The organism is Micromonospora sp. CMU55-4 (assembly GCF_011602315.1).
Taxonomy (GTDB): Bacteria; Actinomycetota; Actinomycetes; order Mycobacteriales; family Micromonosporaceae; genus Micromonospora; species Micromonospora chalcea.
Genome location: NZ_JAAOLH010000008.1, coordinates 170,329 through 283,351 on the forward strand (window position 1 = coordinate 170,329; position 113,023 = coordinate 283,351).

The following is a 113,023-nucleotide window of genomic DNA, read 5'->3' on the forward strand; positions in this document are numbered from 1 at the left end:
GCTGCTCGGCTGCCGCCCCGGCACCGTGGCCAGCCAGAGCACCAAGGCGCTGGCCCGCCTCCGGAAGCTGGTGCCGGGGCTGGACGGGCTGACGAACCGGACGGAGGTGACCCGATGAGCACGTCGCTGGACGAGACGCTGCGGACGGCCGTACACGATCTCGCCGACGGCGCCGCGCCCGCGCCGGACCTGGCGTGGCGCGCGCTCGGCCGGGGCCGCAGGCTGCGCCGCCGACGGCGGGTGGGCACCGCCGCTGCCGCGGTCGTCGCCGTGGTCGCGGTGGCGCTGCCGTTCGTCCTGCTCCGGCCGCGTCCCGCCCCGCCGCCGACCGCGCCGCCGGTCACCGTCGACCCGTCGCCTGTCATCAGGTCGGCGCCCGGACCGGACTGGGCGGACGGGCCGCTGGTGCTGCCCGGCGACTGGGTGGTCACCGGCACGCAGGCGAGGGCGGGCGGCGCCGGGCCGTCGTACCTGCTCGACCGGGGACGCGGCCGGTACTTCGGCAACGGCCGCTACGACGCCGTCCTGCCCGCGCCCACCGGCTCGCTGGTGGCGGTCTGGGACGACGACCGGCCCCGGCAGGTCGGCCTGGTCGACGTGGTCCGGGGCACCACCCGCTGGTACGAGCCGGGCCGCGCGCTGGGCTCGCCGAACTGGTCGCCGGACGGCCGCAGCCTGCTGTTCACCAGTAACCGGGTCGGTCACCCCGGTTTCGTCGTGCTGAGCGTCGCCGGCACCACGCGGTCCCACGCCGTCGACACCGCCCGCTACCCCTGCACCGACTCGTGCTTCTTCCTCTGGTCCCGCGACGGACGGGAGGTGCTGCTCCAGCAGACCGACCCGAACGGGCCTCGGTCCGAGGCGATCCGGCACCCCCGCCGGGGCGTGCAGTTCTTCGCCGCCGACAGCGGCCGGCCCACCCGGTTCGAGCCGCTGCCGGGCGACCCGGCCGGGCCGTGGGCGTGGTCACCGGACGGGCGGCTGGTGGTGGTGCAGGGGCAGAAGGAGCCGCTGCTCGTGGAGGCGGCGACCGGCCGGGTGGTGAACCCGTTGCCGGTGGCCGACGTCGTCTGGGTCGGCGACGACCGCCTGCTCTACCGGCGGCCGTACGGGTCGCGGGACTTCGTGCTCGCCGACACCACCGGCCGCGAACTCGTGCGTCAGCCGCTGCCGGAGGACCTCGCCCTCGCCGAGGTGACGATCGCGCCGCGCTGACCCGGCGCTGAACCTCTGCTGGACGTAGTGGATGTTGCACGGCGTCGATACCGTGCAGGTCATGGCCACCGGGACGCTCATCTTCCTGATCATCGGCGGGGTCGGTGTGGGCGTGCTGACGCTCGCCCTGCTCGGCTCGGGAGTGCTCCACCTCGGCCAGCCGGACGTCGACGGGCCGGTGTCGCTGGAGGCGGCCGCCGGGTTCACCGGCGCGTTCGGCTTCGGCGCCGCGATCGTCAACGAGCTGCTCGGCGGGCGTACCCCCGGGATGATCGCGGCGGCGGTGGCCGGCGGCGCGCTCGCCGCCGTGCCCACCGGCTGGCTGGCGGCCCGGCTCAGTCGCGCGGCCCGCAACATGCGCACCGACGCCACCCCCACCCGCGACCACCTGGCCGGCGCGATCGGCCTGGTGGTGACGCCGATCCCCAGCGGCGGCTACGGCGAGGTGCGGGTACGCCTCGCCGGCCAGCCGGTGAAGCTCAACGCCCGCGCCGACGGGCCGATCCCGGTCGGCACCCGGATCTTCGTGGTCGAAGCACTGAGCGAGACCAGCGTGCACGTCGAGACCTACTGACACCAACAGACGGGAATGCCCATGCCCCTGCTCGTCGCCATCGGCGGCGCGGTCCTCCTCGCCGTCGTCCTCGTACTCTTCGTGTTGTCCCGGATCAAGGTGGCCGGGCCGAACCAGGCGTTCATCGTCACCGGCCGCAAGGGCCGCACCACCCAGACCGCCGACGGAGCCCGCTCCACCGACATGTCCGGGCAGAAGGTCGTGCTCGGCGCCTCGGTGTTCGTCCTGCCGGTGGTGCAGAAGCTCCAGTCGCTCGACCTGTCCAGCCGCCGGATCGACGTCAGCATCCGCGGCGCGGTGAGCAAGCAGGGCATCCGCACCGAGCTGCACGGCGTCGCGATCGTCAAGGTCGGCGGCACCGAGGACGCGATCCGCGCCGCCGCCCAGCGTTTCCTGAACCAGCAGGAGGAGATCGACAACTTCACCCGCGAGGTGCTGGCCGGTGCGCTCCGCTCGATCGTCGGGCGGCTCACCGTCGAGGAGATCATCCGGGACCGGGCGGCGTTCGCCAGCGCGGTCGCCGAGGAGGCCGAGCACTCGATGACCAACCAGGGCCTGGTGCTGGACACGTTCCAGCTCCAGGACATCCTGGCCGAGGGCTCCTACCTGCAGGACCTGGGCCGGCCGGAGGCGGCCCGGGTGCTCAAGGACGCGGCCATCGCCGAGGCGCGGGCCCGCCAGCAGGCCGAGCAGGAGCGGCTGCTCGCCGAGGAGGCGATCGCCGAGGCGAACCGGAACCTGGCGCTCAAGCAGGCCGGCATCCAGGCCGAGATCGACGCGGCCAAGGCGAAGTCGGCGGCGGCCGGGCCGCTCGCCCAGGCCGAGCGGGACCAGGCGATCCTCTCCGAGCAGCAGAAGGTGGCCGAGCGCAACGCCGAGCTGAAGCAGCGCCAGCTCGACACCGAGGTGCGCAAGCCGGCCGACGCGGCCCGGTACAAGGTGGAGCAGGAGGCCGAGGCGAACCGCAACGCGGCGGTGCTCAACGCCGACGCGCAGCGGCAGGCGACCATCGCCGCCGCGCAGGCCGCCGCCGAGCAGGCCCGCCTCACCGGTGAGGGCGAGCGGGCCCGCCGGGCCGCGCTGGCCGAGGCGAACGCGATCGAGGGCGCCAAGGAGGGCGAGGCGGAGCAGCGCCGGCGTTCCGCGATCGCCGAGGCGGTCGAGCGGGAGGGCCAGGCCGAGGCGGCGGCCATCCTCGCCAAGGGTCAGGCCGAGGCCGACGCGATGGCCCGCAAGGCCGAGGCGTTCGCCGCGTACGGCGAGGCGGCCGTCCTGGACCTGCTGGTCAAGGTGCTGCCCGAGGTGGTCGGCGCGGCCAGCGCCCCGATCGGCGCGATCGACAAGATGACGGTGATCTCCACCGACGGCGCGTCGTCGCTGACCAAGTCGGTGGCCGGGAACGTCGCCCAGGGTCTCCAGCTGGGCAGCGACCTCACCGGCATCGACCTGGCCGGGCTGCTGGCGCGGCTGGGCAGCAGCGCGCAGAACAACGGCAAGAGCACTGTGGACGGCAGCACCGTCGACGCGTGACGAACGACGGCGCCCGCCGGGTCTCCCCTCGGGGAGCCGGCGGGCGCCGTTTCGGTGTGGCGGGTCAGAGCGCGGCGAAGACGAACTTCTCGCCGGTGCTCAGGCCCAGGGTCTCGCTGTTCCAGTCGATGACGCGGCTGGCGATGAGCTGGCTGCCCCCGGTCGCGCCGGCGGTGACCGCCTTGCCGTTGGCGTTCGCCCGCAGGTAGACCGAGCCGTCGGTGTTGTAGTCGAGGAAGTCGAAGACCTCCCAGGCGTCGATCACGGTGGCCTTCGCGATCAGCGCCCGGTTGCCGCCGGCGTCCGCCGTGACGAACTGGTTGTTCGCCAGCGCGCGCAGGGCGAAGAACCCGTCGCCCACGCTGACGACCTCGTACCGCTCCCAGGCCCCGACGGTCGCGGCCCGGGCGATCAGGGGCCGGGTGCCGCCGCTCTCGGTGGTCACGTAGTTGCCGTTTGCCACCGCCTTGATGCCGACCACCGGGGGCGCCGCGTCGAAGTCGAACTTCTCCGCCGCGCCGATGGTGGTCTTGCTGGCGATCAGCGGGTTGGTGGTGTTCGAGGCGGTGACGTACTTGCCGTTTGTGACGGCCTTCAGACTGACCGAGCCGTCGGTGTTCGTGACGATCTGGAACTTCTCCCAGTCGCCGATCGCGGCGGACCGGGCGATCAGCGGCCGGTTGCCGCCGCTCTCGGCGGTGACGAACAGGTTGTTCGTGACGGCACGCAGGCCGTAGTAGCCGTTGCCGGCGTCCACCACGTCGTACCGCTCCCAGGCGCCGACCTCGGTGCCGCGCGCGATCAGCGGCCGGTTGCCGCCGCTCTCCGCCGTCACGTACAGGCCGTTGCCGCGGGCCTTGAGGCCGTACGACTCGCGCGCCACCACCGCGTCGCCGACGTGCAGCAGCCGGTCGGGCGAGCCCATGATGTCGTGCACCGCGCCGCTGACGCTCGTGCCCACGACCGAGTCGCGCACCTGCTGCGGGGTCCAGCCCGGGTGTGCCTCCAGCACCAGCGCCGCGGCGCCCGCCACGTGCGGGGAGGCCATCGACGTGCCGTTCATCGTCTCCGTGCCGGTGGCGGTGCCGGCCTTGGCCGAGACGATGCCGGTGCCCGGCGCGAAGGTGTCCAGGCAGGTGCCGTAGTTGGAGAACCAGGCCCGGAAGTCGATCTGGTCGGTGGCGCCGACGGTGATGGCCGCCGGCACCCGCGCCGGTGACTCGCCGCAGGCGTCCTGCATGCTGTTGCCGGCCGCGACGGCGTAGGTGATGCCGGAGGCGATGGAGCGGGCGACCGCGTCGTTCACCGCCTGGTCGATGCCCCCGAAGCCGAGGCTCATGTTGGCCACCGACGGCCCGGTGGCGTGCGAGGTGACCCAGTCGATGCCGGCGAGCACCTGTTCGCTGCTGCCGCCGCCGTCGCAGTCGAGCACCCGTACGGCGACGAGCGCGACGTCCTTGGCGACCCCGTACTTCGTGCCGCCGATCGTGCCGGCCACGTGCGTGCCGTGGCCGTCGCAGTCCTGCGCCACGTCGTCGGACTCCACCGCGTCGTAGCCGTTGCGGGCCCGGCCGCCGAAGTCCTCGTGGTCGATGTCGATGCCGGTGTCGATGACGTAGGCGGTCACTCCGGCGCCGGTCGCCGGGTAGGTGTACCGGCCGTCGGTCTTCGTCCGCGACTGGTCGATCCGGTCCAGCCCCCACGGCGGGGTGGTCTGGGTGCCGGTGGCCTGGTAGCGCTGGACCTGCTGCACGTAGGCGACGGCCGGGTCCGCGGCGAGGCGCTCCGCCTGCCGGCGGTCCATGCTGGCGGAGTAGCCGGACAGCGCCTTGCCGAACACCCGACGTACGGAGCCGCCGTGCTCGCCGGCGAGGGCCGACGCGGTGGACTTCACCTTGGCGGGACCGGCCTTGCCGTCCTTGAGGACGACGATGTAGCGGCCGGGTACCGCCGCGGCGGTGTCGGCGCCCCGGACCGGGGCACGCTTCGGGCCGGCCGGGTCGGCCGAGGCGGCGCCGCCGGTGGCGGCGCAGATGATGGAGGTCGCGGAGGTGAGGGCAAGCCCCACCAGCGCGGAGCGGCGCAGCGCGCCATGACGTGACACTGAATGCTCTCCCCGTGTCCAGCGGCCGTCCCTTCGGGACGGGCGGATGTGATCAGGACAGCCGTACCCGTCGATCCGGGTGGCTGATGATGACCATCATCATGCGCGAGACATCGACCGATGCACGTCAACCTTTCGGTCGACACGCCGCCGTATCGTCGTGGAGCTTCCCCGCGCGGGGAGGTCAGCCGATGATGCCCTCGTCGCGGGCCCAGCGCAGCAGCGCCGCCTCGGCCTCGTCGCGGTCCAGCGGCCCGCGCTCCAGGCGCAGCTCCTTGAGGTGCTGCCAGGCACGGCCGACCACCGGTCCCGGCGGCACGCCGAGCAACTCCATGATCGCGTTGCCGTCCAGGTCGGGCCGCACCCGGGCCAGGTCCTCCTCGGCGGCGATCCGGGCGATCCGCTCCTCCAGCGCGTCGTAGTCGGCCGCGAGCTGCGCGGCCTTGCGCCGGTTGCGGGTGGTGCAGTCGGAACGGGTCAGCTTGTGCAGGCGGGACAGCAGGTCGCCGGCGTCGGTGACGTACCGGCGCACCGCCGAGTCGGTCCACTCGCCCCGGCCGTACCCGTAGAAGCGCAGGTGCAGGCCGACCAGCTTGACCACCTGGGAGGTGATCTCCTTGGAGTAGCGCATCGCCTTCATCCGGGCCTTGGTCAGCCGGGCCCCGACCACCTCGTGGTGGTGGAAGCTGACCCGGCCGTCCGCGCCGACCGCCTTGGTGGCCGGCTTGCCGACGTCGTGCATCAGCGCGGCCATCCGCAGCACGAAGTCGCAGCCGTCGGACTCCAGTGACATGGCGTTGCTGACCACTGTGAGCGTGTGCTCGTAGACGTCCTTGTGCTGGGCGTGCTCGTCGATGGTGAGCTTCAGGCCGGTCAGCTCGGGCAGGAAGCGCTCGGCCAGGCCGGTGTCGACGAGCAGCCGCAGCCCGGTGATCGGGTCGGCGCCGCAGAGCAGCTTGGTGAACTCGTCCCGGATCCGTTCCGCGGTGATCCGGTCCAGGTCGCCGGCCATCTCGGTCATCGCGGCGCGGACGTCCGGGTGGACGGCGAAGCGGAGCTGGGCGGCGAACCGGGCCGCGCGCAGCATCCGCAGGGGGTCGTCGCGGAACGACTCCTGCGGCGTGCCGGGGGTACGGATGATCTTGGCGGCCAGGTCGGCCAGCCCGCCGTACGGGTCGGTGAACCGGTGGTCGGGCAGGCTGACCGCCATCGCGTTGACGGTGAAGTCGCGGCGCTTCAGGTCTTCGACCAGGCTGGTGCCGTACTGCACCACCGGGTTACGGCTGACCTGGTCGTAGACCTCGGCCCGGAAGGTGGTGATCTCCAGGTTGAGGCCGTCGCGCTGGCAGGCGATGGTGCCGAACTCACGCCCGGTCTCCCAGATCGACTCCGCCCAGCCACGGATGACCTTGACCGTCTCGTCGGGGTGGGCGTCGGTGCAGAAGTCGAGGTCGTTGCCGAGCCGGCCGAGCAGCGCGTCGCGGACGGATCCGCCCACCAGGTGCAGTTCGTGACCGGCCTGGGCGAAGCGCCGGCCCAGCTCGTCGGCGACCGGTGAGACTCGGAGCAGTTCGGCGACGGCGTTGCGCTGCGCGGCGGTCAGCTCGCGGCGGTCGGCGGCGTGGGAGGCGGAGGCTTCGGACATGGGATCGCCAGCCTATCGGGCCGAGGGTGGATCGACCGCGCCGGGCGCGGGTAACGGGCGGAGGTTGACTAAGGTTCCGGTTGGGCGGGGCCGGCCGGACCCGGTTGCGACGTACCCCTTGGAGGCTGGCAGATGAGCGGCGGGCTCTACCGCAGCGCGAACGCGCACGGCGGCGGCCTGCCGCCGGACGACGGCGCCACCTTCATCTCCGCCGAGCCGCTGAACCAGCCGGGCGTCGAGGCCGTCGCGCCCCCGCAGGAGGTGGTGGCCGAGACCAGCGCCGCGGCGAACAGCGCGGTGATGGCCATCGGCAGCCTGGTCAGTCGGGGTACGGGCTTCATCCGCAACCTGATGATCGGCGCCGCGCTCGGCACCATGGTCGGTGACGCGTTCACCACCGCCCAGTTCCTGCCCAACCAGGTCTACGAGTTCCTGCTCGGCGGCGTGCTGACCAGCGTCCTGGTGCCGGTGCTGGTCCGCCGCCGCAAGATCGACGCGGACCGGGGCGAGGCGTACGCGCAGCGCCTGCTGACCCTCGCGGTGCTGGCCCTGGCCGCGACCGCGCTGATCGCCGTGGTGCTGGCCCCGGTGCTCACCGCCGTGTACGCGGCCGGCAGCGACGACCCGGCGTACACCACGCTGGTCACCCGGCTGTCGTACCTGATGCTGCCGATGCTGTTCTTCACCGGCATCAGCGCGTTGATCGCCGCGGTGCTGAACACCCGGGGGCACTTCGCCGCCCCGATGTGGGCGCCGATCCTCAACAACATCGTGTCCATCGGCACGTTCGGCCTGTACATCGTCGTCTACAGCGCGAAGGCGCTGCCGCCCGGCGAGGTGGGCTGGGACCGGATCCTGCTGGTCGGCGGCGGCACGCTGCTGGGCGTCGCGGTGCAGGCGATCGGCCTGCTGCCCGCGCTGCGCAAGGTCGGCTTCCGGTGGAAGGCACGGTTCGACTTCCGCGAGTTGGGGCTGCGCGAGCTGGCCCGGCTCGGCGCCTGGATGTTCTGCTACGTCGCGGTCAACCAGCTCGGCCTCTTCGTGGTGGTCAACCTGCTCAACCGGGCCACCGGCGGGGACGGCCAGAACGCCGGCCTGCTGATCTACAACAACGTCTTCCTGCTGCTGATGATGGCGCACGGCATCATCGCCGTCTCGATCATCACCGCGCTGATGCCGCGGATGAGCGCGGCCGCCGCCGAGAACCGGTTCCACGACGTCACCGCCGACCTGTCCCGGGGCACCCGGATGGTCACCGCGGTGCTCGCGCCCATCGCGGTCTGCTACGCGGTGCTGGCCGCCCCGATCTCGGTGGTGGTGTTCCGGTACGGCGCGTTCACCGGCGACAACGCGGTGGCCACGTCGACGGTGCTGCTGGTGGCGGCGCTCGGCCTGGTGCCGTTCGCGGTCAGCCAGCTCTTCACCTTCGCGTTCTACGCGCTGCCGGACACCCGTACCCCGGCTCTGGTCAACATTCCGGTGGTGGCGCTGCGCGTCCTGCTCCAGGTCGGTCTGTTCCTGATCTTCTCGAACACGTTCGCGGCGGCCGGGATGATGCTCGGCAACGCCGTGTCGTACCTGGCGGCGGCGATCATCTCGGCGATGCTGCTGCGGCCCCGGGTGGGCCGGATCGGGCTGGGCGGGATCATGCGCACGCTCGGCCGGGTGGTCGTGGCGGCCCTCGGCGCGGCGGTCGTCGGCCTGCTCGTGGTCGCGGTGCTGCCGGGCGACCCGGCGAGCCTGAGCTGGCTCGCCGCGGCGGTCCAGTTGGTGATCGGCGGGGCGGCGATCGGCGCCACCTACCTCGGGCTCGCCATGGTGCTGCGGATCGGCGAGATCACCGAGGTGGTCGGGATGGTCCGGCGGCGCCTCGGGCGTTGACCCCCTCGGTGACCGACGGTGAACGAGGATCACCAGGCTGGGGATACGGCTGTGGATAACTTGGAATTCCCCCGTCCACTGGGCCTCTCGGCCTGTGGACAACCAACCGTACGGACGAGGGAGCGCAGGCCGGGAAGGGGAAAACCTCCCCGTCGCCGCACCGGTACGCCCCTGTGCCACCTCGTTGCCGTCAACCTCTAGATTGGCGGTGCGTGTCCGGCTCGCCCGCCGGGTGGGCGGGCGACCCGGCCGGGAGCCCGTGGCGACTGGCCTTCCGGCCGGTCACAGCGGGAAGATGACATGTCGGAGAACCGGGCATCCCGGGTAAGGTCGCTCTCGACGGGTACGACCGGGATCGACGCGGGCGTCGAGACCGCGGCCGTTCCACCGAAGGCAGAGCGGGAAGCCACATGCCCAGCAGCACGGGTCCATCGATCGACGCGATCACCGAGGGAGGACGGGTGACCCAGGTCGGCGAGGGTCAGGAAGCGGAGGAGACCTCTCCTGCGGTCGTGACCTTCGGTGCTCCCACGGTCGGTGAGCTGCTCGCCGAGCGGTACGAACTGGTCGAGCACATCAACAACGACAGCGCGGGCCGGCTGGTCTGGCGCGGTGTCGACGTGGTGCTCCGCCGTCCCGTCGCGGTGGTCCTCCGCTACCCGGGTGGCGACTCCGCCACCGAGATGCTTCAGGCCGCGGTCGCCGCGAGCCGCGTCATCCACCCCAACCTGGTCGGCGTCTACGACGCGATCGACGAGGACGACCGCGCCTACGTGGTCCGCGAGTGGGTGGACGGGCAGTCGCTGCGCGAGATGGTCGCCGCCGACGGGCCGCTCGACCCGGCTCGGGCCACGGCGATCGGCAACGCCGTCGCGAGCGCCCTCGCCGCCGTACACGCCACCGGCATGGTGCACGGCAACCTGCACCCCGGCACGGTGATGATCAGCGACGACGGCCGGGTGGTGCTCGCCGACGCGCGTACCGACGGGGCGGACAGCCAGCAGAACGACCTGCGCGCGGTCGGTGGGGTGCTCTACTTCGCCCTGACCGGGCACTGGCCGCACGGCGAGGCCCCGCTGCACGGCGCCACCGCCGGGCACGGCCGCGCCGCCCTGCCGGACGCGGTCCGCGACGCCGCCGGCGCCATCGCCGCGCCCCGGCAGGTGCGTGCCGGCGTGCCGGCGTACCTCGACGACCTGACCATGGACCTGCTCGACCGGGAGATCGACCCGCCGGCGTCGGACGTGCTGGCCGCCGAGCTGAGCCGGCTCGACATCCCGGCCGACGAGCAGTTCCTGGAGCAGGCCGGGCCGCTGCGTTTCACCGCCGAGCCCGGCGAGGAGCCCTCGCCGCTGGCCGCGGCCGGCGGGCGCAAGGTCGCCATCGGCATCGCCGGCATGCTGGCTGTCGCCCTGGTCGGGCTGCTCATCGGCATCAACGCGCTCGGCGGTGGCGACGACGGCGACAAGGAGCCGGTCGCCCAGCCGTCGAACAGCGCGCCGGCCAGCGCCGGCGGTGGCGACGAGCCCGCAGCGCAGGTCCGCAAGCTCACCATCCAGGACGTACGGATCATCGACCCGGACGGCGATCGCGCGGAGGTGCGCAACGCCGAGAAGGTCATCGACGGCGACGACGACGAGGGCTGGGAGACCAACACCTACCGGACGAACGCCAAGTTCGGCGGCCTCAAGAAGGGCATGGGCGTCTGGATCGACCTGGGTGCCCCGCACTCGGTCAAGCAGCTGGAGGCGACGCTGTCGGCCACCGGCGCCACCGTCGAGCTGCGTACCGGTGCCCGCGGCGACTTCCCGTCCACCTCCGCCGGCGACAAGCAGCTGGTGAACGCCTACTCCACGGTGGTCGGGCCGGCGAACGAGAACGGCGGCACGAAGATGATCTTCGACGCCTTCCAGCCGGACCAGAAGTACCAGTACCTCCTCTTCTGGATCACCAAGCTGCCGGTGAAGGACAACGGCAGCACCTGGAAGCTCGGCGTCCAGGAGATCACGGTCCAGGGCTCGTGACCCGTCGGCCGCGCCCGCCGCGCCACCTCCGCCGGACGTGGTGATGGCGGAACGCGACGGCCCGCAGCCCGGCCGCTCCGACCTGGACCTGCTCCGGGCCCACGTGGCGGGCGACCGGGACGCCTTCACCGAACTGTTCCAGCGGCACCGCGACCGGCTCTGGGCGGTCGCCCTGCGTACGATCGGCGACCGCGAGGAGGCGGCCGACGCCCTCCAGGACGCCATGCTCTCCGCCCACCGCGCCGCCGCCCGGTTCCGGGGCGACTCGGCGGTCACCACCTGGATGCACCGGATCGTGGTGAACGCCTGCCTGGACCGGATCCGGCGGCGGCAGACCCACGCCACCGTCCCGCTGCCGGACGGGACGCACACCGACGGCGAACCGGGCCGGCACACCGGCGGGCGGGAACCGGCCGCACCGGCACACGACCACGACACCGCGCTCGTGGTCCGGCAGGCTCTCGCGGCGCTACCGGCCGAACAGCGGGCCGCGCTGGTCCTGGTGGACGTGCAGGGCTATCCGGTCGCCGAGGTGGCCCTGATGCTCGGCGTCGCCGAGGGGACCGTGAAGAGCCGGTGCGCCCGGGGCCGGGCGAGGCTCGCCGTCCTGCTCGGGCACCTGCGGACCGGTTCCGACTCCCCCGCGGCCGACGTGCCGCGGGTCACCTCCGGGAACCGGCGGGGCCCCGAGGGCGTCGGATCCTCGTCGGGAGCGTCCCGTCAGGCCGTCAGCCAGGAGGAGCCGTGACTTCCCGGGAGTTCAGCGAGGTCGACCACGACCTGCTCGCCGACTACCTCGGCGGGGCGCTGGACGGCACCCCCGAGCAGGCGACAGTGGCCCGGCTGGTCGAGCAGGACCCGGCATGGCGGGTCGCGTACGAGACGCTCGCCGAGGCGGTCGACCTGGTGCACGCCGACCTGGCCGGCTGGGCGGCGGCGCCCACGCCGGAGATGCCCGTGGCGGTGACCGACCGGATCACGGCGGCGCTCGCCGGGGCCGGACCGGGCGCGCTGCGCGACGGTACGCCCGTCGTACCGGCTCAGGCCGGCGGCGCGGCCCGCCCGCCCGGCGCCGCGTCGCGTCCCGAACGACACAGCGGCCCCGGTCGTCGTCCCCGGCGCTGGGCCCGGATCGCCGGGCCGGTGGCCCTGGCCGCGGCCTCGGTCGCGGCGGTGGGGCTCGGTGTCGGCCGGCTGGCCGACCCGGGCGACGGCGGTACGGCCGACCGGGCGGCCGGGGAGGCGGCGCCGATGGCCGCCGCGCCGTACCGGACCACCGGACCGGCGCTGCGCAGCGGCACCGACTGGACCCCGGAACGCCTCGCCGCCGCCCGCGTGCCCACCGGGGCGAAGTCGACGCCGCAGGACATGGCCGCTCCGTCCGGCGCGGCGCGGGAGAACGGCCCGGAGACGCCGCTGTACAGCGACAAGTACCGCGCCGGGGGGTTCGCCGGGCTGGACCGGCTGACCCGGCCGGAAACGCTCGGCGCGTGCCTCACCGCGATCGGCGCGGAGCACGGCGCCACCCCGCTCACCATCGACATGATCGACTACGCCCGGTACCAGGGCGCTCCGGCGCTCGTGGTGACGTTCGCCGACGCGACCGGCGCCCGCTGGGGCTGGGCGAGCGGGCCGGAGTGCGGCGTGCCCGGGTCCGGCGCGGACACGCGCTTCCGTACGCGGGTAGGGTGAAAACGCGGTCATCACGCGTGTCCCGCCACGTGACCTGACCCACCGGATGACCGGCTCGGGAATCCCCGCTTCGTACGATGACGTTCTGCAAGTCAGGCGCCGGCGCCGCTGAGCCGTCGGCACTCGGGATCGACATCGGTGCGGCCGGTGACGAACACACACATCGGGAGACGGCAGTGGACGAGGTCCGCAACCTGATCATCATCGGCTCCGGTCCGGCCGGCTACACGGCTGCGGTCTACGCCGCACGCGCCAACCTGAAGCCGCTGGTGATCGAGGGCGTGCAGTCGGGTGGCGCGCTGATGACCACCACCGAGGTGGAGAACTTCCCCGGCTTCGCCGACGGCATCCTCGGGCCCGAGCTGATGGACAACATGCGCAAGCAGGCCGAGCGTTTCGGCGCCGAGTTCCTCACCGACGACGTGACCCGGGTCGAGCTGAAGGACACCGGCGAGATCGGCTCCGACGCGGTCAGCACCGTGTGGGTGGGCGAGACCGCGTACCGCGCCCGCGCCGTCATCCTCTCCACCGGCTCCGCCTGGCGGCCGCTCGGCGTGCCGGGCGAGCAGGAATACCTCGGCCACGGGGTGTCGTCCTGCGCCACCTGTGACGGCTTCTTCTTCCGCAACCAGCACATCGTGGTGGTCGGCGGCGGCGACTCGGCGATGGAGGAGGCCAGCTTCCTCACCCGGTTCGCCGAGTCGGTGACGATCCTCCACCGCCGCGACTCGTTCCGCGCCAGCAAGATCATGGCGGACCGGGCGCTGAGCAACGAGAAGATCAAGGTCGAGTGGAACACCGTGGTCGAGGAGATCCTCGGCGACGACGGCAAGGTCAACGGCGTACGGGTGCGCAACGTGCACACCGGCGAGAGCAAGGTGCTCGACGTCACGGGCGTGTTCGTGGCGATCGGGCACGACCCGCGCAGTGAGCTGTTCCGCGGCCAGGTGGAGCTCGACGACGAGGGGTACGTGAAGGTCGAAGCGCCGAGCACCCGTACCAGCGTGCCGGGCGTGTTCGCGGCCGGTGACGTGGTCGACCACACCTACCGGCAGGCCATCACGGCGGCCGGCACCGGCTGTGCCGCCGCGCTGGACGCCGAGCGCTTCATCGCCACCATCCAGGGCTGAGAGTTCGACGAGCAAGGTTCGGAGGAGGAGAGTTCATAGTGGGAGCAACCAAGGCGGTCACTGACGCGAGTTTCGTCAGCGACGTGCTGCAGTCCGACAAGCCGGTCCTGGTGGACTTCTGGGCGGAGTGGTGCGGCCCGTGCCGCAAGGTCTCGCCGCTGCTGGAGGAGATCGCCGGCGAGATGAAGGACCAGGTCACCATCGTCAAGCTCAACATCGACGAGAACCCGGAGACGGCGCGCGCCTACCGGGTCATGTCGGTGCCGACGCTGACGATCTTCAAGAACGGCCAGCCCGTGCAGTCGATCGCCGGCGCCAAGCCGAAGGGCGAGTTGCTCAAGCTCATCGAGTCGGCGCTCTAGCCGTACCGACAGCGCCGGAACCCCCGTCACCCCGCCCGGGTGACGGGGGTTCCGGCTTTCCTGACCTGCATGAACACGAACCCGCCGGGTACCGGTCACGGTACGCTCCGTAAGCATCTCGTCGGAGTTCCGGTCCTGCCAACGTCCGTGCATAGGGGGTCGTCGTGCATCCGATCCGACCCGGTGACCAGGGACCGGCGGTGGCCGAGATCCGGACCGTCCTCGTCGGCCTGGAGCTTCTTCCCGCCGAGGGCGGAGGCGACGACTACGACGCCGAGACCGAACGCGCGGTCCGGGCGTTCCAGCAGTCCCGCGGCCTCAGCGTCGACGGGCGCGTCGGCGCCGAGACCTGGCGGGCGCTGGACGCGGCCCGCTGGCGGTTCGGCGCCCGCGCGCTCTTCCACGCCGTACCCGAGCCGATCACCGGCGAGGACGTCCGCTCGCTCCAGGAACGCCTCCTGGAGATGGGGTACGACGTGGGGCGCGCCGACGCCATCTACGGCATCCGCACCTCCCGCGCGGTGGCCCAGTTCCAGCGGGAGATGGGGCTGAAACCGGACGGGTCGTGCGGGCCGCACACCGTCAACGCGCTGCGCCGCCTCGGCCGCAAGGTGGTCGGCGGACGCCCGCAGTGGCTGCGCGAGTCCGACGCCATCCGGCAGGCCGGGCCGGAGCTGGTCGGGCGGACCGTGGTGATCGACCCGGGGCACGGAGGCACCGACCCGGGCGTGGTGGTGCCCGACGGCCCGCTGCACTGGACCGAGGCGGACCTCGTGCACGACCTCGCCAGCCGGCTGGAGGGGCGGCTCGCCGCGGCCGGCGTACGGGTGCAGCTGACCCGGGGCCCCGCGCCCGCGAGTTGCCTGCCCGACGCGGACCGGGCCCAGCTCGCCAACTCCCTCGGCGCCGACGTGTTCATCTCGCTGCACACCGACCACCACGCCAACCCGGCCGCCGAGGGGGTCGCCACCTACCACTACGGCACCGACAACGGCGTCACGTCGGCGACCGGCGAACGTCTGGCCGGGCTGGTGCAGCGGGAGATCGTGGCCCGCACCGGGCTGCGTGACTGCCGTACCCACGCCAAGGCGTGGGAGCTGCTCCGGCTCACCCGGATGCCCGCGGTACGCGTCGAGGTCGGCTACCTGACCTCGCCGGACGACCGGGCCCGGCTGGTCGACCCCCGGTTCCGGGACCGGGTGGCCGAGGCCATCGTCGCCGCGGTGCAGCGGATGTACCTGCCGATCGAACGCGACGTGCCGACCGGCTCGATCGACGTGACCGAACTGCGGGCGGCACTCGCCGCCGGCACCGTCGTCGACTGATCCCCGCTCAGCTGGTCGAGCGGGTGGCCGGCGCCGGGCGGACCGGCCGCAGCAGCGTCTCCGGGCTCATCGAGCCGAGCAGCTTCTCCAGCGCGTACTCGACGTCCGACTTCCAGCTCAGCGCCGTCCGCAACTCCAACCGCAGGCGCGGGTAGCGCGGGTGCGGCCGGACCGTCTTGAAGCCCACCGAGAGGAAGAAGTCGGCGGGCGCCACGCAGGCGCGGGCCGGGTCGTCCGCGTCGTCGCCGAACTTGGCGTCCCCGAACGCCTCGATCGCCTTGATGCCGCGCTTGGTCAGGTCGCGGGCCACGCCCTGGACCAGCATCCGGCCCAGGCCGCCGTCGGCGAAGGCGGGCACCACGTGCGCCGTCATCAGCAGCGCCGCGTCCGCCGAGACCGGCGAGGTGGGAAACGCCATCGAGCGCGGGACGTACGCCGGCGGCGCGTACATGACGAAGCCGGCCGGCATCCCGTCGACGTAGACGAGCTTGCCGCAGGAACCCCACTCCAGCAGCGTCTGGGAGACCCACGCCTCCTTCTCCAGGCCCGGGTCACCTGCTGCGCAGGCCCGCTCCGCGGAGACCGGATCCAGCTCCCAGTAGACGCAGCGCCGGCACGATCGAGGCAGGTCCTCCAGCGTGTCCAGGGTCAGGCTGACCAGACGTCGCGACATGAGCGCACCCCACCAATAGGCTCGGAGCGCCGGTTCCTCCCGCGCCCTCCTGCTCCCGACGAGCGATCGTACGCCCCTGTCCGGCGGTACGGGAGGGAACGCGTGAACCCCCGCCCGGACGGCCGAGTGGCGGGTCCGGGATGTGGACGTGTCCACACGGCCGGTGCCGCTACCGTCACCGGGGACTACGATCGACCAACCGGCCCTCGCCGCCAATGGATGTCGGCATCGCGGGTACCACACCGGGCGGCAGCCCCGCCGACACCCGATCGAGGTGATGTCATGACCGGCACGACGCTCGACGACTACACCGACAGATACGCCCGGCGCGTCCGCGGGATGACCGCCTCGGAGATCCGGGCGCTCTTCGCGGTGGCCAACCGGCCGGAGGTCGTCTCGCTCGCCGGTGGGGCACCCTACATCGCGGCGCTGCCGCTCGACGCGGTCGGCGAGATGCTCGGCCGGCTCGGCTCCGAGCACGGCGCCACCACCCTCCAGTACGGCGTCGGCCAGGGCGCCCCGGAGCTGCGCGAGCGGATCTGCGAGGTGATGTCCCTCTCCGGGATCGACGCCTCGTGCGGCGCCTCCCCGGAGGACGTGGTCGTCACCGTCGGCGGCCAGCAGGCCCTCGACCTGGTGGCCCGGCTCTTCCTGGACCCGGGTGACGTGGTGCTCACCGAGGGGCCGACGTACGTCGGCGCGCTCGGGGTGTTCCAGGCCGCCCAGGCCCAGGTGGCCCACGTGCCGATGGACGACGAAGGGCTCATCCCGGAGGCGCTGGAGGTGGCCATCGCCGAACTGGCCCGGGCCGGCCGCCGGGTGAAGTTCCTCTACACCATCCCCACCTACCAGAACCCCGCCGGCGTGACGCTGAGCGAGGAGCGGCGCGAACGGGTGCTCGACATCTGTGAGCGCGCCGGGCTGCTCGTGGTGGAGGACGACCCGTACGGTCAGCTCGGCTTCGAGGGCGAGGCGCCCCGGCCGCTGCGGGCCCGGCGGCGCGAGGGGGTCTTCTACCTGAGCACGTTCTCCAAGACGTTCGCGCCGGGCCTGCGGGTGGGCTGGATCCTGGCCCCGCACGCGGTCCGCGACAAGCTGGTCATCGCCAGTGAGGCGCAGATCCTCTGCCCGAGCGCCTACGCCCAGTCGGCCGTCTCGACGTACCTCGGCACCATGCCCTGGCGGCAGCAGCTCAAGGTCTACCGCGAGATCTACCGCGAGCGCCGGGACGCGCTGCTCGACGCGATGGCCGACCTGATGCCGGAGGGCACCACCTGGACCAGGCCGCAGGGCGGCCTGTTCGTCTGGGCGACGCTGCCCGACGGGCTCGACTCCAAGGCGATGATGCCGCGGGCAGTGGCCGCCCGCGTCGCGTACGTGCCGGGAACCGGCTTCTACGCCGACGGCACCGGCGCCGGGAACATGCGGCTGAACTTCTCCTTCCCGACGCCGGAGCGGATCCGCGAGGGTGTCCGCCGGCTGGCCGGGGTGATGGAGCAGGAGATCGCGATGCGGAAGGTCTTCGGTGCGGTCGGCGGTGCCGGACCCCGCCGACGCCAGGGCGGCTCGGACGCGCCCGGTCCCGACTTGGCATGATGCCCGCATGTCCGACAGCCCTGCCGCACCGCCTCCCGTGACCGGATCCGCCGTCGACGAGCTGCACGTGCTCGTACTCGCCGGTGGCCTCTCCTACGAGCGGGACGTCTCGCTGCGGTCGGGCCGCCGGGTGCTCGACGCGCTGCGCGCGGTCGGAGTGCAGGCGGAGCTGCGCGACGCCGACGTGGCGTTGCTGCCCGCGCTGACCGCCGACCCGCCGGACGCGGTGGTGATCGCCCTGCACGGCGCCACCGGCGAGGACGGCTCGCTGCGCGGCGTGCTCGACCTCTGGGACGTGCCCTACGTCGGCTGCGACGCCCGGTCCTCCCGGCTCGCCTGGGACAAGCCGTCGGCGAAGGCGGTGCTGCGCGAGGCGGGCATCCCGACGCCCGACTGGGTGGCGTTGCCGCACGACCGTTTCTCCGAGCTGGGCGCGGTCGCCGTCCTGGACCGGATCGTCGACCGGCTCGGGCTGCCGCTGATGGTCAAGCCGGCGCAGGGCGGCTCCGGACTGGGCGCCGCCGTGGTCCGGGAGGCGGCGTCGCTGCCGGCCGCCATGGTGGGTTGTTTCGCGTACGACCAGACCGCACTCGTGGAGCGCTACGTGCCCGGAATGGACGTGGCGGTCTCCGTGCTCGACCTCGGCAAGGGCCCGCAGGCCCTGCCCCCGGTCGAGATCGTGCCGCGCAACGGCGTCTACGACTACGCGGCCCGCTACACCGCCGGCCGTACCACCTGGCACGCGCCCGCCCGGCTCGACGCCGCGACGACAGCCCGGGTGACCGAGGTGGCGCTCGCCGCGCACACCGCGCTCGGCCTGCGCGACGTGTCCCGGGTCGACCTGATCGTCGACGCCGGCGGTGACCCGCACGTGCTGGAGGTGAACGTCTCCCCGGGCATGACCGAGACGTCGCTGCTGCCGCTGGCGATCCAGGCGGCCGGGCTGGACTTCGGCCGGGTGCTCGGCACGCTCGTGACCCGGGCCGCCGCCCGCCGCTGAGGTCAGCCCTCCCGGGTACGCCCCGCCCGCGGCTGGCCGTCCTCGATCACGTCCTCGGCCTCGCCCGCAGTCGGGGCGTCCCCGGTCTCCTGCTCCTCGGCCGCCTCGGATCCGTCCTCCGGGTCGTCGACCGACGGGCCCGCGGAGGGGTCTGAGACGCCCCCTGCCGCCTCGGACTCCGGGATCTCGTCCGCAGCCTCGATCACTGATGCGGGCTCGTCCTCGGGCTCCTCAGCGGCGTCCGCGGCCGAGGCCGGGGCAAAGCTCGACGGGGCCTGCCACTGGATGCGCGGCGGCTCGGCGAGCGGCCGGCCACCGAACTCGGCGAGCCACGCGGCCACCAGGGCCAGATTCTCCCGCCACTTGTCCTCGGAGATGGGAGGCAGGATCGAGTCCCACAGCGACAGGAACGTGCCGCGCAGTTGCAGCCGCCCGTACGGCCGGGCCAGGAACCACAGGTGCAGGTGCGCGGAACCGTCGCCCCAACGATTCACGTGGACCCGGGCCACGCCGTCGAGCGACCGGACGGCCCGCTCCAGGCGCACAGTCATCACGCCCAGCTCGGCGGCGAGCAGATTCGGCAGGTCGCCCAGATCCAGGTGGGACCGGGACTCCAGGATCAGGACCATCGGCAGACCGGTGGGCCGGTCCATGGCACGGACCCGCCACCGCTCACCGACCCAGATGTACGCCTCGTCGGGCGCATTGCAGGCGGTGCACTCCCGGTCCGCCTCGCCGCGGCGGGGAGGTTCGAACGGTACGGGCTCGTCGAGCTGCTTGACGCGGAGATCGCCCTCGAAGGGAAAGGACGGCCACTGGGTGAAGTCTGGAACTGAGGGAGGGGTGTCCGGCACGACGCTGACCCTAACCGAGTTGGCGACGCCTGTCCCTACCCGTTCCACTGGCCGCGCACAGGTTGTCCACCACGTTGTCCACAGGGTGCCGAGATCACCAGTACGGTGCGTCATCCACTGCTCAGCAAGGGTTTCCGCGCTTCGTTTCACGTGAAACGAGACGAGCCTGTGGACAACTGCTGTGGATAACTAGAGGGCGTGTGGATCCGTTCTTCCAACGATCGGGCGCGCGATCCGTACCGGGTTCGGGAAGGGCTTCTTGCGGTCGGTTTCACGTGAAACGACGGCGGTCGGATCGTCCGTGGTTCCACGCCGGTCCTCGGTGCGCCGGAGTGCTGGGTCCTACGTCAGCCCGGCGCGGGGGGTTCGCTGGGCCGGGGTTCTCGATGGCCGGCTGATCCACGGTGGCTCTCGGCCGGTCCGCCGCCCCGCCGAGTCGACCAACCGGTCTGCGACATGAAGGCACAGCACGGCCGGACACCCCGTCGAGTGCCATGCAGCCGGGACGGCGGCGTCCGCCAGGCCGGCCCACGAAGCGGCATCCGAGCCACCTCGGGTCAGCGGCGCACCGCGGCTCACCCCGAGCCACCGCGGCTCACCCCGAGCCACCGGGGCCAGCCGGGTCACCGGGGCTCCTGCCGTTCCCGGCCGCCCGCCGCTTTGGCTGCCCCGGCCGGACGGCCCGCTCCGGCCCGCTCCGGCCCGCTCCGGCCCGCTCCGGCCCGCTCCGGCCCGCTCCGGCCCGCTCTGGTCGCTGCGGTCGCTGCGGTCGCTCGGTCGCTCGGTCGCTCGGTCGCTCGGTCGCTCGGTCGCTCGGTCGCTCGGTCGCTCGGTCGCTCGGTCGCTCGGTCGCTCGGTCGCTCGGTCGCTCGGTCGCTCGGTCGCTCGGTCGCTCTGGCGAGCATTCTCGCGCCCGCTTCGAACCTGCGAGGGATCAGCGGCTAGCGACAACTCATCCGGCTCCTGTGCGGGTGGTCTGGAGGCGTTGCTGACAGGGTGGTCATCGGCCGGGGCGACGGGGACATCTTGGGAAACGCGCGCCCCCCGACGGGACCACTTCGGTCCGGGCTCGCCAACGCCAGCCGCCCCGGGTGCGGTGGAACACCATGGGTGTCTCCGAGGCGTTTTGACACCCATGGTGTTCCACTCGGTCCAGCTGCCGCTCTGGCGGGATGGCAGCGTGCGGGGCGGTGGGTGTCGGGGCGGTGAGTGCGCAGCGGCGGCGGCTGCACCGACGGCCACCGGCGCGGGGCATCGGCGAGACGGCCACATCGGCGACGCGATGTCAGCATCGACGCGATGGACGCGCGTCATCGTTTGGCCGGGTGGCCAGTAGCGGCCGGGATGGGACTGGGCCGCCCGAAGGGCGGGCCACGGTAGCCAAAGGCGACGAGCCCAGGTCTGCAACCCACGTGGTTGCCCTTTGCCCACGCCCGAGCGGACGTTCACGTTCGGGCAGCGGCCGCCGCTTCGTGGGCAGTTCGATGTACAGCTTCGACCAGTAGCGTCGCGCGCCGCATCGGCGGGGCGGCGGGAGTGCTTCAGCGGCCTTATGCGGGCCTACCCGTTTCACGTGAAACGCCGCCGCCTACCGACCGGGCTGCACCCCGTCCTTGCCCTCGTTCTGAGGCGAGTCTGCGAGTTCGGCACCCCAGCCCGGAAGCAGAAGCGAACCAGCCGCCCAAGTTGCGCCAGTCGCCTTAGCCACCCGGCCTATCCCGCCGCCGCGCGCGACCGCGTCGCCTCGGCACATCGCCACCGCGCTACCACCGCTACCCCCGCCACCCCCGCCACCCGCATTACGGCGCCACCGCGCCACCGCGCCACCGCGCCACGACGTCACCGCGTCACCCGCGCCCCCTCGCCACGCGCCACCGCGCCACCGCGCCACCGCGCACCGGGCACCGGGCGGGCACCGGGCACCGGGCACCGGGCACCGGGCACCGGCATTCTCGTTTCACGTGAAACCAGCGGGAAGGACGCCGAGCCGGCCACGCCCTCGCGCGGGCAGCAGCAGACGGTTCGCAACCGAAACGGCGTCCTGGAGAAAGAGAACCGGCCGCACCCCCTCGCGGGCGATGCGGCCGGCCGGGCAACCTCTGACGGCTACGCCTCGGGCTGCTCCTCACCGTCCATGCCGATGATCCCGACGATCCGCTCCAGGTCGTCAACGGTGGCGAACTCGATCGTGATCTTGCCCTTGCTCCGGCCGATGTCGACCTTCACCCGGGTGTCGAACCGGTCGGAGAGCCGGTCCGCGAGATCGGTGAGCGCCGGGGCGTGCGGCTTCGGCCGGCGCTTCGCGGCAGCCGTCTTCGCCGGCTCCTCGGCGAGCGCCAGGTGCACCAGTTCCTCGGCACCGCGTACGGAGATGCCCTCGGCGACGATCCGCTTGGCGAGCTGCTCCTGCGCCTCGGCGTCGTCGAGGCTGAGCAGTGCCCGGGCGTGACCGGCGGAGAGCACTCCGGCGGCGACCCGGCGCTGCACAGCGGCCGGCAGGTTCATCAGCCGGATGGTGTTGGAGATCTGCGGGCGGCTGCGGCCGATCCGCCGGGCCAGCTCCTCGTGGGTGGCGCCGAACTCCTCCAGCAGCTGCTGGTAGGCCGCCGCTTCTTCCAGCGGGTTCAGGTTGGCGCGGTGGATGTTCTCCAGCAGCGCGTCCCGGAGCATCGCGTCGTCCTTGGTGTCCCGGACGATCGCGGGGATGGTCTCCCGGCCGACCGCCTGGGCGGCGCGCCAGCGCCGCTCACCCATGACGAGTTCGTACTTCTCGGTGTCGAGCTGGCGGACCACGATCGGCTGGAGGAAGCCGACCTCCTGGATCGAGGTCTTCAGCTCCTCCAGCGCCTCCTCGTCGAAGACGTGCCGGGGCTGCTTCGGGTTCGGCACGATGGCATCGACCGGGATCTCGGCGAAGCGTGCGCCGGGCACCGGGCTCAGGTGCGACTCGGGCTCGACGGCCGGCGGCGGGGTGCTCCCGACACCGCCGGTGATGGCGGCGGTCGCGCCTGCGACCGGAGCCGAGGGCGACGCGGCAACTGCCGACGACTCCGGTTCGGTGGCCGCCGGTTCGGCGCCCGGTACCGGTCCGGTGGGGATGAGGGCGCCGAGCCCTCGGCCCAGTCCGCCGCGGGGACGGTTCTTCATGCGACGCCTCCCAGCGACATCTCCGCACTACGCATTCCGGCTCACCGGCTCCTTGACGCCTCGTTCCGCGATCTCCTGGGCGGCCTCGAAGTAACTCGTGGCTCCCCGCGAACCGGGATCGTAGGTCATCACCGACTGGCCGTAGCTCGGTGCCTCGGAGACACGCACGTTGCGCGGGATGACGGCCTGGAGCACCTTGTCGCCGAAGTGGTTTCGGACGTCCTGCTCCACCGCGTCCGCCAGCCGGGTGCGCCTGTCGTACATGGTGAGCAGGATGGTGGAGACCTCGAGCTTCGGGTTGAGGTGCTGGCGCACCAGGTTGATGTTGTTGATCAACTGGTTGAGCCCTTCCAGCGCGTAGTACTCGCACTGAATCGGGATCAGCACCTCCTGCGCGGCGACGAGCGCGTTGACGGTCAGCAGGCCGAGCGACGGGGGGCAGTCTATGAAGACGTAGTCGAAGTGCCCCGGGTACGCGGCGATCGCCCGCGCCAGGCGCGACTCCCGGGCCACCACGGAGACCAGTTCGATCTCGGCGCCCGCCAGGTCGATCGTGGCCGGTACGCACCACAAGTTGGGGATGCCCTCGACGGCCTGCGCCACCTCTTCGAGCGGCACGCTGTCGATCAGGCAGTCGTAGACGTCGGGCACGCCGGTGTGGTGCGGGACGTTCAGACCGGTGGAGGCGTTGCCCTGGGGATCAAGGTCGACCACGAGCACCCGGTTGCCGTGCAGCGCGAGCGCCACGGCCAGGTTCACGGTGGTGGTCGTCTTACCCACGCCGCCCTTCTGGTTGGCGACGCACATCACCCGGGTCCGGTCCGGGCGGGGCATGGTGACCTCGCCACTGGGATTCAGGATCTGCACGGCGCGCATCGCCTCCATAGCCAACGGTGGATCATCCTCTTCGCGCGTCGGGGTTTCACGTGAAACGTACGTGCTGGCGTCTACCTCATCGCCGTACCCGCTCGCCTGTGGCGTGTCGGACGGCGTCACGGTGACCTCGGGAGCGGCCTGGTGCGGCACGGCCGAGACGGGCGGCTGGGGTTCGAAGCGAGCGGGCACCGCGACGTTCGCCCGCACCGCGGGTGGCCGCGGCGTCGGCGCGTTCGCCGGGCCGTCTGCCGGGTCGAGCGGGTCACGGGCCGGCGGGACGTTCGCCGGCGCCGACGAGACGGGCCGTACGGAACCGGCGGGCGGCGTGTCCCGCCGCTGCGGCGGCGGCTCGGTCGGCGGGTAAGAGGCGGACGGATCGCGGGGCTCGTTCACCGTCCACTCCCGGTAGTTGGTTTCACGTGAAACGGGGCCGGGGGATTTCCCTCCGGGCCCGGTCAACCGTGGATCGTCGTACCTGCCGTCGTCATGCACCTGTCATCCCTACCCGCTCCGGATGGTCGGTCCGCACCCGTCGAATCGAATACCGGGCCCTCGCCCGGCGTGGTCGGCTCGGCGGGAACCGTCGGGTTCGGGTGCCGCCCGGCACCGCCGTTCCACACTATCGACGCGCGGTCAGCCTACGGCCGACGGGCGCGGTGGGTCCATGTCGGGTTGTGATCGATCGCGTCACGCCCACCCGGTCCAACGACCGGGTGGGCGTCCGGACAGCCGTTTCGGTCAGCGGTCGCCACGACGGCGGCCGCCACGCGACCGCTTCGGCTTCTTGGCCCGGCGCGGGTTCACCACGCGCTCACGGACCACCTCGATCACGGTCGCCGGGGGCTCGATCACCCCGTCGCCGCACCGGTGCAGCTCCGGCGTGCCGCCGCCGAGGCGTACCACCGCTTCGGTGTGCTCGGCGATCTCCTCGGCGGCCGAGGCGCCCTTGAGCGCCACCAGGCGGCCGCCGGAGACCAGCAGCGGCAGGCACCAGCCGGCGAGCCGGTCCAGCGGTGCCACCGCGCGGGCGGTCACGATGTCGGCGGAGAGCGGCTCCCGGTCTCGCGACCCGGCCGCCGCCTCCTCGGCCCGCCCGCGGAAGACGCGGACGTCGCGGGTCAGGCCGAGGCGTTGCACCGCCTCGATCAGGAAGGAGGTACGCCGCGCGAGCGGCTCCACGAGCGTCACTGTGAGATCGGGACGCGCGATCGCCAGCACCAGGCCGGGCAGTCCGGCGCCGGAGCCGACGTCGATCACGCTCGCCCCCTCCGGGATCCGCTCGGCCACCACCGCGCAGTTGAGCAGGTGCCGGTCCCAGAGCCGCGGCGTCTCGCGGGGGCCGATCAGACCGCGCACGACGCCGTCGGTGGCAAGCAGTTCCGCGTACGCGGCGGCGAGGTCGAGCCGATCGCCGAAGAGCGCGCGGGCCGCCTCCGCCAGTTCCGGCGGCAGCGTCGCGGACGCCGGGTCGGGGACGGCCGTCGGCTCCGCACCGTCCACAGGGGATGGCATGTCCTCCGCCGGCTCCGCGAACACCGGGTCGGCCGCCGCAGCCGCGGCCACCGGTGCCACGTCCGCCGCCGGCTCACCGGAGAAGGCGGGCATCACGTCCACCGCCGGGTCGGCGGGCTCGACCCCGGTCACCACCGCCGGCTCGGCCGAGAAGGCGGGCTCGCCGGGGTCGGTCGCGGCCCTTTCCGGGTACGCCGGGTCGGCCGGCCCGTCGTCGTCGGAGAAGACCGGGTCGACTGTGGGATCGGGGCGCACAGCCGACGGCCCGGGCGGCGTACCACCCGGGCCGGCCACGGCGCCTGCCGTCGTCTCGTCGGAGATCACGGACCTCAGTCCGTCACCGGACGCACGACGATGCGGCGGTTGGGCTCGACGCCCTCGGACTCGCTCTCCACGCCGCTCATCGCGTTCACCACGTCGTGCACGCACTTGCGCTCGAACGCGGACATCGGCTCCAGGCGCACCGGCTCACCGTGCTCCTTGACCTTCTCGACCGCGTTCTTCGCCACGGCGGCCAGTTCCTTGCGCCGGGCGGCCCGGTAACCGCCGACGTCCAGCAGCAGGCGGCTCGGCGTGCCGGTCTGGCGGAACACGGCCAGCCGGGCCAGTTCCTGGAGCGCCTCCAGGGTCGCGCCGCGCTGGCCGACGAGGTTCTGCAGCCGTCCGCCGACCACTTCGACTACCGGACGGCCGCCGGAGACCAGCTCGTCGATGTCGCCGTCGTAGTCGAGGATGTCCAGCAGACCCTCGACGTAGTCGGCGGCGATCTCACTCTGCCGGAACAGGTCGCTGTCGGCCGGGGCCTTCTTCTCCCGGGCCTCGCCCGAGGCGTCCTCGGTCTCGGTGGCGGCGGTAACGGGGGTCTCCTCGTCCAGGGACTGGTCGGCGCTGGGGATGCTGGTCTCGGTCACGGGTCTCATCTCCGTACTCGCTCGGCCGGACCGTTCGGGGGTCCGCTGGTCTCCCGGGGCCGGCGGGAGGTTCGCCGGTTGCCCTCGGGCACGTCTGTACGGGCCAGTTTCGCCCGCGGCCGCGCGTCGCGCGGCGATTCCGGCCCGGCGCCGACTCCTCGGATGGCAGCACGTGACCGGAACGGGCCACCGCCGGTGTCGCGGCGGTGGCCCGGTGGAACTCAGCCCTGTCGCTTGGCGGGCCGGCTGCCGCCCTTCTTCGGGTTGACCGGCTTGGCGCCCGGCTTCGGTCCGGCCACCTTCGGCGCCGCGGCCGGGGCCTTCGCCGCCGGCTGGGCCGCCTTGCGGCCGAACAGGCCACCGGTCTTGGCCGGCTGCACCGGGCCCTTGCCGCCGGTGTTCTTGGCGGCGGTGGTGCTCTTCGCGGTGGGCGGCGGCGGGAACTTCCGCAGCACCCACTGCTGCTGGCCGAGCGTGAAGAGGTTGTTGGTGACCCAGTAGATGATCACACCGATCGGGAAGATCGCGCCCGAGATCAGCAGCGACAGCGGGATGCCGTAGAGCATCAGGCGCTGCACCATGCGCTGCTGCGGGTCCTCGGCCCAGCCGGTCTTGAGGATCATCTGACGGCTGGTCAGGTAGGTGGTGGCGATCATGATGATCACCAGGATGCCGGCGACGACCTTGACGGTGCCGGTGTTCGCGCCCAGCCGGCTGAGCTCCTCGGCGGTGGAGCCGAACTTGCCGGAGATCGGCGCGGTGAAGAGCGTCGCGTTCGAGGCGCTGTTGAACTGGTCGACAGTCCAGCCGTACAGGGTCTTGCCCTGGTTGTCCGGGCTGAGGCGGCGCAGCGTGTGGAACAGGCCCAGGAAGACCGGGATCTGGAGGAACATCGGAAGGCAGCCCATGAGCGGGTTGGCCTTTTCCTTCCGGTAGAGCTCCATCATCTCTTTCTGGAGCGTCTCCCGGTCACCCTTGTGCTTCTCCTGGAGCTCCTTCACCTTCGGCTGGAGCGCCTGCATGGCACGCTGCGACTTGATCTGCTTGACGAAGACCGGGAACAGGATCACCCGGACCGTCACCACCAGGAAGATGATGGCGAGGATCCAGGCCCAGTTCGTACCGATCACGGCCCCGACCGGAACTCCGATGGCGTCCCAGGCCGAGTGCCAGGTCAGCAGGATCCACGAGATCGCGTAGTAGATCCAGTCGAGACTAAACACTCAGGCTCCAGTCACGTCGGCACGGCGGCGGTCGCCCGGCTCCGGAACCGGGTCGTGTCCACCTGGGTGGAAGGGATGGCAGCGCGACAGCCGACGGACCGTCAGCCAGGCGCCCCGCAGCGCACCGTGCCGGGACACCGCCTCCACGGCGTAGGCACTGCACGACGGGTAGAACCGGCAGCGGGCCGGCAGAGCCGGACTTATCCACCGACGGTACGCGATGATAGGCGCCAGCAGCATGCGGGCACCGCTTGTGGGCGACGGAGTCGCGGTCGGGCCGGTCACCGCGACCGCCGTCCCCGGGGGGAACGCGCGGCGGCGAGAGCGGCGTCGAGGTCGGCCCCGAGCCGGGTGTACGTGGCGTCGGCGGCTGCCGGCAGCGCGCGTACCACGAGGGTCGTGCCGGCGGGCAGCTCGGCCAGCCGCTCGCGAACCAGGTGCCGGAGTCGGCGGCGGACCTTGTTCCGGACCACCGCGCCGCCGACGGCCTTGGACACGACGAAGCCGGCGCGGCTCGGTGCGGAGGTCTCCGCACCGCTGGTCCGCGCCGGCTCCGGCGAAGGTGTCGCGGTGGTGCCGATCGGCTCGGGGATGGTCAGGTGGACCACGACGGCGCCACGGCCGACGCGTCGGCCACCGCGAACCGCTGCGGCGAAGTCGCTACTGCGCCGCAGTCGTTGCGCGGCGGCCAGCACGACTGCCCACGTCCCCGGACCGGACCTGTCGGCCTCAGGCCGACAGGCGGGCGCGGCCCTTGGAACGACGGGTAGCGATGATGGCGCGGCCGGCACGGGTGCGCATGCGCAGCCGGAAGCCGTGGGTCTTCGCGCGCCGGCGGTTGTTCGGCTGGTAGGTGCGCTTGCTCACGTCAGGCTCTCCGTTGTCGTACGCCCCGCGCGGCGGATCGCCCGGGGTCGTGTGCTGGTCCAGGCCACCTTGTCGGTGACCTCCGATCGGCGCTGCCGTGACGCGCTCCCCGGCGATGCGAGGTGACAGCCACGGACAGCAAGCATCAATCACCCTAGCAGAGGGCGAGAGAGCAGCCGCTCCAGCCTACGCAGGGGCGCAATGACCGTCAAACGTCACACTCGGGCGTCCGACCTGCGTCGGAACGACGACCGAAGGGGCGGTTTTCACTGATGTTGCCAACGTCGTCAGGGTGTCGCCGGTTGATGGCGTGGGGTCCGCGCTGTTAGCGTGCCCGATTGCGGTCGGCGTCGGGGGTCCGGGGTTTGTCGCCGATCGGCAAGACCGGACACGCTGTTGAATCGTTCGGCACGGTGAACCCGCTTCAGCGCCTCCGTGGATCGAGGGGGGCAGGTCCGACCCGCGTCCGGTGGGCGGTCACAATCGGTCGGTACACAGGCTGTGGATAACTTGTGGATGACGACCGGTCAGCCGTCCGGGCGGGCGTGAGGAGCAGGCGAGGGGGTGGCACGACGGTGACCGGAGCGACCGACCTGGCCGCGGTGTGGACGGCGACCACCGACGAACTCGCCGACGAGATCATCTCCGCGCAGCAACGGGCGTACCTCCGGCTCACCCGGCTGCGGGCGATCGTCGAGGACACCGCGTTGCTCTCGGTGCCGGACGCCTTCACCCGCGACGTGATCGAGTCACGGCTCCGCCCGGCCATCACCGAGGCGCTGAGCCGCCGGCTCGGACGGCCGATACAGGTGGCCGTCACCGTACGGGTCACCGAGGACCCGGGCGCCCGCCCGGCCGGCACCGTCTACCGCAGCAGCCCGGAACCGCTCCCCGAGCACGACGGCGCCGCCCCGCTGCCCGGCTTCGACCAGGCCGCCCCGACCTTCCCGTCGCCCCGCCCGGAGCCCGGCTACGCCGACTCCCGCCCCGAGCCCGGTTACGCCGAGTCCCGCCCGGAACAGCAGGTGGACGAACCGGCGCCCCGGCAGCGGACCGCGGACGGCGGCCGGCCCCACCTGATCCCCGCCGGCCGGGACGCGCAGGACACGCTCTTCAGCGCCGCGTTCGCCGAGCCGCTGCGCGCCGCACCCGAGCGCCGCGCCTTCGACGAGCGCACGCGCATCGAGCCGTCCGCTCCCGACGCCGGGGGTTACGAGCCGCGCTACCGGGAGAACCCGGCCGCCGACCCGGGGCCGATGCGCGGCCTGCCCCGCGACGGCGCCACCGACAACGGCCCCGGCCGGGGTGGCGCCGACCACCACCGTCCGGGTGGCGGCGGCCAGGCCGACCGCAGGCTCCCCGGCGGTACGGAGAGCGGCGGCAACCGGCTCAACCCGAAGTACATGTTCGAGACGTTCGTCATCGGCTCGTCCAACCGGTTCGCGCACGCGGCGAGCGTGGCGGTGGCCGAGTCGCCGGCCAAGGCGTACAACCCGCTGTTCATCTACGGCAGCTCGGGACTGGGCAAGACCCACCTGCTGCACGCCATCGGGCACTACGCGACGACGCTCGGCAACGCCCGCTCGGTCCGGTACGTCTCGACCGAGGAATTCACGAACGACTTCATCAACTCGCTGCGCGACGACAAGACCAGCGCGTTCCAGCGCCGCTACCGGGACGTGGACATCCTCCTGATCGACGACATCCAGTTCCTGGAGAACCGGGAACGGACGCAGGAGGAGTTCTTCCACACCTTCAACACGCTGCACAACGCCAACAAGCAGATCGTGATCACGTCCGACCGCTCGCCGAAGCAGCTCGCGACGCTGGAGGACCGGCTGCGTACGCGCTTCGAGTGGGGCCTGCTCGCCGACATCCAGCCGCCGGACCTGGAGACGCGGATCGCGATCCTGCAGAAGAAGGCCGCCCAGGAGCGGCTGTTCGCACCGCCGGACGTGCTGGAGTTCATCGCCTCCCGGGTGTCGAACTCGATTCGCGAACTGGAGGGGGCCCTGATCCGGGTCACCGCCTTCGCCAGCCTCACCCGTTCCTCGGTCGAACTGTCGCTGGCCGAGGAGGTGCTGCGGGACTTCATCCCGGACGGCGCCGGCCCGGAGATCACCGCGGACCAGATCATGGTGTCGACCGCCGACTACTTCGGGGTGAGCCTGGAGGACCTGCGCGGCCACTCCCGGTCCCGGGTGCTCGTGAACGCCCGCCAGGTGGCCATGTACCTGTGCCGCGAGCTGACCGACCTGTCGCTGCCCCGGATCGGGCAGGCGTTCGGTGGCCGGGACCACACCACAGTGATGCACGCGGACCGCAAGATCCGCCAGCAGATGGCGGAGCGGCGCTCGCTCTACAACCAGATCGCCGAGCTGACCAACCGCATCAAGCAGAACACCTGACCCTGCTCCGCGCCGCCCGCGCACTGCCCGTCCGGCGGCTCCGGCGGTGATCAAGGAGTTTATGTCGGGACGACACGTCATTCCTGCCCCGAACTCCTTGGTCAACAAGGCGGGGCTGCTGCGCAGGAGTCCGCCGACCCGAGCGCCTCACCCAGCGTCTGCACGGACCCCGACCGCAGATCTTGGAAGGAAACGGCCGCTACAGGGGCCCTCGCCTTCCAAGATCTCTGCGGAGCCGGGGCTTGGCCTCGCACGAGTCGCCCGGGGCCCCGAGCCCCATCGAAACTTTGCGTCGATCATGAGGTTGACGGCGACAAACCGGGCGCCAACTGCCGCCAACTTCATGGTCGACACGTGCGAGGCGGGAGCCGGAGGGCGGGCGGGGACGGGGGCGGCGCGCCGAGGAAGGCTCGTGTCGACGCCCTGTTGACGTGATGAAGGTGACCAGCGGACGCCGACAGGCGGCTGACGGCAAGCCGACAGCACGGGTTCGTTGACCCTCGACCCGGTGGAGGGCCCAGGATCGGCGCTGTGTTCGTCCACAGCTCGTACCCCTTGTCCACAGCCCCTGTGTCACAGGCAGTGGACAACCACCGTCCGCACCCGGCCGGTTACCCACAGACTGTGGACAACCCCTGGGGACGAGGCTGTGGACGCCTGGGGATGACGATCACGTTGTCCCCAGATGACAGGTCGCCTGTGGGCGAGCTGTTGAAGGTTCTGGGGATTAAGGCGGTCGACGCTGTCGGCGCTGTCCACAGCGCTGGGGAGAAAACCGGTGGATTAGCGGTGGACAACCGGTGGACAGCCGTGGAAAACCCGGCGGCTGGCGGGGGCTGTGGACCGGGACACGAGTTTTACCCCCGGTTCTCCACAGCCAAACCACCGGTGGATAACGTGTCTGACCTGCGCAGACGGTGGTTCTCCACAGTTTGCACAGGTGCGATGAAGACGATGAGTTATCTCTTCTAAACAACAAAAACCAATCATCACCGTTGGACTTCCTGTGGATCGGGCCGGAGCGCTGCCGTCGGCAGTCACCCCGGGCACCTGGATCCACGGGGTCGGGCGCACAGCCGATGCCCGCGCGCCCTAAGGTGCGATGGGTACCCGCACGGTCGGGCGGGACGGGTGGCAGCGGTCGGCATGAGAGAGTTGTCGCTGACGTCGACGCGGAGGCATTGATGAAGTTCCGAGTGGAGCGCGACGCGCTCGCCGAGGCGGTCGCGTGGACCGCCAAGAGCCTGCCCAACCGGCCCTCCGTACCGGTGCTGGCCGGGGTGATGCTCCGCGTCACCGACGGCAACCTGCAGGTCTCCGGCTTCGACTACGAGGTCTCCAGCCAGGTGACGGTCGAGGTGCAGGGTGACGCGGACGGCGCCGCCCTGGTCTCCGGCCGCCTGCTCGCCGAAATCACCAAGGCCCTGCCGGCCAAGCCGGTGGACATCGCCGCCGTCGGCGCCCACCTGGAGCTGGTCTGCGGCAGCGCCCGCTTCACGCTGCCCACCATGCCGGTGGAGGACTACCCGACGCTGCCGGAGATGCCGGAGAGCGCGGGCACCGTCGACGCCGCCGCCTTCGCCACGGCCGTGGCCCAGGTTGCGGTGGCCGCCGGCCGCGACGAGACGCTGCCGATGATGACCGGTGTACGCCTCGAGCTGAGCGGCGGCACGATGGCCATGCTGGCGACCGACCGATACCGCCTCGCGCTGCGCGAGATGGAGTGGAACCCGGACGACCCGGAGATCAGCCTCAACGCGCTGGTGCCGGCCCGTACGCTGCACGACACCGCCAAGGCGCTCGGCCCGCTCGGCGGCCACGTCACCATGGCGCTCTCCTCCGGCGGCGCCGGCGAAGGCATGATCGGCTTCTCCGGTGGCACCCGCCGGACCACCAGCCGCCTGCTCGACGGCGCCAACTACCCGCCGGTGCGTTCGCTGTTCCCGGCCGACCACAACGCCGAGGCCCGCGTCGCCGTCGCCACGCTCATCGAGGTGGTCAAGCGGGTCGCTCTCGTCGCCGAGCGCACCACCCCCGTGCTGCTCAGCTTCAGCGCCGACGGCCTCGTGGTGGAGGCGGGCGGCACCGAGGAGGCCCGGGCCAGCGAGGCGATGGAGGCCACCTTCACCGGTGAGCCGCTCACCATCGGCTTCAACCCGCAGTACCTCATCGACGGCCTGTCCAACCTCGGCGCCCAGCACGCCCTGCTCCGGTTCGTCGACGCGTTCAAGCCCGCGGTCATTTCCCCGGCCGGCGAGGATGGCGAGGTCATACCGGGGTACCGGTACCTCATCATGCCGATCCGCGTGTCCCGCTGATCGCAGGCAGCACGACCCTGACGTACGGAGGTAGGAGCAGATGCAGCTCGGCCTGGTAGGACTCGGCCGGATGGGCGGCAACATGCGGGAGCGGCTGCGCGCCGCCGGGCACGAGGTGGTCGGCTTCGACCACAACCCGGAGATCAGCGACGCCGCGAGCCTGACTGAGCTGGCCGAGAAGCTCCAGTCGCCCCGCGCGGTCTGGGTCATGGTTCCCGCCGGCGTCACCGACGCCACCATCGACGAGCTCGCCGAGGTGCTCGGCGAGGGCGACATCATCATCGACGGCGGCAACTCCCGGTTCAGCGACGACGCCCCGCGTGCCGAGCGGCTGAACGAGCAGGGCATCGGCTACATCGACGTCGGCGTCTCCGGCGGCGTCTGGGGCCGGCAGAACGGGTACGGGCTGATGGTCGGCGGCGCGCAGCAGCACGTCGAGCGCCTGATGCCGATCTTCGAGGCGCTCAAGCCGGAGGGCGAGTTCGGCTTCGTGCACGCCGGCCCGGTCGGCGCCGGCCACTACGCCAAGATGGTGCACAACGGCATCGAGTACGGCCTGATGCACGCCTACGCCGAGGGCTACGAGCTGCTGACCGCCTCCGAGCTGGTCACGAACGTTCCCGGCGTGTTCAAGTCGTGGCGCGAGGGCACCGTGGTCCGGTCCTGGCTGCTCGACCTGCTGGACCGGGCGCTGGACGAGGACCCGGAGCTGGCCGAGCTGAGCGGCTACACGGAGGACACCGGCGAGGGCCGTTGGACCGTGGACGAGGCGGTACGGCTCGCCGTGCCGCTCAACGTCATCACCGCGTCGCTGTTCGCCCGGTTCGCGTCCCGGCAGGACGACTCGCCCGCCATGAAGGCCGTCGCCGCGCTGCGCCAGCAGTTCGGCGGCCACGCCGTCCACAAGCGCTGACCGGTATCCACAGCCTGTGTACGTCCGCCGGCTCGAACTGGTCGACTTCCGCTCGTACGAGCGCGTCGGCGTGGACCTGGAGCCGGGGCCGAACGTGCTCGTCGGCGCCAACGGCGTCGGCAAGACGAACCTGGTCGAGGCGCTCGGCTACGTGGCGACCCTGGATTCGCACCGGGTCGCCACGGACGCCCCGCTGGTCCGGATGGGCGCCACCTCGGCGGTGATCCGCTGCGCGGTGGTGCACGAGGGCCGGGAACTGCTTGTCGAGCTGGAGATCGTGCCGGGCAAGGCCAACCGGGCCCGCCTCGGCCGGTCCCCGGCCCGGCGCGCCCGGGACGTGCTCGGCGCGCTGCGCCTGGTGCTGTTCGCGCCGGAGGACCTGGAACTGGTCCGCGGGGACCCCTCGGAACGTCGCCGCTACCTGGACGACCTGCTGGTCACCCGCCAGCCCCGCTTCGCCGGGGTACGCGCCGACTACGAGCGCGTGGTGAAGCAACGCAACGCGCTGCTGCGTACCTCGTACCTCGCTCGCAAGACCGGTGGCACACGCGGCGGTGACCTGTCGACGCTGGCCGTGTGGGACGCGCATCTGGCCCAGCACGGCGCGGACCTGCTCGCCGGCCGCCTGGAACTGGTCGCCGCGCTCACCCCGCACGTGGCGAAGGCGTACGACGCGGTGGCGGCCGGCCGCGGCGCGGCGGGCATCGCGTACCGGCCCTCGGTCGAGCTGCCCGAACCCGGCGCCGACCGCGCGGCGCTGGCGGAGGCGCTGGCCGCCGCGCTGACCGCGAACCGCGCCGCCGAGATCGAGCGCGGCACCACGCTCGTCGGCCCGCACCGCGACGACCTGGCGCTCACCCTCGGCCCGCTGCCCGCCAAGGGGTACGCGAGCCACGGCGAGTCGTGGTCCTACGCGCTGGCGCTGCGGCTGGCCGGGTACGACCTGCTGCGCGCCGACGGGATCGAGCCGGTGCTGGTGCTCGACGACGTCTTCGCCGAGCTGGACACCGGCCGGCGGGACCGGCTGGCCGAGCTGGTGGGCGGCGCGAGCCAGCTGCTCGTCACCTGCGCTGTGGACGACGACGTGCCGGCGACCCTGCGCGGCACCCGGTACGCGGTGGGCGACGGGACGGTGCGACGTGTCTGACGACGAGGTGCGGCTACCGCCCGCGCGGCTCGGGCCGGGACGCGACGCGCGTACCCCGGGAAAGCCCGCGGACGGCGAGCCGGGCGCGAACCTGCCGGAGGGCGCGACCGGGCCGGAACTGGCGCGGGCGGTGCTCGACGCGGCGAAGGCCCGGCGGCAGGCGGCGGCTCCCCGGCGGCGCGGCGCGGTCCGCGGCGACGGCGAGAAGCGGCTGCGCGGCTACTCCGGCCCGGGGCCGGACCCGCGCGACCCGCAGCCGCTGGGTGCGGTGCTGGACAAGCTGGTCAAGGCGCGGGGCTGGCAGCAGCCGGCGGCCGAGGCGACGGTGTTCGGCGCGTGGGAGAAGGTGGTCGGCCCGGAGGTCGCCCAGCACAGCCGCCCGGTGAAGCTGGAGGACGGCGAGCTGACGGTGGAGGCGCGCTCGACGGCGTGGGCGACGCAGTTGCGTCTGCTGGCGGGCTCGCTGTTGCAGCAGATCGCCCGCGAGGTCGGCCACAACGTGGTGCGCAAGCTGCACATTCACGGCCCGGCTGCGCCGTCGTGGTCGCGCGGCCCCCGGCGGGTACGCGGGCGCGGGCCCCGCGACACCTACGGCTGACCGTCGCCGCCCGAGCGCTGGGCCTCCCGCCGGGCGCGCTTGAGTTCGCGCTGCTCGCGGCTCCACTGCTTGCGGCGTTCCAGGTCCTGCTTCCAGGCTTCGCGGGCCAGCCGGGAGCCGCCCTGCACCGCGCCCTGGACCTGGGAGGGGCCGGCGAGGTTCTGGAACACCCAGCCCAACAGGCGGCCACCCTTGCCGGAGGCGTCGCCCACCTGCTCGTCGTCGCTCATCCCGCCGCCCTCCCTGTTTTGTGTGCAAACCATTGGTACACCAATCGTTGCTAGGATCGCAACGACGACGAGGAGGACGAGGTGACCGACCCGATCGAGGAGGACCCCCTGGCGCTGGAGCAGCAGGTCTGCTTCGCGCTGTCGGTCGCCGCCCGGAGCGTCGTCGCGGTCTACCGCCCGCTGCTGGAGCCGATGGGGCTCACCCACCCGCAGTACCTGGTCATGCTGGCGCTCTGGCAGCACGCGCCACTGTCCGGGCGGGATCTGAGCCGGCTGCTCCAGCTCGATCCGGGCACGCTGTCACCGCTGCTCAAGCGGCTGGAGGCGGCCGGCTACATCCGGCGGGAACGCGACGCCGCCGACGAGCGCAGCCTGGCCGTCTCGCTCACCGCCGAGGGGCAGGCGCTGCGGACGCAGGCCGAGCGGATCCCGCCGGCCATCGTGCAGCGCCTGGGTCTGCCGCTGGCCGACCTGCGGCACCTGCACACGGCGCTGACCGAGGTGATCGCGGCCGCCAACCGGGCCACGTCTTCTTACGGCGCTGCGGCGCCCGGTCAGGCGTCGGCGTAGACCGCGAAGCCGCGCTCCGCGCAGCGCCGGTAGAAGGCCGCCAGCACGCTCAGCTCGGCGCAGGTGAAGTTCCACTGCGGCGGGTCGCCGCTCTCGTCGCGCAGCCGGTCCAGCCGGCTGTCCAGCCAGCGGAGCTGCTGCTCGGCGAGCCGCCCGTCACCCAGCAACGCGCGCAGCACCTCGCTCACCGACTCGAACGTGACCGCCTCGCCGTACGGCCGGTGCCGGGCGACGAACTTCTCCAGGCCCTCGGCGATCCACGAGCAGCCGTCCGGGTCGATCACCGGGTCCTCGTCCTCGGCCGAGTTCTCCGTGGCGTAGAGCACATTTTCCAGCCCGAGGATCAGGTCGACCAGTTCGGTGTACGCGGTCGCCCGTACCGTGCCGGTCTTGGCGATCAGCTCGGCGAGCGCGGCGGTCGGCGCGGAGATCCGGGGGACGTCCACGATCTCGCCGAAGTCCACGAACTCGGCCGGCGCGACCGGGTCGTAGAAGCGGCCGGTCCGCGGCCAGTGCACCGCGACGTTGTCCAGCCCCATCGGGCGTCACCTCTCACCAAGCGTTTTCGGACCATCTTCGACGATCGTCCCGGTTGCGGGTGCGAAAGATCAAGACCGCAACGGCGGCGCCGCAAAAGCTACGGCACGCCGGACCCGGCCGCGACCCCCGGTCGGGACAGCAGCCGATCACCGGTCGGATGATCGTCACGGCTCACGGTGGCCGGTGGCGCGGCGGTGCCCCGTTGGCGTGTAGGGGGAGTCGCGGGAGGCGCGGTTCGTCCGGCTACGGCATTCTCAGCCGCCTCGGAGAGGGTGCCGAGTGGCGGTTTGGTCGGCTCCGCACAGTAAGATTGGGAGCGAGACGAAAGACCCGAGACGGAGCGACGGGCAGGGGCCCTCCGGGCCCTCGATCATAGTCCCGCCTCGGGTCCGAGCCGATCGCGATCCGCGGGCAACCGTGGCGCCCGGCGTACACGATCCGTGCCTGGTGATCCCAGGGGCGGTCCGTGCGCGCCGACGTCGCGTCCTGTCCGCCGAACCCGCGCCCCCGCGCCCACGCGCGGCCGGTGCGAGAAAGTGGCCGAGCGTGGCAGCGGAGGACAACAAGAAGTACGGTGCCGAGTCCATCACCGTTCTCGAAGGCCTGGAAGCGGTCCGGAAGCGCCCCGGTATGTACATCGGGTCCACCGGCGAGCGCGGTCTGCACCACCTGGTGTGGGAGGTCGTCGACAACGCGGTGGACGAGGCGCTGGCCGGGCACTGCGACACCATCGACGTGGTGCTGCTGGCCGACGGCGGCGTCCGGGTGACCGACAACGGCCGTGGCTTCCCGGTCGATCTGCACCCGAAGCTGAAGAAGCCGGGTGTCGAGGTCGCGCTGACCGTGCTGCACGCCGGCGGCAAGTTCGACGGCAAGGCGTACGCGGTTTCCGGCGGCCTGCACGGCGTGGGCGTCTCCGTGGTCAACGCGCTGTCCACCCGGATGGCGGTCGAGATCCACAAGGACGGTTTCGTCTGGCGCCAGCGCTACGACCACTCCAAGCCGACGCCGCTGGAGAAGGGCGAGGAGACCGACCGCACCGGTTCGGCCGTCTCCTTCTGGCCCGACCCCGACGTCTTCGAGACCGTCGACTTCGACTTCCACACCATCTACCGGCGCCTCCAGGAGATGGCCTTCCTCACCCGGGGCCTCACCATCCACCTGCTCGACGAGCGGGTGCCGGAGGACGAGGACGGCAAGACCCGCGAGGTCACCTTCCACTACGAGGGCGGCATCGCCGACTTCGTCCGCCACCTCAACGCCTCCAAGAGCCCGATCCACAAGACGGTGGTCGAGTTCGGCGCCGAGGAGACCGGCATGTCGGTCGAGATCGCCATGCAGTGGAACGAGTCGTACGGCGAGTCGGTCTACACGTTCGCCAACAACATCAACACCCACGAGGGTGGCACCCACGAGGAGGGCTTCCGGGCCGCGTTGACGAGCGTCGTCAACCGCTACGGCGCCGACAAGAAGCTGCTCAAGGGCGACGAGCGCCTCTCCGGTGAGGACATCCGCGAGGGCCTGGCCGCGATCATCTCGGTCAAGCTCACCGACCCGCAGTTCGAGGGCCAGACCAAGACCAAGCTGGGCAACACCCCGGTCAAGGGCTTCGTGCAGCGGGTCTGCAACGAGTCGCTCGTCGACTGGTTCGACCGCAACCCGGCCGAGGCGAAGATCATCATCCAGAAGGCGTCCCAGGCGGCCCGGGCCCGTATCGCCGCCCAGCAGGCGCGCAAGCTCGCCCGGCGCAAGTCGCTGCTGGAGTCCGGCTCGATGCCCGGCAAGCTGGCCGACTGCCAGTCCACCGACCCGCGCGAGTCCGAGGTCTTCATCGTCGAGGGCGACTCGGCCGGCGGCTCGGCCAAGCAGGGCCGCGACCCGCGTACGCAGGCGATCCTGCCGATCCGCGGCAAGATCCTCAACGTGGAGAAGGCCCGCATCGACCGGGTGCTGAAGAACAACGAGGTGCAGGCGCTGATCACGGCGCTGGGCACCGGCATCCACGACGACTTCGACATCGAGAAGCTGCGCTACCACAAGATCGTGCTGATGGCCGACGCCGACGTCGACGGCCAGCACATCCAGACGCTGCTGCTCACGCTGCTGTTCCGGTTCATGCGGCCGCTGGTGGAGCTGGGGCACGTCTACCTGGCCGCCCCGCCGCTCTACAAGATCAAGTGGAACAAGAAGGGCGACGACGCCCAGTACGCGTACTCGGACCGGGAACGCGACGGGCTGATCGCGCTGCGCCAGCAGAAGAAGCCCAACGCCCGCCCGGACGACATCCAGCGGTTCAAGGGTCTCGGTGAGATGAACTACCCCGAGCTGTGGGAGACCACGATGAACCCGGCGACGCGCACGCTGCGCCAGGTCACGCTCGACGACGCCGCAACCGCGGACGAGCTGTTCAGCGTCCTGATGGGTGAGGACGTCGAGGCACGTCGGTCGTTCATCCAGCGCAACGCCAAGGACGTGCGGTTCCTGGACATCTGACGGACGCGCCGGGCCGGCCGGTGATCCACCGGCCGGCCCGGTAGTCCACAGATTTATCCACAGTCTGAACGCTTTCCACAGCCGTTATCCACAGCGAGACCATGACTGAAGAGTCTGATAAGGGTTAACAGTGACCGATACTCCCGAGTCCACCCCGAACGAGCCGGAGACCCCGGAGACACTGGCCGCGGTCGTCCAGCACGACCGGATCGAGCCGGTCGGCCTCGAGGTCGAGATGCAGCGCTCGTACCTCGACTACGCGATGAGCGTCATCGTCGGGCGGGCCCTGCCGGACGTCCGGGACGGGCTCAAGCCGGTCCACCGCAAGATCCTCTACGCCATGTTCGACTCCGGCTACCGGCCGGACCGCGGGTACGTGAAGTGCTCCCGCGTCGTCGGCGACGTGATGGGCCAGTTCCACCCGCACGGCGACTCCGCCATCTACGACGCGCTGGTCCGGATGGCGCAGCCCTGGTCGCTGCGCTACCCGCTGGTCGACGGCAACGGCAACTTCGGCTCCCCCGGAAACGACCCGGCCGCCGCCATGCGCTACTGCCTCGTCGGCGATGCCCGCATCCGTACCGCCGAGGGTTCCGTCCGGATCGGCGACGTCGTGCCGGACGCTGCGGCGAGCAGCGAGACCGACGTCGACCTCAAGGTCCGCGACCGCAACGGCGACCTGGTCCGCGCCAGCAAGTTTTTCCACTCCGGCGAGCACCCGACGCTGCGGCTGCGCACCCGTGAGGGGTACGAGCTGACCGGCACCCACAACCACCCGGTGCTCTGCCTGGTGGACGTGGCCGGCGTGCCGACCCTGCTGTGGAAGCTGCTCGCCGAGATCGCCCCGGGCGACCGGGTGGTCCTGCAGCGCACCGTGCCGGACGAGATCGGCTACCCGATGCTGGAACACGTCGAGGCGGCCGTGCTCGCGGGCGCGTTCGTGTCCGAGGGGTGGGTGTCGGAGAATCGGGCGGGCTTCAACAACGTGGACCGGGAGTTCTTCGTCCGGGTCCTCACCGCCTACGACCTCGCGGTCGGCGGCCCTCGGTACGTCGCCGAGCGGGTCATCGCCTCCGGCAGCAGGCTGCACGAGCTCGACGTGCAGGACCTCACCGCGCTTCGGGCGAGCGTGCTCGGCGAGATGGTGGGCGCGCGGAGCGCCGGCAAGTTCGTGCCGGAGTTCGTCTGGCGCGGACCGGCCGCGGTCAAGCGGGCCTTCCTCCAGGCGCTGTTCGAGGGCGACGGTTCGTCGTCGCTGCTGCCCCGCCACACGATCCAGGTCTCGTACTCGACCCGCAGCGAGCGGCTGGCCCGCGAGGTGCAGCAGCTGCTGCTGGAGTTCGGCGTGGTCAGCCGGCAGTGCCGGTACGACAGCGGTGAGATCAAGGTCGTCGTCACCAACCGTAGGGACGCCCGGATCTTCGCCGCTCACGTCGGCTTCCTCGGCCGCAAGCAGGCCAAGCTGGAATCCGAGCTGGCCCAGGTGCCGGCGACTAGCACCGCGCTTTCCGGCGATCACGTGCCGTTCGTCGGGGACTTCGTCCGCGAGCACGGCGCGAGCCGCTGGACCGAACGCGACTGGCTGCGCCGGCACAACGTGGACCGGATCGAGCGCTGGGAGCGGGACCGCGACGAGATCGCGGCCCGGATCACCGAGCCCGGCATCCTCGACGTGGTCGAGCCGCTTGTCGACGGGCGCTTCTACTACGCCGAGGTGACCGAGATCACCGACGCCGGTGTGCGGCCGGTCTACAGCATCCGGGTGGACACCGAGGACCACTCGTTCGTCTCCGACGGTTTCGTCAGCCACAACACCGAGTGCAAGCTCGACCCGCTGGCGATGGAGATGCTGCGGGACATCGACGAGGACACCGTCGACCTGCAGGACAACTACGACGGCCGGGCCAAGGAGCCCACGATCCTGCCGTCGCGGATCCCGAACCTGCTGATCAACGGCTCCGAGGGCATCGCGGTCGGCATGGCCACCAAGATCCCGCCGCACAACCTGCGCGAGATCGGCGCGGCGGTGCAGTGGTGCCTGGAGCACCCGGAGGCCGACGAGGCCACCACGCTGGAAGCCCTGCTGGAGATCGTCAAGGGCCCGGACTTCCCGACCCACGGCCTGATCGTCGGCCAGGCGGGCATCCAGGACGCGTACCGGACCGGGCGCGGCTCGATCCGCATGCGCGCCGTGGTCGAGGTCGAGGAGGACAAGCGTGGCCGGCCGGCGCTCGTGGTCAGCGAGCTGCCGTACCAGGTCAACCCGGACAACCTCGCCGAGCGCATCGCCGAGCTGATCAAGGAGGGCAAGCTCGCCGGCATCGCCGACATCCGCGACGAGTCCTCCGGGCGTACCGGCATGCGGATCGTGCTCGTGCTCAAGCGCGACGCGGTCGCCAAGGTGGTGCTGAACAACCTCTACAAGCACACCCAGCTCCAGGAGACGTTCGGCGCCAACATGCTGGCGCTCGTCGACGGCGTGCCGCGCACGCTCAACCTGGCCCAGTTCATCCGGTACTACGTCGAGCACCAGATCGAGGTGATCCGGCGGCGGACCGCGTTCCGGCTGCGTAAGGCCGAGGAGCGGGCGCACATCCTGCGCGGTCTGTCCAAGGCGCTGGACGCGCTGGACGAGGTGATCGCCCTGATCCGGCGTTCGCCCACGGTGGAGGACGCCCGGCAGGGCCTGATCCGGCTGCTGGACATCGACGAGGTCCAGGCGACCGCGATCCTGGACATGCAGCTGCGCCGGCTGGCCGCCCTGGAGCGGCAGCGCATCCTGGACGACCTGGCGAAGCTCGAACTGGAGATCGCCGACCTCAAGGACATCCTGGCCAAGCCGGAGCGGCAGCGGCGGATCGTCTCGGAGGAACTGGGCGAGATCGTCGCGAAGTGGGGCGACGACCGGCGTACGAAGATCGTCCCGTTCGACGGCGAGGTCTCGATGGAGGACCTCATCGCCCGCGAGGACGTGGTCGTGACGATCACCCGCACCGGGTACGCGAAGCGGACGAAGGTCGACCTCTACCGGTCGCAGCGGCGTGGCGGCAAGGGCGTCAGCGGGGCGACGCTCCGCCAGGACGACATCGTCAGCCACTTCTTCGTATGCTCTACCCACGACTGGATCCTGTTCTTCACGAACAAGGGTCGGGTCTACCGGGCGAAGGCGTACGAGCTTCCTGAGGCCAGTAGGGTGGCCAAGGGCCAGCACGTGGCCAACCTGCTCGCGTTCCAGCCCGACGAGCAGATCGCGCAGATCATTGAAATCCCGAACTACCAGGTGGCGCCCTACCTGGTACTGGCCACGAAGAACGGCCTGGTGAAGAAGACGCGGCTCGAGGAGTTCGACTCCAACCGTTCCGGCGGCATCATCGCGATCAACCTGCGCGATGAGGACGAACTGGTCGGTGCGGTCCTGGCCGCTCCGGAGGACGACCTGCTGCTGGTGTCGAAGAACGCCCAGGCGATCCGCTTCAACGCCACCGACGAGGCGCTGCGTCCGATGGGCCGGGCCACGTCCGGTGTGATCGGCATGCGCTTCAGCGGCGAGGACGAGTTGCTCGCGGTCGAGGTGGTGCGAGAGGGTCTGGACGTTCTGGTCGCGACGAACGGGGGTTACGCGAAACGTACCCCGATCGAGGAATACCCGGTGCAGGGCCGGGGAGGTAAGGGCGTGCTGACCGCGAAGATCACCGAGCGACGCGGTGGTCTGGTCGGCGCGGTAGTGATCGATCCGGAGGACGAGCTGTTCGCCATCACCAGCAACGGCGGCGTCATCCGGACTCCGGTGAAGCCTGTACGCCGTACGCGTGACCGGAACACAATGGGGGTCAAGCTGATGGACCTCCCGGACGGCGTGACTATCGTGGCGATTGCTCGCAATGCCGACGAGCCTGACGAACAGGACTAGTTGATGACGGAGACACAGGCGAAGTCGGGGAACAAGGGGACCTCGGCCACCCCGGCCGAGGAGGAGGCTGCGCAGGGCGGTACACCAGCTACCGGCCGTGCGGCCGTGGGCCGGGCCACGGTTCCCGCCGATGCGCCTGCCCCGAAGTTCACCCGCGCCCCCGGCATGGCGCCGCCTCCGGACAAGCCGGGCGAGGACTCGGGTTCCCGGGACTCGTCGGCCGAGACCAAGGTCGACGCGCCGACGTCGGCCAACGGTCTGGCCGCTCCGGCGGCCAAGCCCGCGAACGCCACGAGCACACAGCCGATCAAGCCACCGGCCGCGGCCGGCCGGGCCTCCACCGGTACGACCGGCACCCAGCCGCGTATCGGCGCCGGCCTGGGCACCGCGCCGAAGACGTCGCCCGACGGCGCCCGTCCGACCACCACCGGCGCCACCGGCCAGTCCCGGCCCGCGAACGGCGGGGGCCTGCCGCCGGGCGTCAGCGGCGCGGCCGCTGTCGGCGCCGCGCGCGTGGGCGAGGCGGTACGCGCCGCGCGTACCTCGGTCAGTTCGGCCGCGTCGCGCGGGCCGCGACGGGCCCGGCTGAACCTGAAGCGGATCGACCCCTGGTCCGTGATGAAGTTCGCGTTCGCGGTGTCCGTGGTGCTCTTCATCGTGGTCGTCGTGGCGACCTCGGTGCTCTACCTCGCGCTGGACGCGATGGGCGTGTTCAAGAGCGTCAACGACAGCCTGACCGACCTGGTGAACGCCGGCGGCGGCCAGGGCGGCGGCGGCTTCCGGATCACCGCCAAGGGCGTGATCCTGACGTCGGCGCTGATCGGCCTGGTCAACGTCGTGCTGTTCACCGCGCTGGCCACGCTCAGCGCGTTCGTCTACAACGTCTGCGCCGACCTGGTCGGCGGGATCGAGCTGACGCTCGCCGAGCGGGACTGATTCGGTCGACGCCGGGGCGCCGCGCAAAGCGGTCGCCCCGGCGTCGTGCGTCCGGGTAGGTTCGGGGTGGCGCGGGTGCTTCCGCCACGGACCCCCCGATTTGGGCGCGGCGGAGGCGATGGGTTAACCTTGCTCGTCGCCACGCGGGGCTATAGCTCAGTCGGTTAGAGCGCAGAGCTGATAACTCTGAGGTCGCTGGTTCGATTCCAGCTAGCCCCACCGCACATCGTCCGACGGCAGTCGAGCACGAGGGGTCAAGCACATGTTCAAGAAGCTCCTGATCCTGGCCGGCATCGTCGGTGTGGCCGCCGTCGTGGCCAAGAAGGTCAAGGCGTCGAACGACGAGCGCGCCCTGTGGCACGAGGCGACCACCGCGCCCGACCTGCGCTGAGCGCCGACACGGGGCCCTAGCTCAACTGGCAGAGCACTGCCTTTGCAAGGCAGGGGTTAGGGGTTCGAGTCCCCTGGGCTCCACCACATCATCTGGCCAGGTCAGGGCCCGTGACACGTCCGGCTAGACGCTCTTGCACCGTTGACGGTGGGACTACCGTCGGAGGCGTGATCGTGCGTACGCGCTGGACGATCCCCCACCCGCCTGAGGTGCTGTGGCCGGCACTCTGCGACTCACGCCTCGAACTGCAGCCCCGGTGCCCGGTGTTCTACCTGGGTACGCCTCGACCGACGATGTGCCGGTTGCCCGATGGCCCAGGCGAGGTAGACGCGGCCCGGCAGTGTGTCTCGGAGCAAGGGGTGGTGCGGCAGCGCATCACCGTATGGGAGCCACCAGCCCGGCTGGCGTTCCACATGGAGTCGACGGATCTCGGTTTCCACCGCTACGTTGACTATCTCGGGGATCTATTCGAGATGGCCCCTGCTGGCCGTGGCACGCACGTCACCCGGACCACGACGGTGACAGTCCGCGGGTTCGGCCGCGCCGTGCTCTATCCGGCGTTATGGGTCGGGTTGAAGTCGGTGCACCGCTTCGTGTTCCGCAACTGGCAGACGATGGTGTTATCGCCCCCGCGGCCGGGTGACGCTCCCTCGCCTACTAGGTGACGGCCGTCTGCCGCATATGGAGTCTCCTGACCTCCCACCACATGCTTGACGAATCCGTCCCAGCACATGCTTTACGTTTGGCCTAGATTCCGTGGTCGGCCTTGCGGGCCCGCCTGTGCTTCCAGGCGTAGATGAATGCTGCCAGGCCGATTACGGCGAGTGCGCCGGCGATGGCTGCGTGGACGGCGAGTCTGTGTTCGGCTGCGGTGATGTCGGCGGCTTGCTTCTCCAGCATCTCGGGAGTGGGGTCCTGGTAGGGCATCGAGATCCCGGACAGATCCAGGAACGGCAGGCACGGCAGCAGGCACGAGGCGATGAGCAGGAGAACCCCGGCGGTCAGCGCTAGGCGGGCACGCGACATCGCGACAGGCTTTCACAGGGGTCGTCTTCTGCGTTGACCGCCTCACGCCGTGGTCACCTTGCGGGGCCGGCTGGTTGAAGAAATATGACGCAAGGTGTCAGGTTTCGGGTGAAGCATGGGTTCATTGGTAGGCGCCGGCGAGAGGCGCGGACCACGGCGCAGATAGATGCGGAAAGACAAGGACCTCTTGATCGGCGGGAACTCACTCGCTCCCGCCTCACCCCATAGGCTCCGCCACTCGGAGTCGTCGCCGAGGACCCGGTCAAGTGCTTCGATCGCCAGTTGTGGCAGGTCGTCGTCCAAGCCAAGGGCTTTGCAAGGAAGAAGTTCGGGGTTCGAGGACCTCAGGCCGGGAACGGACGGTTGACGCGTGCGTCGGTGAGGACGGCGGTCCACCAGGCCAGTTCGGCCAGCGCGCTGGCCAGCGCCTTGTTAGTGCCGTCGGCGGGTGTGAAGCGGTTGCTGTCGTCCAGGGCTTCCCACGGGGCAGCCAGTCCGAGGCAGCGTCGCGTGGTGACCATGTTCAGTTCGGCCAGGACACCGCGCAGGTGTTCGATCGCCGCGTACCCGCCCTGGACTCCGTAGGCGACGACGGTGGCCGGCTTCAGCATCCAGGCGGCGTAGTGCCAGTCGATGAGCCGCTTCAGCGATGCGGGGTAGGAGTGGTTGTACTCCGGGGTGACAAACACGAACGCGTCGGCGGCTTCGATCCGGTCGGCGACCTCGGTCCTCGGGCCGCCGCCGGGAGAAAGCCGGGTGTCGTCGGGCAGGGTGATCCCGGCGAGGTCGATCAGGTCGACGTTGACGCCACTGCTCTGCTGGAGCGCGGCGACGACCCACTCGGCGATGGTCGGGCTCATCCGCCCGTTGCGAAGGCTGGAGGCGATCACCGCGACTCGCGTCGTGGTCTGCGCGGCCGTGGTGGAGTGGTGATTGGCATGTGCTGTCGGAGCGGTCATGTCCACCACGCTGCGGGTTGAACATATGTTGAAGTCAAGCCGGATCGACGCGCATCGTCGGGGGGAAGCAACCCCTCGCGGCGTACGGTGAGGGCATGACGCTCACGAACCCGGTCGTGGCATACGCGACCGTCAGCGAGGTCGCCGCCGACAGTGGAGTGGCGCCCTCGGCGGTGCGGTTCTACGAGAAGCACGGCGTGATCAACGCGGTGCGTACCGCAGGCAACCAGCGCCGGTTCGACGAGTCCGCGGCCTGCCGCATCCATGTCGCCAAGCTCGCTCAGCGGGTCGGGTTGACGGTGCGCGAGATCGCCGAGTTGTTCTCCGCGCTTCCCGCGGACCCGAGACCCGAGGATTGGGGTCGGGTCGCCGAGCACATCGTCACCGAGGCCGAGCAGCGCGTGGCCGACCTGAAGGCCCGGCTCGAACTGCTCGGTTCGGGCGCCAGGCTCTGCGATCTGGGAGCGGCACTGGACTCCTGACGCCGCCGGCTCGGCAACCGGCTGGAGGCGCTGCGATCCTGACCGCAGACGCCGCCGGAAGGCGCTACCGCCTCGTCGCGTACCTGCTCAGGGTCACGCCGCCGGGAAACGTCCGCGTCTCCACCAGGTCGAGCTTCGACCAGCCGTCCAGCGCGCCGAAGAACGGCTTGCCGGCGCCCACGAGGACCGGGTGGGTGACGATCTCGTACTCGTCGATCAGCCCGGCCCGCACGGCCGCCCCCGCGAGGGCTGCGCCACCGACCCTCATCGGGCCGCCGTCCCCGGCCTTGAGCCGGGTTATCTCGGCGATCGCGTCCCCGGTGAACAGGCGGGCGTTCCAGTCGACCTTGTCGATGGTGGAGGAGAACACCACCTTCGGCGTGTCCCGCCAGTTCCGGGCGAACTCGATCTGCGCCGGGGTGGCGCCCGGCTGCTGGTCGCCGGTCGGCCAGTAGGAGCTCATGTTCTCCCACAGGCGGCGCCCGTACAGGAACAGGCTGACCGCCCGCTCCTGATCGAGCCACCACTGGAACAGTTCGTCGCTCGATTCGCCCCACCCGATGTCGTCGCCGGGCGCGGACACGTAGCCGTCCACTGTCAGGTTCATGCCGTAGATCAATTTCCGCACAGCGCATGCCTCCGTCGGTCGGTCCCGCAACACCGGACCCCGCAGGTCAGTCGTGGCGGTGACGCAGAATGTAGTCGATGTGGCGGATGGTGTCCCGGCGGTCGTACTCGCTGATCGAGTCCCACAGGTCCGCCAGCCAGTAGAGCGATACGGACAGCATCCACGCCCATCCGCGTACCCAGGTCGCCTCGTCGAACCCGAGCGCCTCCCGGTAGGCGGCCCGGGCGCGGGCGTCGAACAGACTCCAGGCGGGTCGCACCTCGACGGCCGGATCGCCGCGGCCGAGACCGCCGAAGTCGATCACGCCGGTGAGCCGGCCCCGGTCGACCAGCAGGTTGCCCGCCAGCAGATCGCCGTGCAGCCACACCGGCGGTCCCGGCCACTCGTCCGCCGCCATCGCCTCGTCCCACGCCGCGGTCACTGCCCGGCCGTCGATCCGGTCGCCCAGCTCCGCGATCGACCGGCGGGTCAGTTCGTCGCGCTGCACCAGGGGTACGCCGCGCTGAATGCCTTCCTTGACCGGCCCGTCCATCGGGTCGATCGCGATCATCGCCCGTACGAAGCGGGCGAGGTCGACGGCGAGGTCGACGTGGTCCTGCCCGGATTGCGGGTTGTCCCCGTCGAGCCACGGGACGACGGTCCACGGCCACTGATAGTCCCCGCCGGGTCGGCCGACCGCGACCGGCACCGGCACGGGCACCGGGAGGTGAGGGGCGAGCCGCGGCAGCCAGGTCGCGTCGGTCGTCACCTGGTCGACCGCCCACGGCGCCCGTGGCAGCCGTGCCGTCAGGGAGTCGCCCAGCCGGAACAGCGCGTTGTCGGTGCCGTTCAGCGGCTGCGGCACGATCGCCAGGCTCGACCATTCGGGGAACTGGTCGCTGACCAGGGCGCGTACCTGCTCCACAGTGACGACGATCTCTCCCGGACGCATCGACGCGACCGTAGGACCCGCCGGATCACACGGTCAATCGAATTCGGAGCGCGGCGTGATCCTGATCATGAACCGATCGGTACAGAACCCTGCTACGGTTAGCTCCGAACCGAGCGGTACAAAATGTGCGGAGGGGAACGAGCGATCATGAGCGCCACCACTGAGGAACTGCGTGACTTCTACCTGCGGTACGTCGATCTGGCGAACAAGCGGGAGTTCGACCGCATGGCCGACTTCGCCCACGAAGAGGTGATCATGAACGGCACGCCGGTCCGGATGGCGGACATGGTGGCCGAGTTCTACAAGCACGTCGAGGCGGTGCCGGATCTCCACTGGGAGATCCAGGATCTGGTCGTCGAGGGCGACCGGATCGCCGCCCGCCTCGTCGACACCGGAACGCCCGTCAAGGAGTGGAACGGCCTGGCACCTACCGGCGCCTCGGTCTCGTTCGTCGAGACCGCCTTCTACCGGCTCCAGGACGGCAAGTTCAAGCACATGTCGTACCTGATGGACACCGACTCGGTGCGGCGGCAACTCGCCGGCTGACCGGGGGAATCCGGAAACGCGGCGCGCCCAGCCCGATGCGACATCGAGCTGGGCGCGCCCAGGAAGCTATGCGACGAAGCGGGAACGACGTCGGCGTCCGATGACGTAGCTGGCGCCGCCGAGGAGCAGCAGCGCCCCGCCGATGCCGGCCACTGTCGCGGTGTCGGAGCCGGTCACCGGCAGGCCGCCACCCTCGCCACCACCGTCGCCGCCGGGTACGCCCACGCTGGCGGAGGGACTGAGGGGCGGCACGACTGTCGACGTGGCGCTGGGCGTCGCGGTCGGCGTGGTCGTGGGCTGAGACGGCGTCGGCGTCGGCTGGGATGCGCAGTCGAGCGCGCGAGCCTCGTACAGGCCGTTGTTCAGGTAGGCGAGGTAGGCCTCGACGGACGGGTTGTCGAGCACCTTCTGCGCGGCGGCCCGCACGTTGGGGCCGGCACCCGTCATCGTCTGGCCGATCGAGACGCGCAGAGCCGTCGCCCAGCGATTCTCCACGTTCTTGAGGTATGCGCGAAGGTCGTCCGAGGTGCCCTTCAGCCGCTCCTCGATCTCGCCCGGCAGAACGGGCAACGATTCGGCCTGCGCCTCGGCCAGGAGCCGGTAGGCCAGCAGCCGCAGCTCGGAAACGTTGGCCGTGTCCAGGTCGATGGTGACGAGCTCGCGGAAATCCTTGTACACCTTGCGTTCGACCGTCTGGCAGGCGTCGTTCAGCCCGGGCGCTGCGGCCTGCGCCGCCGCGGGCGCCGCCGGAATCACAAAGGCCAGCGCCACCAGGGCGCCGGCCGGGGTTTTCCATCGCATGTGGACTTTCCTCCCCGTGTAGATCAAAACATGGAGATGTTACCGGTGTCCCTCCGAAGCGCAAGGAGCATTGATTGCGCTAACGGCGCAGTCGATCAACCGCCTCTCTTATCGCCGCGACCCGGCTCGCCAGTGGGCCGGCCGGCACGTCGGCGAGGTCGAATCCGGCCTCGCGATAGGTCAACTCGTGGATTCGCTCGAAGACGAGTGATTCCTCGAAGGTGATCCGGCGAGCGGCGGTCGCCTCCACGAAGCCCTGATGGCGTACGAAGAAAACGGTTTGTTCGTAGTGGCGATTCGCCGTCATGTCCTTGATCTCGGCGAACAGCGCGGACGGTGCGGCCCGGCCCAGATAGCGGCACAACGCCAGCGTGCAGACGGGCGAACGGTCGTGGAAGACGACCTCGCCGGCGTTCGCCGCGGCTCGGCGACGGCGCTCCCGTTGGAGATCCAGCACCCGGTCGGCGAAGCCCGGCTCACGCCACGGCTCCGGTCGTCCGAGCGCCTGGTGAAGCGCGATCACGTCGGTCGCCGCCTCCTCCACGACGGGGTACCCGTCGATCTCCAGGTGCCGGAGAATCGCTGTCTTACCGGAGCCGGGAGCGCCGGTGAGGATGTATCCGGGCATGTCGTCCTCCGAATGGCGGGCAATCCGCTTGATAGGCAAGCCGTCACTTGCATATGGTGGGTGACGTGGGCGATCTGTACCAGGCGCTGGCCGACCACACCCGCCGCCTGATCCTCGACGAGCTGACCGAGCGCGACGGTCAGACCCTGTTCGAGATCTGCGGGCGGCTGGCTACGAAGCACCAGGTCACGTCGTCCCGGCAGGCGATCTCCCAGCACCTCGACGTCCTGGAGGCCGCCGGCCTGGTCGTCACGCGGCGGCAGGGTCGCTACAAGTTCCACCACCTCGACACCCGGCCGCTGCGGGCCGTCACCGAACGATGGCTCAGGTCCGCCGAACCCACTCAGGAGAACTCATGAGAATCAACCTCACCAGCGTGTACGTCGACGACCAGGACAAGGCGCTGCGCTTCTACACCGACGTGCTGGGCTTCGTGCCGAAGACCGACGTGCCGACCGGGGAGTACCGCTGGCTGACAGTGGTCTCGCCGGACGCCCCGGACGGCGTGGAGCTGCTGCTGGAGCCCGACGCGCACCCGGCCGCCAAGGCGTTCAAGGAGGCGCTCGCGGCCGACGGCATCCCGCTGACGCAGTTCGCGGTGGACGACGTGGCCGCCGAGCACGAGCGGCTGCGGGGCCTCGGCGTGCTGTTCACCCAGGAGCCGGTCGACATGGGCCCGGTGACCACCGCGGTGTTCGACGACACCTGCGGCAACCTGATCCAGATCGCACAGTACCGGTAGCCGGGCGCTGACGCCGCGCTGAACCGCTGGACACGATCGGTCACCCTGGCGGCATGACGGTGTGGCGGCGCCCGTACTCGCTGGACCTGGCCACCTCCGGCTCCATGGTCGTGGCGGGGCTGGCGGTCGGCTACTTCGTGCTCATCGTGTTCGGGGTCCGTAGCGGCAGTCTCCTGGAACGGGAGGCGGTCGTCCTCGGAGTGTGGAACGCCGGCGTCCTCGCCGTCGCGGTCCGCCGCGCGATGCTCGGCGTCTGGGTGAGCCCCGTCGGCGTACGTTCGCGCTCGCTTCTCCGCACGACCACGGTGCCGTGGGCGTCGGTCGCGGATATCCACAGCGGTACGGGTTCGATAGCAGGTCTGGACATGGGACGCGACGCGATCGTCATCGAGCGGACCGACGGCGCGCCGGTGCAGACGCCGATCCAGTCCGGCGCCATCGTCCGGCCGTTCCGCCTGGAGCTGACCCGGCTGGTCACCTGGCCGGAGCACTACGACGAGATCCTCGCGACCCTGCGGGAGTGCCACCGCGAGGCCCGGCCCCCGGAGCAGCGCGCGGCGGCGAGCCCGGCGCCGGATCCGGTCCGCGTCGACCGTCCGGACCGGACCCGGCCGCCCGCGCCGAGCGCCGGGCGGCGGCGTGACATCCACGCGCTGACCCGGCAGTACGAGCGCGGGGTGCTGACCGACGCCGAGTACGCGGCCGAGTTGGCGCGGCTGCGGGGTGACGAGTAGGCGTCAGGCGAGCCGGTCGAGCAGTTCGCGGCTGCGGCTCACCACGAGCGCGGTCGCCTCGGCGTCGTACGAGGGCAGCGAGTTGTCGGTGAACAGGTGCCGGTCGCCGGGGTAGACGTACAGCTCGCCGCGCTCGGGGCCGACGATCGACACCAGCTCGCGGGCGGCGTCCACGTCGCCTTCCAGCCCGAAGAACGGGTCCTGCTCCATGCCGTGCACCTGTACCGCCACGCCGTCGGGCCAGGGGCCGATCGCCCACTCACCGGTCACCGGCAGGCAGGCTTCGTAGAGCAGGGCGGCCCGGGCGCCGGGCCGGGTCTGGGCGAGCCGCTGGGCGATGGCGGCGCCCCAGGAGACACCCGCGTGGACGAGGTCGGCGGGCAGGTCGGCGACGACCGCGTCGGCGCGCTGGTCGAGGACGTCGCCGCCGATGCGCTTGACCAGCGCGGCGCCGTCGGAGATGGTGGCCGGCCGTTCGCCGTCGAATAAGTCCGGGGTGTGCACGGTGTGTCCGCCGGCGCGCAGGGAGTCGGCGAGGGCGCGTACGCCGTCGGTGAGCCCTTGAATGTGGTGGAAGAGCACGATCTCGGCCATCACTACACTCCTGAGTTGTCAGACCAGAGTTATCGAACGAACCAGAATCTTAGAACGGTCGAGAAATGTCGGTCAATCAGCGGATCCCGGACTACGACCTCGAGGACCTGCTCGTGGTCACCGCCCCGGAGCAGTTGCGCGCGCTCGCCGACCCGCTGCGCAGCACGCTCCTGGAACTGCTCCTGGAACGCGCCGCCACGGTGAACGAGCTGGCCCGCGCGGTCGACCGGCCGAAGAGCAGCGTCGCGTACCACGTGAACCAACTGGTGGACGCCGGGCTGCTGCGCGTGGTGCGGACCCGGCGGGTACGCGCCATCGAAGAGCGGTTCTACGGGCGTGTCGCCCGCACCTTCTACGTCGGCGCGCTCACCCGGACAGAGGACAAGCAGGTCGTGTCCCGGATCAACGGGCTCGCCGAAGCAGCCGCCGAGGCGGCCGCCGCGCACGCCGCCGACGAACTGCGGTGCACGCTCGTGCACGCGCGCATCCCGATCGAGGACGTCCGCGAATTCTGGGCGGAGGTGCAGGCGCTGGCCCGGCGGTTCGCGCAGATCCCCCGCGCCGGGGACCAGGTGTACGGCTTCGCCGCCGGCCTCTACCCCACGGACGCGCCCACGCTCCCGGACACGGACCCCGCCCCTTCGACGGGGTCTCGCCGGGGCGGCGAAGAGAGCAGGCTAGCGTCGGAAGCGTGAGCACCGGATCCCCGCGCGTCCTGCCGGCCGAGCGCGGCATCGACGAGGCCGCCGCCGTTCTGCGCGCCGGCGGGCTGGTCGCCTTTCCCACCGAAACCGTCTACGGCCTGGGCGCCAACGCGCTCGACGCGCGGGCGGCGGCCCGGATCTTCGAGGCCAAGGCGCGGCCCAGCTTCGACCCGCTGATCAGCCACCTGGCCGACGCCGCCGACCTGGCCGCGCTGGTGGGCGAGGTGCCGGCGGCGGTGGCCGAGCTGGCGAAGCGCTTCTGGCCCGGCCCGCTCACCCTGATCGTGGACCGACCGGAGATCATCCCGCCGATCGTCACCTCCGGCCTGGACACCATGGCGGTACGCGTACCGGACGAGCCGTCGGCGCGGGCGCTGATCGCGGCGGCCGGCGTGCCGGTGGCCGCGCCGAGCGCGAACCGGTTCGGCCAGCTCAGCCCGACACGCGCCGAGCACGTGGTGGCCGGGCTGGGCGGCGCCGTGGACGTGGTGCTCGACGGCGGGCCCACCCGGTGCGGCATCGAGTCGACGATCGTGGACGCGCGCGGCGACCGGCCGGTGGTGCTGCGGCTGGGCGCGCTTCCGGTCGAGGCGATCATCGAGGCGGTCGGCCCGGTCGAGGTGCGCCAGGGCAGCTCCGGTCAGCCCGTCGCGCCCGGGACGCTGGCCGCGCACTACGCCCCGCGTACCCCGTTGCGGTTGGGCGCGGCGGCCGAGCCCGGCGGCGGCCGGCGGGGGTTCCTGGCCTTCCGGGAGCCACCGGCGGACGGCGACTGGGCGGCGGTGGAGGTGCTGTCGCCCGACGGCGACGTGACCGCGGCGGCGGCGCGACTGTTCGACGCGCTGCACCGGCTGGATGCGGCCGGGGTGACCGAGATCGTCGCCGAGCCGGTGCCGGACACCGGAGTGGGCCGCGCGATAAACGACCGGCTGCGCCGGGCCGCCGCCACCTGGCACTAGAACTGTTCCGCGTCGGGACGCCCGTGCGAGCCGGGCTGCGGCATGCGGTCCATCAGTTTGGTGAGCGTGCCGTTGGCGAACGTCGCGCCGAGCGCCGAGCCGGTGGCGATTGCCCAGCCCACCGGGCCCATCGGGGTGCAGCCGAAGAACTGGCTGACACCCGGCGTCTGCACCACCACGACGAGCGCGCCCACCGACGCGGCGGTGGCGGCGAGCACGCTGGGGCTGGTGCCGCCGGCCAGTACGGTCTGGCCGAGCTGAGTGCCGATCAGGGACGCCAGCGCGACGGTGCTGGCCCGCCGCTGGGTGCCGGTCCACCTGGCGATCGTCCAGCCGGCGGTCGCGCCCAGCGTGGTCGACGCCGCCCGCAGCCCGATCTCCCGGGTCATGGTCACACCGAGCGAGGAGTCCGGACCCTCTCGTAGCAGGTGGTCGGCACGGTCGTCGGCCGGCGGCCGTACCGCGATGGCGAGCGCCGGCGCGAGATCGGTGAGCAGGTTGACCAGCAGCAGTTGCCGGCCGTTCAAGGCGGAGCGGCCGGTCGCGGCGGCGCTGAGCACACTGAACGCGATCTCGCCGAGGTTGCCGCCGACCAGGATGCTGAGCGCGTGCCGCACCGACGACCACATGGCCCGGCCCTCGACCAGCGTGGCGATGATCGTCTCCAGCCGGTCGTCGGTGACCACCAGGTCGGCGGCGGCGCGGGCGGCGGGTGTGCCCCGTTGACCGAGCGCGATACCGACGTCGGCGAGCCGGATCGCCGGGGCGTCGTTGGCGCCGTCACCTGTCATCGCGACGGTCCGGTCCTGGCGCTGCAAAGCCTGGATGATCCGTACCTTGTGCGCCGGCGTGCAGCGCGCCACCACGTCGGTGGCCATCAGGCGCTCGGCGAGCGCGGCGTCGTCCAGCCGGTCCAGGTCGGTGGCGGTGACAACGCGCTGGCCGCCGTCCTCCGGGCTGATCGTGGCGGCGATCGCCTCGGCGGTGGCCGGGTGATCGCCGGTGATCATGACGGTGTGTACGCCGGCGGCCCGGATCCGGGCCACCGCCGGCCGGGCGCTGTCCCGCACCCCGTCGGCGAGCGTCAGGAAACCCACGAAGACCAGACCGTTCACCTGCTCGTCGCTGACCTGCTCGGTGGAGACCCGGCACTCGGCCACGGCGAGGATGCGGTGCCCGGCCCCGGCCCGCCCGGCCAGCATGGCCTGCACCTCCTCGCGCCCCGCCGCATCGAGCGGCCGGTCCCCCTCGGCGGTGCGCCGCGACGCGCAGCGCGGCAGCACCGACTCGGGGGCGCCCTTCACGCTCAGCAGCAGCCCGCCGGAGGAACGGCCGACAGCGGCGCTGTAGCCCCGGGACGGCTCGAACGGCAGCCCGGCCGTGGCGGTCCACTCCGCGGCGCCGGTCCGCTCGGTCACCCCGGCGGCGTCCGCGCCGTGGCGTACCGCCCGGTCGGTCTGCTGCGGCAACTCGTCCGGGTCGGCGGCGGACGGGGTGGCCCGCACCGCGGCGGCCAGCGTCGACCGCAGCGGCTCGTCCAGTTCGCCCAGCACGGCGTACCGGCCGTCACCGGTGCCCACCCCGGCCAGCAGCAGCTTCCCCTCGGTGAGCGTGCCGGTCTTGTCGAAGCAGAGCACGTCGACGCGGCCCAGCGCCTCGATCGTCCGGGGGTTGCGGACCAGGGCGCCGTGCTCGGCCAGCCGCCGCGCCGCCGCCAGCTGCGCGGCGCTGACCAGGAACGGCAACCCCTCCGGCACCGACGCCACGGCCAGGTTCGCGGCGGTCGCCGCCGTTTCGGCAAGGGGTACGCCCCGAAGCAGCCCCGCACCGGCCACCGAGATCGCCGAGGCGGCCGCCAGCGGTACGGCGCTGCTGGTCAGCTTGCCCAGCCGCGCCTCCACACCACTGGCGGGCGGGGCCTGCCGGGCCATCGCGAGGCTCCGCCCGGACTCGGTCTCCGCGCCGGTGGCCACCACCACAGCGGTGCCGTGCCCGGCGGCCACTGTGGTGCCCTCGAACAGCATCGAGTGCCGCTCGGCGATGGCCGCCGCGACCACCGGATCGGGGCTCTTCGCCACCGGCAGCGACTCACCGGTCAGTGACGACTCGTCCGCCTCCAGCCCGTCACTCGTCAGCACCCGGCAGTCGGCCGGTACGGCGTCCCCGGAGCTGATCGTGATCACGTCGCCGCGTACCAGCTCCTCGGCGGGCACCACCCGTTCCGCGCCGTCGCGCAGAACCCGGGCGGTGACCGCCGAGCGGGACAGCAGCTCGGCCAACGACCGTTCGGTGTTGCGCTGGTGCACCGCGCCGACCAGCGCCGACCCGCCCACCACGCCGCCGACCAGCGCCGCGTCGACGAGTGAGCCGAACGCGGCGGAGAGCACCGCACCGGCGGCCAGCACCGGGGTGAGCGGGTTGGACAGCTCCTCGACGAACGAGCGGAGCAGCCCGGCCGGACCGTGCTCGTCGCCGACCTCGACGCGCCGCCGCCGGGTCGCCTCGCCCTCGGTCAGCCCGGACGCGTCGGTGCCGAGCTGTTCGAGGACGGTCTCCACCGGCATGAGATGCCAGGCGCTGAGCGCGGGCACCGGTACGCCGGTGCGGTCCGGCAGCCGGTGCGCCCGGAACACGCCGTGCGCGAACGCGAGCGCCGCCGCGCCGTTCACCGCCGCGAGCGTCGGGCGGGGCAGCCGCCGACGGTCGGCGGTGAATGCTCCGAGCGCGCCGAGCCCGGCGCCGGCCATGGCGATCCGGATGTTCTGCTCGGTCATCCGGCGGGCCACCCCGGCCGCGTCGATGAGCAGTGCCGGTACCCGCAGGTCGTCGCCGACCAGCAGGTGCGCGCCCCAGGGCGGCAGGTCCTCCGGGCCGTACACGCCGAGGCCGCAGTCCGAGGCGGCGAGCGCCGACCGCTCGCCGGAGACCACCATCACCACCGCGCCCTCGCGTTGCAGGTCGTGCACCGCGTCGGCGAGCCGGGCACCACCGGGTACGAGCAGGTCGGCGAAGTCGTACCGGCCGTCGTCCGCGCCGCCGACCACGAGCCGCAGGCCCGCCTGCCGGGCGGCCGACGCCAGCGCGTCCACGCCCGGTGCGGGCTCGGGCTCTACCCGCAGTACGGCGGCGAGCCGGCCGTTCTCGGCCAGCCCGAGCAGCCGTCCACCGTCGGCGCGCAGCCGCGCGCTGTCCGCGGTGTCCCCGGGATCGTCGGCGCCGAGCCGGTCCAGCGGGCCGATCCGCCAGCCGTCGGCGGCGCGTACCGCGTCCGGCTCGGCCGGGTCGAACAGCGCGAACGCCCGGGCGGCGACCTGCCCGGTGTCGGCGTCGGCCAGCGGCGCCAGGTCGGCCAGCACCCCCCGGTCCGAACCGAGCACCGCCGCGTCCAGGACCACCGTGTCGATCCGGTCCAGCTCACGCAGCACGCTGCGGTCCATCGCGATCACGCCGCGCCGGGCGAGCATCCGGCCCAGTTGGGCGCCGTAACCCTCGCGGCCGGAACCGGGCGCCTTCGGCAGCGAGGACAGTGCCAGCGCGGCGGCCCGCTTGGGTCCCAGCACCGGCAGCGCCGCCGCTCCGGCGACCGCGCCGGCCGGGAGTACCCGCTTGGCGTAGCGCTCCGGCTGCCCGTCCGGCACCGGGCACGGCCGCTCGCCGTCCGGCACCCGGGCCACAGCCCGTTCCGGGTCACCGGTCAGGTGTGGCTCGGCCCGCCGCCACGCGGCCAGTTGAGCGGCCCCCTCGCCCCACTGCACGACGCGCTGCGCGCCGTCCAGCACGATCCCGGCCCAGCCGCCGGTGAGACCCTGCACCACCGCCTCGGCCAGCGGGAACAGCACCTCGGCGCGCGGGTCGGCGCGGATGCCCAGCCCGGCCAGCGCGTGCAGCTTCGGGTGCAGGTCGACAGCGCCGAGCAGCCCGGCGACCTCGGCCGGCACGGGGGTGAGCGGCAGCACCCGGGTGGCGGCGGAGATGCCCAGTCCGAGCACGTCGGACAGCAGCGCGCCGAACGTGCGCGCGGTACGCGGGCCGTCCTCGGGCGGCTGCGGCGGTTCGATCTCCGGGTCCGGCTCGTACGGGCAGGTCTGCTCGACGCGGGCCACTGTGGCGATCAGATCGCGCAGTTTCGGCGCCGGCTCCCCGGTCGCCACCACCACCCGGCCGGACGGCGCGTTCACCCGCGCCCAGGTCACGCCCGGCATCGACTCCAGCGCCGCCTCGACCTGACGGGCGAGCCGGTCGCCGCCGTCCTGGCAGACGCCGTGCACCTCGATGTGGTGGCGGCCGTCCTGCGACCACACCCGGCGGCTGGTCAGCCCGGTGAGCCGGGCCAGCCGGGCGGCGGCCGTACCCACGCTTCCCGCGACCTCGGAGACCTTGGTGGGTACGACCGTCGGGGACAGCAGGAGGCCGGCGAAGCGTCCCAGCGCCATCTCGCCTCCCGGTCTCGTCCCGGCGGCCCGACTTCCCGGCGCGGCGTCCGTTATGCCACCCGGACGGCAGAAGTTCGGGGTCCGGTCGTTCCCGCCGGACGAGACGGGGACCACAGTTGACCTCAACCCGGGGTGAGGTCCGAGGCTGTAGCCCATGACCAGCACCGCCGCCCTCCCGGCCGATCCACCCGTCGACCTGTGGTCGCCGCGCCTTCGGGCGATGACTGTGGGCAGCGTCGCCCTGGTGTCCCTGCTCGCGTTCGAGGCGCTGGCGGTGGGCACCGCCATGCCGACGGTGGCCCGCGCGCTGGACGGGCTCGGCCTGTACGCGCTGGCGTTCGGCGGCTCGTTCGCCTCCGGCGTGGTGGCGATGGTCGCCTCCGGCATCTGGTGCGACGCGCGCGGACCACGGCCGGCGATGTGGCACGGCGTCGCCTGGTTCGTCGCCGGGCTGGTGGTGGCCGGTTCCGCGACGACCATGGAGATGCTGGTCGTCGGGCGGGTGGTGCAGGGCTTCGGTTCCGGACTCGTCTCGGTGGCGCTCTACGTGGTGGTCGGTCAGGCGTACCCGGAGCAGTTGCGGCGGCGGATCTTCGCCGCGTTCGCCGCGGCCTGGGTGGTGCCGTCGCTGGTCGGCCCGGCGCTGGCCGGCCTGATCGTGGAACATCTGGGCTGGCGATGGGTGTTCCTCGCGGTACCGGCGGTGGCGATTCCGGCGGCGCTGCTGATCCAGCCGGGTCTGAAGGCGCTGGCCGGCACCGTGCCGACCCGGCCGCCCGCGGGCGCGCTGGCCCGCGTCGGCTGGGCCTGCGGGGCGGGGGCGAGCGCCGCACTGCTGCACTACGGGGGGCAGCAGCGCGGCGTGCTCGCCGCCGCCCTGACCGCCGGGGCGCTGGCCGGGCTGTTCGTCTGCGTGCCGCACCTGTTGCCGTCCGGGTTCCTGCGCGCGGCACGCGGTCTGCCGACGGTGATCGGCCTGCGCGCGCTGGCGTCGGCGGCGTTCGTGGCCGCCGAGGTGGTGATCCCGCTGATGCTGTCGCGGGAGCGCGGCTTCTCGCCCACCGGCGCCGGCCTGGTGCTGACCGTGGGGGCGCTGTCCTGGTCGGTGGGCTCGTGGATCCAGGGCCGGATCGCTTCGCCCCGGTCGGCGGCGAGCCTGCCCCGGGCCGGGCTGGCCTGCATCACCATCGGTACGGCGGGCGTCGCGTCGGCGCTGCTGCCCGGGCTGCCGGTGTTGCCGGCGGTGTTCTCCTGGGCCGTGGCCGGGCTCGGCATGGGACTGCTCTACCCGTCGCTGTCGGTGCTCACCCTGGAGCAGTCGGCCCCGGCCGAGCAGGGCCGCAACAGCTCGGCGCTGCAACTGGGCGACTCGCTCGCCGCGGCCACCGTACTGGCGCTGACCGGCGCCGTCCTGGCCGCCGGTGCGTCACCCGGCCCGGCCAGCTACGCGACCACGCTGGCGGTGGCAGCGGGCTGCGGCCTGCTCGGCCTGACCCTTGCCGGTCGAGTGGTGCCTCGCCCGGCGGGCTGAGGCGTTGCCGGCCCGGTCGCCGCTCACGCGCAGTAACGCTCCTGCCGAAGGCATCGCCTGACTGCGGTATGACTCCTGGTCATGATTATGACTCTCAGGTATATCGCTCAACAGTCGTAGTCGCCTGCGCCGGGCTCACACACTGTGATGGAGCAGCCCGGCAAGCGCGACTTCGGGCCGACGGCCCGGCGGGCGGTCACGATCCCGGCCGGGCTGCCGTCCTGAATGCGGACCGAGTGGGCAGGGCGTGGCTGGGAGGAGTGGCGATGCGGGTGCTGGTGACCGGGGCGACCGGACGGCTCGGGCGGGTGGTGGTGCCCCGGCTGCGGGACGAGGGCTTCACGCTCCGGGCGACCAGCCGTCGGCCCCGTACCGGAGACGGGGTGGAGTGGGTGAGCACCGACCTGGCCACCGGCGCCGGGCTGGCGGAGGCGGTCGGCGGGGTGGACGCGGTGCTGCACCTGGCCTCGTCGCCGCAACGGCGTACCCACGAGATCGACGTGCTCGGCACCCGCCGACTGACCATGGCCGCCGGCCACGCCGGGGTCCGTCACCTGGTGTACGTCTCGATCGTCGGCGTCGACCGGGTGCCGATCCCCTACTACCGGCACAAGCTCGCGGCCGAAGAGGTGGTGGCCGCCGGAACGGTGCCGTGGAGCGTGCTGCGCGCGACCCAGTTCCCCGAGTTCCTGGCGGACCTGCTGAAAGGCGCGAGCCGCCTCGGCCCGGTGATCGGGGACCGGGCCGTACTCGCCCAGCCGGTCGACCCGGCCGACGTGGCGGACCGGCTGGCGGTGCTGCTGCTCGCCGGACCGTCGCACCGGGTCGAGGACTTCGCCGGGCCGCAGGTGCTGCGCTTCGACGAGGCGGCCCGCACCTGGCTCGCGGCCCGCCGGGTACGCCGTCCGCTGCTGCCGGTCCGGATTCCCGGCCGCCTCGGGCGGGAGTTGCGTGGGGGCGGACTCACCACGACGGCCACGCCGACCGGCACCCGGACCTGGGCCGACTACCTCGCGGACACGTACGGGGGAACCGGCGGAAGATGAGAACCGGTCGGGTCCGCACCGGCCTACCGTGACCGCATGCTGGTCTTCGTCGCCACAGTGCTCCTCTACGTCTTCGGTTTCGTCTTCCTCTACGGCGTGATCCGGGTCGGCGTCCGGCACGGCATCGAGGACGCCGAGGCGAACCGTCCCGAGGTGCTGCGCCGCCGGCAGCTCACCACCGCCGAGAACCGGGACTTCGCGCAGGAGAACGCGTTCCTCAGCAATCCCAACTGAGGGGCGGAGCCGGGGCCCGGAGGGGCGATCCGCGAAGCGGGTGCGAGGATCGCGACATGATGGGGACGCTGAAGACGGAGCCGGCCCGGGCGCGGCTCGACCTGCTGGCACCGCCGGTCGCCGCGGCGCTGCAGGAGTGGCCGGCCGAGGCCCCGGTGGACGTGGACGACGTACTCGTCGCCCCGATCGACGCCGACCTGGCCGACACCGCCGCGTTCTGCGAGGCGTACCAGGTGGGGCTGGAGGAATCGGCCAACTGCGTGGTGGTCGCCGGTAAGCGCGGCGGCGAGACCCGGTACGCGGCCTGCGTCGTGCTCGCCACCACCCGCGCCGACGTCAACGGCGTGGTCCGCAAGCTGCTCGACGTGCGCAAGGCGAGCTTCGCGCCGATGGCCGAGGCGGTCGAGTTGAGCGGAATGGAGTACGGCGGCATCACGCCCATCGGGCTGCCGGCGGACTGGCCGGTCCTCGTCGACTCCCGGGTGATCGCCACCCCGCACGTGATCATCGGATCAGGCGTACGGCACAGCAAGATCGCCCTGCCCGGGCCGGCGCTCGGCGCGCTGCCCGGGGCGAGGGTGGTGGAGGACCTGGCCAGGCCGGCCTAGGTCCTCATTCGCATCGATCTTGTTCCACGTGAAACATCAGGCTGCCGCTTCGCGCTGCGCCACCTCGCGCAACGCGGCGAGCAGCGTCTCCGGCTCCTGCGCGCCGGTGACCGCGTACTTTCCGGCCAGCACGAACGTCGGCACGCTGGAGACGCCGAGCTGGTGCGCGGCGCTCAGGTCGGCGGCGACCTCCCGGCGGCCCAGGTTCGACTCCAGGTACTCCCGCGCCTCGGTCTCGTCCAGACCGGCCTCGCCGGCCAGCGTGACCAGCGCGTCGATCGATCCGACGTCGATGCCGTCGTGGAAGTGCGCCCGGTAGAGCCGCTCGACCATCTCGGCGGAACGGTCGCGCTCGGCGGCGAAACGCACCAGCCGGTGCGCGTCGAACGTGTTCGCCGCCACCGCCCGGTCGAACCGCAGGTCCAGGCCCGCGCCCGCGGCGACGCCGGTGACGTGCGCGGCCATGCCCTCGGCCTTGTCCCGTCCGCCGAATTTGTCGCCGAGCGCCTCCAGCAGCGGCTTCGGCTCGGTGACCGGCGTCGGGTCGAGCTGGAACGGCCGGAACCGGACGTTCACCTCGCCGTCGTACGACTCCAGCGCCTGTTCCAGTCGGCGCTTGCCGATCCAGCACCAGGGGCAGACCACGTCGGCGTAGATCTCGATGTCCATGACCAGCGACAACCCGCCGGTCAGGAGATCTGTTCCCGGACCTGGCGCTTGAGCCGGGCCAGGATGGCGGTGCCGCCGCGTACGCGCAGCGGGCTGATCGCCTGCGCCAGGCCCATCCGCTGGTAGAGATCGTCCGGCACGGCCAGCACCTCCTCGGCGCTCGCCCCGGCCAACCCTTCGGCGAGGATGCCGGCGAACGCCCGGGTGGTGGGCGCCTCCGGCGGGCAGTCGAAGACGGTGCTGACCGTCTTGTCCGCGTTCACCTCGGCGCGCAGGAAGAACGCGGTCTGGCACTCGGGGACCTGCTCCAGCTCCTCCCGGTTCACACCCTCGGGCAGGGGCGGGATCACGTCGGCGAACTCCAGCAGCATCTCCAGCACGACGTCGCGCGGTGCGGCGGCGAACTCGTCCACGATCTCGGCCAGCTTCGTCGGCATCTCGGGCATGAGTCGAGGCTATCCGCCGCCGCGCGCCGTCATGCGACGGTGGTGGCGGTGCCCCGCGTCACGCGAGCGGGCCCGCTCTCACGCGTTCGGCGCGGCCTCGCTGATGTCGCTGAGCGCCGACTGGGGGTCGAGCTGCATGGCGAGGTCACCGAGGGAGACGATGCCGACGAGCTTGCGGTCGCTGTCGCAGACCAGCACGCGCCGGATGTTGCGCTCGCGCATCAGCGCCGCCGCCTCGTTCGCCGTGCAGTGCTGCTCGATCATGACCACCTCACGGGTGATGATCGAGCCGATCGTGGTGGTGCCCGGGTCGGCGCGTTCGGCCACCGCCCGCACCACGATGTCGCGGTCGGTCAGCATGCCGGCGAGCGTGGCGCCGTCGGTCACCACCACGTCGCCGATGTCCGACTCCTTCATCACCCGGGCCGCCTCGTCCAGCGGGGTCTCCGCCGGGAGGTAGATCACCTGCCTGGTCATCACGTCACTGACGCGGTACATGAGAGCCTCCGAACACCTCGGTCGATCCGTCTGCGGTACCCGGTACCGCGTTCGCTACACCCCGTCGTGGCGCGTCGCGCCCACCTCGTCGCGCAGACGCTCCACGATGTCCTCCACCGGCACCTCGGCCCGTTCACCGGTGGCCCGGTCACGTAGTTCCACGTACCCGTCGGCGAGACGGCGGCCGACCACGACGGCGCGCGGAATGCCGATCAGCTCGGCGTCGGTGAACTTCACCCCGGCGGACACGTGGGTGCGGTCGTCGACCAGCACCCGCAGGCCGGCGGCGGCGAGGCGCCCGCCGAGGTCGAGCGCCGCGTCGAGTTGCGGCCCCTTTCCGGCGGCGACCAGGTGTACGTCGCACGGCGCGACAGCCGCGGGCCAGACCAGCCCCCGGTCGTCGTGGTGCTGCTCGGCCACCGCGGCGACCGCCCGGGACACGCCGATGCCGTAGCAGCCCATCGTGGGCCGGACCGGCTTGCCCTCCGGGCCGAGCACGTCGACCGCGAACGCGTCGGTGTACCGGCGTCCGAGCTGGAAGATGTGCCCGACCTCGATGCCCCGCCGGATGGTCAGCTCACCGGCGTCGCAGGCCGGGCAGGGGTCGCCGGGCCGCACCTCGGCCGCTTCGATCGTGCCGTCCGGTACGAAGTCGCGCCCGCAGACCACGTCGGTGGCGTGCCGGCCCGGCTCGTTCGCGCCGGTCAGCCAGGCGGTGCCGGGCACCACGCGGGGATCGACCAGGTAGCGGATGCCGTGCTTGGCCAGGATCTGCGGCCCGATGTAGCCGCGGACCAGCTCCGGGTGGGCGTCCCAGTCCTCGAAGACCGCCACCGTGGCGGGGGCCAGCACCGCCTCGACCCGCTTCAGGTCCACCTCGCGGTCGCCGGGCAGGCCGATGACCAGCGGTTCGGCCTGCTCGGCACCGGGCCTGCGGACGGTGAGGACCACGTTCTTCAACGTGTCGGCGGCGGTCCAGCCGGTGCGCCCGCCCAGCTTGCGGGCCTCGGCCAGCTCGACCAGCGCCGCGATGGTGGGCGTCTCCGGGGTGTCGTGCGTCTCGGCGGGCGGGTGCGCGTCCGGGTCACCGGCGGCCGGGGCGCGGGTCACCACCGCCTCGGTGTTCGCCGCGTAGTCGCAGGCGGTGCAGCCGACGAACGTGTCCTCACCGACCGGCGTGGCGGCCAGGAACTCCTCCGACGCCGACCCACCCATCGCGCCGGACATCGCGTGGACAGTGGTGAAGTCCAGCCCGAGCCGGGTGAAGACGCGCTCGTAGGCGGCCCGGTGCCTGTCGTACGCGGCCTGGAGCCCCGCGTCGTCCAGGTCGAACGAGTAGGCGTCCTTCATCAGGAACTCGCGCCCGCGCAGCAGACCGGCGCGGGGACGGGCCTCGTCGCGGAACTTCGTCTGGATCTGGAACAGCGTCACCGGGAAGTCCCGGTACGAGGTGAACAGGTCCTTCACCAGCAGCGCGGCCAGCTCCTCGTGGGTCGGCGCGAGCAGATGGTCGGCGCCCTTGCGGTCGGCGAGCGTGAAGATGTCGTCCCCGTATTCGGTCCACCGCCCGCTGGTCCGGTAGGGCTCGGCCGGGAGCAGCGCCGGGAAGTGCACCTCCTGGTCGCCGATCGCGGTCATCTCGTCCCGGACGATCGCGGTGATCCGGTCCAGCACGAGCTTGCCCAGCGGCAGCCAGGTGTAGCCGCCCGGCGCGGCCCGGCGGACGTATCCGGCGCGCAGCAGCAGCCGGTGGCTCGGCACTTCCGCGTCGGCCGGGTCCTCGCGCAGGGTCCGGAGCAGCAGGGTCGACATGCGCAGCAGCATTGCCGCAGCTTATGGCGCGAGCGGAGGGCCGGGCGACCCCTTTCGGTGTCCGTGCGGGCCGATCGTCGCCGGCTCGGCGAGGTGGCGGTATCGACACCAGTCGGATGCCGCCACCCCGCCGAGATGGTGCGGACGGGCCGGTAAATGTCGCGGGTGCCGGGTAGGAATGCGGCATGGCTGAGCGACCGCTGATGAAGCTGACGACAACGGTGCTGGACGCGCCGTCCGCAGAGGACCTGGCCGCGTTCTACGAGCGGCTGCTCGGCTGGATCCGGCGCGAGAAGGAAGCCGATTGGGTCCTCCTCGCGCCGCCGGAGGGCGGCCACTGGCTGGCGTTCCAGGACGAGCCGGCCTACGTGCGGCCGGTGTGGCCGGCCGGTCCCGGCGACCAGCAGATGTCTGTCCACCTGGACATCAAGGTCGACGACCTGGAGGCAGCCGTGGCGTACGCGGTGTCCGTGGGCGCGACGCTGCCCGACTTCCAGCCGCAGGACGACGTCCGGGTGCTCCTCGACCCGGCCGGTCACCCGTTCTGCTTCTACCTCTCATGACGGGCGACGCAACCGCATCGGCGCGGGCGACCAGCCAGTACGCGACGACGACCGGCAACCTGACCGCTCGCATCGCGCTGCACGCCTACGGCACCAATCCGCAGAACTGGTACGCCTGGCTGGGCGAGCGGCTTCCACTGGCCCGGGACGTGCTGGAGGTCGGGGCCGGCACGGGCGAGCTGTGGCACCGGATCGGCCCACATGATCAGCGCGACGCGCGGCTCCCGCTGAGCCGGACGAAGGCCCGCCAGGCGTCGGGTGTGAAGGTGAGCACCGGCCCGGCCGGGTCCTTGCTGTCCCGCACCCCGACCACACCGGCCAGGTTGTCCGCCACCTCGACACAGTCGCCCTGGGTACCGCTGCGTGTGGACTTCCGCCAGATCGCTCCAGTCAGCTCCACGAGGTCATCACGTCCTTCATCAGCTCGACCGACTGCCGGCGCGGTAGTGCCTCGCTGCGGACACTCTCCCATCTGGACAGCAGGATAGCCACGTCCTCGTCCTTGTCGACCACGACGCCGCCGAGTTGGTTCTCCAGGTGACCGACCCAGCCGCCGTCTGTGCCCCGGGCCAGCGCGAACGGTCCGACCAGGCCGACGTGCACGGTAACCGAGGTCGGCACGATGTGAATGTCGACGTGCGGGCGCTCGGCGCACTCGGCGAGGTGCGCGATCTGCTCGGCCATGAGTCCGCGGTAGCCCTCGTCGGCGCGGCGTAGAACGGACTCCTCGATGACGGCAATGTACTTCGGGCGGCCCGGGTCGGAGAGGATCGACTGCCGGTCCAGCCGCACTCCGAGGCGTCGTTCCACCTCGTCATCGGTGATCAGGTCATCCGTGCGGATCATCGCGCGGGCGTAGTTCTCGGTCTGGAGCAGTCCGGGAACCAGGGTCGGTTGGTAGGTGCGCAACTGCTGCGCCTGGCGTTCGGCTTCGAGCCAGGGGCGGAACCAGCTCGGCTGGCCGTCGCGCTCGGCGAGCTTGAGCAGCGACATCAACAGTCCGCCGGTGCCGAGCACCTCGTCGGCCCGGGCGAGGAAGAACCTGTCGAGCGGCCGGTGGCCCAGCTCGACCGCCGACACCTGGGAGCCGGAGAAGTGCACGAGCCTCCCGAACTCCTCCTGGCTCAGTTCGGCCCGCACCCGCAGCCGCCGCAGTTGCGCGCGGATCAGCTCGGCGGTCGGCTCGTTCTCCACACGCCCTCCTCAGATTGCGGCCGGTCTCCCGGCCTCTCCCCGGACCGGCAGCGAGGACTTCCGAGCGTAGTGGCGCGATCAGCAGACTGTCACGCATGAACCTTCCCGTACCGCGGCTCGGGCCGTACCCCGATCGGCCCCGCCCCTACCCGCCGGACCACCCGGCCCACCTGCCGATCCGGCCGCTCTGGCTGTGCCGCGCCTGCGGCGCGCCGTGGCCCTGTGCGCAGGCGCGCCTACTGCTCAAGGTCGAGTACGCGGACCACCCCGTCGACCTGGCCGTCTACCTGTCCGGGCTCTACCACGAGGCCACCCACGACCTGTTCCGCCTCAACCCGCAGGACGGGCCGACCCCGCGCGAGCTGTTCGAGCGGTTCGTCGGCTGGGGCCCATACCGGCGCGGCATCACCGATACGATGCCCGCGACATGACTGCGCCCGGGGACTTCGACCTGACGATGGACGAGTTGCGCGAGGTGGCGCGGTACGCGGTCCGGCACGCGGAGGACGTCCTCCCGGTCTACGAGCGGGCGGTTCCCGGCGATCCGCGTCCCCGTGCGGCTGTCGACGCGGCGTGGACGTTCGCGCGCGGCGCCGCCCGGACGAAACTCCAGCGGGCCACGTCCCTCGACGCGCACCGGGCCGCCCGGTCCGCGCCCACCGAGTCCGCGCGCCTGGCCGCCCGGGCCGCCGGTGACGCCGCCGCGGCCGCGTACCTGCACCCGATCGCGAAGGCCACCCAGGTCGGCCACATTCTGCGGGCCGCCGCCAACGCCGCGCGCGTCGCCGAACTGGAGGCCGGCGGTGACGAGATCGTCGGCGTGGCAGCGCTGGACCGGTACCGGCAGCTCGCCACCCCCGTGCTGGTCGACGTGCTCCGCCGCTATCCGCCGGTGACCGGCGGCGGCAGCCGGGTCGCCCGGCTGATGAGCGCACTCGACCGCGACCTGCGCCAGGGCGCCGCCGGGCCGGAGGCCGCGTCGTGATCCTGCCGAAGGTCCGCGATCCCCGGTTCACCACGATCCGCCGGGGCGGCACGCTCACCGACGAGCACCACCACCTGCTGGCGCTCTGGGCCGCCACCTGCGCGGAGCACGTCCTCGGCCTGTTCGAGGCGGTCCGGCCGGACGACAGCCGCCCGCGTGAGGCGATCGCGTACGCCCGCGCCTGGGTGCGGGGCGAGGTCAGGATGATGGAGGCGCGCGCGGCGGGCGGGCACGCCATGGGCGCGGCCCGGGACCTGCGCGGGGCGGCACGCAACGCCGCGTACGCCGCCGGACAGGCCGCCGTCGTGGCCCACGTGGCCGCCCACGAACTCGGCGCCGCCGCGTACGCGATCAAGGCGGTACGCGCGGCGGCGCCCGCCGGTCTCGGCGAGGCGGCCGGGCGCGACGAGTGCCGGTGGCAGCGCGATCAGCTCCCGGCCGAGATCCGCGAGCTGGTCCTGGACGACCAGCGGCTGCGCAACGACATCTGCTGGTCGGTCTTCGACTGCTGACACCGGCCGGAGCCTGTCGGGAAAGTGCCACCGGAGGTGGCAACCATGGCGTGGCCGGGTGGCGTCTCGGAAGGCGTCACGCCGATGCACCACCTGACCCCAAGGACCGGCTCGTGTGGATCTTCTCCTGACTGAGTTCGACCTGTTCGTCCGAACTCGTACGCCCGCGCTGCTGCGCTCCGCCTACCTGCTGACCGGCGACCAGCATCTGGCCGAGGACCTCGTCCAGTCCGCGCTGGCCCGTACGCACCGTGCCTGGAATCGGTTGCACGAGACCGGCAACGCGGAGGCGTACACCCGGAAGGTCATGTACCACCTGCAGGTCTCCTGGTGGCGACGCCGCCGGGTGGCCGAGTCGATGCCGGGCGACGTGCCCGAGCCGCGCGGAGGCGACTCGGCCCCCGACCACGCCCAGCAGACCACGCTCCGGCTGACCCTCCGGGCCGCGCTGGCCCGGCTCTCTCCCAAACAACGGGCCGTGCTGGTTCTGCGGTTCTTCGAGGACCGCACCGAGACCGAGGCCGCCGACCTGCTCGGTGTGACAGTCGGCACCGTCAAGAGCCAGACCTCGAAGGCGCTGGCGAAGCTGCGCAGCGTGGCACCGGAGCTCGCCGAGCTGTACGTCACGGAAGGAACCGCCCGATGAACCAGGACCGACTGCGTTTCGACCTGGCCGATCTGGCCGAGGAGGTCACCCCGGTCGACCTGCGGGACCGGGCACTGCGTACCTCGCGGCGGCTCGGCCTCCAGCAGGCGGCCGCCACTTCTGCCGCCGTGCTGGTGGTGCTGGCCGCCGCGACCGGAACGGCACTGGCGATCCGGCCGAACAGCCAGACGCCCGTGCCGGCCGGGCCGTCGGTGACAGTCACCGCCCCGCCGGTCGAGCCCACCCCGACCCCGTCCGCCGAGCCGTCGAGCACGCCGTCGACCAGTCCCAGCGAAACCACAGGCGGGGGGCCGAACGGTGACGCGACCTTCGGGCGGCTCGTCTACGGCCCGTCCGACCTGGCGAACGCCCCGTCCCCGACGAGCACCGTCCGGCTTCAGTCCTGGCGTCCGGGCGACGACCCGGTCCGCCTGCTCGGTCTCCCGTACGGGCCGGCGCAGGTAAACGTCTCGGTGTCACCCGACGGACAGAGGGTCGCCTGGGTCGAGACGACCGGTGCGGTGTGGGTGTCGGCCATCGGCGGCTCGGGGCGGCGCAAGCTCCGGGACGGCGTCGACGACGTCTGCTGGTCACCCGTCTGGCTGCCGAACTCGCAACAGCTCGTCGTGCGTCTGAACGCTGGCGGAGACGACCCGGCCACCGGCGTGCTCGACGTCTCCTCCGGGAAGTTCACCAGGGTGACGGGCCTCGACGGCTGTCACGCCGTGTTCGCGGCGGACGGGACGCTGGCGTTCGCCGACGGCTCCGACGGCACGATCGTCCTCACCGACCGGAACGGCAGGGCGCGCCGGACGGTGCCGGGCCTGGGCACCAAGGGCAGCCGGTACGTCTCCTTCGACCTGTCCAGTCTCTCCCCGGACGGCCGGCGGGTCGCGCTCCTGCGGATCGACCGGAACGGCACGTACGGGGACGCGGCACGGGAGCTACTGGTCAACGCCGTGCTCGACACCCGGACCGGCGCGGAGGTGTCGCTGCCGCTGGAGGGACGTCAACTGCGGCAGGTCTTCTTCCAGCCGGACGGGTCGATGGTGGTCCGGGTGCGCAGCGGTGACCGCTACACGGTGGTCCTGGTGGATGCGAACGGCAAGAAGATCACGGAGCGGGCGGAGCCCTCGGCGCTGCGGGACATGCAGATCATCACCGCAGGACCGTGATCGCCGCGTCCGCCGTGACCTGCTTCCACGGCACCAGCACCACTGTGCCGTCGCGCTCCAGCACCTTCGCGTCGCTGCCCTCGGTGCCGGCCGACAGCGGCGCCTCGGCCACCACGCCCACCTTCCCGGTGGCGGGGTCGATCCGGACCAGCCGTGGGGCGAGATCCCGCCGGTCACCCACCTCCCACGCCAGCACGCCCTGCCCGTCGAGGCGGACGAGTTCCACCTCGCTGTCGGTGTGCCCGGCCGACACCCAGCGCCGCTTCCCGGTGGCCAGGTCGATCGCCACCACCTGGTTGGCCTGGCGCATCTTGTCGCCCACCGGAGAGGGCTCGGTCGGCAGGTAGAGCGTGTCCGCGTCGGCCAGGTACGGCCGGACCGCCGGCCCGCTCACCGTGTTGGAACGGTTGACCGGCAGGTCGCTGAACCGCGTACCGTCGACGGGGTTGCCGAACGCGGCCCGCTCCTTGCCGGTGGCGTCGCGCGCGACGAACGTCTCGGTGTTCAGGCCGGGCCGGCTGACCAGCGGGTCGACGCTGAGCACCCCGTCGCTCTGCTGCGCGGCGGGCAGGTCCTGCTTCCAGCGCGGCTTGCCGGTGGCCGGGTCCAGGCCGAGCAGCGCGCCCCGGTCGCCGTCGCAGAGCGTGGTGACGACGGCCTGGTCCCCGGCGGCCTGCGCGTCGGTCAGGCGGCAGTCGCGGCCGGGCAGCAGCCGGTCGGCGTCGGTCTGCCACAGCCGCTTGCCGTCGGCCAGCGAGTAGCCGAGGACGTTCCCGCCGCTGCGAACGACCACCTGCCCGGCGGCCACCGACAGGTCGGGGGCGACGGTCTCGGACCGGCCCGTCCGGCGTTCCACAGGGAACGTCACCCGCCACGTCTGCGTGCCGGCGGCCGCGTCGAACCCGACGAGCGTGTCGCACGAGTCGGCCGGGCCGAGCGCCACCACACCCCGCCCGTCGGCGAGGGTCTGCGCGGCCGCGCACAGCGAGGCCCCCTGCGGCGCGGGCACGCCCCACGCCTGGCCGCCGTCGCCGAGCCGGTAGGCGATGATCCCGTCCGGCTGCGCGCGGACCACCGCGTCACCGGCCAGCCAGGCGCCGAACATGTCCTGCCCGTCGTACGTCTTCAGGCCGTTGCGCTGCAACTCCGGGAAGTCGAGCACCCACGCGGCACGCAGCTTCCTCCCGCCGTCGTCACCGCCGCCGACCAGCCGGGACACGCCGTAGGCGGTGCCGGCCGCGACCGCGAGCACGGCCACCAGCCCACCGGCCACCAGCAACGCGACGCGCCCGCGCCGCTTCGGCGCCGCCGGCGGCGCACCGCCCGGACCCGGCCGGCCCACCGGTGGGTACGCGGGCGGCGGGTACTGCTGGTGCTGATACGTCATCGGTCGTCTCCCGTTTCCGTCAGCCCGCCAGTTCGCGGACGTAGTCGGCCCAGCCGGCCTGGAACTCGTCGAGCGACACGCCGAGCACGTCCCGGGCGGCGCGGTCGGTCGGGGCGCCGGCGTAGACCGCCTCGACGAAGCGGAACAACTTCGGCTCACCGTGCTTCTCGGCGAGGTGCGTCATCGCGGTGTGCCCGAGCCAGTAGTGGAAGGTCAGCAGGCCGCTCTTCTGCCAGTCGGCGTTGCTGGGCAGCGTGCCGTTCCAGCCGTTCCCGCCGTCGCGGACCAGTTGCAGGGCGGGCGCGGTGCGCTCGCTGGCGGCCAGCGGGCGGCCGTGGAAGGCGATGTACTCGGCGAACCCCTCGACCACCCACTCGTCGAGCTTGCTGAACTCGTCCACGGCGGCCGGGTCGGTGCGGGGCGTCATCAGCGAGTGCGCGATCTCGTGCCGCAACACCATGTGGGCGTCGTTGTCGCCGCCGGAGCGGGTGAAGTAACGATCTCCGGTGTCCACCACGATGCGGGTGCCGCCGATCGTGTTCCCGCCGTCCTTGCGCTCGGCCGCGACCATGCCCACCGAGTAGCCCGCCTCGGTGGCCTTCTCGGTGCCGATCCGGTAGAGCGAGGTCATCTCGTCCTTGCCGGCGGCGAGCGTGACGACGAACTTGTCCGACACCGGCTCGGGCGGCGCGTTGGCCCGCCACACGGCCAGGTTGCTCGTCACCGCCTTGTCGACGGCCGGGGCGTACCGCCTCGCCACGGCAGCCCGGGCCGCATCGGTGATGATCAGGGCGTACGGGGTCCGCTCGACATGGATGTCCCGCCACTTGTCCCACGGCCCGGGGTAGTAGACGGTTTTCGAGTCGCCGTTGCCGCCGGCCGGTGCGCCGGTGACGGCGGTGACCTGGATCGGCGCGTCCTTGCCGGCGCGGACGACCGTCCAGCGGTACCACTCGGCGACCGGCGCCAGGTCGAAGCCGTCCAGCTGGTGCACGAAGGAGACGTCGAGCTGGAACGTGACGCCCTGCCCGAAGGCGTCGCTGACGCGGCCCTGCTTCTCGATCGTCTCGTAGCGGGCCACCGACAGCGGCAGTTTGCCCAGGTTGCGGAACAGCTGGGTCTGCCCGGCGATCAGTTCCTTGCGGGCCGGGTCGAACGCGGCCAGGTAGCCGTCCAGGTCCTTCGCCGCCAGCGCCTTGCTGTGCCGGTCGAGCAGGGCGGTCAGCTCGGCGTCGGTGACGGTGACACCGTTCGCGCCGGCTGCCGCCTTCGGCGCGGATCCGTCCTCGTCGTCGCCGCGCAGGCCCAGCCCGACGCCGACCGCCGTGCCGGCGCAGACCGCCAGCGCGAGCGCGCCCGCCGCGAGCCCGATCCAGAGCCCACGGCGGGACTTCGGCGGCGGGGGCGGCGTACCCCACGGCACCGGCTGCGCGGGCGGCGGCGGTCCGCCGTACCGGGGGTCGGCGTTGCCGGGCGGTGGCCAACCTGCCGCCGGTGGGTGCCCCTGCGTCATGTGGTTCCTCGCTCGTGCCGGATGCGGGACCGGCCGGACGGTTTCGCGCGGCCGGATGACGGCAGCCATCATCCCCGGTCCGGACGACGGATTCTGCCCCGCCTGGACGGGTCGGGGCTTTTGTCCCCGGGGGGTGGTTGTCGTGAACAGGACGTCGAGACATCCGCCACGTCCGGCGTCCAGGGCCAGCGGGAGCGGCCCGCGCGGTGACAGACTGTGCGACGCACTTCTGCCGGGACGTCTGAGGGAGGCGCCGTGCGCTGGCGCAGCTACGTGGCGGTGGGCGACAGCTTCACCGAAGGCATGGACGACGCGTATCCGGACGGCAGCTACCGGGGCTGGGCCGATCTGGTCGCCACCCGTCTCGCCGTCGAGGCCGGGCCCGACTTCGGCTACGCCAACCTGGCCATTCGGGGCCGGCTGTTCCCGAACGTGGTGGCCGAGCAGGTGCCGTCCGCGCTGGCCATGAAGCCCGACCTGATCAGCTTCGCGGCCGGCGGCAACGACGTGCTGCGCCGCACCTTCGACCCGGACGCGTTCGTCCCCCGCTTCGACTCGGTCGTGCAGCGGCTGCGCTCCGGCGGCAGCGACGTGGTGCTGTTCCGGTTCGCCGACGTGATGTCCCGGCTGCCCGGCCAGCGGCTGATGGCCCCGCGCGTGACGCTGCTCAACCGGGTGGTCGGCGAGGTGGCCGAGCGGCACGGCGCGATCCTGGTCGACCTGTACTCCGACGACACCTACCTCAACCCGCTGCTCTGGAGCACCGACCGGATTCACCTGTCGGCGGCGGGCCACCGCCGGGTCGCCGCCCAGGTGCTCACCGCGCTCGGCGTCGGCTGCGACGAGGAGTGGCTGCTGGTCCCGCCGCACCCGGCGCCCAGCCCGTGGCTCGCCGCGCGGGCCGCCGACCTGCGCTGGGCCGGCAAGCACCTGGCGCCGTGGATCAGGCGCCGGCTGACCGGGCGGTCCTCCGGCGACTTCGTCACCGCCAAGCGGCCGGTGCTCGGGCCGGTCGAGCGCGACTGAGTGTGCGTACCGTCCACGCCGCCGACCTGCTGCGGCTGACAGCCGACGACCCGCCCCAAGCGGGGCTGGCCGTCGTGGTCGCCGGTGACCGGGTCGAGGCGATCGTGCCGACGGACGAGCTTCCCGGCGCGTACCCCGGGATGCGGGTGCGGCGGTGGGCCGGCACGCTCGGGCCGGCGCTCGTGCACGACGGTCCGCTGCCCCCGGCGCCCACGCCGCGCGAGCGGGTGCACGCGCTGTTCCGGCTCGGCGTCGCCGCGGTGGTCGAGGAGCACGTGGCCGACCCGGCGCTGCGGGCTGCCGCGGCCCGCAACGACGTGGCGGTGCTGCCCGGCGTGCGGCCGCCCGCACTGGTGACCGGCGGGCGGGCCGACCTCGCCGTGTTCGGCCCGGACGGCGCCTGCCTGGCCACAGTGGTCGCCGGCCGCCTGGTGCACCGCCGCGCCTGACCCCGCCGCACGGCTCGACCTTCACCGCCGTTCGTCCGATGTGTCCGGTTGCCCGCTTATCGGGATCGCCCGATGTCCGCCCCACTGGATAGCATCCGCTACCCCCGTCGATCGAGTACGGGGCGAAATCGGGGAAAGGTGGATGAGGGATGACCCTCATGCCTGACAGAAATCCACGTCGAACCGGTCGGCGAAGCGTGCTCGCCGCCGCGCTGTCGATGATGGTCGCGGCCGGATCGGTGGCCGCCACCGCGGCGCCGGCAGCCGCGTACGACATCCGCTACGAGACGAACACCTCGTGGGCCTGGACCGACTCGCACACGCCCACCACGATCAGCGTCGACCGGCCCGGCGATATGCCGGTCGGCACCTGGAAGGACGGGAAAGGCCGCCCGCACACGTCGCGCGCCTACTTCACGTTCGACATCTCCCGCTACCGGGGAGCGGACATCGAGTCCGCAGTCCTCGACGTGAAGGAGACGGCAGGCGGCGACTGCACCAGACGTCCCGTGGTCGAGCTGCGGCGTACCGCCGCCTACACCGCCCGGTCGAGCTGGCGGAACCCCCCGGCCGACCTGGGGCTGGTCGACAGCCGCCAGCTCACCGACCAGACCGTCTGCCCGGCGCCCCGGGTGGAGTTCGACGCGGTCGACGGGCTGCGCCAGGCGCTCGCCGAGGGCCGGTCGACGCTGACCCTCTCGCTGCGGCTGCCCGCCGACGCCGAGCGGGACCCGGCACTGGCACGGAAGTACGCCAGCAAGGTCGGCATCTCGATCGACTACAACTTCCGCCCCGGCGTGCCGACCGACCTGCGGAGCGAGACCGGCACGGCGTGCACCACCACCGAGCCGTACCAGGTGATCCGCTACCCCGTCCCCTCCGGAGTGGTGCACGACCGGGACCGCAACGACAGCGGCGGCACGGACCAGCTCACCGTCTCCTTCGCGGCCTGGCCGGTCGACCAGCCGGAGGCGCGGATCGAGCAGACCGACTACGCGCGCGACGGCGAGCGGGCCGTCGGCCGCTACGACACCATCTATCCGTCGCCGTTCGAGCACGACCGGACGTACGCCTGGCAGATGCGGGCGGCGGACAGCCGGGCCACCGGCGAGTGGAGCCCGGTCTGCTACTTCCGCCTCGACGTCCGGGGGCCGGCCACGCCGCCCGTCGTGACGTCGACCGACTTCCCCGACGACGACGGGTGGTACCCGGCTCTGCCCGGCGAGTTCACCTTCACCGCCAACGGCGCGACCGACGTGGTGCGGTACGGCTACTCGCTGGACTCCGGCGTCGAGAAGACGATCGACGCGGACCGGACGGGCGGCACGGCCACCGTCACGCTCACCCCGGACAGCGGCCCGAACACCCTGCGGGTGTGGAGCCTCGACGCGGTCGGCAACCGCTCGGCGACCACCGAGTACACGTTCCGCGCCTCGGACGTGTCGCCGGTCGTGGAGGGACGGCTGAGTGAGATCGGGGTGCCTGCCACGTTCCAGCTGCGTCCGCAGATGGACGGCGTGGTGCGCTACCGCTACGCCCTCGACGGCGACCCCGAGCAGACGGTGGACGCCGCGGCGGACGGCTCCGCCGCGATCACCGTCACCGCGACCCGGGGCGGCTCCCGCACCCTCACCGTCACCAGCGTCACGGCCGACGGTGTGGAGGCCACCAGCAGCCGGCAGTTCAGCCTGCCGACCGCGCCGAAGGTCTCGGCCACCGTCTACCTGCCCATCCCCAGCGGTGGGCAGGGCATTCCGGGCGTCTTCACCTTCACCCCCCGCCTGCCCGACACGGTCAGCTACCGCTACCAGTTCACCGGCGAGGACCAGCAGGTGGTGGCCGCGCAGGCCGACGGCACCGCGTCTGTCACCTGGGCGCCGACCGAGGCGGGCGTGGTCAACCTGGTCGTGCGCAGCGTGAGCGGGGACGGCACCGTGTCGGAGCCGGCGACCCTCTCCTTCCGGGTGCGGGACCTGCGCCCCGCCGTCACCGCCGACCCGTACCGGACGGACGTGCCCATGGGCGGTCCGGGCCAGCCGGGCGAGTTCCGGTTCACGTCGCAACTCACCACGACGGTGGCCTTCCTCTACCGGTTCGACGACGGCGTCGAGCAGCGCGTCGAGACCGGCAGCCGGGCGACGGTGAGCTGGACGCCCACCGAGGGTGGGACGCACACGCTCACTGTCGTCGGGGTCACCCCGGACGGCACCCGCTCGCCCGAGCAGGTCTGGACGTTCCTGGTGGCCGAGGGCTGAGCACCTGACCGCGCCGGCCCCACCACCTTTCCGAGGCGGTGGGGCCGGTGTCACATCCGTGGCCCGCGATCCGGCGTACCTTGGGGATCATGCCTGTGCCGAGCGATCCGCATCCTGATCTCCAGTCGTACGCCGACCCGCAGCGCCTGGTCACCACCGAATGGCTGGCCGAGCACCTGGGCGACGAGGGGCTCGTGGTGGTCGAGTCCGACGAGGACGTGCTCCTCTACGACACCGGCCACATCCCCGGCGCCGTCAAGGTCGACTGGCACACCGAACTCAACGACCAGGTCACCCGCGACTACCTGGACGCCGCGAGCTTCGCCGAGCTGTGCGCGGCCAAGGGCATCGGGCGGGACGACACGGTCGTCTTCTACGGCGACAACTTCAACTGGTGGGCCGCGTACGCCCTCTGGGTCTTCACCCTCTTCGGTCACCCGGACGTACGGCTGCTCGACGGCGGCCGGCAGAAGTGGATCGCCGAGGGGCGGGAGCTGACCCGGGACAAGGTGAGCCGGCCCCGCGCCTCGTACCCGGTGCCGGAGCGCAACGACGCGCCGATCCGCGCGTACCGGGAGCAGGTCATGGCGCACGTGGCGGCCGGTCGGCCGCTGGTGGACGTGCGGTCGCCGGGCGAGTACACCGGCGAGATGCTGCACATGCCGGACTACCCGCAGGAGGGCGCGCTGCGCGGCGGGCACATCCCGGGCGCGGTGAGCAAGCCGTGGAAGTCCGCCGCGAACGACGACGGCACGTTCAAGTCCGCCGACGAGCTGCGCGCCATCTACGCCGACCAGCTCGGTCTGAGCCCGTCCGACGACGTGGTGGCGTACTGCCGGATCGGCGAGCGGTCCAGCCACACCTGGTTCGTGCTGCACCACCTGCTCGGCTTCCCGCAGGTGCGCAACTACGACGGTTCGTGGACCGAGTGGGGCAACCTGGTCCGGGCTCCCGTCGTGAAGGGCGACCAGCCCGGCGGCCTGACCCGCTGAGCGTCCCGGCCGGTCCCGCCGTCACCGCGGCGGGACCGGCCGCGTTCCGGACCCGTCAGCGGGCGGCGATCGACAGGCTCCCGGGGACGTCGGCCGCCACCAGGTCGACAGCGCCGGTCTCCGGTCGCCAGCGGGCCAGCCCGGCGTCGTAGCGGAACAGCAGGCCGCCGTCGGCGGTCCAGCCGTACACCTCGCAGCACGCCTTGGCCCGGCCCTCCCGGCCCAGGTCGAGCAGGCGCGTCACCGCGCCGGTGCGGGCGTCCAGCACCGCCACGCCCTCGCCCCCGCTCATCGTGCCGGCGCCACTGGCGGTGGTGGTCCACCCGGCCTGGCCGATCCGGTCGCCGCGCTGCCAGCCCCGCCCGTACACCTCGTCCAGCCGGTAGCCGGGGGGAAGCGCGCCGGTGGTCACCGGCAGCCGGTCCGGCGCGCCGCCGGAGGCGGGGAACCGGCGTACGGCCAGGCCGCCGTCCCCGGACCAGCCGCCCACTGTGAGCAGGTCGCCGGACCGGGCCGGCTCGGGTACGACGAGTGTCCACGGGTCGACTGTCAGCTTCGGCGCCGCTCCGGTGCGCCGGTCCAGCTCGTACGCGGTGTCGTTGTCCCCGACGATCAGCCGGTCACCGGCCCAGACCACGTGTTCCAGGTAGCCCGCGAGCGGATAGCGACGCACCTCGGCGTCGGTCAGGTCGACCACCACCACCTCGCCGGTCTGCGCGAACGCGGCGGTCCGGCCGTCCGGCGACAGGCTGCCCGGCTTGAGTGCCGTCGCCTCGTTGCCCCCGGCGTCGCGGGTGGGCGCGAGCGTGACCACGTCGAGTTCCCGGACGATGCCGTCGTCACCCAGCACCCGGACCGTGCCCGCCTCGCCGGTGGCCGGGTCGACCGGCTGGTACAGCGCCAGCGCCCGGCTCACCGGGCGGTCGGAGAGGTCGGCGCCGACCCGGTCGCCGAGCCGGCCGAGCGGGTCGCCCGCCTCGCCGAGCCGGTCCGGGGGCCGCTGCACGACCGGCGCGTTGGGGGCCGAGGTCACCGCCGGGCGGGGTGGCGCGGCGGGGGGCGGGCCGGAGCGGTGCAGGAGCGCTGTCGTACCGCCGCCGACCAGGACCACGGCGACGGCGGCGGCCCCGGCGGCGCGGCGGGCACGACGGACCCGCCCGGCCCGTTCCCATCCGGCGGCGGCCGGCCGGGTCGGGTGGATCTCCTCGGTGGCCCGGGTCAGCAGCCGGTTCAGCTCCGTCTCGTTCACGGGTTCGCCTCCCTTCCGGCGGCCAGGCCGTCGCCGGACCGGCCGGGGGCGGGCACCACGTCGCGCAGCCGGCGCAGCGCGTCGTGGCACTGGCTCTTGACGGTGCCGACGGTGACGCCGAGCGCCTCGGCGGTGGCGACCTCGGTCAGGTCCTCGAAGTAGCGCAGCACCACGACGGCCCGCTGGCGTGGCGGCAGCCGGTCCAGCGCGGCGCGCACGGTGAGCCGCAACGCGGGGTCGCCGTCCGTGTCCGGCCGCTCCGGCGGGTACGCGCTGAGCCACTCCCGCCGCCGGCGTCGCCACCAGGACACGGCGTCGCGGTAGAGGATGGCGCGCACGTACGCGGCCGGGTCGCCGTCGCGCACCGACGGCCAGCGCAGCGCCAGCTTGAGCAGCGCGTCCTGGAGCAGGTCCTCGGCCTGGTGCCGGTTGCCGCAGATCAGGTACGCGGCGCGCAGCAGCCGGTGCTGGTGCGACTCGACGAAGGCGAGGTAGTCCGCCCGCCCGTCGTCCGAGTCACGCCCCATCCGGCTCCTCCTCCGTCACCGGCCAGACGCGCGGGACGGGGGCAAAGGTTGGGTCAGGTAGCGCTGAATCGTCGGGCCGACCCAGGCGGTCAGTTCCTCCGGGTCGAGGTCCACCACGGGTGGCAGCCGGACGACGTACCGGGTGAGGGCCAGTCCGAGGATCTGGCTGGCCACCAGACCGGCCCGCCGCTCGGCGGTGGCCGGGTCGGCGCTCGACCGGGCCACCGCGGTGGCGAGCTGGCCGGCGAAGATGCCGCGCATCCGTTCGGCCGCGCCGGGGTTGGTGGCGGCGGCCCGGAGCAGGGCGACGAGTGTCCCGTCCGCCTCCCAGCGGCGTACGAAGTGCCGGGTCAGTGTCTCGCCGAGCCGGTCCGGCGGCACCTCGGCCAGGTCGGGCAGGCGCAGGTCGAACTCGGCCGCCGCGGCGAAGAGTCCCTCCTTGCTGCCGTAGTAGCGCATCACCATCGACGGGTCGATGTGGGCGTCGGCGGCGATGGCCCGGATGGTGGCCCGGTCGTAGCCGTCGGCGGCGAAGCGTTCCCGGGCGGCGCGCAGGATGGCCGCCCGGGTGGCGTCCGAGCGGCGGGTTCGGGTGGCGGGTTCGGTCACGTCCACGACTGTAGGCCAACACGTGTTGACATCGCCTCTACTGTGAAGTCAACATGTGTTGGCAAACAGTTGTTGACCGAGCCGGAGGTGGGAGCGATGCTGCCCGAACGCACCGACGTCCTCGTGGTGGGCGCCGGGCCGACCGGCCTGGCGGTGGCCGTGACGCTGGCCGGGCACGGGGTTGCCGCGACCGTCGTCGACCGGCTCGCCGAGCCGCCCGTCACGTCGCGCGCCGCCGTCGTGCACGCCGGCACCCTCGAAGTGCTGGACCGGATCGCTGTCGCCGCGCCGCTGGCCGCCCGAGGGCTGCGCTCGGCCCGGTTCAGCGTCCGCGACCGGGACCGGGTGCTGCTCACCGTCCCCTTCGACCGGTTGCCGTCGCGCTACCCGTACGCGCTGCTGATCTCGCAGGCGGAGACCGAGGCGGTGCTCACCGACCGGCTCGCCGCGCTCGGCGGGCGCGTGCTGCGGCCGTACGAGATGACCGGCCTGGACCTCGACGGCGACGGCGCTCTCGCGCGCTTCGACGGCGGCCGCGCGGTCCGGGCGCGCTGGATCGTCGGCGCGGACGGGATGCACAGCCGGGTCCGCGAACTCGCCGGCATCGGCTTCGGCGGCCCGGCCGATCCCGGGGAGTCGTTCCTGCTCGCCGACGTCCGGGTGGACAGCGCGTTGCCGCGCGACCAGGTGAGCCTCTTCCTGTCCCGGCGGGGCCCGCTGGTCTGGGCGCCGCTGCCCGACGGCACGGTGCGGCTGGTCGCCGCGGTGGCGGACGCGCCGCGGGACCCGCAGGCGCACCACTTCCAGGCGCTGCTCGACGAGCGCGGTCCGGCGCGCCGGCCGGACCGGATCACCGGGATGGACTGGTCGTCCCGGTTCCGGATCCACCACCGGATCGCGAGCGCCTACCGCTGCGGGCCGGTGCTGCTCGCCGGGGACGCGGCGCACGTGCACAGCCCGGCCGGCGGGCAGGGGATGAATCTCGGCCTCCGGGACGCGGTCGCGCTCGGCGACGCGCTCGCCGCCGGTCCGCGGGCCCTCGACGGGTACGCGGCCGACCGCCGCCCCCGCGCCGAGGAGGTGCTCGGCTTCGCCGCCACCCTGACCCGCCTAGCCGCCGCCCCACCCCCACTCCGCCCGTTGCGAAACCTCCTGCTCCAGGCGGTCTCCACCCTCCCCCCGATGCGCGCCCGAATCGCAACCCGCCTCGCCGGCTTCGAACCCCCACCCCGCTGATCTTGCAGTTCGGGCCCTCGACGGGTCCTTTTTGTGCGCCTTCGACCGGGCGGAAAGTGCAAGATCAGCGAGGAGGTGGGTGGGCGGGGGAGGGATGAAACGGGTCGGACACTGTCGGCGCTGACCGGTACGGTGAGCGCCGAAATCCGAACCGGGAGCGCGATTGGACCGCACCTTCCAGGTGGACCTCCGTGGCGTGGTCGACCTGCTCAGTCACCACCTGTACGGCAGCCCGCGCGTCTACGTGCGCGAGCTGCTCCAGAACGCCGTCGACGCGATCACCGCGCGCCGGTCCACCGAGCCGAACGCCCCGGCCCGGGTACGCATCGAGCCGCCCGAGCTGACCGGCGACGGCACCCTGCGCGTGCACGACACCGGCATCGGCCTGACCGAGGCGCAGGTGCACGAGCTGCTCGCCACCATCGGCCGCAGCTCCAAACGCGACGAGCTGGGCTTCTCCCGGCACGAGTTCCTCGGCCAGTTCGGCATCGGGCTGCTCTCCTGCTTCCTGGTCGCCGACGAGATCCGGGTGGTCACCCGGCACGCCGACGAGCCCACGGTGCTCTGGACGGGCTGGTCCGACGGCCGGTACGCGGTGCGGCTCGCCGAGCCGGAGCAGGCCCGCGACGAGCCCGGCACCACAGTGACGCTGGTGCCCCGGCGCGACGCCGACCAGTGGCTCGGCGTACCCACCGTCACCGAGCTGGCCCGCCTCTACGGCAGCCTGCTGCCGGTCGACGTCCGGGTCGGCGACATGTCGACCACCTCCGGGCCGCCGCCGTGGCCCACCACGCCCACCACGCCCGTCGACCGCGCCGGGCTCCAGCGGTACGCGCAGGAGCTGCTCGGGTTCGTCCCGTTCGACGTGGTGCCGCTTTCGGTGCCTGAGGCCGGCCTCACCGGAGTGGCGTTCATCCTGCCCGCCGCGGTGAACCCGGCCGCCCGCGCCGGGCACCGGGTCTACCTCAAGCGGATGCTGCTCAGCGAGCACGCCGACGGGCTGCTGCCCGAGTGGGCCTTCTTCGCCCACTGCGTGGTCGACGCGAGCGAGCTGCGCCCGACCGCGAGCCGCGAGGCGCTCTACGAGGACGCGCTGCTCACCTCCGTCCGGGAGGCGCTCGGCGACCAGATCCGGGGCTGGCTGGTGCGGCTGGCCAAGCACGACCCGCGCCGGCTCGGCGAGTTCCTCCAGGTGCACCACCTCGGCGTCAAGGCGCTCGCGATGCACGACGACGAGATGCTGCGGCTGGTCGACCAGTGGTGGCCGATGGACACCAACGTCGGCACGATGACGCTCGCCGAGTTCCGGCAGCGCCACGGCGTGCTCCGGTACGCCGCCGGCCTGGACGAGTTCCGCCAGCTCGCCGCCGTGGCCGCCGCGCAGGACCTGGCGGTGGTGAACGGCGGCTACACGTACGACACCGAGCTGATCGAGCGATTGCCCACAGTGGATCGATCGGTGCTCATCGAACGACTGGAGCCCAGCGACCTCACCACCCGGTTCGAGATCCTCGACCCGGCGACCGAGCTGGCCCTGCGGCCGTTCCTGACCGGCGCGCAGCGGGCGCTGGAACGGCTCGGCTGCGAGGTCGTCATCCGGGCGTACGACCCGGTCTCGCTGCCCGCGCTCTACCTGGTGTCCCGCTCGGCCGCGTTCCACGACCAGCTCGCCGCCAGCCGGGACAAGGCCGACGAGCTGTGGGGCGGAGTGCTCGACGCGCTCGCCGCCTCCGCCCCGCCGGACCGCCCGCAACTCGTGCTCAACCACCGCAACCCGCTGGTCCGCCGGGTGACCACGCTCGCCGACCCGGAGCTGGTCGGGCTGGCCGTCGAGGCGCTCTACGGGCAGGCCCTGCTGCTCGGGCACCACCCGATCCGGGCGGCCGACGCCGCGCTGCTGAACAGTTCCTTCCTCGGCCTGCTCGGCCGGGCCGTACCGGGAGTGACCCGTGACTGACGACGACCTCTGGCGCATGCACCACGAGATCGAGACCATGCCGTACGGCCCGGGGCAGATCGCCGCGCTGGAACAACTGCTGCGCCGCGCCGACGCGGGCGACGACCGGCACCTCGCCTTCGCCGCCCGGGTCACCGGCACCACCGCGTACGTCTACGGCGGCGAACCGGCGAAGTCGTTCGTCACGTTCTCCTGGTGCCTGTCCGAGTACGACAAGGATCCGCAGCCCTACCACCAGGGCTACACGCACCAGCTGCTCTGGGCCTTCAAGTACATGGTCAACGCCATGGTGAAGTTCCCGGAGCTGCCGCTGGACCGGACGTACGCGGTGCTCGACGACATGGAGCGGCGCTACCGCGACGCCGGGCACTCGTTGCAGGCGGTCCACAAGCACCGCTACCTGGTCGCCGCGCACGTGGGCGATGAGGACGCGGCGGAGCAGTGGTACCGCAAGTGGATGACCACGCCCCGCGACACGCTCTCCGACTGCGCCGGCTGCGACCCGACCACGCAGGTCGCGCACCTGGTCCGGCTGGGCCGGCACGAGGAGGCGGTGGCCCTCGCCGAGCCGGTGCTCGCCGGCCGGCTGACCTGCAGCGAGCAGCCGCAGGGGATCCTCACCGCGCTGCTCACGCCCTACCGCGAGACCGGCCGGGGCGACGCCGCGCGGGACGCGCACCGGGAGGCGTACCGGCGGCTGCGCGGGCACCTGGCCAACCTGTGGGACGTCGCCGAGCACATCGAGTTCTGCACCGCGACCGGCAACGAGGCCCGCGCGCTGGAGCTGGTCGAGCGGCACCTGGACTGGCTGGACCGGGCACCCACCCCGGCCGCCGCGATGCACTTCGCGGCCGCCGCGTCGGCAGCGCTGCGTCAGGTGCCGGCCGAGCTGACTGTGCACCGTCGCGCCTCCGGTGACCGGCCGGCCGCCGACGTGCCGGTGGGCGCGCTCGCCGACGAGCTGGCCGGTACGGCCACCGGGCTGGCCGGGCGCTTCGACGCGCGTAACGGCACCACGCACCAGTCCGCGTTGATCGCCCGGAAGCTGGTGGCCGGGCCGGAGGGCGAGCACCTGCCGCTCTCCGCCAGCGTGCGCCGCCCGGTGGTGCCCGCGCCGCGTACCGCGCCGGACGACCGGGCGACGACCGAGCCGCCGGTCAGCGTGCCCGCCGACGCCGGCGCCGACGAGCTGCTGGCGCTGGCCGAGGAGTGCTGGCGCACCAACTGCCGGGAGGGGCTGGGCACCGTACTGCGCGCGTACGACGAGCGGTACGGCGACGCCGACCTGCCGCCGGCCACCCGGGCGTGGCGGCTGGAGCTGCGGGCGGGCGAGTTGTCCCAGGAGGACGACGACGGCGTGGCGGTGGCGACCGCTGTCAACCGGGAGGCGCTGGCCGCGTGGCGGGAGGTGCCGGACCCGCTGCGGGCGCAGGTGGTGGCCGGGCGGCTCGGTGTGCTGCTGAGCATGACCGAGGAGAGCGCGGACGAGGGGCTGACGCTGGCCCGGGAGTCGGCCGCGTACCTGGCCGCGCACGGCGAACCGCGGGATCGGGCCGCCGGTTGGGACCGGCTCGCGCTCGCCCACGTGCACCGGGAGCGGTGGGCGGAGGCGCTCGACGCGCTCGACCGCGCCGACGCGGAGGCGGACGCCGATCCGTGGCTGGCCGGGCGGGTCGCGCTGCACCGCACGCACGTGCTGGAGCAGTTGGAGCGGGCCGAGGAGTTCCGGGACGCGGCGGCACGGTCCCGCCGGCTGGCCGGCGAGCTGGGCGACGCCGAGATGCTGACCAGCGCCTGCCTGGCGTACGCCCGCTCCACCGACGATCCGGCCGACGCGGTGGCCGCCTGCGACGAGGCGCTGACTGTCGCCCCGGCCGGCGCCCACCTGCCGCTGCGGGTGACCCGGGGCCGGGCGTTGCTGGCCGCCGACCGGGCCGGCGAGGCGGTGGACGATCTGGCCGAGGCGGTCACGCTCTGCGTCGAGCAGGGGCTGGAGGGCGACGCGCTGCTGCGCTGGGAGCTGGCCGAGGCGTACCGGATGGCCGGCCGGCTGGCCGAGGCCGCCGAGGTGGCCGAGGAGGCGGTGCTCGGGCTGGACCGGGCCGGCGCGCAGGCGGAGGCGGACCGGTGCCGGCACATGCTGTCGGGGATCTACGCGGGGCTCGGTGAGACGGATCTGGCGCTCGCGGTGCTCGACACGTTGGCGGAGAACCTGGACGGGCCGGACAATCTTCCCCGCCGGGCGCAGGTGCTGGAGGAGTCCGGCGGCCTGCTCTACGACGCCGACCGGGACGCGCTGGCCGCGCAGCGGTTCGCGGCGGCGGCCAGCGCGTGGCGGCTGGCCGGATTCCAGGTGGACGAGTTGCGGGCCCGGCGGCGGGAACTCCTCGCCCTGCACTGGTCCGGTGACCTGCCGGCCGCGGTGGCCGCGATCGAGGGGGTGGACGCCGCGGCGGCCGCGGTCTCCGGTCAGCCCGACGAGCCGCCCGTGGTCACGTACGAGCGGGCGATGGCCGCCGACGCGGTCGCCCGGGTGCTGATCGGCGAGGACCGGCTCACCGCCGCGCTGGACCGGCTGGAGGGTGTGCCGGGGCGGCTCCGGTCGATCGAGGCGTTCGGCGAGGCGGCGCAGGTCGAGGTGCTGACCGGCGAGCTGCTGCTGCGCGACGGCCGGCCGGAGCAGGCCGAAGGGCTGCTGCGTCCGGTGCTGGGTGGTCTGCCCACCGGCTCCCGGCCCGCCGCGCATGCCGCCTGGCTGCTGGCCCGCGCGCTCGACGACCAGGGCCGGCCGGCCGAGGCGGCGACGGTCCGCGCCGAGCACGGCATCGAGGAGGACTGAGGCGACTGCCGGGTAACCGCGGCTGCTCTAGATCGACGCCGAGGTCTAGGCTGATCCGGTGGCGGTGGAACAGCAGGCACGGGGGACGGCGGGCACGGCCCGGCGCCGGTCCCGGCGGGACGAGATCCTGGAGATCGCGGTCGGCCTCTTCGCGGCGCGCGGCTACCACGGCGTGTCGATGGACGACATCGGCGCGGCGGCCGGTGTCACCGGGCCGGCTCTCTACCACCACTTCGCCGGCAAGGAGGCGATGCTCGTCGCCGCACTGGTGCCGGTCAGCGAGGGGCTGCTCGCGGGCGGGCGGGAGCGGGCCGCCGGGCACCCGGACGACCCGCGTGGCGCGCTGGAGTCGCTGATCGACTTCCACGTCGAGTTCGCGCTGGCCAACCCGGCGGTGATCGCCCTGCACCTGCACGAGCTGGACCGCCTTCCGGACGAGCCGCGCCGGCGCATCCGCCGGCTTCAACGGATGTACGTCGAGGAGTGGGTGACGGTGCTGACCGCGCTGCACCCCGGCCTGCCGGACGGCGCGGCCCGGGTGCTCGCCCACGCGGCGTTCGGCCTGATGAACTCGACGCCGTTCCTCGGTGGCGAGGTCGATCGCCGGCGCCGGGCCGAGCTGCTGCGCGGCGCGACGCTCGCGGCCCTGCTCGCGCCCACCGACCCGACCTGACACGCCGCCCGGACCTTAACGCATGTTAAGAAGAGACCCCGGCTTTGCGTCGAGAAGGGGTCACGTCCGTGCAGAAGATGATCGAATCGTTGTTGGTCGCCAACCGGGGGGAGATCGCGCGCCGGATCATCCGTACCGGCAGGCGGCTCGGGATCCGGACGATCGCTGTGCACTCGGAGGCCGACGGCGCGCTGCCGTTCGTGACCGAGGCCGATGAGGCGGTCTGCGTCGGCCCGGCGAACCCGGCGCAGAGCTACCGGAACGTCGAGGCGATCCTCGAGGCCGCCCGCAGCACCGGCGCGCAGGCGATCCACCCCGGCTACGGCTTCCTGTCCGAGAACGCGGACTTCGCCCGTACCGTCGAGGGGTCGGGCCTGATCTGGGTCGGACCCGGCGCGGACGCGATCACCGCGATGGGCGACAAGATCAACGCCCGCAACCTGATGGCGGCGGCCGGGGTGCCGGTCGCGCCCGGCACCACCGAGCCGGCGGCCGACCTGGACGCGGCGGTCGCGGCGGCCGCGGAGATCGGCTACCCGGTGATGGTCAAGGCCGCCGCCGGTGGCGGTGGCATGGGCATGGGCGTGGCCGCCGACGAGGCGGCGCTGCGCACCGAGTACGACAAGGTCCGCGCGTTCGCGGAGCGGATGTTCGGCGACGGCTCGGTGCTGATCGAGCGGTACTTCCCCCGGGTACGCCATGTCGAGGTGCAGATCCTCGGCCTGGCCGACGGCCGGGTGGTGGCGCTCGGCGAGCGGGAGTGCTCGGTGCAGCGGCGCAACCAGAAGCTGGTCGAGGAGTCGCCGTCCCCGGCGGTCTCGCCGGAGCTGCGCGAGCGCTTCCTGGCCGCCGCGGTACGGGCCGGCGAGGCGGTGAACTACCGCAACGCGGGCACCGTGGAATGTCTGCTCGATCCTTCGACGCAGGAGTTCTTCTTCCTGGAGATGAACACGCGGCTGCAGGTCGAGCACCCGGTCACCGAGTACGTCTACGGCGTCGACCTGGTCGAGGAACAGCTCCGGGTGGCGGCCGGGCTGGCACCGACGTTCGACCCGGACGCGCTCGCCCCGCGCGGCCACGCCATCGAGCTGCGGATCAACGCCGAGGACCCGAAGCGTTTCCTGCCCGGTCCGGGCGCGATCACCACCTGGAACGAGCCGGCCGGCGCCGGCGTACGGGTGGACTCCGGCTACGTCGCCGGCAACACGGTCACGCCGTTCTACGACAGCCTGATGGCCAAGCTGATCGTCAGCGGGGACACCCGCGAGGAGGCGGTCGAGCGGGCCCGGGCGGCGGTCGCCCAGTTCGAGATCGCCGGCCCGAAGTGCAACCTGCCGTTCTTCGCCGAGCTGCTGGAGAACCCGGAGTTCCTCTCCGGCGACTACGACACCGGCATCGTCTCCCGGATGCGCTGACCTTCGACCCGAACGAGGTGAACCTGATGGCGGAACTCCCCGACTCCGTGAGCATCCGTGAGGTCGGTCCCCGGGACGGCCTCCAGAACGAGGAGCCGATCCCCACCGACGCGAAGGTGCGGATGCTCGACGCGCTGTCCCGTACCGGGGTGCGGCGCATCGAGGCCGTCTCCTTCGTCCACCCCCGGGCGATCCCGCAGATGGCCGACGCCGACGAGGTGTGGCAGCGGGCGGAGAAGGCCGACGGGGTGCGCTACTCCGCGTTGGTGCCGAACACCCGGGGCGCGCAGCGGGCGCTGGCCGCCGGCTTCACCGAGATCGAGGTGGTGGTCTCGGCCAGCGACACGCACAACCGCCGTAACGTCAACCGCTCCACCGACGAGTCGCTGGACGACATCGCCGAGCTGATCGACCTGCTGCACGGCGCGGGCGCGACCGCCGAGGTGATCGTGGCGACCAGCTTCGGCTGCCCCTACGAGGGCGACGTGGACCCCCGCCGGGTCGCCGCGATCGTGGACCGGGTCGCCCGCGACGGCGCCGACCGCGTCGCCTTCGGCGACACCACAGGCATGGGTACGCCCCGACGCGTCCGCGAGCTGGTCACGGCGGTGCGGGACCGCAACGCCCACCTGCCGGTGCTGCTGCACTTCCACAACACCCGGGGTACCGCGCTGGCGAACATGCTCACCGCGATGGAGCTGGGCGTCACCGAGTTCGACGCCAGCGTGGGCGGCCTCGGCGGCTGCCCGTACGCGCCGGGCGCCAGCGGCAACCTGGCCACCGAGGAGGCGGTGCACATGCTGCACGACATGGGCATCGACACCGGCATCGACCTGGACGCCCTGATCGCTGCCGCCGAGCTGGCCGAGACCCTGGTGGGCAAGAAACTCCCGTCCGGCGTCCTCCGGGCCGGCCCCCGTACCCGCCTGACCCCCCTCCCCTCCTGATCGTTTCGCGCGTTGATCAAGGAGTTTGTGTCCTCATTCGGTCGCGCGGAGGACGCAAACTCCTTGATCACGGGAGTGGATGGGTGGGGGTGCGAGGAGCGGGTCGCCGGAGAGGGCGGCGGTGGGGTAGCCTAACGATCGTTCAGGTCGGTGGCGCCCTGCGCGGGCGGTGGCAACGGGAGTCGGCGTGACGCTCGACGGTGAGGCACTGGAGCAGCTGCGCAAGCGCGCCCGCGCCGGTGGTGCGGACAAGTACCACGCGGCGAACGCCGCGAAGGGCAAGCTGTTCGCCCGGGAGCGGGTGGCGTACCTGGTCGACGAGGGCTCCTTCGTCGAGGACGGGCTCTACGCCAACGCGATGGCCGACGGGCTGCCCGCCGACGGCGTCGTCACCGGCACCGCGACCATCGACGGCCGCCAGGTCTGCCTGATGGCGAACGACTCCACGGTCAAGGCCGGCAGCTGGGGCGCGCGTACCGTCGAGAAGATCATCCGGATCATCGAGCGGGCGTACGCGACCGGCGTGCCGATGGTCTACCTGGTCGACTCGGCCGGGGCCCGGATCACCGACCAGGTCGACCTGTTCCCCGGTCGGCGCGGCGCCGGGAAGATCTTCTGGAACCAGGTCCGCGCCTCCGGCTCGATCCCGCAGGTGTGCGCGCTGTTCGGGCCGAGCGCGGCGGGCGGGGCGTACATCCCGGCGTTCTGCGACGTGGTCGCCATGGTGGACGGCAACGCCAGCATGTACCTCGGCTCCGACCGGATGGTCGAGATGGTCACCGGCGAGAAGACCACGCTGGAGGCGATGGGCGGCGCCAAGGTGCACTGCGCCGAGTCCGGCGTCGGTCACTTCCTCTGCAAGACCGAGAACGACGCGCTCGACGTGGTACGGACCTACCTGTCGTACCTGCCGTCGAACTGGAAGCAGGACCCGCCCGCCGCCGAAGCGGTGGACGCGCCGGAGAAGGCCGACCTGGCCGCGCTGGTGCCGGCCAGCGAGCGGCAGGCGTTCGACATGCGCCGGTACGTCAAGGGTCTGCTCGACTCCGGCAGCTTCTTCGAGATCCAGGCGCTGTGGGCCAAGGAGCTGACCATCGGGTTCGGCCGGCTGAACGGCGAGGTCGTCGGCGTGGTCGGCAACAACTCGATGTTCAAGGGCGGCGTGCTCTTCGTCGACTCGGCCGACAAGGCGACCCGGTTCGTGCAGCTCTGCGACGCGTTCAACGTGCCGCTGCTGTTCCTGTCCGACGTGCCCGGCTTCATGGTCGGCAGCGCGGTGGAGAAGCAGGGGATCATCAGGCACGGTGCGAAGATGATCACGGCGATCTCCGAGGCGACCGTACCCAAGATCTGTGTGGTGGTCCGCAAGGCGTACGGCGCGGGTCTCTACGCGATGGCCGGCCCCGGCTTCGAGCCGGACGCCACGATCGCGCTGCCCACCGCGAAGATCGCGGTGATGGGCGCGGAGGCCGCCGTCAACGCGGTCTACGCCAACAAGATCGCCGCCATCTCCGACGAGGCCGAGCGGGCCGCGTTCGTGGCCGCGAAGCGCGAGGAGTACGAGCGCGACATCGACGTGGTCCGCCTCGCCAGCGAGCTGGTGGTGGACGCGATCGTCGAGCCGCACGAGCTGCGCGCCGAGCTGGTACGCCGGTTCGCCGCCGCGCGCGGCAAGGAGCGGCACTTCTCCCGGCGCCGCCACGGCGTCACCCCCGTCTGACCCGGTAAGGAAGGGCCCCCTCTTAACGCCTGGTGCATGTAAAGGGGCCCCTCCTAACGCTTCAGCCGCTCACGGCGTCACGAGCGCCCGGCGGCCCGCCCTTTCCAGGAGGATCGATATGGACTTCCGGCTCGACGAGGAGCAGCAGGCGCTGCGGGAGAGCGTCCGGGAATTCGCCCGCGAGGTGGTCGCGCCCACCATCGCCGAGCACTACGAGCAGCACACCTTCCCGTACGAGATCGTCCGTCAGATGGGCAAGATGGGCCTGTTCGGGCTGCCGTTCGCGGAGGAGCACGGCGGTATGGGCGGCGACTACTTCGCGCTCTGCCTGGCCCTGGAGGAGCTGGCCCGGGTCGACTCCAGCGTGGCGATCACGCTGGAGGCCGCGGTGTCGCTCGGCGCGATGCCGATCTACCGGTTCGGCACCGAGGAGCAGAAGGCGCAGTGGTTGCCGAAGCTGCTCAGCGGTGAGGCGCTGGCCGGGTTCGGGCTCACCGAGCCGGGCACCGGGTCGGACGCGGGCGGCACCCGGACGCGGGCGGTCCTGGACGGCGACGAGTGGGTGATCAACGGCTCGAAGGCGTTCATCACCAACTCCGGCACCGACATCACCGCGCTGGTCACCGTCACCGCAGTCACCGGTACGCGGCCGGACGGCGGCAAGGAGCTGTCCACGATCATCGTGCCGTCCGGTACGCCCGGCTTCACCGTCGCGCCCGGCTACTCGAAGGTTGGCTGGACCGCGTCGGACACGCACGAGCTGACGTTCGACGACTGCCGGGTGCCGGCGGCCAACCTGCTCGGCGAGCGCGGCCGGGGCTTCGCCCAGTTCCTGCGCATCCTGGACGAGGGCCGGATCGCCATCGCGGCGCTCGCCGTCGGCCTGGCCCAGGGCTGCGTGGACGAGTCGATCAAGTACGCCAAGGAGCGCCAGGCGTTCGGTCAGCCGATCGGCAACTACCAGGCCATCCAGTTCAAGATCGCGGACATGGAGATGAAGGCGCACACCGCCCGGCTGGCCTACTACGACGCCGCCGCGCGGATGCTCGCCGGTGAGCCGTTCAAGCGCCAGGCGGCGATCGCCAAGCTGCACGCGAGCACCGTCGCGGTGGACAACGCCCGCGAGGCGACGCAGATCCACGGCGGGTACGGCTTCATGAACGAGTACCCGGTGGCCCGCTTCTGGCGCGATTCCAAGATCCTGGAGATCGGTGAGGGCACCAGCGAGGTGCAGCGCATGATCATCGCCCGCGACCTCGGCATGTGAGAGGCGCACTCGTCCGCGTCCTGTCGGATAACGGCAGGGGACGGTCGGGTGGGTGACGATGGGCTGTGGAGCGTCGGAGTCGATCCGTACTCTTCGTGCCCATGACTCCGGATCATGACGGTGCGCGGAGCCCAGGCGGTCGCACCGGTCTGTCCGATCTGTTGCGCGGGCACCGGCTCGCCGCCGGCCTGACCCAGGCCGAGCTGGCGGGCCGGGCCGGCGTGGGCGTGCGGACGGTCCGCGATCTGGAGCGAGGGCGGGCCGTCCGCCCTCAGCGCACCACAGTGGATCTGCTGGCCGACGCGCTCGGCCTGGCCGGTGACGACCGGCGGGAGTTCGTCGCCACCGCCCGGCCCACGCCGGCCCGGCCCGGACCCCGCCTCCCCGACACCGCAGCCGCCGGACCGTCGGCCGCGCCGGTCGCGTTGCCCCAGCCCGTACCCCTGGTGGGCCGCGACCGGGACGTGGCCGAGGTGTCCGGTCTGCTCGACGCCCACCCGGTGGTGAGCCTGGTCGGGCTCGCCGGGGTCGGCAAGACCGCGCTCGCCGTCACTGTCGCGCACGCGGTGGCGGCCCGGCACCCGGGCGGTGTCAGCGGGGTGCTGGTCGGGGAGGGCTCGGACGTCGCCGACGTGCTCGCCGCGTCCGCGTCGGTGTTCGGTGTGAACCGGCTGGCCGACCTCGCCTGCCGGCTCGACGGCCGGCCGGCGTTGCTGGTCGTCGACGCGGTCGACCGGGCACCCGAGCCGGTGGCCGGGGCGCTTCGAGCCCTGACCGCCGCCGCGCCGGATCTCCGGGTGCTGGTGACCGGCCGCCGCCCGGTCGGGTTGCCCGGCGAGCTGGTCCGCCCGGTCGCGCCGCTCGACGTGCCACCAGCGGACGCCGCGCCCGCCGACCGGGCCGACCTGGATCGCTGGCCCGCTGCGGCGCTGTTCGCCGCCCGCCTCGCCCAGGCCCGCCGCGAACCACCCACGGCGGCCGAGCTGCCGGCGCTCGCCGCGCTGGTACGCCGCCTCGGCGGGCTGCCGCTGGCGATCGAGCTGATGGCGGCGCGGGGACGCATCCTCGACGTCACCGAACTGCTCGACCGCTACGGCGACCGCGTGCTGGACCTGACCGGCGCCCATCCCGGGTGGGAGCCCGCCGCCGACCGATCGGCCGGCACGGTGACGCTGCGCGAGGCGGTGGCCAGCAGCTACCACCTGCTCGCGCCCGCCGACCGGGCCGCGTTGCGGCGGCTCTCCGCGTTCCGTAACCGCTGGTCGGTCGAGCTGGCCGAGGATCTGCTCGCCGGGGAGCTGCTCGCCGGGGAGCTGCTCGCCGGTGGCGGCGAGCGGTGGGACGCGGCGCCGATGCTGGACCGGCTGCGCGAGCTGGGCCTGCTCAGCGTCCGGGGCGCCGGCCCGTTCCGGTTCCGGTTGCTGGACGCGGTCCGTGACTTCGCGGCCGAGCAGGCCGACGTCGAGGGCGAGACCGCCGGGATCCGGCTCCGGCACGCCGCGGTGATCGCCAGGTTCGTCCACCGCACCGCGCCCGGGCTGGTGGGCGCACAGTTGTCCGGCGCGGTACGCCTGCTCGACGAGGCGACGAGCGACATCACCGCCGCCCTCGCGTACGCCGCCGAGCATGCGCCGGAGACGGCGCTGCTGCTGGCCGCGTCGCTGCCCCGGTGGTGGCGGCTGCGCGGGCGGGACGTCTCCGGCCGGCGCTGGCTGCGGCGGCTGCTGGCCGATCCGCGTACCGCCGGCACCCGGTCCACGCTGCGGGCCTGGGCGATGCTCGGCGCGGCCCGGCTGGCCGCCGAGCACGGCGCGGGCGCGGAGGAGTTGCCGGCCGCCCGGGCCGCGCTCGTCATCTTCGCCGAGGCGGGTGACGTGGTCGGGGAGCTGTCGGCCCGGTCCGTGCTCTGCGTGCTGCTGCGCGGGCTCGGTGCGCACGACGAGGCCCGTGAGCAGGCCGAGGCCGCGCTGGCGACGGCCACCCGCCACGGCCGGGTACGCGAGATGGCCGTTGCCCAGTCGCACCTCACCTGGCACGACGTACGCGCGGCGCGGCTGGCCGACGCCCGGCGGCGGCTGGCCACCGTGGACCGCCTGGCGGCGCAGTGCGGCGACCGGCGCCTGCGCCTGCTGGCGCGGGCCGATCAGGCCGAGCTGACCCGTCTGGAGGGCCGGTACGCGGAGGCGGTCGAGCAGGGCCGCCGGGTGGCGACCGCGCTCGCCGAGCTGGGCGATCCCCGCCGACAGCGGCGGACGGTCGGCAAGGTCGCGCTGGCGCTCGCCGGCCAGGGCCGGGGCGACGAGGCGCTGGCCGCGGCCGCCGAGCTGTGGCCCTCGGGTGCGGTGCCGGGCCAGCGTCGGCCGCCGGTCATGGAGAGCCTGAATCCACCCGGCGCGGTGGCGGACGCACGCGCCGAGGACGCGCTGCGTGGGCTGATCGAGGGGCACGTGGCGCTGCGCCGGGGGGACCGGGAACTGGCGGTGGAGTGGTTCGCGGCGGCGGCCGACGCGGCGGCGGGCGGCGCGGGCCGGCGCGACCTGGTCGAGGCGCTCGTGGGGCTGGCGGTCAGCAGCGGGGACCCGGCTGTGCTGGACCGCCTGGACGCCGCTCGGCGGGCCACCGGCGTCAGCCTGCTGCCGCAGGAGGAGGAACTGCTCTTCTCCCTGGCGGCCCGGCGTCAGAAGGCACGCTGACCAGCGGCTGCGTGCGCCAGGAGGCGGAGGGCGCGGGGGTGGCGCGAACGAAGTAGCCCCCTGGTGCTGCCCCTCGCTCGACGCTCGCGCCAGCACCCCCCGGTGCCCCCCGCTCCGGGAAGACTACCGATGGACTGCAAGAGATATGGGGGCTTTTGCGCCCCTTTGTCCGACTGTTTGAGCAGTTCTGCCGGTCATTCTGCCGGTGACCCGCCGGTATCAATCGGCGGACAGTGGAGCTGTGGACCGTCGGCAGTGGACCGTCAGGCGGCGTCCTCGTCCGGCTCGGTGCTGCCGGCCGTGGCGCCCGGGTGGACCGCGTCCCGGACCCGGCGCAGCCCGTCCAGCAGCCCGTCGAGCTGGCTCGGGTCGAGCTGGCCGGTGAACCACTGCTCGATGATCCGCAGGTGGCCGGGAAGGATGGCGTCCAGCCGGCTCAGGCCCGCTGCGGTCACCACCGCGAAGGAGCTGCGGCGGTCGGACGGGCAGGCGCGCCGGCGGATCAGCCCGTCCCGCTCCATCCGGTCCACCACGCGGGTCACGCCGCTGGTGGAGAGCGAGGTCTGCGCCGCCAGGTCGGTCATCCGCAGCTGGTTGTTGGGTGAGCGGGCGAGTCGGGTGAGCACCTCGAACTCGACCGGGGAGAGGCCGTGCTCGTCGAACTGGGCGGCGAACCGGGCGGAGAGCCCGGCGTGCGCCTCGACGAGGAGGCCGACGGCGGTGATCCGGGGATCGTCGAACACGTTCTGGTCCACGCCACCATCCTAGCAACACTTGACACAGGGAATATTGCTGTAGCTATAGTTGCTCAGTCAGTCGTTGGGATACTAAACCGTTTTCCCCGGAGGAGAGCACCATGACCAGCAGCACCGAGGCGACTACCCGCGACTGGGAGGGTCTCACCATCCCCACCCCCGGCACCTATCTTCTGGATGCCGCGCACAAGCGTGTCGGATTCGTCGCCCGGCACATGATGGTCAGCAAGGTACGCGGTGAGTTCGCCGACGCGACCGCCACCATCACCATCGCCGACGACCCGATGCAGTCCACGGTCACCGCCAGCATCCAGGCCGCCAGCATCAACACCGCACAGGCGGACCGCGACGCGCACCTGCGCAGCCCGGAGTTCCTCGACGTCGAGCAGTACCCGACGCTGGAGTTCCGCAGCACCGAGGTGAAGTCCCGCGACGGCAACGAGTTCGTGCTCGTCGGCGAGCTGACCATCAAGGGCGTGACCCGTCAGGTCGAGCTGGAGGTCGAGTTCGAGGGCGTCGGCCGCAGCCCCTTCGGGCAGGACATCTTCGGCTTCTCCGCCTCCACCGAGATCGACCGCGAGGACTTCGGCCTGACCTGGAACGTGGCGCTGGAGACCGGCGGCGTCCTGGTCGGTCGCAAGGTCAAGATCGAGATCGAGGGTGAGGCCATCCGCCAGGGCTGAGCCCGGCCAGGCCCGTGGGGCCCGCACCGTCCGCCGACGGTGCGGGCCCTTCCCGTGTACGCGCAGCGGGTGCGAATCGTCACCCGATGTTCTCCGGCCGACGGCGCTGGTGGGCGCGCCGACGGGGTACAGGTGCAGATCTGCCGCCCGTACAGCGGGCTGCGGACGGGGCGCACTTACGCGCCCCACGTGAATGGTTCACAATGCGTTGCGGAACGGTACGGTTCCGTCGCACCGGCGTCGGGAGGACACATGGGCAGAGACGTCGACCAGGGCGCCTTCTCCCGCGAGGATCGGGTCCGCTACCGGCAGAAGGTCCGGCGCTGCCTGGACGTCTTCGCACTGATGCTCGACGACTTCGGCTTCGACGCCGACCGGCCGATGACCGGGCTGGAGATCGAGCTGAACCTGATCGACGCCGCCGCGGAACCCGCCATGCGCAACGACCAGATCCTGGCCGACATCGCCGACCCGCTGTTCCAGACCGAGCTGGGGCAGTTCAACCTCGAACTGAACGCCTCGCCCCGGCTGATCGAGGGCAGCGGCTTCGCCGACTACGAGCAGGACCTGCGCAGCAGCCTCAGCCGCGCCGACGAGCGGGCCGCCAAGTCCGACGCGACGATCATGATGGTCGGCATCCTGCCCACGCTCACCGAACGCCACCTGGTCGCCGACAACCTCTCCACGAACGAGCGGTACCGCGTCCTCAACGACCAGATCGTGGGCGCCCGGGGCGAGGACATCGAGCTGGACATCAACGGCGTCGAGCGGCTGCGTACGCACACCGACTCGATCGCGCCGGAGGCCGCCTGCACCAGCCTCCAGTTCCACCTGCAGGTCGCGCCGGACAGCTTCGCCGACTACTGGAACGCGTCCCAGGCGATCGCCGGCGTCCAGGTCGCCGTCGGGGCCAACTCGCCGTTCCTCTACGGCCGGCAGCTCTGGGCGGAGACCCGGATCGCGCTGTTCCAGCAGGCCACCGACACCCGCCCGGACGAGCTGAAGGCCCAGGGAGTACGCCCCCGGGTGTGGTTCGGGGAGCGCTGGATCACCTCGATCTTCGACCTGTTCGAGGAGAACGTCCGCTACTTCCCGCCGCTGCTGCCGATCTGCGAGGACGAGGACCCGGTCGAGGTGCTGCACGCCGGGGGCGTGCCCCAGCTCGGTGAGCTGCGGCTGCACAACGGCACCGTCTACCGCTGGAACCGGCCGGTCTACGACATCATGAACGACCGCCCGCACCTGCGGGTCGAGAACCGGGTGCTGCCCGCCGGCCCGACAGTGGTGGACATGCTCGCCAACGCGGCCTTCTACTTCGGGCTGGCCCGCGGCCTCGCCGAGGCGGACCGTCCCATCTGGAGCCAGCTGACGTTCAGCTCGGCGGAGGAGAACTTCCACGCCGCCGCCCGGCGCGGCATCGAGGCGGTCCTGCACTGGCCGCGCCTCGGCGACGTACCGGTGACCAAGCTCGTCCTCGAGACGCTGCTCCCGGTGGCCGAGCAGGGGCTGGACCGGTTCGGCGTCGCCCCGGCCGAGCGGGACCGCCTACTGGGCGTGATCGAGGGCCGTTGCCGTACCGGCCGCAACGGCGCGGTCTGGCAGACCGAGACGGTGTGGGCGGCCGAGCGGCACCGCGGCCTGGACCGCGAGGCCGCCCTGCACCACATGGTCAAGCGCTACGCCGAACTCCAGCGCAGCAACGAGCCCGTACACACCTGGCCCGCCGACTAACCCCGCCCCCGCCCCCGCCCTCCCGCCCCCGCCTCGCCGATCTTGGAGTTGTGGCGCCTCGGATGCCCTTGTTGGGCGGTTTGGGAGGCACCACAACTCCAAGATCGATGGGAGTGGGCGGGATTCGGGCGACCGCTGAGGAGCCTCGGGGTACTACGAGGGCTTGTCTGAACGTGACGAAGGACCGTCCTGGCTGGTCTGCGGGTGGTCCAGGGCTTCGGGCTGGCGCTGCGGCGGGACGGCCCGACCCCGACGGCCGGTAGCCGACCGGGTGGCACGGCCCTTCTCCGTTCCGGTCCGGCCGACGGCTACGCCAGGCTCGGCTGCGGCCGTCGCCTCACGCGTGCCGGCCGAGGTGTCCGGTGCCTTGTCCGTCCCGGCCGCCCAGTCCGCCGACCGGTCCGACGCCGACCGGTCCGACGCCGACTGGTCCGACGCCGACCGGTCCGATGCTGGCCGGCCGACCGCTGACGGGCTCGACGGATCTGCCGCCGACGGACCCGACGTGCCGACCGCTGACGGGCTTGACGGATCTGCCGCTGACGGGCGGGCCTTCCGCGCCCCGAACAATCCGGTCGAGCGCCGGCGCGCCACACCCGACGGGCGCTCACCGGAGCTGCCCGCCGACGACGTGCCGGACGGGTCCGACGCGGATCCGGCCGGCTCCGACAGCCCGTCCTTCGAGGCCGGGTCGCCGGTCGCCAGGTCGCCGGTCGCCGGGTCGGCCTCGCCGACGACCGGGTCCGGCTCGCCGGTGCGCTGGCGCGGAACGGTGACCCGCTCGGCGGCGCGACGCTCGGCGCGCTGGGCGAGCGCGGCCGTCAGCATCGAGCCGCCGACACCGGCGATCACCGCGTACGGGGCGATCAGGTGGGCCGACAACTGCTCGGCGGCGATCCCGGCGAGCCGCGGTACGGCGAGCAGGTACGCCAGTGCCACGAGCAGCGGTCCGGCCGCTCCGGAGGCGGCCGCGCCGACCCGTACCTCGGCGGCGCGGGCCGCGCGCCGGGCCGCCAGCACGCCGATCACGAGCGCGGAGAGCACCGACAGCAGCGCGCCGGGCCAGTAGAAGTAGTCGCGGATCCAGAACGCTCCTCGGTCCGCGCTGATCTGCCAGATGCCGAGTTGGGCGGTGGTCAGGCCACGGCCGGCGATCACCCCGTCGACCACCGACACGACGGCGAGCAGCCAGAGCCAGCCCGAGGTGGCGATGAGGTTGGTGGCGGCGGCGCGGGTGTGCAGCGCCCAGGTGGCGAGCAGCATTCCGAGAAGCAGTCCGGCTCCCGCGTACGCGGCGGCGACGGTCTGCGGCGCGGACACGTCCGGCACCTGGGCCGCCCGCGCCGGCACCGCCACCAGCAGTACGGTGACGAGCGCGCCGACAGCTGCGGCGAGCACCAGCGCGAACCGGGGCGGCCGGCCCTGCGACTCGTCGTCCCGGCCCCGCAGGCGCTGGGCGCAGACCGCGCCGGCGATGACCGAGGTCGCCGCGATCCAGGTCGCCCACGCGAGGCTCGCCACCCAGGCCGCCTCGATCCGTACCGCGCCGGTCGGCGCCCAGTTGATGATGCCCAACCCGTACCCGAAACCGAGCTGCGCGGCGCCCGCGCCGGCAGCGACGCCGAACGCGGCGGCGGTCGATCCTCCCCAGCCCCGACTGACCATGCCGGGGAGCGTAACGTCCCGAGGTCGGCGCGGCGAGTCGTGGCGACACGCCGTGACCGTTTGGCAGCGGTGGATACGGTCGTCGATGAGCGGGGGCGGGGGACATGACGGACGAGCGGCGACCGGACGGCGACGGCACCGGCCCGGGACGGGCCCGGCTGTTCCTCGGGGGTGGCCTGGCAGTGGTTCTGCTGGCGGTGATCGGGGGCAGCGCCGGCTGGATCCTGGCCGGCGACCCGGACCGCCCGGCCGCCTCCGGCGAGGCCACGCCGGTTGTCACCGCCTCGACGTCCGCGCCGGCCACCACGCCTCCCGCGACCACGGCCCCGACCGGTACGCGGACGAGCACGCCCGCCGGGCTCACCGTGCCCGAGGTGGTCGGCGTCGACTTCGAGCAGGCCCGCCGGGAGTTGCGTGACCGCCGGCTCGGCTGGCGACTGGTCTTCGGCACCGGCGCCGGACGCTCGGTGGAGCGCGCCTCCCCGGCGCCGGGTACGCCGGTGAAGCGCGGCGTCACCGTCTCCCTGTTCGTGACCGGACCGGCTCCGGCGGTCAGCGTGCCCGACGTGGGTGCGCTGTCCTGCTCCGACGCCGCGGACGATCTGGTGGACGCCGGGCTCTATCCCCGGTACGGCACTGGTCGCCAGGGCCCGGTCACGGCACAGGAGCCGGTCGCGGGCAGCCCGGCGCGGTGGAACGACCAGGTGGTGCTGACCTGCGGCGACACCCGGTCCGAGTCGCCGTCCGCCACCCCGTCGCCGACTGGCTGACCGGCACGGGCGCGCTGATCCCGGCCGACCTGGCGGTGGCCCGTTACGGTGGACGATCGAGGGCCGTGCGCCCCGTCCCGGTGGGGAAAGGACGTGCCATGAGCGACGACCGTCAGGATCCTCCCGCCGGTGACGCGGACGAGACCCGCGCCATGCCCCGGCATCCGGCCGGGGAGGACGCCGACGCCACCCGCGCGATGCCGCGCGACTCGGGCGGAGAGGACGTCGACGCGACCCGCGCCATGCCGCGCAATGCCGCCGGGAGCGACGAGACCCGGGCGATGCCGCCGGACGCGGGCGGTGACGCAACCCGTCCGCTGCCCGGCGGGCCGTCGCGGCGTCCGTTGGACGCCACCGCACCGCAGGAGCCGGTGGGCGCCTGGTCCGGCCGGGCCGGGGTGCCGCCGCCGCGACCGGCCGGCTATCCCGAGCCCGGGGGCGAGTGGTACGGCGACGAGCAGGCCGGACGCCGCTGGTGGATGCCGATCCTGCTGGGCATCCTGGCGCTGCTCCTGCTGGGCTTGATCGGGGCGGGCGTGTGGCTGGCGCTGCGTGCCGCTGACCGGGATTCGGATCCGGGCACGGTGCCGTCGGCGGTGCCGAGCACCTCGGCGCAGACCAGTGCCGCCCCGACGAGCGCCGCGCCGAGCAGTTCCCCGCCGAGCACGCCACCCACGACCGAGGCGGTCGAGGTGCCGATGCCACCGCTTGTGGGGCTGCCGGAGGCCGCCGCCCGGGCGGCGCTCGACCGGCTGGACGTGGACTACCGGGTGCAGCGGCGGGCGTCGGACCGGCCGGCCGGCACGGTGATCTCGACCGATCCGGAGGCCGGCTACCCGGTGGGCGAGGAGGACCGGGTCACCATCGTGGTGGCCGTACCTGCGCCGCCGACCGCCGGCCCGAGCTCGCCGGGTTCCGCCCCGGCGACCACCACCACGCCCTGACGTCCACGACCGGCGTCGGAACGTTCACCACTGACGCCGGCGGGCGCCGACCAGCCCGAGGCCGGCGAGGGAGATGGCGAGCCCGAGCAGGCCGGAGTAGAACAGCGACCGGCTGAGGTCGTCGGTGGGGTCGGTGGGCCGCTCGGCGAGCGTGCCCTCGCCGCCTCCGGTGCCCGCGGGCGGCGCGTCGGCCTCCGGATCGTCCTCGTCCTGCGACGGGTCGGTGGGAGACCAGCCGTCGTCCTCGCCGGCCGCCGCCCGGGCGTCCTCGCCGGATGCGGCTCGGCCGTCCTCACCGGCCACGGTGATCTCCGGGGCCGGTACCGGCTCGGCGAGCTGCTGGGTGGCGGAGAAGGCGGGGTGCCGCACCACGAGCGCGAGCGCGGTGGCCACGACGAGGAAGGCGAACAGCCCGAGGGCATAGCCGACACGGGACCGGTGGTGCCGCCGCGCGGCGGGCAGATTGACCATGACCATCCCAGGTTCAGGGTCCGTGGCGCGCGGGTGGAACATGCCGGGGTGGGCGTACCGATTCTATGGCGTCGGCACGCCCTCCCGACCGGGAATCGTGAGGTCAGCCCACCCGGACCGGAGTCCGGACCACCGGGCGGCGGGCCGTCCGGACGGTGTGCTGCCGGGGAACCGGCGCAGCGTGGACCTGCTGCAACCCCTCTTCGAGTACGAAGATCGACCGCCGGTTGACCGCGTCCCCCGCCGCGTTCAACTCGTAGCCGTCGAGCCAGAGCCAACCGTCGTAGGTCGGCCAGTCGAGAATCCGGATCACCCGGAACATGATCGGTCGGAAGAACTGGACACTCGCCGCGCGCGTCACGTGCAGTACGTCACCGGAGCGGGGAAGCACATGGGCTCCTGGGGAGGGTCGGCCGGTCGTCGGGACCGGCGAGGCTGAACGAGGTCGGTGCGGTCCGGTGACGGGGGTCTGCCTCGTGGACCGGCGGTCGTTTGGCGGTGCTGGTCGGGCCGTACCCGCGGTGGCGGACCGCCACCCGACCATCACCCGGCTGCTCCCGGTTACCGCTCCCGCCGCCGCAGCCAAGCTGGCTTGCAGCGACGGGGTCTTCATTCCGGGGCAGGTCGCACGGCGCGGGACGGCTCCCCTCCGGCCGTCCCACGGACCGCGGTGTCACCACGCCCGGAGATCGTTCGAAGACGGTGAGTAACCCGTGCCATACGGACAGAGTGCTACAGCGACGTGCGACATGCAAGTTGCACGTCGTGTTTTGCGGATAGGTGAGGAGGACACGTGAACGGGAAACTTGAAGCGTCAGGTATCGGGGCGTCACACTGGACGCCGGTTTCGCCCGTCGCGGCCGGTCGACGACCGGCACCACCCCTGCCGCGAACGCTCGCCCGCCGCCCGCCGGTCGCGCCCGCGGTGGGTGCGGAATCGGGGCGCGACCGACCGGAGGTAGCCGGGTGACTGTGACGCAGTCGCGAGCCGAGGAGATGCCGTGACCGAACGGCGCAGCCCCACCATCCGGCGGCGCCGGCTGGGGGCGGAACTCCGCCGGCAGCGCGAGGCCGCGGGCATCACCATAGAAGCGGTGGCCGAGCAGTTGGAGTGCTCGGCGTCGAAGGTCTCCCGGATCGAGACCGGCCACACCACCGCCACGCCGCGCGACGTGCGCGACATGCTCCGTATCTACGGAGTCGTCGGCGCGGAGAGCGACGAGCTGGTGCAGATCGCCCGTGAGGCCCGGCAGAAGGGCTGGTGGCATCCGTACAGCACGGTGCTGGTCGGGGCGTACGTCGGCCTGGAGGCCGCGGCCAGCTCCATCCGGGCGTACGAGCAGCAGGTCGTGCCGGGGCTGCTGGAGACCGAGGAGTACGCCGGCGCGATGATCCGGGCGGCCCGGCCGGACTTCACCGCCGAACAAGTAGACCAACGGGTGCGTGTCCGATTGGGCCGTCAGTCGTTGTTGACGCAGGACGATCCGGTCGATCTGTGGGTGGTGCTCGATGAGGCGGTGCTGAGCAGGCCGGTTGGCGGCGACGCGGTGATGCGTGGTCAGCTCAAGCGGCTGGTGGAGGTGGCTGAACTGCCGAACGTGACAGTGCAGGTCCTGCCCTTCGAGGTGGGCGCGCACGCGGGCATGGACGGCACCTTCACGATCCTCAGCTTCCCCGAGCCGAGTGATCCCGATGTCGTGTACGCGGAGAACGCCACGGGTGGGCTCTTCCTGGAGAAGAGCGACGAACTGCAGAAGTACAGCTTCATCTTCGATCACATTCGAGCAGCGGCCATACGCCCGGAGGAATCCATCGCACATATCGCGAAACTGGCAGAGGAGCCACTGTGGAAATGGCGACCAAGGAGTTCCCCGTGGACCTGACGCAGGCGACGTGGTTCAAGAGCTCGAAGAGCGGGCCGAACTGCGACAACTGCGTGGAGGTCGCGTACGTGACCGGGGCGGTCGGAGTCCGGGACTCGAAGGACAAGACAGGCCCGGCCCTGATCTTCGCTCCGGACGACTGGCAGACCTTCGTCGCCCGCGCCCGGGGCGGCGCGTTCGGCCGGAGCTGACCGGCACCGCAGCGTGGTCCCGTCCGGCAGCGTTGCCGGGCGGGACCATTCGCGTCCGGACGCCGCACCCGTCGCCAGTTTCGATCCGCCTCGTTGAACCGCACGGATCGGCAACCGAACGAGGCAGGCGAGACGGATGACGACGATCGGTTCAGAGAACCTCACCAGCGGCCCGGGCAAGGCCGAGCGGTTCGGTGGCAAGTACCGCGGCGCCCGCCGGGACACCGTCCTCACCGAGGTGGTCTCCGGCGACGGCGAGGAGGCCCGCGAGGGTGGCGTGCCCGAGCAGGCCGCGACGCCGCTGTCCCTGCCGTCGCTGGACCCCAACCCGCTCACCGAGCCGTCGTTCCCGCCGAGCGGCTGGCCGATCGAGCAGCAGGAGTCCCTGGTGGACCATCCGCTGCTGCGCGGTCTGCTGATGGAACTGCCGCCGAAGGGCAGCGTCCCTCCGCCCGGCTGGCTGGACCGATGGTTCGAGGCGACCCGCGCGATCCTGGAGCTGCTATACGTGCAGGGCGCGAGCCGGTCGCGCTGACACCGGCTCGGCCGCCGGCATGGCCCGCTCGGCGAGCCGGTTGTGCCGCAGCGCGTGGCGTACCCCGATCGCGCACACACCGAGCACCGCGACGGTGATCACCGGGCCGGCCACTCCGGGCGCGGCGAGCAGGTCGACGCCGAGCGCCGGCAGCACGGCCACCAGCACCGCGAGCGCCGTCGCCTGCAACGGCAGCGCGATCAGCGGATGCGCCGCGGCCGCGCGCAGCCCGTGCGGGGCGGGCGTTCCCGGCGCCGCCGCGAACGCGCCCGCGCCGGAGCGCAGCCGCCGGACCCGCCGTACCGTGCAGACCGCCACCACGGCCGCCGGCGCCGCCGCGAGGCCGAGCGCGGCGGCGGCCCGGTCCACAGCGGTGTCGCCGGCGCTCTGCAGGCCCGCGGCGAGGACCGCCGCGGTGAGCGCGAGGCCGGTCAGCACCAGGGCGGACAACCATCCGGTACGCCGGCGCAGCGCGCGGGCGCGGTCGAGCCCGGGCAGGCCCTCCGCGACCAGTCCGGCGGCCAGCCAGACGGCGGCGACGGGAAGCAGTACGGCGAGACGGTCATCCATGCCCCTCAGCCTTGCCCGTTTCGACGTTCGCCGAATCCGGGACGGCACCCCGGTTCGTCCCGTATCCGGGCCCGTAGGGGTCGTCGGGGCGGGTCAGACGTCGAAAGTGGCCGGTCGGGTGGTGGCCGGCGCCGGCGGGGTGGCCTTCCACAGCCCGGTCTTCTGGGCGGCGAGCCGGGCCAGGTAGGCCGGGTTGAGGATGACGTACCGGCGCCACAGGCGCTTGGGCTCCAGGCCGAGGCGCCAGAACCACTCCAGCCCGGCGCGCTGCATCCACGGTGGCGGGTTGCGCAGCAGACCGGCGTGGTAGTCGAACGCCGCGCCGACAGCCATCAGCGGCATGTCCAGCAGCGGGCGCATGGCGTACGCGAAGACCTCCTGGCGCGGGCAGCCCAGCCCGACCAGGACGAGGCGGGCGCCGCTGGCCCGGATCCGGTCGGCGATCTCGGCGTCCTCGCCCGGGGTGGCGGCGCGGAACTTGGACGGCTCGACCCCGGCGATCTTCAGCGCGGGGAACTTGCGCTCCAGCGCCGGGACGAGCCGGGACAGCGTCTCCTCGGTGGAGCCGTAGAGGTAGACCGGCAGCCCCTCCTCGGCGAACCGGGCGAGCACCCGCAGGGTCAGCTCCGGCCCGTAGACGCGGTCGGTGAGCCCGGCGCCGTGCAGCAGGTTGAGCGCCCAGCGCACCGGCTGACCGTCCGGGGTGACCACGTCGAACGAGTTGAGCCGGGCGTTGTGCGCCGGGTCGAGTACGCCGGTCATCACGCCGTGCACGGCGAGCGCGGTGAGCGCCAGTGGGCGGCGTTCGTGCGCGGCCGAGACCACGGCCTCGGTGGCCCGGGCGTAGTCGGTCGCGTCGACCCCGACGCCGAGGACGTTGCGCTTGGTCCCGGCGCTCATGCCTTCGGCACCCACTTGTCGACGTTGGCCTCGTAGATCTCGCGGAGGATCATCGGCACGTCGTACGTGATCTTCCAGGACGGGTAGTGCTCCTCGAAGCGGGCCATGCTGCTGACGTACCACTGGTGGTCGCCGGTGCGGGCCTGCTCGACGTAGTTGATCCGGGCCTCGCGGCCGGTGATCTCCTGGGCGATCCGGAACGCCTCGATGTGCGAGGTGTTCGAGTGCCGGCCGCCGCCGAGGTTGTAGACCTGGGCCGAGCGCGGCTCGCGGAAGAACGCCTCGAACGCGGTGAGCACGTCGTGCGAGTGGATCGCGTCCCGGACCATCTTCCCCTTGTAGCCGAAGAGGTTGTACGTCCGGCCCTCCATCACGCAGCGCATCAGGTACGCCAGGAAGCCGTGCAGCTCGGCGGCGGAGTGCGCCGGGCCGGTCAGCGTGCCGCCCCGGAAGCAGGCGGTCTTCATGTCGAAGTAGCGGCCGTACTCCTGGACCATCACGTCCGAGGCGACCTTCGAGGCGCCGAAGATCGAGTGCAGCGACTCGTCGATCGACATGTCCTCGGTGATGCCGTCGTACCAGCGGTGGTCCTCGGGCAGCTCGTAGCGGGTCTCCAGCTCGATCAGCGGCAGCGAGTTGGGCCGGTCGCCGTACACCTTGTTGGTGGAGCAGTGGATGAACGGCGCGTCGATCGCGTGCCGCCGGGTGTACTCCAGCACGTTGAGCGTGCCGCCGGCGTTCACGTCGAAGTCGGTGAACGGCTCCTTGGCGGCCCAGTCGTGGCTCGGCTGGGCGGCGCTGTGGATCACCACGGCGATGTCCTTGCCGTACCGCTTGAAGACCTGCTCCAGGCCGTCCCGGTCGCGGATGTCGACGGCGTGGTGGGTGTACGCGGAGCCGAGGTCGGCGGCGAGCCGGTCCAGGCTCCAGGCGGTCGAGCCGTCCTCGCCGAAGAAGTACCGCCGCATGTCGTTGTCGATGCCGACCACGTCGAGACCCAGTCCGGCGAAGTGCCGGGCCGCCTCGGAGCCGATCAGACCGCCGGAACCGGTCACCAACGCGACAGTCACACGCCACTCCTGGTCCGTGGGAGGCAGGGAAACCATCGGAGCATAGCGTGACGTCCGAAACGCCCCGATACGAAGCAAGGGCCCCGCTGTCTGCGGAGCCCTTGTTCTGGTGGGGATGGGGGGAGTTGAACCCCCACGTCCTTTCGGACACACGGACCTGAACCGTGCGCGTCTGCCATTCCGCCACATCCCCGTGGCACGACCCGGAACACCATATCGCATCCCGCGCCCGCCATCTGCGACGGGTGCCGGGACATATTACGCTGTCCACTGGCCACGCCACGAACGATCACCGCTCGTGGCGGGCGAAACTTTAGCACGTCCGCGGGCCTGGTCACGAACGGGCCGACGGCAGCCGGCCGAGCGGCGTGTGAGCTGCGGAGGCGGTGTCCGGATACCATCATTGCCTCGGGACCCGAGGAGGAGCCGGTGAGCGTGCTGCAACGCTTCGAGAAGCGTCTGGAAGGCCTGGTCGAGGGGGCCTTCGCCAAGGTCTTCAAAGGGGTGGTCCACCCCGTGGAGATCCTCAACGCCATGCAGCGGGAGGCCGAGGCGCACAAGGCGATCCTGGCCGGTGGGCGCACCCTTGTGCCCAACCGCTACGTGATCGATCTCTCGCCCTACGACCACAGTCGGCTGGCGCCGTACGCTGCCGCGCTGGCCCAGGAGCTGGCGCAGTCGCAGGCCGAGTTCATCGGCGAGCAGGCGTGGACGGTCTACGGCGACGTGATCGTCGAGGTCGAGCGCGGTGAGGGCCTGGACACCGGCATGTTCCGGGTCACCGCCGAGGTCTACACCGGCGGGGACGTCGCCCCGGTCTCCGCGCCCGGCGGCTACGACGCCGGCCCGGCGTACCCGGCGTACGACCAGGGCGGCGGCTACGGCCCTCCGCCCGGTCACGGCGGGGGCCGCAACGTCCGCCTGGTCTCCGGCGACGGCCGCACCTACCCCCTCCAGATGGGCTCGACCGTGATCGGCCGCGGCGACCAGGCCAACCTGCGCCTGCCCGACGTCGGCATCTCGCGACGCCACGCCCGGCTGGACTTCGACGGCGGGCAGGTCGTGCTGACCGACCTGGGCTCCACGAACGGCACGATGGTCAACGGCCAGCGGGTCTCGGCGGTCGCCCTCAACCCCGGCGACATGATCCAGCTCGGCACCACGACGCTGACCTTCCGCGTGGACGGCTGATCCCCGTTGCCGGAGCTCGTCATCACCGTCGCCCGGTTCGGGTTCCTCATCCTGCTGTGGATCTTCGTGTTCACGGTCGTCGGTGTGATCCGCCGGGACCTGTTCGCGGGCGCCCGGTCGGGCCGCCTGGTGGCCGCGCCGCGGGGGATCGGCGCGTCGACCGGGCAGGCGGGGAAGCCGGCGAAGGCCAAGCGCGGCCGGGCCGCCCACCAGCTCGTGGTCACCGCCGGCCAGCTGGCCGGCACCCGGATCACGCTCGGCGAGGCCCAGATCACCATCGGCCGGGCGGAGGACTCGACGCTGGTGATCACCGACGACTACGCCTCGGCGCGACACGCCCGGCTGGTGCCCCGTGAGGGGCAGTGGTACGTCGAGGACCTCGGATCGACTAACGGCACCTATCTCGATCGCGCTAAGGTCACCGGACCAACCCCCGTCCCCCTCGGCGTGCCGATCCGGATCGGCCGCACTTCCCTCGAATTACGGCCATGACTCTGACCCTGCGCTACGCGGCCCACAGCGACCGCGGTCTGATCCGAGACGGCAATCAGGATTCCGTCTACGCCGGACCGCGGCTGCTCGCCGTGGCCGACGGCATGGGCGGCATGGCCGCCGGTGACGTCGCCAGCAACATCGTCATCGGTGCCATGGCGCCGCTCGACGAGGACGTCCCCGGTGACGCCCTGGTCGACGCGCTCCGCTCCGCCGTGGGCACCGCCAACCAGCAGCTCCGCGACACCGTGGACGCCAACCCGCAGCTGGAGGGGATGGGCACCACGCTCACCGCGACCCTCTTCTCCGGCAGCAAGCTCGGGATGGTCCACATCGGTGACTCGCGGGCCTATCTCCTGCGCAACGGTGAGTTCGCGCAGATCACCAAGGACGACACGTACGTCCAGATGCTCGTCGACGAGGGCCGGATCAGCGCGGAGGAGGCGAGCAGCCACCCCCAGCGCTCGCTGCTCACCCGGGCGCTCGACGGCCGCGACATCGACCCGGAGTACAGCGTCCGGCAGGTGCTGCCCGGCGACCGCTACCTGATCTGCTCCGACGGGCTCTCCGGCGTGGTCAGCGCGGACACCATCGCCGACACCATGCGGGAGTACCCCGACCCGCAGCGGTGCGTGGAACGCCTGGTGCAGCTCGCGCTGCGCGGCGGCGGCCCGGACAACATCACCGTGATCATCGCCGACGCCACCGACCAGGACATCGTCGAGGCGTCCCCGATCGTGGGCGGCGCCGCCGCCCGGGACCGCGGCATGGCGACCTCGGCCGACGACTCCACCCCGGCGGCCCGCGCCTCGGCGCTGTCCGCGCCCCGGCCACCCGTCCCCGAGGAGCCGGCGGACAACCGCGACGACGAGCCCGACGGCCGGCGCCGCCGACCGCTGCGCACCGTCGCGATGGTGCTGGCGCTCGCGGTCATCGTCGGCGGCGGCGTGTTCGGCGGCTGGACGTACACCCAGCGGCAGTACTACGTCGGCGCCACCGACGACGGCCAGCTCGCGGTCTTCCGCGGCGTGCCCGGCCAGGTCGCCGGGCTGGACCTGTCGAACGTGCACGAGCGCAGCGACGCCCGGCTCGACGACCTGACGCTGGCCGCCCAGGAGCGGGTGAAGCAGGGCATCCAGGCCCGCAACGAGCCGGACGCCGAGCGCCGGCTGGCGGAGCTGACCAGCGACGACCCGGGCAACCCGAACCTCAAGCCGCTCTGCCCGCCCGACCCGACGCCCGGTGTGACCAGTCCGACGCCGGTGGCCACCACCGACCCGCTGCCCCCGCCGAGCGGCAGCCCGCTCCCGTCCACGCCGCCCGCGGGCGCGTCGACGCCCACCCCCGACGCGCCGACGCCGACGTTCACCACCACGCCCGACGCCGTTCCCTCCGACACCGTTCCGCCGGCCGATCCGGCGGGTTGCCGGTCGCCGCAGTGAGTGCCGGCTCGATCCCGAGGACGTATCCGTGACCGCAGCCGCCGTACCGGCCGCCTCGCCCGCTTCGACGGGCGAGCAGTCCGGCGTACGCCTGGCCCGGTCCCGGCGTAACGCCGAGCTGTCCCTGCTCCTGCTCGCCATGGTGCTCGTGGCGGCGTACGCGGCGATGGTCGAGGCGAAGGCGCTGGACACGATCACGTCCGACTTCTGGATCCCGGCCGCCGCGCTGGGGCTGGTCTTCCTCGGCCTGCACCTGGTGATCCGCTGGCTGGCGCCGTACGCCGATCCGGCGCTGCTGCCGGCGGTGGCCCTGCTCAACGGCATCGGCGTGGGCTTCCTGCGCCGGTACGACCTGGCCAAGGCCGCGCCCGCGGAGCGGGAGGACCTGGCCATCTTCGCCGGCACCGGTGGCCGGCAGCTCGCCTGGACGCTGGCCGCCGTGGTGCTGGCCGCCGGGCTGCTGGCGATCCTGCGCGACCACCGGTCGCTGTCCCGGTACGCGTACACGCTGGGCCTGGCCGGCATCGTGCTGGTGATGATCCCGGCGGTGCTGCCCAGCCGCTTCTCCGAGATCAACGGCGCCAAGCTGTGGATCAAGTTCGGCGGGTTCTCCATCCAGCCGGGCGAGTTCGCCAAGCTGGCCCTGCTCACGTTCTTCGCCTACTACCTGGTGCGCAAGCGTGAGGTGCTCTCGCTCGCCAGCCGGCGGGTGCTCGGCATCGACTTCCCGCGCGGGCGCGACCTCGGCCCGGTGCTGGTGGTGTGGCTGGTCAGCCTCCTGGTCCTGATCTTCGAGAAGGACCTGGGCACCTCGCTGCTCTACTTCGGCATGTTCGTGGTGACGCTCTACATCGCCACCGAGCGGGTCAGCTGGCTGCTCATCGGTCTGATCCTGTTCTTCGGCGGCGCCTATCTGGCGTACGTGCTGGGCAGCACCGTGGGCGGCCCGTTCGCGAACTTCTACGACCGGGCGCAGATCTGGCTCGACCCGTTCGCCGAGCCGTACGACCGGGGTTACCAGTTGGTGCAGGGCCTGCTCACGCTCGGTACCGGCGGTCTGTTCGGGGCGGGTCCGGGTGGCGGTCAGCCGACGCTGCTGCCCGAGGTGCAGACCGACTTCATCTTCGCCGGCATCGGTGAGGAGATCGGCCTGTTCGGTCTCTCCGCGCTGCTGGTGATCTACCTGCTGATCGTGGAGCGGGGCCTGCGCGCCGCGCTGGCGGTGCGGGACTCGTTCGGCAAGCTGCTCGCCGGTGGCCTGGCGTTCACGCTGGGCCTGCAGGTCTTCGTCATCGTCGGCGGCATCAGCAAGCTCATCCCGCTGACCGGCCAGACCACCCCGTTCCTGTCCGCCGGTGGCTCCTCGCTGATGGCGAACTGGCTGCTGATCGCGGTGCTGCTGCGCGTCTCCGACGGTGCCCGCCGACCGGTGACCGGTGGTGGCGGCCCGGCGGCCCGGCCGTCCGGTGGTCCGCCCGAGCAGTTGCACGGCGCCCCGACGGAGGTGATCCGACCGTGAACGCCCCCCTGCGCCGCGTCGGCGTGGTCGTGATGGTCCTGTTCGGGCTCCTCTTCGCGAACCTGAACTGGATCCAGGCCTACAAGGCCGACGAATACCGCAACAGCGACTACAACGGCCGGGTCCAGGTCGCCGAGTACGACCGCAAGCGCGGCAACATCGAGGTCGGCGGCACCGCGTACGCGCTCAGCAAGGAGACCGGCGGTGAGCTGAAGTACCAGCGCACCTACCCGGGCGGCGAGATGTACGCGCACGTGCTCGGCTGGAAGCCGGTCAACGGCAGCGCGAGCGGTATCGAGCGGGTGGAGAACGACTTCCTCGCCGGCACCAGCGACGCGCTGATCGCCAACCGGATCAAGGACATGTTCACCGGTGACGAGACCGGTGGCGGGAACGTGGTGCTGACGCTGTCGAAGCGGGCCCAGGAGACGGCGTACAAGCAGCTGAACGACAACCAGGTGGGCGCGACGAAGGGCGCGGCGATCGCGATCGACCCGCGTACCGGCGCGGTGCAGGCGCTGGTCTCCATGCCGAGCTTCGACCCGAACCCGCTGGCCAGCCACAACAGCACCGAGGCGGACCGGGCGTACAACACGCTGGAGAAGGACAAGGATCGGCCGCTGGCGAACCGGGCGCTGTCCGAGACGCTGCCGCCCGGCTCCACCTTCAAGATCATCATGGCGGCGGCCGCGCTGGAGAACGGCGTCGGCCAGCAGACCCGCATCCCGGCCGGCTCCAGCTACACCGCGCCCGGCGCCGGGCAGCCGATCCGCAAC

At 72.5% G+C, this 113,023-nt stretch carries 106 protein-coding genes, 3 tRNA genes and 1 pseudogene (2 of these 110 running past the window's edge); 68 read left to right on the forward strand and 42 right to left on the reverse strand.

Features of this window, described 5'->3' with window-relative positions; genetic code table 11:
- The 4 genes in view from HA073_RS16340 to HA073_RS16355 are tightly spaced (at most 31 nt apart) and all read left to right on the forward strand, a layout consistent with a single transcriptional unit that may run on beyond the window.
- Positions 1-118, forward strand: partial view of a SigE family RNA polymerase sigma factor gene (locus HA073_RS16340; RefSeq protein WP_369799317.1) — the end only. It extends 392 nt beyond the left edge of the window; the window shows 118 of its 510 coding nt (coding positions 393-510); its start codon lies beyond the left edge, outside the window; the stop codon is at positions 116-118.
- A complete protein-coding gene (locus HA073_RS16345) occupies positions 115-1,215 on the forward strand; it encodes a PD40 domain-containing protein (RefSeq protein ID WP_166456797.1) in 1,101 nt (366 codons plus the stop codon). The genes HA073_RS16340 and HA073_RS16345 overlap by 4 nt, the downstream gene beginning before the upstream one ends.
- A gap of 31 nt (positions 1,216-1,246) precedes the next feature.
- Entirely contained in the window at positions 1,247-1,789 is a 543-nt protein-coding gene (locus HA073_RS16350) for an NfeD family protein (RefSeq protein ID WP_043327696.1), read from the forward strand.
- 21 nt (positions 1,790-1,810) lie between these two features.
- Entirely contained in the window at positions 1,811-3,319 is a 1,509-nt protein-coding gene (locus HA073_RS16355) for a flotillin family protein (protein WP_043327695.1), read from the forward strand.
- Positions 3,320-3,383: 64 nt separating this feature from the next.
- On the opposite strand, the gene HA073_RS16360 is transcribed toward HA073_RS16355, so the two are convergent.
- Entirely contained in the window at positions 3,384-5,423 is a 2,040-nt protein-coding gene (locus HA073_RS16360; RefSeq protein ID WP_043327694.1) for a S8 family serine peptidase, read from the reverse strand.
- Positions 5,424-5,607: 184 nt separating this feature from the next.
- Positions 5,608-7,068, reverse strand: coding sequence for a CCA tRNA nucleotidyltransferase (locus tag HA073_RS16365; protein WP_043327693.1), 1,461 nt, complete (start codon positions 7,066-7,068; stop codon positions 5,608-5,610).
- 132 nt (positions 7,069-7,200) lie between these two features.
- Between HA073_RS16365 and murJ the strand changes: the two genes are divergently transcribed.
- From murJ to HA073_RS16400, 7 genes are all read left to right on the forward strand, one after another.
- On the forward strand, positions 7,201-8,949 hold the full coding sequence (murJ, locus tag HA073_RS16370) for a murein biosynthesis integral membrane protein MurJ (RefSeq protein WP_064448057.1): 1,749 nt from the start codon (positions 7,201-7,203) through the stop codon (positions 8,947-8,949).
- A 410-nt stretch (positions 8,950-9,359) separates the two neighbouring features.
- Positions 9,360-10,973 carry a protein kinase family protein gene (locus HA073_RS16375; RefSeq protein WP_064448056.1) on the forward strand — a complete coding sequence of 538 codons (1,614 nt, stop codon included), beginning with the start codon at positions 9,360-9,362 and terminating at the stop codon, positions 10,971-10,973.
- A gap of 43 nt (positions 10,974-11,016) precedes the next feature.
- The gene (gene sigM / locus HA073_RS16380) at positions 11,017-11,721 is read left to right on the forward strand and encodes an RNA polymerase sigma factor SigM (protein WP_166456798.1); all 705 of its coding nucleotides are present in this window, start codon (positions 11,017-11,019) and stop codon (positions 11,719-11,721) included.
- Positions 11,718-12,665 (forward strand): hypothetical protein, encoded by a 948-nt coding sequence (locus tag HA073_RS16385; RefSeq protein WP_113974483.1) that lies wholly within the window; start codon positions 11,718-11,720, stop codon positions 12,663-12,665. The genes sigM and HA073_RS16385 overlap by 4 nt, the downstream gene beginning before the upstream one ends.
- A 176-nt stretch (positions 12,666-12,841) precedes the next feature.
- A complete protein-coding gene (trxB, locus tag HA073_RS16390; protein ID WP_064448138.1) occupies positions 12,842-13,795 on the forward strand; it encodes a thioredoxin-disulfide reductase in 954 nt (317 codons plus the stop codon).
- A gap of 38 nt (positions 13,796-13,833) precedes the next feature.
- The gene (trxA, locus tag HA073_RS16395; RefSeq protein WP_030499495.1) at positions 13,834-14,157 is read left to right on the forward strand and encodes a thioredoxin; all 324 of its coding nucleotides are present in this window, start codon (positions 13,834-13,836) and stop codon (positions 14,155-14,157) included.
- Between the two features lie 164 nt (positions 14,158-14,321).
- On the forward strand, positions 14,322-15,482 hold the full coding sequence (locus HA073_RS16400; protein WP_043327688.1) for an N-acetylmuramoyl-L-alanine amidase: 1,161 nt from the start codon (positions 14,322-14,324) through the stop codon (positions 15,480-15,482).
- Positions 15,483-15,489: 7 nt separating this feature from the next.
- On the opposite strand, the gene HA073_RS16405 is transcribed toward HA073_RS16400, so the two are convergent.
- The gene (locus HA073_RS16405) at positions 15,490-16,155 is read right to left on the reverse strand and encodes a hypothetical protein (protein WP_043327687.1); all 666 of its coding nucleotides are present in this window, start codon (positions 16,153-16,155) and stop codon (positions 15,490-15,492) included.
- A 282-nt stretch (positions 16,156-16,437) separates the two neighbouring features.
- On the opposite strand from HA073_RS16405, the gene HA073_RS16410 reads away from it, so the two are divergent.
- Together HA073_RS16410 and HA073_RS16415 are read left to right on the forward strand one after the other, a co-directional pair.
- Positions 16,438-17,751, forward strand: coding sequence for a PLP-dependent aminotransferase family protein (locus HA073_RS16410; protein WP_166456799.1), 1,314 nt, complete (start codon positions 16,438-16,440; stop codon positions 17,749-17,751).
- A 7-nt stretch (positions 17,752-17,758) separates the two neighbouring features.
- Complete coding sequence (locus tag HA073_RS16415) at positions 17,759-18,751, forward strand: D-alanine--D-alanine ligase (RefSeq protein ID WP_043327686.1); 993 nt, start codon at positions 17,759-17,761, stop codon at positions 18,749-18,751.
- Between the two features lie 2 nt (positions 18,752-18,753).
- On the opposite strand, the gene HA073_RS16420 is transcribed toward HA073_RS16415, so the two are convergent.
- The 9 genes from HA073_RS16420 to rpmH all read right to left on the reverse strand — a co-directional run bounded on the left by HA073_RS16420 (position 18,754) and on the right by rpmH (position 28,141).
- Positions 18,754-19,605, reverse strand: coding sequence for a hypothetical protein (locus HA073_RS16420; protein ID WP_309228033.1), 852 nt, complete (start codon positions 19,603-19,605; stop codon positions 18,754-18,756).
- 2,106 nt (positions 19,606-21,711) lie between these two features.
- On the reverse strand, positions 21,712-22,752 hold the full coding sequence (locus HA073_RS16425; RefSeq protein ID WP_166456800.1) for a ParB/RepB/Spo0J family partition protein: 1,041 nt from the start codon (positions 22,750-22,752) through the stop codon (positions 21,712-21,714).
- 27 nt (positions 22,753-22,779) lie between these two features.
- Positions 22,780-24,120 carry an AAA family ATPase gene (locus HA073_RS31020; RefSeq protein ID WP_309228034.1) on the reverse strand — a complete coding sequence of 447 codons (1,341 nt, stop codon included), beginning with the start codon at positions 24,118-24,120 and terminating at the stop codon, positions 22,780-22,782.
- A gap of 246 nt (positions 24,121-24,366) precedes the next feature.
- The gene (rsmG, locus tag HA073_RS16435) at positions 24,367-25,140 is read right to left on the reverse strand and encodes a 16S rRNA (guanine(527)-N(7))-methyltransferase RsmG (protein WP_240925811.1); all 774 of its coding nucleotides are present in this window, start codon (positions 25,138-25,140) and stop codon (positions 24,367-24,369) included.
- A gap of 329 nt (positions 25,141-25,469) precedes the next feature.
- The gene (locus HA073_RS16440) at positions 25,470-26,060 is read right to left on the reverse strand and encodes a R3H domain-containing nucleic acid-binding protein (protein WP_030499504.1); all 591 of its coding nucleotides are present in this window, start codon (positions 26,058-26,060) and stop codon (positions 25,470-25,472) included.
- Between the two features lie 212 nt (positions 26,061-26,272).
- Positions 26,273-27,274 (reverse strand): membrane protein insertase YidC, encoded by a 1,002-nt coding sequence (yidC, locus tag HA073_RS16445; protein WP_043327681.1) that lies wholly within the window; start codon positions 27,272-27,274, stop codon positions 26,273-26,275.
- The gene (gene yidD / locus HA073_RS16450) at positions 27,275-27,514 is read right to left on the reverse strand and encodes a membrane protein insertion efficiency factor YidD (RefSeq protein WP_091567651.1); all 240 of its coding nucleotides are present in this window, start codon (positions 27,512-27,514) and stop codon (positions 27,275-27,277) included.
- A gap of 41 nt (positions 27,515-27,555) precedes the next feature.
- Positions 27,556-27,969, reverse strand: coding sequence for a ribonuclease P protein component (gene rnpA, locus HA073_RS16455; RefSeq protein WP_043327680.1), 414 nt, complete (start codon positions 27,967-27,969; stop codon positions 27,556-27,558).
- A 34-nt stretch (positions 27,970-28,003) separates the two neighbouring features.
- Positions 28,004-28,141: a 50S ribosomal protein L34 gene (rpmH, locus tag HA073_RS16460; protein WP_018788530.1), complete on the reverse strand. Its 138-nt coding sequence runs from the start codon at positions 28,139-28,141 to the stop codon at positions 28,004-28,006.
- Positions 28,142-28,716: 575 nt separating this feature from the next.
- On the opposite strand from rpmH, the gene dnaA reads away from it, so the two are divergent.
- From dnaA to HA073_RS16485, 5 genes are all read left to right on the forward strand, one after another.
- Positions 28,717-30,549, forward strand: a complete 1,833-nt coding sequence (gene dnaA / locus HA073_RS16465) for a chromosomal replication initiator protein DnaA (RefSeq protein WP_113974477.1) — start codon at positions 28,717-28,719, stop codon at positions 30,547-30,549.
- Between the two features lie 1,184 nt (positions 30,550-31,733).
- Positions 31,734-32,867 (forward strand): DNA polymerase III subunit beta, encoded by a 1,134-nt coding sequence (gene dnaN, locus HA073_RS16470; protein ID WP_043327678.1) that lies wholly within the window; start codon positions 31,734-31,736, stop codon positions 32,865-32,867.
- Between the two features lie 40 nt (positions 32,868-32,907).
- A complete protein-coding gene (gene gnd, locus HA073_RS16475) occupies positions 32,908-33,780 on the forward strand; it encodes a phosphogluconate dehydrogenase (NAD(+)-dependent, decarboxylating) (RefSeq protein ID WP_064448048.1) in 873 nt (290 codons plus the stop codon).
- Between the two features lie 16 nt (positions 33,781-33,796).
- The gene (gene recF, locus HA073_RS16480; protein WP_043327677.1) at positions 33,797-34,927 is read left to right on the forward strand and encodes a DNA replication/repair protein RecF; all 1,131 of its coding nucleotides are present in this window, start codon (positions 33,797-33,799) and stop codon (positions 34,925-34,927) included.
- Entirely contained in the window at positions 34,920-35,525 is a 606-nt protein-coding gene (locus tag HA073_RS16485; protein ID WP_064448047.1) for a DciA family protein, read from the forward strand. The genes recF and HA073_RS16485 overlap by 8 nt, the downstream gene beginning before the upstream one ends.
- Here HA073_RS16485 and HA073_RS16490 read toward each other — a convergent pair.
- Entirely contained in the window at positions 35,516-35,755 is a 240-nt protein-coding gene (locus tag HA073_RS16490; RefSeq protein WP_043327675.1) for a hypothetical protein, read from the reverse strand. The genes HA073_RS16485 and HA073_RS16490 overlap by 10 nt on opposite strands.
- Before the next feature lie 81 nt (positions 35,756-35,836).
- Here HA073_RS16490 and HA073_RS16495 point away from each other — a divergent pair, with 81 nt between their 5' ends.
- Complete coding sequence (locus HA073_RS16495; RefSeq protein ID WP_166456802.1) at positions 35,837-36,325, forward strand: MarR family winged helix-turn-helix transcriptional regulator; 489 nt, start codon at positions 35,837-35,839, stop codon at positions 36,323-36,325.
- Here the strand turns inward: HA073_RS16495 and HA073_RS16500 are convergent.
- The gene (locus tag HA073_RS16500) at positions 36,310-36,864 is read right to left on the reverse strand and encodes a hypothetical protein (RefSeq protein WP_043327673.1); all 555 of its coding nucleotides are present in this window, start codon (positions 36,862-36,864) and stop codon (positions 36,310-36,312) included. The genes HA073_RS16495 and HA073_RS16500 overlap by 16 nt on opposite strands.
- 547 nt (positions 36,865-37,411) lie before the next feature.
- On the opposite strand from HA073_RS16500, the gene gyrB reads away from it, so the two are divergent.
- The 7 genes from gyrB to HA073_RS16530 all read left to right on the forward strand — a co-directional run bounded on the left by gyrB (position 37,412) and on the right by HA073_RS16530 (position 45,260).
- Positions 37,412-39,358, forward strand: coding sequence for a DNA topoisomerase (ATP-hydrolyzing) subunit B (gene gyrB, locus HA073_RS16505; RefSeq protein WP_043327672.1), 1,947 nt, complete (start codon positions 37,412-37,414; stop codon positions 39,356-39,358).
- A 130-nt stretch (positions 39,359-39,488) separates the two neighbouring features.
- Positions 39,489-43,268 carry an intein-containing DNA gyrase subunit A gene (gene gyrA, locus HA073_RS16510; RefSeq protein ID WP_124778873.1) on the forward strand — a complete coding sequence of 1,260 codons (3,780 nt, stop codon included), beginning with the start codon at positions 39,489-39,491 and terminating at the stop codon, positions 43,266-43,268.
- Between the two features lie 3 nt (positions 43,269-43,271).
- Positions 43,272-44,204 (forward strand): DUF3566 domain-containing protein, encoded by a 933-nt coding sequence (locus HA073_RS16515; RefSeq protein WP_043327671.1) that lies wholly within the window; start codon positions 43,272-43,274, stop codon positions 44,202-44,204.
- A gap of 145 nt (positions 44,205-44,349) precedes the next feature.
- A tRNA-Ile gene (locus tag HA073_RS16520) sits at positions 44,350-44,423 on the forward strand.
- A gap of 43 nt (positions 44,424-44,466) precedes the next feature.
- Entirely contained in the window at positions 44,467-44,595 is a 129-nt protein-coding gene (locus tag HA073_RS30635) for a DLW-39 family protein (protein WP_013283222.1), read from the forward strand.
- Between the two features lie 10 nt (positions 44,596-44,605).
- Positions 44,606-44,681: transfer RNA gene (locus HA073_RS16525), tRNA-Ala, on the forward strand.
- A gap of 81 nt (positions 44,682-44,762) precedes the next feature.
- Positions 44,763-45,260 (forward strand): SRPBCC family protein, encoded by a 498-nt coding sequence (locus HA073_RS16530; RefSeq protein WP_166456803.1) that lies wholly within the window; start codon positions 44,763-44,765, stop codon positions 45,258-45,260.
- 82 nt (positions 45,261-45,342) lie between these two features.
- Here HA073_RS16530 and HA073_RS16535 read toward each other — a convergent pair whose 3' ends face one another.
- Genes HA073_RS16535 through HA073_RS16545 form a run of 3 tightly spaced genes read right to left on the reverse strand, consistent with a single transcriptional unit; the run spans position 45,343 to position 46,580 of the window.
- Positions 45,343-45,621 (reverse strand): hypothetical protein, encoded by a 279-nt coding sequence (locus HA073_RS16535; protein ID WP_064448033.1) that lies wholly within the window; start codon positions 45,619-45,621, stop codon positions 45,343-45,345.
- A 42-nt stretch (positions 45,622-45,663) separates the two neighbouring features.
- Positions 45,664-46,017 (reverse strand): DUF4259 domain-containing protein, encoded by a 354-nt coding sequence (locus HA073_RS16540; RefSeq protein WP_231915607.1) that lies wholly within the window; start codon positions 46,015-46,017, stop codon positions 45,664-45,666.
- Complete coding sequence (locus HA073_RS16545) at positions 45,966-46,580, reverse strand: NADPH-dependent FMN reductase (RefSeq protein WP_166456804.1); 615 nt, start codon at positions 46,578-46,580, stop codon at positions 45,966-45,968. Before HA073_RS16545 ends, HA073_RS16540 begins: the two co-directional genes overlap by 52 nt.
- Before the next feature lie 95 nt (positions 46,581-46,675).
- On the opposite strand from HA073_RS16545, the gene HA073_RS16550 reads away from it, so the two are divergent.
- Positions 46,676-47,062: a MerR family transcriptional regulator gene (locus HA073_RS16550; RefSeq protein WP_166456805.1), complete on the forward strand. Its 387-nt coding sequence runs from the start codon at positions 46,676-46,678 to the stop codon at positions 47,060-47,062.
- Between the two features lie 64 nt (positions 47,063-47,126).
- Here HA073_RS16550 and HA073_RS16555 read toward each other — a convergent pair whose 3' ends face one another.
- Positions 47,127-47,690 carry a dihydrofolate reductase family protein gene (locus HA073_RS16555; protein WP_166456806.1) on the reverse strand — a complete coding sequence of 188 codons (564 nt, stop codon included), beginning with the start codon at positions 47,688-47,690 and terminating at the stop codon, positions 47,127-47,129.
- 46 nt (positions 47,691-47,736) lie between these two features.
- Complete coding sequence (locus HA073_RS16560; protein WP_166456807.1) at positions 47,737-48,621, reverse strand: aminoglycoside phosphotransferase family protein; 885 nt, start codon at positions 48,619-48,621, stop codon at positions 47,737-47,739.
- Positions 48,622-48,768: 147 nt separating this feature from the next.
- Between HA073_RS16560 and HA073_RS16565 the strand changes: the two genes are divergently transcribed.
- A complete protein-coding gene (locus tag HA073_RS16565; RefSeq protein ID WP_104112364.1) occupies positions 48,769-49,167 on the forward strand; it encodes an ester cyclase in 399 nt (132 codons plus the stop codon).
- Positions 49,168-49,233: 66 nt separating this feature from the next.
- Here the strand turns inward: HA073_RS16565 and HA073_RS16570 are convergent, their stop codons facing one another.
- Together HA073_RS16570 and HA073_RS16575 are read right to left on the reverse strand one after the other, a co-directional pair.
- Complete coding sequence (locus tag HA073_RS16570) at positions 49,234-49,968, reverse strand: LPXTG cell wall anchor domain-containing protein (protein ID WP_166456808.1); 735 nt, start codon at positions 49,966-49,968, stop codon at positions 49,234-49,236.
- A gap of 79 nt (positions 49,969-50,047) precedes the next feature.
- On the reverse strand, positions 50,048-50,635 hold the full coding sequence (locus HA073_RS16575) for an AAA family ATPase (RefSeq protein WP_240925803.1): 588 nt from the start codon (positions 50,633-50,635) through the stop codon (positions 50,048-50,050).
- A 14-nt stretch (positions 50,636-50,649) separates the two neighbouring features.
- On the opposite strand from HA073_RS16575, the gene HA073_RS16580 reads away from it, so the two are divergent.
- The 3 genes from HA073_RS16580 to HA073_RS16590 are packed head-to-tail and all read left to right on the forward strand — an operon-like array spanning position 50,650 to position 52,072.
- Positions 50,650-50,955, forward strand: coding sequence for a helix-turn-helix transcriptional regulator (locus tag HA073_RS16580; protein ID WP_166456809.1), 306 nt, complete (start codon positions 50,650-50,652; stop codon positions 50,953-50,955).
- On the forward strand, positions 50,952-51,338 hold the full coding sequence (locus HA073_RS16585) for a VOC family protein (RefSeq protein WP_043327663.1): 387 nt from the start codon (positions 50,952-50,954) through the stop codon (positions 51,336-51,338). Before HA073_RS16580 ends, HA073_RS16585 begins: the two co-directional genes overlap by 4 nt.
- Positions 51,339-51,391: 53 nt before the next feature.
- A complete protein-coding gene (locus tag HA073_RS16590) occupies positions 51,392-52,072 on the forward strand; it encodes a PH domain-containing protein (RefSeq protein ID WP_166456810.1) in 681 nt (226 codons plus the stop codon).
- Positions 52,073-52,075: 3 nt separating this feature from the next.
- Here HA073_RS16590 and HA073_RS16595 read toward each other — a convergent pair whose 3' ends face one another.
- Complete coding sequence (locus tag HA073_RS16595) at positions 52,076-52,666, reverse strand: dienelactone hydrolase family protein (RefSeq protein WP_104112361.1); 591 nt, start codon at positions 52,664-52,666, stop codon at positions 52,076-52,078.
- 65 nt (positions 52,667-52,731) lie between these two features.
- Between HA073_RS16595 and HA073_RS16600 the strand changes: the two genes are divergently transcribed.
- On the forward strand, positions 52,732-53,361 hold the full coding sequence (locus tag HA073_RS16600; protein WP_069089560.1) for a helix-turn-helix domain-containing protein: 630 nt from the start codon (positions 52,732-52,734) through the stop codon (positions 53,359-53,361).
- Between the two features lie 20 nt (positions 53,362-53,381).
- Positions 53,382-54,329 carry an L-threonylcarbamoyladenylate synthase gene (locus HA073_RS16605; protein WP_043330800.1) on the forward strand — a complete coding sequence of 316 codons (948 nt, stop codon included), beginning with the start codon at positions 53,382-53,384 and terminating at the stop codon, positions 54,327-54,329.
- Here the strand turns inward: HA073_RS16605 and HA073_RS16610 are convergent.
- Complete coding sequence (locus tag HA073_RS16610; RefSeq protein ID WP_166456811.1) at positions 54,326-58,762, reverse strand: HAD-IC family P-type ATPase; 4,437 nt, start codon at positions 58,760-58,762, stop codon at positions 54,326-54,328. The genes HA073_RS16605 and HA073_RS16610 overlap by 4 nt on opposite strands.
- Before the next feature lie 154 nt (positions 58,763-58,916).
- Here HA073_RS16610 and HA073_RS16615 point away from each other — a divergent pair, with 154 nt between their 5' ends.
- The 4 genes from HA073_RS16615 (at position 58,917) to HA073_RS16630 (ending at position 62,181) form a co-directional block, all read left to right on the forward strand.
- Positions 58,917-60,293 carry an MFS transporter gene (locus tag HA073_RS16615; protein WP_069089558.1) on the forward strand — a complete coding sequence of 459 codons (1,377 nt, stop codon included), beginning with the start codon at positions 58,917-58,919 and terminating at the stop codon, positions 60,291-60,293.
- A 266-nt stretch (positions 60,294-60,559) separates the two neighbouring features.
- A complete protein-coding gene (locus tag HA073_RS16620) occupies positions 60,560-61,339 on the forward strand; it encodes an SDR family oxidoreductase (protein WP_166456812.1) in 780 nt (259 codons plus the stop codon).
- Between the two features lie 36 nt (positions 61,340-61,375).
- Entirely contained in the window at positions 61,376-61,573 is a 198-nt protein-coding gene (locus HA073_RS16625; RefSeq protein ID WP_043327658.1) for a hypothetical protein, read from the forward strand.
- A 59-nt stretch (positions 61,574-61,632) separates the two neighbouring features.
- On the forward strand, positions 61,633-62,181 hold the full coding sequence (locus HA073_RS16630) for a YbaK/EbsC family protein (RefSeq protein WP_043330797.1): 549 nt from the start codon (positions 61,633-61,635) through the stop codon (positions 62,179-62,181).
- A 36-nt stretch (positions 62,182-62,217) separates the two neighbouring features.
- On the opposite strand, the gene HA073_RS16635 is transcribed toward HA073_RS16630, so the two are convergent.
- The 4 genes from HA073_RS16635 to HA073_RS16650 all read right to left on the reverse strand — a co-directional run bounded on the left by HA073_RS16635 (position 62,218) and on the right by HA073_RS16650 (position 65,618).
- Positions 62,218-62,850, reverse strand: coding sequence for a DsbA family protein (locus HA073_RS16635; protein WP_166456813.1), 633 nt, complete (start codon positions 62,848-62,850; stop codon positions 62,218-62,220).
- A 20-nt stretch (positions 62,851-62,870) separates the two neighbouring features.
- Entirely contained in the window at positions 62,871-63,296 is a 426-nt protein-coding gene (locus HA073_RS16640; RefSeq protein ID WP_013283255.1) for a SufE family protein, read from the reverse strand.
- A 78-nt stretch (positions 63,297-63,374) separates the two neighbouring features.
- Entirely contained in the window at positions 63,375-63,794 is a 420-nt protein-coding gene (locus HA073_RS16645) for a CBS domain-containing protein (RefSeq protein ID WP_030499538.1), read from the reverse strand.
- Positions 63,795-63,848: 54 nt separating this feature from the next.
- Entirely contained in the window at positions 63,849-65,618 is a 1,770-nt protein-coding gene (locus HA073_RS16650) for a proline--tRNA ligase (RefSeq protein WP_166456814.1), read from the reverse strand.
- Positions 65,619-65,791: 173 nt separating this feature from the next.
- Here HA073_RS16650 and HA073_RS16655 point away from each other — a divergent pair, with 173 nt between their 5' ends.
- Positions 65,792-66,169: a VOC family protein gene (locus tag HA073_RS16655; protein ID WP_113972315.1), complete on the forward strand. Its 378-nt coding sequence runs from the start codon at positions 65,792-65,794 to the stop codon at positions 66,167-66,169.
- 205 nt (positions 66,170-66,374) lie between these two features.
- Here HA073_RS16655 and HA073_RS16660 read toward each other — a convergent pair whose 3' ends face one another.
- On the reverse strand, positions 66,375-66,569 hold the full coding sequence (locus HA073_RS16660; RefSeq protein ID WP_166456815.1) for a DUF397 domain-containing protein: 195 nt from the start codon (positions 66,567-66,569) through the stop codon (positions 66,375-66,377).
- On the reverse strand, positions 66,560-67,363 hold the full coding sequence (locus tag HA073_RS16665; RefSeq protein ID WP_166456816.1) for a helix-turn-helix transcriptional regulator: 804 nt from the start codon (positions 67,361-67,363) through the stop codon (positions 66,560-66,562). Before HA073_RS16665 ends, HA073_RS16660 begins: the two co-directional genes overlap by 10 nt.
- 95 nt (positions 67,364-67,458) lie before the next feature.
- On the opposite strand from HA073_RS16665, the gene HA073_RS16670 reads away from it, so the two are divergent.
- The 5 genes from HA073_RS16670 (at position 67,459) to HA073_RS16690 (ending at position 70,681) form a co-directional block, all read left to right on the forward strand.
- Complete coding sequence (locus tag HA073_RS16670) at positions 67,459-67,794, forward strand: hypothetical protein (RefSeq protein ID WP_082931107.1); 336 nt, start codon at positions 67,459-67,461, stop codon at positions 67,792-67,794.
- On the forward strand, positions 67,791-68,348 hold the full coding sequence (locus HA073_RS16675) for a putative immunity protein (RefSeq protein WP_166456817.1): 558 nt from the start codon (positions 67,791-67,793) through the stop codon (positions 68,346-68,348). The genes HA073_RS16670 and HA073_RS16675 overlap by 4 nt, the downstream gene beginning before the upstream one ends.
- The gene (locus HA073_RS16680) at positions 68,345-68,860 is read left to right on the forward strand and encodes a putative immunity protein (protein WP_043327649.1); all 516 of its coding nucleotides are present in this window, start codon (positions 68,345-68,347) and stop codon (positions 68,858-68,860) included. The genes HA073_RS16675 and HA073_RS16680 overlap by 4 nt, the downstream gene beginning before the upstream one ends.
- Before the next feature lie 115 nt (positions 68,861-68,975).
- Positions 68,976-69,506: a SigE family RNA polymerase sigma factor gene (locus HA073_RS16685; protein ID WP_043327648.1), complete on the forward strand. Its 531-nt coding sequence runs from the start codon at positions 68,976-68,978 to the stop codon at positions 69,504-69,506.
- A complete protein-coding gene (locus HA073_RS16690; protein ID WP_166456739.1) occupies positions 69,503-70,681 on the forward strand; it encodes a WD40 repeat domain-containing protein in 1,179 nt (392 codons plus the stop codon). The genes HA073_RS16685 and HA073_RS16690 overlap by 4 nt, the downstream gene beginning before the upstream one ends.
- Here the strand turns inward: HA073_RS16690 and HA073_RS16695 are convergent.
- Positions 70,665-72,068: a PQQ-like beta-propeller repeat protein gene (locus tag HA073_RS16695; RefSeq protein WP_166456818.1), complete on the reverse strand. Its 1,404-nt coding sequence runs from the start codon at positions 72,066-72,068 to the stop codon at positions 70,665-70,667. The two genes, HA073_RS16690 and HA073_RS16695, sit on opposite strands and share 17 nt — an antisense overlap.
- 19 nt (positions 72,069-72,087) lie before the next feature.
- On the reverse strand, positions 72,088-73,581 hold the full coding sequence (locus HA073_RS16700) for a hypothetical protein (protein ID WP_166456819.1): 1,494 nt from the start codon (positions 73,579-73,581) through the stop codon (positions 72,088-72,090).
- A gap of 255 nt (positions 73,582-73,836) precedes the next feature.
- On the opposite strand from HA073_RS16700, the gene HA073_RS16705 reads away from it, so the two are divergent.
- From HA073_RS16705 to HA073_RS16720, 4 genes are all read left to right on the forward strand, one after another.
- Entirely contained in the window at positions 73,837-74,607 is a 771-nt protein-coding gene (locus tag HA073_RS16705; RefSeq protein WP_043327644.1) for an SGNH/GDSL hydrolase family protein, read from the forward strand.
- 2 nt (positions 74,608-74,609) lie between these two features.
- Positions 74,610-75,056 (forward strand): hypothetical protein, encoded by a 447-nt coding sequence (locus HA073_RS16710; RefSeq protein WP_166456820.1) that lies wholly within the window; start codon positions 74,610-74,612, stop codon positions 75,054-75,056.
- Between the two features lie 158 nt (positions 75,057-75,214).
- Positions 75,215-77,311, forward strand: a complete 2,097-nt coding sequence (locus tag HA073_RS16715) for a M1 family metallopeptidase (protein ID WP_166456821.1) — start codon at positions 75,215-75,217, stop codon at positions 77,309-77,311.
- Between the two features lie 89 nt (positions 77,312-77,400).
- Entirely contained in the window at positions 77,401-78,303 is a 903-nt protein-coding gene (locus tag HA073_RS16720) for a sulfurtransferase (protein ID WP_043327642.1), read from the forward strand.
- Positions 78,304-78,358: 55 nt separating this feature from the next.
- Here HA073_RS16720 and HA073_RS16725 read toward each other — a convergent pair whose 3' ends face one another.
- The 3 genes from HA073_RS16725 to HA073_RS16735 are packed head-to-tail and all read right to left on the reverse strand — an operon-like array spanning position 78,359 to position 80,694.
- Positions 78,359-79,552: a hypothetical protein gene (locus HA073_RS16725; protein WP_166456822.1), complete on the reverse strand. Its 1,194-nt coding sequence runs from the start codon at positions 79,550-79,552 to the stop codon at positions 78,359-78,361.
- Positions 79,549-80,079 (reverse strand): SigE family RNA polymerase sigma factor, encoded by a 531-nt coding sequence (locus HA073_RS16730; RefSeq protein ID WP_166456823.1) that lies wholly within the window; start codon positions 80,077-80,079, stop codon positions 79,549-79,551. The genes HA073_RS16725 and HA073_RS16730 overlap by 4 nt, the downstream gene beginning before the upstream one ends.
- A gap of 15 nt (positions 80,080-80,094) precedes the next feature.
- Positions 80,095-80,694 carry a TetR family transcriptional regulator gene (locus tag HA073_RS16735; protein ID WP_043327640.1) on the reverse strand — a complete coding sequence of 200 codons (600 nt, stop codon included), beginning with the start codon at positions 80,692-80,694 and terminating at the stop codon, positions 80,095-80,097.
- Positions 80,695-80,784: 90 nt separating this feature from the next.
- Between HA073_RS16735 and HA073_RS16740 the strand changes: the two genes are divergently transcribed.
- The 9 genes from HA073_RS16740 (at position 80,785) to HA073_RS16780 (ending at position 95,435) form a co-directional block, all read left to right on the forward strand.
- A complete protein-coding gene (locus HA073_RS16740) occupies positions 80,785-81,924 on the forward strand; it encodes an FAD-dependent monooxygenase (RefSeq protein ID WP_166456824.1) in 1,140 nt (379 codons plus the stop codon).
- A 163-nt stretch (positions 81,925-82,087) separates the two neighbouring features.
- Positions 82,088-83,881 (forward strand): HSP90 family protein, encoded by a 1,794-nt coding sequence (locus HA073_RS16745; protein ID WP_166456825.1) that lies wholly within the window; start codon positions 82,088-82,090, stop codon positions 83,879-83,881.
- On the forward strand, positions 83,874-86,720 hold the full coding sequence (locus tag HA073_RS16750) for a hypothetical protein (RefSeq protein WP_043327637.1): 2,847 nt from the start codon (positions 83,874-83,876) through the stop codon (positions 86,718-86,720). Before HA073_RS16745 ends, HA073_RS16750 begins: the two co-directional genes overlap by 8 nt.
- A gap of 58 nt (positions 86,721-86,778) precedes the next feature.
- Entirely contained in the window at positions 86,779-87,393 is a 615-nt protein-coding gene (locus HA073_RS16755) for a TetR/AcrR family transcriptional regulator (RefSeq protein WP_043327636.1), read from the forward strand.
- Between the two features lie 77 nt (positions 87,394-87,470).
- Complete coding sequence (locus HA073_RS16760) at positions 87,471-88,808, forward strand: acetyl/propionyl/methylcrotonyl-CoA carboxylase subunit alpha (protein ID WP_043330792.1); 1,338 nt, start codon at positions 87,471-87,473, stop codon at positions 88,806-88,808.
- Positions 88,809-88,834: 26 nt separating this feature from the next.
- A complete protein-coding gene (locus HA073_RS16765; protein ID WP_166456826.1) occupies positions 88,835-89,755 on the forward strand; it encodes a hydroxymethylglutaryl-CoA lyase in 921 nt (306 codons plus the stop codon).
- A 187-nt stretch (positions 89,756-89,942) separates the two neighbouring features.
- Positions 89,943-91,475: an acyl-CoA carboxylase subunit beta gene (locus tag HA073_RS16770; RefSeq protein ID WP_064448130.1), complete on the forward strand. Its 1,533-nt coding sequence runs from the start codon at positions 89,943-89,945 to the stop codon at positions 91,473-91,475.
- A 118-nt stretch (positions 91,476-91,593) separates the two neighbouring features.
- Positions 91,594-92,742 (forward strand): acyl-CoA dehydrogenase family protein, encoded by a 1,149-nt coding sequence (locus HA073_RS16775; protein ID WP_043327634.1) that lies wholly within the window; start codon positions 91,594-91,596, stop codon positions 92,740-92,742.
- 101 nt (positions 92,743-92,843) lie between these two features.
- Positions 92,844-95,435, forward strand: a complete 2,592-nt coding sequence (locus tag HA073_RS16780) for a helix-turn-helix domain-containing protein (protein WP_113972302.1) — start codon at positions 92,844-92,846, stop codon at positions 95,433-95,435.
- A 263-nt stretch (positions 95,436-95,698) separates the two neighbouring features.
- Here the strand turns inward: HA073_RS16780 and HA073_RS16785 are convergent, their stop codons facing one another.
- Positions 95,699-96,190, reverse strand: coding sequence for a MarR family winged helix-turn-helix transcriptional regulator (locus tag HA073_RS16785; protein WP_043327632.1), 492 nt, complete (start codon positions 96,188-96,190; stop codon positions 95,699-95,701).
- A 101-nt stretch (positions 96,191-96,291) separates the two neighbouring features.
- On the opposite strand from HA073_RS16785, the gene HA073_RS16790 reads away from it, so the two are divergent.
- Together HA073_RS16790 and HA073_RS16795 are read left to right on the forward strand one after the other, a co-directional pair.
- A complete protein-coding gene (locus HA073_RS16790) occupies positions 96,292-96,873 on the forward strand; it encodes a YceI family protein (RefSeq protein ID WP_043327631.1) in 582 nt (193 codons plus the stop codon).
- A 252-nt stretch (positions 96,874-97,125) separates the two neighbouring features.
- Positions 97,126-98,604 carry a hypothetical protein gene (locus tag HA073_RS16795; RefSeq protein WP_043327630.1) on the forward strand — a complete coding sequence of 493 codons (1,479 nt, stop codon included), beginning with the start codon at positions 97,126-97,128 and terminating at the stop codon, positions 98,602-98,604.
- 468 nt (positions 98,605-99,072) lie between these two features.
- On the opposite strand, the pseudogene HA073_RS16805 reads toward HA073_RS16795, so the two are convergent.
- Positions 99,073-100,269, reverse strand: a pseudogene (locus HA073_RS16805) (hypothetical protein); the annotation flags it as partial.
- A 104-nt stretch (positions 100,270-100,373) separates the two neighbouring features.
- Between HA073_RS16805 and HA073_RS16810 the strand changes: the two are divergent.
- Complete coding sequence (locus tag HA073_RS16810; RefSeq protein WP_069088776.1) at positions 100,374-101,039, forward strand: PASTA domain-containing protein; 666 nt, start codon at positions 100,374-100,376, stop codon at positions 101,037-101,039.
- Between the two features lie 98 nt (positions 101,040-101,137).
- Entirely contained in the window at positions 101,138-101,983 is an 846-nt protein-coding gene (locus HA073_RS16815) for a PASTA domain-containing protein (RefSeq protein ID WP_166456827.1), read from the forward strand.
- 24 nt (positions 101,984-102,007) lie between these two features.
- Here HA073_RS16815 and HA073_RS16820 read toward each other — a convergent pair whose 3' ends face one another.
- Both HA073_RS16820 and HA073_RS16825 read right to left on the reverse strand, forming a co-directional pair.
- The gene (locus HA073_RS16820; protein ID WP_104112595.1) at positions 102,008-102,460 is read right to left on the reverse strand and encodes a hypothetical protein; all 453 of its coding nucleotides are present in this window, start codon (positions 102,458-102,460) and stop codon (positions 102,008-102,010) included.
- Positions 102,461-102,557: 97 nt separating this feature from the next.
- Positions 102,558-102,845, reverse strand: coding sequence for a hypothetical protein (locus HA073_RS16825; protein WP_030500482.1), 288 nt, complete (start codon positions 102,843-102,845; stop codon positions 102,558-102,560).
- A 610-nt stretch (positions 102,846-103,455) separates the two neighbouring features.
- On the opposite strand from HA073_RS16825, the gene HA073_RS16830 reads away from it, so the two are divergent.
- The 3 genes from HA073_RS16830 to HA073_RS16840 all read left to right on the forward strand — a co-directional run bounded on the left by HA073_RS16830 (position 103,456) and on the right by HA073_RS16840 (position 105,063).
- A complete protein-coding gene (locus tag HA073_RS16830) occupies positions 103,456-104,337 on the forward strand; it encodes a helix-turn-helix transcriptional regulator (RefSeq protein WP_043327628.1) in 882 nt (293 codons plus the stop codon).
- Positions 104,307-104,528 carry a DUF397 domain-containing protein gene (locus tag HA073_RS16835; RefSeq protein ID WP_043327627.1) on the forward strand — a complete coding sequence of 74 codons (222 nt, stop codon included), beginning with the start codon at positions 104,307-104,309 and terminating at the stop codon, positions 104,526-104,528. Before HA073_RS16830 ends, HA073_RS16835 begins: the two co-directional genes overlap by 31 nt.
- 136 nt (positions 104,529-104,664) lie before the next feature.
- On the forward strand, positions 104,665-105,063 hold the full coding sequence (locus HA073_RS16840; RefSeq protein ID WP_166456828.1) for a hypothetical protein: 399 nt from the start codon (positions 104,665-104,667) through the stop codon (positions 105,061-105,063).
- On the opposite strand, the gene HA073_RS16845 is transcribed toward HA073_RS16840, so the two are convergent.
- The 4 genes from HA073_RS16845 to HA073_RS16860 form a co-directional block, all read right to left on the reverse strand.
- A complete protein-coding gene (locus HA073_RS16845) occupies positions 105,031-105,633 on the reverse strand; it encodes a hypothetical protein (protein ID WP_043327625.1) in 603 nt (200 codons plus the stop codon). The two genes, HA073_RS16840 and HA073_RS16845, sit on opposite strands and share 33 nt — an antisense overlap.
- A 93-nt stretch (positions 105,634-105,726) precedes the next feature.
- Positions 105,727-106,533, reverse strand: a complete 807-nt coding sequence (locus HA073_RS16850) for a WecB/TagA/CpsF family glycosyltransferase (protein ID WP_069088773.1) — start codon at positions 106,531-106,533, stop codon at positions 105,727-105,729.
- Positions 106,530-107,639, reverse strand: a complete 1,110-nt coding sequence (locus HA073_RS16855) for an NAD-dependent epimerase/dehydratase family protein (RefSeq protein WP_051611303.1) — start codon at positions 107,637-107,639, stop codon at positions 106,530-106,532. The genes HA073_RS16850 and HA073_RS16855 overlap by 4 nt, the downstream gene beginning before the upstream one ends.
- 71 nt (positions 107,640-107,710) lie before the next feature.
- A tRNA-Leu gene (locus tag HA073_RS16860) sits at positions 107,711-107,796 on the reverse strand.
- A 209-nt stretch (positions 107,797-108,005) separates the two neighbouring features.
- Between HA073_RS16860 and HA073_RS16865 the strand changes: the two genes are divergently transcribed.
- The 5 genes in view from HA073_RS16865 to HA073_RS16885 are tightly spaced (at most 28 nt apart) and all read left to right on the forward strand, a layout consistent with a single transcriptional unit that may run on beyond the window.
- Positions 108,006-108,794, forward strand: a complete 789-nt coding sequence (locus HA073_RS16865; RefSeq protein WP_026267912.1) for a DUF3662 and FHA domain-containing protein — start codon at positions 108,006-108,008, stop codon at positions 108,792-108,794.
- A 6-nt stretch (positions 108,795-108,800) separates the two neighbouring features.
- Positions 108,801-109,286, forward strand: coding sequence for an FHA domain-containing protein (locus tag HA073_RS16870; protein ID WP_030500489.1), 486 nt, complete (start codon positions 108,801-108,803; stop codon positions 109,284-109,286).
- Complete coding sequence (locus HA073_RS16875) at positions 109,283-110,728, forward strand: PP2C family serine/threonine-protein phosphatase (protein WP_069088772.1); 1,446 nt, start codon at positions 109,283-109,285, stop codon at positions 110,726-110,728. The genes HA073_RS16870 and HA073_RS16875 overlap by 4 nt, the downstream gene beginning before the upstream one ends.
- A gap of 28 nt (positions 110,729-110,756) precedes the next feature.
- The gene (locus HA073_RS16880; RefSeq protein ID WP_043327622.1) at positions 110,757-112,247 is read left to right on the forward strand and encodes an FtsW/RodA/SpoVE family cell cycle protein; all 1,491 of its coding nucleotides are present in this window, start codon (positions 110,757-110,759) and stop codon (positions 112,245-112,247) included.
- Positions 112,244-113,023: the 5' portion of a penicillin-binding protein 2 gene (locus tag HA073_RS16885; protein WP_043327621.1), read on the forward strand. Its footprint extends 729 nt past the window's final position; the window shows 780 of its 1,509 coding nt (coding positions 1-780); its start codon is at positions 112,244-112,246; its stop codon lies off the right edge, out of view. Before HA073_RS16880 ends, HA073_RS16885 begins: the two co-directional genes overlap by 4 nt.

What these genes read in the sequence shown, in the direction of transcription:
- HA073_RS16545 (WP_166456804.1), bottom strand. Translation starts at nt 46,580, where the DNA reads ATGACCGCTCCGACAGCACATGCCAATCACCACTCCACCACGGCCGCG.
- HA073_RS16850 (WP_069088773.1), bottom strand. Translation starts at nt 106,533, where the DNA reads ATGAGCGCCGGGACCAAGCGCAACGTCCTCGGCGTCGGGGTCGACGCG.
- sigM (WP_166456798.1), top strand. Translation starts at nt 11,017, where the DNA reads ATGGCGGAACGCGACGGCCCGCAGCCCGGCCGCTCCGACCTGGACCTG.
- HA073_RS30635 (WP_013283222.1), top strand. Translation starts at nt 44,467, where the DNA reads ATGTTCAAGAAGCTCCTGATCCTGGCCGGCATCGTCGGTGTGGCCGCC.
- HA073_RS16730 (WP_166456823.1), bottom strand. Translation starts at nt 80,079, where the DNA reads ATGGGGCGTGACTCGGACGACGGGCGGGCGGACTACCTCGCCTTCGTC.
- HA073_RS16410 (WP_166456799.1), top strand. Translation starts at nt 16,438, where the DNA reads ATGACCGGCACGACGCTCGACGACTACACCGACAGATACGCCCGGCGC.
- HA073_RS16560 (WP_166456807.1), bottom strand. Translation starts at nt 48,621, where the DNA reads ATGCGTCCGGGAGAGATCGTCGTCACTGTGGAGCAGGTACGCGCCCTG.
- HA073_RS16635 (WP_166456813.1), bottom strand. Translation starts at nt 62,850, where the DNA reads ATGGACATCGAGATCTACGCCGACGTGGTCTGCCCCTGGTGCTGGATC.
- HA073_RS16565 (WP_104112364.1), top strand. Translation starts at nt 48,769, where the DNA reads ATGAGCGCCACCACTGAGGAACTGCGTGACTTCTACCTGCGGTACGTC.
- murJ (WP_064448057.1), top strand. Translation starts at nt 7,201, where the DNA reads ATGAGCGGCGGGCTCTACCGCAGCGCGAACGCGCACGGCGGCGGCCTG.
- dnaN (WP_043327678.1), top strand. Translation starts at nt 31,734, where the DNA reads ATGAAGTTCCGAGTGGAGCGCGACGCGCTCGCCGAGGCGGTCGCGTGG.
- HA073_RS16740 (WP_166456824.1), top strand. Translation starts at nt 80,785, where the DNA reads ATGCTGCCCGAACGCACCGACGTCCTCGTGGTGGGCGCCGGGCCGACC.
- HA073_RS16405 (WP_043327687.1), bottom strand. Translation starts at nt 16,155, where the DNA reads ATGTCGCGACGTCTGGTCAGCCTGACCCTGGACACGCTGGAGGACCTG.
- HA073_RS16695 (WP_166456818.1), bottom strand. Translation starts at nt 72,068, where the DNA reads ATGACGTATCAGCACCAGCAGTACCCGCCGCCCGCGTACCCACCGGTG.
- yidD (WP_091567651.1), bottom strand. Translation starts at nt 27,514, where the DNA reads ATGCTGCTGGCGCCTATCATCGCGTACCGTCGGTGGATAAGTCCGGCT.
- HA073_RS16630 (WP_043330797.1), top strand. Translation starts at nt 61,633, where the DNA reads ATGGGGACGCTGAAGACGGAGCCGGCCCGGGCGCGGCTCGACCTGCTG.
- HA073_RS16650 (WP_166456814.1), bottom strand. Translation starts at nt 65,618, where the DNA reads ATGCTGCTGCGCATGTCGACCCTGCTGCTCCGGACCCTGCGCGAGGAC.
- HA073_RS16645 (WP_030499538.1), bottom strand. Translation starts at nt 63,794, where the DNA reads ATGTACCGCGTCAGTGACGTGATGACCAGGCAGGTGATCTACCTCCCG.
- HA073_RS16715 (WP_166456821.1), top strand. Translation starts at nt 75,215, where the DNA reads ATGCCTGACAGAAATCCACGTCGAACCGGTCGGCGAAGCGTGCTCGCC.
- HA073_RS16720 (WP_043327642.1), top strand. Translation starts at nt 77,401, where the DNA reads ATGCCTGTGCCGAGCGATCCGCATCCTGATCTCCAGTCGTACGCCGAC.
- HA073_RS16620 (WP_166456812.1), top strand. Translation starts at nt 60,560, where the DNA reads ATGCGGGTGCTGGTGACCGGGGCGACCGGACGGCTCGGGCGGGTGGTG.
- HA073_RS16580 (WP_166456809.1), top strand. Translation starts at nt 50,650, where the DNA reads ATGGTGGGTGACGTGGGCGATCTGTACCAGGCGCTGGCCGACCACACC.
- gnd (WP_064448048.1), top strand. Translation starts at nt 32,908, where the DNA reads ATGCAGCTCGGCCTGGTAGGACTCGGCCGGATGGGCGGCAACATGCGG.
- HA073_RS16365 (WP_043327693.1), bottom strand. Translation starts at nt 7,068, where the DNA reads ATGTCCGAAGCCTCCGCCTCCCACGCCGCCGACCGCCGCGAGCTGACC.
- HA073_RS16535 (WP_064448033.1), bottom strand. Translation starts at nt 45,621, where the DNA reads ATGTCGCGTGCCCGCCTAGCGCTGACCGCCGGGGTTCTCCTGCTCATC.
- HA073_RS16810 (WP_069088776.1), top strand. Translation starts at nt 100,374, where the DNA reads ATGACGGACGAGCGGCGACCGGACGGCGACGGCACCGGCCCGGGACGG.
- HA073_RS16355 (WP_043327695.1), top strand. Translation starts at nt 1,811, where the DNA reads ATGCCCCTGCTCGTCGCCATCGGCGGCGCGGTCCTCCTCGCCGTCGTC.
- HA073_RS16350 (WP_043327696.1), top strand. Translation starts at nt 1,247, where the DNA reads ATGTTGCACGGCGTCGATACCGTGCAGGTCATGGCCACCGGGACGCTC.
- HA073_RS16845 (WP_043327625.1), bottom strand. Translation starts at nt 105,633, where the DNA reads ATGGATGACCGTCTCGCCGTACTGCTTCCCGTCGCCGCCGTCTGGCTG.
- HA073_RS16600 (WP_069089560.1), top strand. Translation starts at nt 52,732, where the DNA reads ATGTCGGTCAATCAGCGGATCCCGGACTACGACCTCGAGGACCTGCTC.
- HA073_RS16440 (WP_030499504.1), bottom strand. Translation starts at nt 26,060, where the DNA reads ATGAGACCCGTGACCGAGACCAGCATCCCCAGCGCCGACCAGTCCCTG.
- HA073_RS16615 (WP_069089558.1), top strand. Translation starts at nt 58,917, where the DNA reads ATGACCAGCACCGCCGCCCTCCCGGCCGATCCACCCGTCGACCTGTGG.
- HA073_RS16815 (WP_166456827.1), top strand. Translation starts at nt 101,138, where the DNA reads ATGAGCGACGACCGTCAGGATCCTCCCGCCGGTGACGCGGACGAGACC.
- HA073_RS16500 (WP_043327673.1), bottom strand. Translation starts at nt 36,864, where the DNA reads ATGGGGCTGGACAACGTCGCGGTGCACTGGCCGCGGACCGGCCGCTTC.
- HA073_RS16550 (WP_166456805.1), top strand. Translation starts at nt 46,676, where the DNA reads ATGACGCTCACGAACCCGGTCGTGGCATACGCGACCGTCAGCGAGGTC.
- HA073_RS16675 (WP_166456817.1), top strand. Translation starts at nt 67,791, where the DNA reads ATGACTGCGCCCGGGGACTTCGACCTGACGATGGACGAGTTGCGCGAG.
- HA073_RS16780 (WP_113972302.1), top strand. Translation starts at nt 92,844, where the DNA reads ATGACTCCGGATCATGACGGTGCGCGGAGCCCAGGCGGTCGCACCGGT.
- HA073_RS16595 (WP_104112361.1), bottom strand. Translation starts at nt 52,666, where the DNA reads ATGGCCGAGATCGTGCTCTTCCACCACATTCAAGGGCTCACCGACGGC.
- HA073_RS16415 (WP_043327686.1), top strand. Translation starts at nt 17,759, where the DNA reads ATGTCCGACAGCCCTGCCGCACCGCCTCCCGTGACCGGATCCGCCGTC.
- HA073_RS16795 (WP_043327630.1), top strand. Translation starts at nt 97,126, where the DNA reads ATGGGCAGAGACGTCGACCAGGGCGCCTTCTCCCGCGAGGATCGGGTC.
- HA073_RS16765 (WP_166456826.1), top strand. Translation starts at nt 88,835, where the DNA reads ATGGCGGAACTCCCCGACTCCGTGAGCATCCGTGAGGTCGGTCCCCGG.
- HA073_RS16820 (WP_104112595.1), bottom strand. Translation starts at nt 102,460, where the DNA reads ATGGTCATGGTCAATCTGCCCGCCGCGCGGCGGCACCACCGGTCCCGT.
- HA073_RS16625 (WP_043327658.1), top strand. Translation starts at nt 61,376, where the DNA reads ATGCTGGTCTTCGTCGCCACAGTGCTCCTCTACGTCTTCGGTTTCGTC.
- HA073_RS16515 (WP_043327671.1), top strand. Translation starts at nt 43,272, where the DNA reads ATGACGGAGACACAGGCGAAGTCGGGGAACAAGGGGACCTCGGCCACC.
- HA073_RS16840 (WP_166456828.1), top strand. Translation starts at nt 104,665, where the DNA reads ATGACGACGATCGGTTCAGAGAACCTCACCAGCGGCCCGGGCAAGGCC.
- HA073_RS16590 (WP_166456810.1), top strand. Translation starts at nt 51,392, where the DNA reads ATGACGGTGTGGCGGCGCCCGTACTCGCTGGACCTGGCCACCTCCGGC.
- HA073_RS16640 (WP_013283255.1), bottom strand. Translation starts at nt 63,296, where the DNA reads ATGCCCGAGATGCCGACGAAGCTGGCCGAGATCGTGGACGAGTTCGCC.
- rsmG (WP_240925811.1), bottom strand. Translation starts at nt 25,140, where the DNA reads ATGCCATCCCCTGTGGACGGTGCGGAGCCGACGGCCGTCCCCGACCCG.
- HA073_RS16775 (WP_043327634.1), top strand. Translation starts at nt 91,594, where the DNA reads ATGGACTTCCGGCTCGACGAGGAGCAGCAGGCGCTGCGGGAGAGCGTC.
- HA073_RS16585 (WP_043327663.1), top strand. Translation starts at nt 50,952, where the DNA reads ATGAGAATCAACCTCACCAGCGTGTACGTCGACGACCAGGACAAGGCG.
- HA073_RS16835 (WP_043327627.1), top strand. Translation starts at nt 104,307, where the DNA reads ATGGCGACCAAGGAGTTCCCCGTGGACCTGACGCAGGCGACGTGGTTC.
- HA073_RS16790 (WP_043327631.1), top strand. Translation starts at nt 96,292, where the DNA reads ATGACCAGCAGCACCGAGGCGACTACCCGCGACTGGGAGGGTCTCACC.
- HA073_RS16375 (WP_064448056.1), top strand. Translation starts at nt 9,360, where the DNA reads ATGCCCAGCAGCACGGGTCCATCGATCGACGCGATCACCGAGGGAGGA.
- HA073_RS16690 (WP_166456739.1), top strand. Translation starts at nt 69,503, where the DNA reads ATGAACCAGGACCGACTGCGTTTCGACCTGGCCGATCTGGCCGAGGAG.
- HA073_RS16670 (WP_082931107.1), top strand. Translation starts at nt 67,459, where the DNA reads ATGAACCTTCCCGTACCGCGGCTCGGGCCGTACCCCGATCGGCCCCGC.
- HA073_RS16855 (WP_051611303.1), bottom strand. Translation starts at nt 107,639, where the DNA reads ATGGTTTCCCTGCCTCCCACGGACCAGGAGTGGCGTGTGACTGTCGCG.
- HA073_RS16490 (WP_043327675.1), bottom strand. Translation starts at nt 35,755, where the DNA reads ATGAGCGACGACGAGCAGGTGGGCGACGCCTCCGGCAAGGGTGGCCGC.
- HA073_RS16875 (WP_069088772.1), top strand. Translation starts at nt 109,283, where the DNA reads ATGACTCTGACCCTGCGCTACGCGGCCCACAGCGACCGCGGTCTGATC.
- HA073_RS16570 (WP_166456808.1), bottom strand. Translation starts at nt 49,968, where the DNA reads ATGCGATGGAAAACCCCGGCCGGCGCCCTGGTGGCGCTGGCCTTTGTG.
- HA073_RS16700 (WP_166456819.1), bottom strand. Translation starts at nt 73,581, where the DNA reads ATGACGCAGGGGCACCCACCGGCGGCAGGTTGGCCACCGCCCGGCAAC.
- HA073_RS16610 (WP_166456811.1), bottom strand. Translation starts at nt 58,762, where the DNA reads ATGGCGCTGGGACGCTTCGCCGGCCTCCTGCTGTCCCCGACGGTCGTA.
- HA073_RS16760 (WP_043330792.1), top strand. Translation starts at nt 87,471, where the DNA reads ATGATCGAATCGTTGTTGGTCGCCAACCGGGGGGAGATCGCGCGCCGG.
- HA073_RS16655 (WP_113972315.1), top strand. Translation starts at nt 65,792, where the DNA reads ATGGCTGAGCGACCGCTGATGAAGCTGACGACAACGGTGCTGGACGCG.
- HA073_RS16425 (WP_166456800.1), bottom strand. Translation starts at nt 22,752, where the DNA reads ATGAAGAACCGTCCCCGCGGCGGACTGGGCCGAGGGCTCGGCGCCCTC.
- HA073_RS16345 (WP_166456797.1), top strand. Translation starts at nt 115, where the DNA reads ATGAGCACGTCGCTGGACGAGACGCTGCGGACGGCCGTACACGATCTC.